The organism is Exiguobacterium sp. H66, from assembly GCF_018618705.1.
GTDB lineage: Bacteria > Bacillota > Bacilli > Exiguobacteriales > Exiguobacteriaceae > Exiguobacterium_A > Exiguobacterium_A oxidotolerans.
In genome coordinates this window covers 57672-170406 of record NZ_JACSMQ010000007.1, presented here as the reverse complement: position 1 = coordinate 170406, position 112735 = coordinate 57672, and the positions used below count along the sequence as shown (strand labels likewise).

At 48.5% G+C, this 112735-nt stretch carries 108 protein-coding genes, 1 pseudogene and 5 riboswitches (1 of these 114 running past the window's edge); of the genes and pseudogenes, 34 read left to right on the top strand and 75 right to left on the bottom strand.

Annotation, left to right across the window (positions count from 1 at the left end; genetic code table 11):
- Positions 1 to 312 precede the first annotated feature (312 nt).
- The 12 genes from KNP88_RS12460 to mtnK form a co-directional block, all read right to left on the bottom strand.
- Positions 313 to 1230 (bottom strand): proline dehydrogenase family protein, encoded by a 918-nt coding sequence (locus KNP88_RS12460; RefSeq protein WP_251137211.1) that lies wholly within the window; start codon positions 1228 to 1230, stop codon positions 313 to 315.
- Between the two features lie 86 nt (positions 1231 to 1316).
- Entirely contained in the window at positions 1317 to 2621 is a 1305-nt protein-coding gene (locus tag KNP88_RS12455) for an NCS2 family permease (protein ID WP_029332579.1), read from the bottom strand.
- A 134-nt stretch (positions 2622 to 2755) separates the two neighbouring features.
- A riboswitch (purine riboswitch) is annotated at positions 2756 to 2857 on the bottom strand.
- Positions 2858 to 3049: 192 nt separating this feature from the next.
- Complete coding sequence (locus KNP88_RS12450; RefSeq protein ID WP_214894026.1) at positions 3050 to 3379, bottom strand: hypothetical protein; 330 nt, start codon at positions 3377 to 3379, stop codon at positions 3050 to 3052.
- A gap of 270 nt (positions 3380 to 3649) precedes the next feature.
- Positions 3650 to 5170 carry a glutamine-hydrolyzing GMP synthase gene (gene guaA, locus KNP88_RS12445; protein ID WP_088838417.1) on the bottom strand — a complete coding sequence of 507 codons (1521 nt, stop codon included), beginning with the start codon at positions 5168 to 5170 and terminating at the stop codon, positions 3650 to 3652.
- A gap of 129 nt (positions 5171 to 5299) precedes the next feature.
- Positions 5300 to 5401: riboswitch (purine riboswitch) on the bottom strand.
- Between the two features lie 37 nt (positions 5402 to 5438).
- On the bottom strand, positions 5439 to 7511 hold the full coding sequence (locus KNP88_RS12440) for a DUF4129 domain-containing transglutaminase family protein (protein WP_214894025.1): 2073 nt from the start codon (positions 7509 to 7511) through the stop codon (positions 5439 to 5441).
- Positions 7508 to 8590, bottom strand: coding sequence for a DUF58 domain-containing protein (locus KNP88_RS12435; protein WP_088836260.1), 1083 nt, complete (start codon positions 8588 to 8590; stop codon positions 7508 to 7510). Before KNP88_RS12435 ends, KNP88_RS12440 begins: the two co-directional genes overlap by 4 nt.
- Positions 8587 to 9543 carry an AAA family ATPase gene (locus KNP88_RS12430; protein WP_029332575.1) on the bottom strand — a complete coding sequence of 319 codons (957 nt, stop codon included), beginning with the start codon at positions 9541 to 9543 and terminating at the stop codon, positions 8587 to 8589. The genes KNP88_RS12435 and KNP88_RS12430 overlap by 4 nt, the downstream gene beginning before the upstream one ends.
- Before the next feature lie 370 nt (positions 9544 to 9913).
- Positions 9914 to 10939 (bottom strand): ABC transporter permease, encoded by a 1026-nt coding sequence (locus tag KNP88_RS12425; RefSeq protein WP_214894023.1) that lies wholly within the window; start codon positions 10937 to 10939, stop codon positions 9914 to 9916.
- A complete protein-coding gene (locus KNP88_RS12420) occupies positions 10939 to 12456 on the bottom strand; it encodes a sugar ABC transporter ATP-binding protein (protein ID WP_214894021.1) in 1518 nt (505 codons plus the stop codon). The genes KNP88_RS12425 and KNP88_RS12420 overlap by 1 nt, the downstream gene beginning before the upstream one ends.
- Positions 12453 to 13532, bottom strand: a complete 1080-nt coding sequence (locus KNP88_RS12415) for a sugar ABC transporter substrate-binding protein (protein ID WP_214811264.1) — start codon at positions 13530 to 13532, stop codon at positions 12453 to 12455. Before KNP88_RS12415 ends, KNP88_RS12420 begins: the two co-directional genes overlap by 4 nt.
- Positions 13533 to 13551: 19 nt before the next feature.
- Positions 13552 to 14598, bottom strand: a complete 1047-nt coding sequence (mtnA, locus tag KNP88_RS12410) for an S-methyl-5-thioribose-1-phosphate isomerase (RefSeq protein ID WP_214894019.1) — start codon at positions 14596 to 14598, stop codon at positions 13552 to 13554.
- On the bottom strand, positions 14595 to 15764 hold the full coding sequence (gene mtnK / locus KNP88_RS12405) for an S-methyl-5-thioribose kinase (RefSeq protein ID WP_214894017.1): 1170 nt from the start codon (positions 15762 to 15764) through the stop codon (positions 14595 to 14597). Before mtnK ends, mtnA begins: the two co-directional genes overlap by 4 nt.
- 76 nt (positions 15765 to 15840) lie before the next feature.
- Positions 15841 to 15943: riboswitch (SAM riboswitch) on the bottom strand.
- Positions 15944 to 16147: 204 nt separating this feature from the next.
- A riboswitch (SAM riboswitch) is annotated at positions 16148 to 16249 on the top strand.
- Between the two features lie 80 nt (positions 16250 to 16329).
- Here mtnK and KNP88_RS12400 point away from each other — a divergent pair.
- From KNP88_RS12400 to KNP88_RS12375, 6 genes are all read left to right on the top strand, one after another.
- Positions 16330 to 17520, top strand: a complete 1191-nt coding sequence (locus KNP88_RS12400) for a 2,3-diketo-5-methylthiopentyl-1-phosphate enolase (RefSeq protein ID WP_214894015.1) — start codon at positions 16330 to 16332, stop codon at positions 17518 to 17520.
- Positions 17517 to 18176 (top strand): 2-hydroxy-3-keto-5-methylthiopentenyl-1-phosphate phosphatase, encoded by a 660-nt coding sequence (locus tag KNP88_RS12395; RefSeq protein ID WP_214894013.1) that lies wholly within the window; start codon positions 17517 to 17519, stop codon positions 18174 to 18176. Before KNP88_RS12400 ends, KNP88_RS12395 begins: the two co-directional genes overlap by 4 nt.
- Positions 18173 to 18793 carry a methylthioribulose 1-phosphate dehydratase gene (locus KNP88_RS12390; protein WP_214894011.1) on the top strand — a complete coding sequence of 207 codons (621 nt, stop codon included), beginning with the start codon at positions 18173 to 18175 and terminating at the stop codon, positions 18791 to 18793. Before KNP88_RS12395 ends, KNP88_RS12390 begins: the two co-directional genes overlap by 4 nt.
- A gap of 15 nt (positions 18794 to 18808) precedes the next feature.
- Positions 18809 to 19348, top strand: coding sequence for a 1,2-dihydroxy-3-keto-5-methylthiopentene dioxygenase (locus KNP88_RS12385; RefSeq protein WP_088836249.1), 540 nt, complete (start codon positions 18809 to 18811; stop codon positions 19346 to 19348).
- A gap of 188 nt (positions 19349 to 19536) precedes the next feature.
- Positions 19537 to 20037, top strand: coding sequence for an arsinothricin resistance N-acetyltransferase ArsN1 family A (locus tag KNP88_RS12380; protein ID WP_214894009.1), 501 nt, complete (start codon positions 19537 to 19539; stop codon positions 20035 to 20037).
- Positions 20038 to 20110: 73 nt separating this feature from the next.
- On the top strand, positions 20111 to 20866 hold the full coding sequence (locus tag KNP88_RS12375; protein ID WP_088836246.1) for an MBL fold metallo-hydrolase: 756 nt from the start codon (positions 20111 to 20113) through the stop codon (positions 20864 to 20866).
- A 91-nt stretch (positions 20867 to 20957) separates the two neighbouring features.
- Here the strand turns inward: KNP88_RS12375 and KNP88_RS12370 are convergent, their stop codons facing one another.
- Positions 20958 to 21605, bottom strand: a complete 648-nt coding sequence (locus KNP88_RS12370) for a pentapeptide repeat-containing protein (protein ID WP_088836244.1) — start codon at positions 21603 to 21605, stop codon at positions 20958 to 20960.
- Between the two features lie 209 nt (positions 21606 to 21814).
- Here KNP88_RS12370 and KNP88_RS15840 point away from each other — a divergent pair, with 209 nt between their 5' ends.
- The 3 genes from KNP88_RS15840 (at position 21815) to KNP88_RS12355 (ending at position 24332) form a co-directional block, all read left to right on the top strand.
- On the top strand, positions 21815 to 23140 hold the full coding sequence (locus KNP88_RS15840; RefSeq protein WP_214894007.1) for a Y-family DNA polymerase: 1326 nt from the start codon (positions 21815 to 21817) through the stop codon (positions 23138 to 23140).
- Positions 23124 to 23453, top strand: a complete 330-nt coding sequence (locus KNP88_RS12360; protein ID WP_214894005.1) for a YolD-like family protein — start codon at positions 23124 to 23126, stop codon at positions 23451 to 23453. Before KNP88_RS15840 ends, KNP88_RS12360 begins: the two co-directional genes overlap by 17 nt.
- A 66-nt stretch (positions 23454 to 23519) precedes the next feature.
- The gene (locus KNP88_RS12355) at positions 23520 to 24332 is read left to right on the top strand and encodes a ZIP family metal transporter (protein WP_029332569.1); all 813 of its coding nucleotides are present in this window, start codon (positions 23520 to 23522) and stop codon (positions 24330 to 24332) included.
- 106 nt (positions 24333 to 24438) lie between these two features.
- Here KNP88_RS12355 and KNP88_RS12350 read toward each other — a convergent pair whose 3' ends face one another.
- Positions 24439 to 26529: a heavy metal translocating P-type ATPase gene (locus tag KNP88_RS12350; protein ID WP_214894003.1), complete on the bottom strand. Its 2091-nt coding sequence runs from the start codon at positions 26527 to 26529 to the stop codon at positions 24439 to 24441.
- 172 nt (positions 26530 to 26701) lie between these two features.
- Here KNP88_RS12350 and KNP88_RS12345 point away from each other — a divergent pair, with 172 nt between their 5' ends.
- The 5 genes from KNP88_RS12345 (at position 26702) to KNP88_RS12325 (ending at position 30434) form a co-directional block, all read left to right on the top strand.
- A complete protein-coding gene (locus KNP88_RS12345) occupies positions 26702 to 27538 on the top strand; it encodes an undecaprenyl-diphosphate phosphatase (protein WP_214767175.1) in 837 nt (278 codons plus the stop codon).
- Between the two features lie 111 nt (positions 27539 to 27649).
- Positions 27650 to 28243, top strand: coding sequence for a LemA family protein (locus tag KNP88_RS12340; protein WP_159172805.1), 594 nt, complete (start codon positions 27650 to 27652; stop codon positions 28241 to 28243).
- Entirely contained in the window at positions 28240 to 28980 is a 741-nt protein-coding gene (locus tag KNP88_RS12335) for a TPM domain-containing protein (protein ID WP_214894001.1), read from the top strand. The genes KNP88_RS12340 and KNP88_RS12335 overlap by 4 nt, the downstream gene beginning before the upstream one ends.
- A gap of 9 nt (positions 28981 to 28989) precedes the next feature.
- Positions 28990 to 29262: a DUF1294 domain-containing protein gene (locus KNP88_RS12330; RefSeq protein ID WP_483297880.1), complete on the top strand. Its 273-nt coding sequence runs from the start codon at positions 28990 to 28992 to the stop codon at positions 29260 to 29262.
- A gap of 209 nt (positions 29263 to 29471) precedes the next feature.
- The gene (locus KNP88_RS12325; RefSeq protein ID WP_214893999.1) at positions 29472 to 30434 is read left to right on the top strand and encodes an EAL domain-containing protein; all 963 of its coding nucleotides are present in this window, start codon (positions 29472 to 29474) and stop codon (positions 30432 to 30434) included.
- A gap of 41 nt (positions 30435 to 30475) precedes the next feature.
- On the opposite strand, the gene KNP88_RS12320 is transcribed toward KNP88_RS12325, so the two are convergent.
- Positions 30476 to 31501 (bottom strand): iron-containing alcohol dehydrogenase family protein, encoded by a 1026-nt coding sequence (locus KNP88_RS12320; RefSeq protein ID WP_214767177.1) that lies wholly within the window; start codon positions 31499 to 31501, stop codon positions 30476 to 30478.
- A 145-nt stretch (positions 31502 to 31646) separates the two neighbouring features.
- Between KNP88_RS12320 and KNP88_RS12315 the strand changes: the two genes are divergently transcribed.
- On the top strand, positions 31647 to 32471 hold the full coding sequence (locus KNP88_RS12315) for an aldo/keto reductase (RefSeq protein ID WP_088836235.1): 825 nt from the start codon (positions 31647 to 31649) through the stop codon (positions 32469 to 32471).
- Positions 32472 to 32530: 59 nt separating this feature from the next.
- Here the strand turns inward: KNP88_RS12315 and KNP88_RS12310 are convergent, their stop codons facing one another.
- The 3 genes from KNP88_RS12310 to KNP88_RS12300 form a co-directional block, all read right to left on the bottom strand.
- Positions 32531 to 33244 carry a general stress protein gene (locus KNP88_RS12310; RefSeq protein ID WP_088836233.1) on the bottom strand — a complete coding sequence of 238 codons (714 nt, stop codon included), beginning with the start codon at positions 33242 to 33244 and terminating at the stop codon, positions 32531 to 32533.
- 122 nt (positions 33245 to 33366) lie between these two features.
- Positions 33367 to 33684, bottom strand: coding sequence for a DMT family transporter (locus KNP88_RS12305; RefSeq protein WP_214767181.1), 318 nt, complete (start codon positions 33682 to 33684; stop codon positions 33367 to 33369).
- Positions 33681 to 34007, bottom strand: a complete 327-nt coding sequence (locus tag KNP88_RS12300) for a DMT family transporter (RefSeq protein ID WP_088836231.1) — start codon at positions 34005 to 34007, stop codon at positions 33681 to 33683. Before KNP88_RS12300 ends, KNP88_RS12305 begins: the two co-directional genes overlap by 4 nt.
- A 273-nt stretch (positions 34008 to 34280) precedes the next feature.
- On the opposite strand from KNP88_RS12300, the gene KNP88_RS12295 reads away from it, so the two are divergent.
- Together KNP88_RS12295 and KNP88_RS12290 are read left to right on the top strand one after the other, a co-directional pair.
- A complete protein-coding gene (locus KNP88_RS12295; protein ID WP_214805506.1) occupies positions 34281 to 34832 on the top strand; it encodes a GNAT family N-acetyltransferase in 552 nt (183 codons plus the stop codon).
- 211 nt (positions 34833 to 35043) lie between these two features.
- Positions 35044 to 37800 carry an SH3 domain-containing C40 family peptidase gene (locus KNP88_RS12290; protein WP_251137210.1) on the top strand — a complete coding sequence of 919 codons (2757 nt, stop codon included), beginning with the start codon at positions 35044 to 35046 and terminating at the stop codon, positions 37798 to 37800.
- Between the two features lie 55 nt (positions 37801 to 37855).
- Here KNP88_RS12290 and KNP88_RS12285 read toward each other — a convergent pair whose 3' ends face one another.
- Positions 37856 to 38149, bottom strand: coding sequence for a putative quinol monooxygenase (locus KNP88_RS12285; RefSeq protein WP_029332555.1), 294 nt, complete (start codon positions 38147 to 38149; stop codon positions 37856 to 37858).
- An 88-nt stretch (positions 38150 to 38237) separates the two neighbouring features.
- Between KNP88_RS12285 and KNP88_RS12280 the strand changes: the two genes are divergently transcribed.
- Both KNP88_RS12280 and msrA read left to right on the top strand, forming a co-directional pair.
- On the top strand, positions 38238 to 39410 hold the full coding sequence (locus tag KNP88_RS12280) for a M20 metallopeptidase family protein (protein WP_088836229.1): 1173 nt from the start codon (positions 38238 to 38240) through the stop codon (positions 39408 to 39410).
- Between the two features lie 70 nt (positions 39411 to 39480).
- Positions 39481 to 39587, top strand: a riboswitch (SAM riboswitch).
- A 107-nt stretch (positions 39588 to 39694) separates the two neighbouring features.
- Positions 39695 to 40225, top strand: a complete 531-nt coding sequence (gene msrA, locus KNP88_RS12275; protein ID WP_088836228.1) for a peptide-methionine (S)-S-oxide reductase MsrA — start codon at positions 39695 to 39697, stop codon at positions 40223 to 40225.
- Between the two features lie 490 nt (positions 40226 to 40715).
- Here the strand turns inward: msrA and KNP88_RS12270 are convergent, their stop codons facing one another.
- The 5 genes from KNP88_RS12270 to KNP88_RS12250 form a co-directional block, all read right to left on the bottom strand.
- On the bottom strand, positions 40716 to 41261 hold the full coding sequence (locus KNP88_RS12270) for a ribonuclease FAU-1 family protein (RefSeq protein ID WP_214893997.1): 546 nt from the start codon (positions 41259 to 41261) through the stop codon (positions 40716 to 40718).
- A 22-nt stretch (positions 41262 to 41283) separates the two neighbouring features.
- Positions 41284 to 41763 (bottom strand): DMT family transporter, encoded by a 480-nt coding sequence (locus tag KNP88_RS12265; RefSeq protein ID WP_214893995.1) that lies wholly within the window; start codon positions 41761 to 41763, stop codon positions 41284 to 41286.
- Between the two features lie 12 nt (positions 41764 to 41775).
- A complete protein-coding gene (locus KNP88_RS12260) occupies positions 41776 to 42453 on the bottom strand; it encodes a Crp/Fnr family transcriptional regulator (protein WP_088836224.1) in 678 nt (225 codons plus the stop codon).
- 11 nt (positions 42454 to 42464) lie between these two features.
- Complete coding sequence (locus KNP88_RS12255) at positions 42465 to 42893, bottom strand: DMT family transporter (RefSeq protein WP_214767195.1); 429 nt, start codon at positions 42891 to 42893, stop codon at positions 42465 to 42467.
- A 350-nt stretch (positions 42894 to 43243) separates the two neighbouring features.
- Positions 43244 to 44182: an NAD(P)H-dependent flavin oxidoreductase gene (locus KNP88_RS12250; RefSeq protein WP_214893993.1), complete on the bottom strand. Its 939-nt coding sequence runs from the start codon at positions 44180 to 44182 to the stop codon at positions 43244 to 43246.
- Positions 44183 to 44265: 83 nt separating this feature from the next.
- Between KNP88_RS12250 and KNP88_RS12245 the strand changes: the two genes are divergently transcribed.
- Entirely contained in the window at positions 44266 to 44781 is a 516-nt protein-coding gene (locus KNP88_RS12245) for a gamma carbonic anhydrase family protein (RefSeq protein ID WP_214767199.1), read from the top strand.
- Positions 44782 to 44886: 105 nt separating this feature from the next.
- On the opposite strand, the gene paaX is transcribed toward KNP88_RS12245, so the two are convergent.
- From paaX to KNP88_RS12185, 12 genes are all read right to left on the bottom strand, one after another.
- On the bottom strand, positions 44887 to 45774 hold the full coding sequence (gene paaX / locus KNP88_RS12240) for a phenylacetic acid degradation operon negative regulatory protein PaaX (RefSeq protein ID WP_088836220.1): 888 nt from the start codon (positions 45772 to 45774) through the stop codon (positions 44887 to 44889).
- 76 nt (positions 45775 to 45850) lie between these two features.
- A complete protein-coding gene (locus tag KNP88_RS12235) occupies positions 45851 to 46621 on the bottom strand; it encodes an enoyl-CoA hydratase-related protein (protein WP_088836219.1) in 771 nt (256 codons plus the stop codon).
- Positions 46618 to 47826, bottom strand: coding sequence for an acetyl-CoA C-acyltransferase (locus KNP88_RS12230; protein WP_214893991.1), 1209 nt, complete (start codon positions 47824 to 47826; stop codon positions 46618 to 46620). The genes KNP88_RS12235 and KNP88_RS12230 overlap by 4 nt, the downstream gene beginning before the upstream one ends.
- Positions 47823 to 48692 carry a 3-hydroxyacyl-CoA dehydrogenase gene (locus KNP88_RS12225; RefSeq protein WP_214893989.1) on the bottom strand — a complete coding sequence of 290 codons (870 nt, stop codon included), beginning with the start codon at positions 48690 to 48692 and terminating at the stop codon, positions 47823 to 47825. The genes KNP88_RS12230 and KNP88_RS12225 overlap by 4 nt, the downstream gene beginning before the upstream one ends.
- A gap of 52 nt (positions 48693 to 48744) precedes the next feature.
- On the bottom strand, positions 48745 to 50253 hold the full coding sequence (locus KNP88_RS12220) for an aldehyde dehydrogenase family protein (RefSeq protein WP_214893987.1): 1509 nt from the start codon (positions 50251 to 50253) through the stop codon (positions 48745 to 48747).
- Between the two features lie 16 nt (positions 50254 to 50269).
- Positions 50270 to 51046 carry an enoyl-CoA hydratase/isomerase family protein gene (locus KNP88_RS12215; protein ID WP_214811275.1) on the bottom strand — a complete coding sequence of 259 codons (777 nt, stop codon included), beginning with the start codon at positions 51044 to 51046 and terminating at the stop codon, positions 50270 to 50272.
- The gene (locus tag KNP88_RS12210; RefSeq protein ID WP_214767211.1) at positions 51024 to 51347 is read right to left on the bottom strand and encodes an EthD family reductase; all 324 of its coding nucleotides are present in this window, start codon (positions 51345 to 51347) and stop codon (positions 51024 to 51026) included. Before KNP88_RS12210 ends, KNP88_RS12215 begins: the two co-directional genes overlap by 23 nt.
- Before the next feature lie 15 nt (positions 51348 to 51362).
- A complete protein-coding gene (paaD, locus tag KNP88_RS12205; RefSeq protein WP_214811277.1) occupies positions 51363 to 51860 on the bottom strand; it encodes a 1,2-phenylacetyl-CoA epoxidase subunit PaaD in 498 nt (165 codons plus the stop codon).
- 13 nt (positions 51861 to 51873) lie between these two features.
- Complete coding sequence (gene paaC, locus KNP88_RS12200; protein ID WP_214893985.1) at positions 51874 to 52659, bottom strand: 1,2-phenylacetyl-CoA epoxidase subunit PaaC; 786 nt, start codon at positions 52657 to 52659, stop codon at positions 51874 to 51876.
- Positions 52656 to 53000: a 1,2-phenylacetyl-CoA epoxidase subunit PaaB gene (paaB, locus tag KNP88_RS12195; RefSeq protein ID WP_029332538.1), complete on the bottom strand. Its 345-nt coding sequence runs from the start codon at positions 52998 to 53000 to the stop codon at positions 52656 to 52658. Before paaB ends, paaC begins: the two co-directional genes overlap by 4 nt.
- 14 nt (positions 53001 to 53014) lie before the next feature.
- A complete protein-coding gene (gene paaA, locus KNP88_RS12190; RefSeq protein ID WP_214767219.1) occupies positions 53015 to 53986 on the bottom strand; it encodes a 1,2-phenylacetyl-CoA epoxidase subunit PaaA in 972 nt (323 codons plus the stop codon).
- Between the two features lie 20 nt (positions 53987 to 54006).
- Complete coding sequence (locus tag KNP88_RS12185) at positions 54007 to 55308, bottom strand: phenylacetate--CoA ligase family protein (RefSeq protein WP_214893983.1); 1302 nt, start codon at positions 55306 to 55308, stop codon at positions 54007 to 54009.
- A 335-nt stretch (positions 55309 to 55643) separates the two neighbouring features.
- On the opposite strand from KNP88_RS12185, the gene KNP88_RS12180 reads away from it, so the two are divergent.
- Genes KNP88_RS12180 through KNP88_RS12150 form a run of 7 tightly spaced genes read left to right on the top strand, consistent with a single transcriptional unit; the run spans position 55644 to position 62469 of the window.
- The gene (locus KNP88_RS12180) at positions 55644 to 56039 is read left to right on the top strand and encodes a thioesterase family protein (RefSeq protein WP_088836210.1); all 396 of its coding nucleotides are present in this window, start codon (positions 55644 to 55646) and stop codon (positions 56037 to 56039) included.
- A 46-nt stretch (positions 56040 to 56085) separates the two neighbouring features.
- Positions 56086 to 57231, top strand: a complete 1146-nt coding sequence (locus KNP88_RS12175) for a Leu/Phe/Val dehydrogenase (protein WP_214893981.1) — start codon at positions 56086 to 56088, stop codon at positions 57229 to 57231.
- 14 nt (positions 57232 to 57245) lie between these two features.
- A complete protein-coding gene (gene pdhA / locus KNP88_RS12170; protein ID WP_214893980.1) occupies positions 57246 to 58298 on the top strand; it encodes a pyruvate dehydrogenase (acetyl-transferring) E1 component subunit alpha in 1053 nt (350 codons plus the stop codon).
- Position 58299: 1 nt separating this feature from the next.
- Entirely contained in the window at positions 58300 to 59298 is a 999-nt protein-coding gene (locus KNP88_RS12165; protein WP_214767225.1) for an alpha-ketoacid dehydrogenase subunit beta, read from the top strand.
- Between the two features lie 12 nt (positions 59299 to 59310).
- On the top strand, positions 59311 to 60516 hold the full coding sequence (locus KNP88_RS12160) for a dihydrolipoamide acetyltransferase family protein (protein WP_214893979.1): 1206 nt from the start codon (positions 59311 to 59313) through the stop codon (positions 60514 to 60516).
- Positions 60517 to 61920 carry a dihydrolipoyl dehydrogenase family protein gene (locus KNP88_RS12155; RefSeq protein WP_214893978.1) on the top strand — a complete coding sequence of 468 codons (1404 nt, stop codon included), beginning with the start codon at positions 60517 to 60519 and terminating at the stop codon, positions 61918 to 61920.
- A gap of 33 nt (positions 61921 to 61953) precedes the next feature.
- Entirely contained in the window at positions 61954 to 62469 is a 516-nt protein-coding gene (locus KNP88_RS12150) for a methylated-DNA--[protein]-cysteine S-methyltransferase (RefSeq protein WP_214893977.1), read from the top strand.
- A 406-nt stretch (positions 62470 to 62875) separates the two neighbouring features.
- Here KNP88_RS12150 and KNP88_RS12145 read toward each other — a convergent pair whose 3' ends face one another.
- The 12 genes from KNP88_RS12145 to KNP88_RS12090 form a co-directional block, all read right to left on the bottom strand.
- Positions 62876 to 63898, bottom strand: coding sequence for an aldose epimerase family protein (locus KNP88_RS12145; RefSeq protein WP_214893976.1), 1023 nt, complete (start codon positions 63896 to 63898; stop codon positions 62876 to 62878).
- Positions 63895 to 65391 (bottom strand): UDP-glucose--hexose-1-phosphate uridylyltransferase, encoded by a 1497-nt coding sequence (gene galT / locus KNP88_RS12140; protein ID WP_214893974.1) that lies wholly within the window; start codon positions 65389 to 65391, stop codon positions 63895 to 63897. Before galT ends, KNP88_RS12145 begins: the two co-directional genes overlap by 4 nt.
- Before the next feature lie 30 nt (positions 65392 to 65421).
- Positions 65422 to 66414, bottom strand: coding sequence for a UDP-glucose 4-epimerase GalE (gene galE / locus KNP88_RS12135; RefSeq protein WP_214893972.1), 993 nt, complete (start codon positions 66412 to 66414; stop codon positions 65422 to 65424).
- Position 66415: 1 nt separating this feature from the next.
- Positions 66416 to 67588 (bottom strand): galactokinase, encoded by a 1173-nt coding sequence (locus KNP88_RS12130; RefSeq protein ID WP_214893970.1) that lies wholly within the window; start codon positions 67586 to 67588, stop codon positions 66416 to 66418.
- Complete coding sequence (locus KNP88_RS12125; protein WP_214893968.1) at positions 67585 to 69717, bottom strand: alpha-galactosidase; 2133 nt, start codon at positions 69715 to 69717, stop codon at positions 67585 to 67587. Before KNP88_RS12125 ends, KNP88_RS12130 begins: the two co-directional genes overlap by 4 nt.
- 12 nt (positions 69718 to 69729) lie before the next feature.
- Positions 69730 to 71715, bottom strand: coding sequence for a beta-galactosidase (locus tag KNP88_RS12120; protein ID WP_214893967.1), 1986 nt, complete (start codon positions 71713 to 71715; stop codon positions 69730 to 69732).
- Between the two features lie 27 nt (positions 71716 to 71742).
- Positions 71743 to 72528 (bottom strand): carbohydrate ABC transporter permease, encoded by a 786-nt coding sequence (locus KNP88_RS12115; RefSeq protein WP_088836197.1) that lies wholly within the window; start codon positions 72526 to 72528, stop codon positions 71743 to 71745.
- Between the two features lie 13 nt (positions 72529 to 72541).
- Positions 72542 to 73504, bottom strand: coding sequence for a carbohydrate ABC transporter permease (locus KNP88_RS12110; protein WP_088836196.1), 963 nt, complete (start codon positions 73502 to 73504; stop codon positions 72542 to 72544).
- 74 nt (positions 73505 to 73578) lie between these two features.
- A complete protein-coding gene (locus KNP88_RS12105; protein WP_214893965.1) occupies positions 73579 to 74889 on the bottom strand; it encodes an ABC transporter substrate-binding protein in 1311 nt (436 codons plus the stop codon).
- A 29-nt stretch (positions 74890 to 74918) separates the two neighbouring features.
- Positions 74919 to 75401: a hypothetical protein gene (locus KNP88_RS12100; RefSeq protein WP_029332520.1), complete on the bottom strand. Its 483-nt coding sequence runs from the start codon at positions 75399 to 75401 to the stop codon at positions 74919 to 74921.
- A 230-nt stretch (positions 75402 to 75631) separates the two neighbouring features.
- On the bottom strand, positions 75632 to 76792 hold the full coding sequence (locus KNP88_RS12095) for an ROK family transcriptional regulator (RefSeq protein ID WP_214893963.1): 1161 nt from the start codon (positions 76790 to 76792) through the stop codon (positions 75632 to 75634).
- A 106-nt stretch (positions 76793 to 76898) separates the two neighbouring features.
- Positions 76899 to 77603 carry a hypothetical protein gene (locus KNP88_RS12090; protein WP_214767241.1) on the bottom strand — a complete coding sequence of 235 codons (705 nt, stop codon included), beginning with the start codon at positions 77601 to 77603 and terminating at the stop codon, positions 76899 to 76901.
- 237 nt (positions 77604 to 77840) lie between these two features.
- Between KNP88_RS12090 and tnpB the strand changes: the two genes are divergently transcribed.
- Complete coding sequence (tnpB, locus tag KNP88_RS12085; RefSeq protein ID WP_214893962.1) at positions 77841 to 79016, top strand: IS200/IS605 family element RNA-guided endonuclease TnpB; 1176 nt, start codon at positions 77841 to 77843, stop codon at positions 79014 to 79016.
- Positions 79017 to 79308: 292 nt separating this feature from the next.
- Here tnpB and KNP88_RS12080 read toward each other — a convergent pair whose 3' ends face one another.
- The 3 genes from KNP88_RS12080 to KNP88_RS12070 all read right to left on the bottom strand — a co-directional run bounded on the left by KNP88_RS12080 (position 79309) and on the right by KNP88_RS12070 (position 83387).
- Positions 79309 to 80160 (bottom strand): MBL fold metallo-hydrolase, encoded by an 852-nt coding sequence (locus tag KNP88_RS12080; RefSeq protein ID WP_214893961.1) that lies wholly within the window; start codon positions 80158 to 80160, stop codon positions 79309 to 79311.
- A gap of 74 nt (positions 80161 to 80234) precedes the next feature.
- Positions 80235 to 82904: an MMPL family transporter gene (locus KNP88_RS12075; RefSeq protein WP_214893960.1), complete on the bottom strand. Its 2670-nt coding sequence runs from the start codon at positions 82902 to 82904 to the stop codon at positions 80235 to 80237.
- Between the two features lie 39 nt (positions 82905 to 82943).
- Positions 82944 to 83387 (bottom strand): MarR family winged helix-turn-helix transcriptional regulator, encoded by a 444-nt coding sequence (locus KNP88_RS12070; RefSeq protein ID WP_029332515.1) that lies wholly within the window; start codon positions 83385 to 83387, stop codon positions 82944 to 82946.
- A 150-nt stretch (positions 83388 to 83537) separates the two neighbouring features.
- Between KNP88_RS12070 and KNP88_RS12065 the strand changes: the two genes are divergently transcribed.
- Positions 83538 to 83732 (top strand): hypothetical protein, encoded by a 195-nt coding sequence (locus tag KNP88_RS12065; RefSeq protein WP_088836190.1) that lies wholly within the window; start codon positions 83538 to 83540, stop codon positions 83730 to 83732.
- Between the two features lie 61 nt (positions 83733 to 83793).
- Here the strand turns inward: KNP88_RS12065 and KNP88_RS12060 are convergent, their stop codons facing one another.
- The 4 genes from KNP88_RS12060 to KNP88_RS12045 form a co-directional block, all read right to left on the bottom strand.
- Positions 83794 to 84243: a universal stress protein gene (locus KNP88_RS12060; protein WP_088838409.1), complete on the bottom strand. Its 450-nt coding sequence runs from the start codon at positions 84241 to 84243 to the stop codon at positions 83794 to 83796.
- Positions 84244 to 84279: 36 nt separating this feature from the next.
- The gene (locus KNP88_RS12055; protein ID WP_214767247.1) at positions 84280 to 84729 is read right to left on the bottom strand and encodes a YflT domain-containing protein; all 450 of its coding nucleotides are present in this window, start codon (positions 84727 to 84729) and stop codon (positions 84280 to 84282) included.
- Positions 84730 to 84810: 81 nt separating this feature from the next.
- Complete coding sequence (locus tag KNP88_RS12050; protein ID WP_214893959.1) at positions 84811 to 85332, bottom strand: hypothetical protein; 522 nt, start codon at positions 85330 to 85332, stop codon at positions 84811 to 84813.
- A 39-nt stretch (positions 85333 to 85371) separates the two neighbouring features.
- On the bottom strand, positions 85372 to 85539 hold the full coding sequence (locus KNP88_RS12045) for a hypothetical protein (protein WP_214893958.1): 168 nt from the start codon (positions 85537 to 85539) through the stop codon (positions 85372 to 85374).
- 114 nt (positions 85540 to 85653) lie between these two features.
- Here KNP88_RS12045 and KNP88_RS12040 point away from each other — a divergent pair, with 114 nt between their 5' ends.
- Positions 85654 to 86286, top strand: a complete 633-nt coding sequence (locus tag KNP88_RS12040) for a FusB/FusC family EF-G-binding protein (protein ID WP_214893956.1) — start codon at positions 85654 to 85656, stop codon at positions 86284 to 86286.
- 40 nt (positions 86287 to 86326) lie between these two features.
- Here the strand turns inward: KNP88_RS12040 and KNP88_RS12035 are convergent, their stop codons facing one another.
- The 4 genes from KNP88_RS12035 to msrB all read right to left on the bottom strand — a co-directional run bounded on the left by KNP88_RS12035 (position 86327) and on the right by msrB (position 95297).
- Positions 86327 to 87853, bottom strand: a complete 1527-nt coding sequence (locus KNP88_RS12035; RefSeq protein WP_251137209.1) for a GGDEF domain-containing protein — start codon at positions 87851 to 87853, stop codon at positions 86327 to 86329.
- Positions 87854 to 88440: 587 nt separating this feature from the next.
- Positions 88441 to 90981, bottom strand: a complete 2541-nt coding sequence (locus KNP88_RS12030) for an ATP-binding protein (RefSeq protein ID WP_214893954.1) — start codon at positions 90979 to 90981, stop codon at positions 88441 to 88443.
- A 153-nt stretch (positions 90982 to 91134) separates the two neighbouring features.
- Entirely contained in the window at positions 91135 to 94011 is a 2877-nt protein-coding gene (locus tag KNP88_RS12025) for a S8 family peptidase (protein ID WP_214893952.1), read from the bottom strand.
- A gap of 185 nt (positions 94012 to 94196) precedes the next feature.
- Positions 94197 to 95297 carry a peptide-methionine (R)-S-oxide reductase MsrB gene (gene msrB, locus KNP88_RS12020; protein ID WP_214893950.1) on the bottom strand — a complete coding sequence of 367 codons (1101 nt, stop codon included), beginning with the start codon at positions 95295 to 95297 and terminating at the stop codon, positions 94197 to 94199.
- A gap of 184 nt (positions 95298 to 95481) precedes the next feature.
- On the opposite strand from msrB, the gene KNP88_RS12015 reads away from it, so the two are divergent.
- Positions 95482 to 95865: a DUF302 domain-containing protein gene (locus KNP88_RS12015; protein ID WP_214893947.1), complete on the top strand. Its 384-nt coding sequence runs from the start codon at positions 95482 to 95484 to the stop codon at positions 95863 to 95865.
- A gap of 57 nt (positions 95866 to 95922) precedes the next feature.
- Here KNP88_RS12015 and KNP88_RS12010 read toward each other — a convergent pair whose 3' ends face one another.
- The 9 genes from KNP88_RS12010 to KNP88_RS11970 all read right to left on the bottom strand — a co-directional run bounded on the left by KNP88_RS12010 (position 95923) and on the right by KNP88_RS11970 (position 101284).
- Positions 95923 to 96699 (bottom strand): sulfite exporter TauE/SafE family protein, encoded by a 777-nt coding sequence (locus KNP88_RS12010; protein WP_029332504.1) that lies wholly within the window; start codon positions 96697 to 96699, stop codon positions 95923 to 95925.
- Between the two features lie 53 nt (positions 96700 to 96752).
- Entirely contained in the window at positions 96753 to 96980 is a 228-nt protein-coding gene (locus tag KNP88_RS12005) for a sulfurtransferase TusA family protein (RefSeq protein ID WP_029332503.1), read from the bottom strand.
- Positions 96981 to 97030: 50 nt separating this feature from the next.
- Positions 97031 to 98167: an MBL fold metallo-hydrolase gene (locus KNP88_RS12000; RefSeq protein WP_214893945.1), complete on the bottom strand. Its 1137-nt coding sequence runs from the start codon at positions 98165 to 98167 to the stop codon at positions 97031 to 97033.
- 31 nt (positions 98168 to 98198) lie between these two features.
- Positions 98199 to 98765 (bottom strand): sulfurtransferase TusA family protein, encoded by a 567-nt coding sequence (locus KNP88_RS11995; RefSeq protein ID WP_214893943.1) that lies wholly within the window; start codon positions 98763 to 98765, stop codon positions 98199 to 98201.
- Positions 98766 to 98813: 48 nt separating this feature from the next.
- The gene (locus KNP88_RS11990; RefSeq protein ID WP_088836180.1) at positions 98814 to 99110 is read right to left on the bottom strand and encodes a rhodanese-like domain-containing protein; all 297 of its coding nucleotides are present in this window, start codon (positions 99108 to 99110) and stop codon (positions 98814 to 98816) included.
- Positions 99111 to 99136: 26 nt separating this feature from the next.
- Positions 99137 to 99442 carry a rhodanese-like domain-containing protein gene (locus tag KNP88_RS11985; RefSeq protein WP_201302337.1) on the bottom strand — a complete coding sequence of 102 codons (306 nt, stop codon included), beginning with the start codon at positions 99440 to 99442 and terminating at the stop codon, positions 99137 to 99139.
- Between the two features lie 78 nt (positions 99443 to 99520).
- Complete coding sequence (locus KNP88_RS11980) at positions 99521 to 100000, bottom strand: DsrE/DsrF/DrsH-like family protein (RefSeq protein WP_214893941.1); 480 nt, start codon at positions 99998 to 100000, stop codon at positions 99521 to 99523.
- 57 nt (positions 100001 to 100057) lie between these two features.
- Entirely contained in the window at positions 100058 to 100321 is a 264-nt protein-coding gene (locus KNP88_RS11975; protein ID WP_029332497.1) for a metal-sensitive transcriptional regulator, read from the bottom strand.
- A gap of 105 nt (positions 100322 to 100426) precedes the next feature.
- Positions 100427 to 101284, bottom strand: a complete 858-nt coding sequence (locus tag KNP88_RS11970; protein WP_214808726.1) for a LysR family transcriptional regulator — start codon at positions 101282 to 101284, stop codon at positions 100427 to 100429.
- A 119-nt stretch (positions 101285 to 101403) separates the two neighbouring features.
- Here KNP88_RS11970 and KNP88_RS11965 point away from each other — a divergent pair, with 119 nt between their 5' ends.
- On the top strand, positions 101404 to 102258 hold the full coding sequence (locus KNP88_RS11965) for a sulfite exporter TauE/SafE family protein (protein WP_214893939.1): 855 nt from the start codon (positions 101404 to 101406) through the stop codon (positions 102256 to 102258).
- A gap of 79 nt (positions 102259 to 102337) precedes the next feature.
- Here the strand turns inward: KNP88_RS11965 and KNP88_RS11960 are convergent, their stop codons facing one another.
- Entirely contained in the window at positions 102338 to 103195 is an 858-nt protein-coding gene (locus KNP88_RS11960; protein ID WP_088836176.1) for a YihY/virulence factor BrkB family protein, read from the bottom strand.
- A gap of 184 nt (positions 103196 to 103379) precedes the next feature.
- Between KNP88_RS11960 and KNP88_RS11955 the strand changes: the two genes are divergently transcribed.
- Positions 103380 to 104462, top strand: a complete 1083-nt coding sequence (locus tag KNP88_RS11955; RefSeq protein ID WP_214893937.1) for a nitric oxide synthase oxygenase — start codon at positions 103380 to 103382, stop codon at positions 104460 to 104462.
- Positions 104459 to 104911, top strand: a complete 453-nt coding sequence (locus tag KNP88_RS11950; protein ID WP_353048791.1) for an NUDIX hydrolase — start codon at positions 104459 to 104461, stop codon at positions 104909 to 104911. Before KNP88_RS11955 ends, KNP88_RS11950 begins: the two co-directional genes overlap by 4 nt.
- A gap of 182 nt (positions 104912 to 105093) precedes the next feature.
- On the opposite strand, the gene KNP88_RS11945 is transcribed toward KNP88_RS11950, so the two are convergent.
- The 6 genes and pseudogenes from KNP88_RS11945 to KNP88_RS11920 all read right to left on the bottom strand — a co-directional run.
- Positions 105094 to 105876, bottom strand: coding sequence for a GNAT family N-acetyltransferase (locus tag KNP88_RS11945; RefSeq protein WP_214893932.1), 783 nt, complete (start codon positions 105874 to 105876; stop codon positions 105094 to 105096).
- 110 nt (positions 105877 to 105986) lie between these two features.
- A pseudogene (locus KNP88_RS11940) lies at positions 105987 to 107053 on the bottom strand (amino acid permease); the annotation flags it as partial.
- A 39-nt stretch (positions 107054 to 107092) separates the two neighbouring features.
- Entirely contained in the window at positions 107093 to 108898 is a 1806-nt protein-coding gene (locus KNP88_RS11935) for a mechanosensitive ion channel (protein ID WP_214767271.1), read from the bottom strand.
- 173 nt (positions 108899 to 109071) lie between these two features.
- The gene (locus tag KNP88_RS11930) at positions 109072 to 110490 is read right to left on the bottom strand and encodes an MBL fold metallo-hydrolase (RefSeq protein WP_214893930.1); all 1419 of its coding nucleotides are present in this window, start codon (positions 110488 to 110490) and stop codon (positions 109072 to 109074) included.
- A 46-nt stretch (positions 110491 to 110536) separates the two neighbouring features.
- The gene (locus KNP88_RS11925; protein ID WP_088836170.1) at positions 110537 to 110836 is read right to left on the bottom strand and encodes a rhodanese-like domain-containing protein; all 300 of its coding nucleotides are present in this window, start codon (positions 110834 to 110836) and stop codon (positions 110537 to 110539) included.
- A gap of 148 nt (positions 110837 to 110984) precedes the next feature.
- Positions 110985 to 112735 carry the 3' portion of an ABC transporter ATP-binding protein gene (locus KNP88_RS11920; RefSeq protein WP_214893928.1) on the bottom strand. The gene runs 118 nt beyond the window's last position, so only the last 1751 of its 1869 coding nucleotides appear in the window; its start codon lies off the right edge, out of view; the stop codon is at positions 110985 to 110987.

Here is a 112735-nt window from a genome sequence, read left to right as displayed (position 1 = left end):
CTTGCTCGTTTTTGTGACTAAAAGTCACGTTGACGAAGCTTGCGCTTCATTCATTGTTTGTATCCGAAGATACGTTTTTTGCCTCATCGTTCAGTTTTCAAAGTTCGTCGTGTCGTGTTAGCGACTTCAATAGATTAACAGGTTGTTCTGATTATGTCAACCGTGTTTTTGAAAAGATTTTTCAGCCCCAACAAACCGTTTATAAAAGGCGTCTCGCTGGAACATTTATTAATATAACAACAAAATTCGACAAACACAAGCATTATTTTAAAAAAACTTTACAAAAGCTTGTTTTGCGTTTTACATACAGCATCAGAGTCTTAACATACTCAATAAAGTAAACCCGATATTTGCAGGTCGTTCAGCCAGACGTCTCATCAAGTACGTATACCAGTCTACTCCGTGCGGTACATACACGACAACACGATATCCTGAATCGACCAACTCTTTCTGACGTTGCGGTCGCATCCCTTGAAGCATTTGAAATTCAAAACACTCATCTGAAATGCCCGATTGTCGAATAAAGTCGAGTAGTTCCTCGATCATATCGTCATCATGTGTCGCGATTTGCGTATAACGTCCTTTCATCAAATTCTGTTTTACTAAGAGAAGATAGTTGGCATCTACCATCGCTTTATCCTCGATGTAATGTTCCTTCGCCCCCGTATATGCCCCTTTTACGATCCGGGTCATCGGTTGGAGTTGATCTAAGTCAAAACGACTACGGTGCAGATTTGCTTGGAGTGCCACGCCAAGGTTCGGGTAAGAGAACTGAAGCACACGGAAAATTTTCAAAATCGACTCAGTCATTTCGTACTCTTCCATGTTGATCGTCACCCGGCGATTCAGCTGAAGTGCGACTTCAAGGATACGTTCCATCTGCATGAGGGCGAGTTCCGGATCTAACCGCACGCCGACGGATGTTAACTTTAATGAAATTTGTCCATCCACTTGTTCTTTCTCTAATCGGTACAAAACATCAATGCATTCATCAGCAATCGCCTTTGCATCCTGCACACTGTGAATAAACTCTCCTAAACAATCAATCGTGACTGCCCGCCCCTGCGCATTCAATGTTCGGACTGTTCGGAACGTCTCATCGATTGTTTGCCCTCCCACGAATAATGTTCCCCCTAAAGGTAAGCCAACTGCTCGGGCCACACGAATAAGACGTTTATCAACAGCGAGTCGTTCGAATATCGGACCTGTTAGTTTTCCCAACACGTTCATCACCTCCTGTTTGTTGATTCCCTACTCTCCATTAAAAAAACGCCTTTCTTCTATATAGAAGAAAGACGTCAGCTTAATAAGAAAAATTAGTGTAACCAGATGAAGTATGCTAGGAATCCGAGTGACATAGCGTACATGATCGGGTGCACTTCTTTCGCACGACCTTTCGCGATCATCGTGATTGGATAGAATAAGAACCCGAATGCGATTCCCGTTGCGATCGAATACGTAAGTGGCATCATGATGACTGTCAAGAAGGCTGGAACTGCATACTCGAACTTTTTCCAATCAATCTGGAGAAGTGAGGATGCCATTAACACACCAACGATGATGAGTGCCGGTGCTGTGACCGGCGCCGTGATGACGGCGAGAAGTGGTGAGAAGAATAAGGCAAGTCCGAAGAATAAGCCGGTTACGATTGCCGTCATTCCTGAGCGACCGCCTGCTGCGACACCTGCACTTGATTCAATGTATGAAACCGTTGTTGATGTTCCAAGGATTGAACCCGCGACTGTTGCTGTTGAGTCAGCAATCAAGGCGCGTCCTGCACGCGGAACCTTATTTTCCTTAATTAATCCTGCTTGGTTCGCGACGGCAACGAGTGTTCCCGCTGTATCGAAGAAATCAACGAAGAAGAACGTTAAGATGACGACTGCCATCTGGACAGTAAAGATTTCATTGAAGTGAAGGAACGCTTGTCCGAATGTCGGTGCGATACTCGGCGGAGCTGAAACGATTTCCCCAAGGCTTGACGGAACAGGAATCAATCCAAAAATCATTCCCGCGATTGCCGTCAAAATCATTCCGAAGAAGATGGCGCCTTTAATTCCGCGTGTCATTAAGATCGCTGAAACGACTAAACCGAACACAGCAAGCAATGTTGTCCCTTGACCCAAGTTACCGAGTGAGACGAGCGTCGCTTCGTTTGCGACGACGATTCCACCTGTTTTCAAACCGATGAAGGCGATGAATAAACCGATTCCGGCAGCAACTGCCATTTTAAGTGGTTCTGGAATCGCATTGATGATTGTTTCACGAATCCCTGATGCCGTGAGTACCATGAAGACAAGACCCGATACTAAAACACCGGATAATGCCGTTTCCCACGGGATCCCCATGCCGATGACGACACTGTAGGCGAAGAACGCGTTCAATCCCATACCGGGTGCGAGAGCAATCGGATAATTCGCGAGTAAGCCCATCGTGACTGAACCGATAACGGCGACAAGTGCCGTTGCACCGAAGACAGCACCAGGATTCATCCCGGCGTCTGCTAACGTATTCGGGTTAACGAATAAGATGTACGCCATCGCGAAGAATGTTGTCATACCGGCGATAAACTCTGTCCGCATGTTCGTACCGAGTCCGTCGAAGTCGAAGAATCGCGCGATCGCGTTCTCCTTTTGTTTAGGTTGTTGCGGTTTCATCTGTGTGCTCATGGTTGCCTTCTTTCCAAATAAGCCGTCTCAAGAAACGAAAAAAACGGCAGTTACCTAAGCGGTAAAAGCCGTTTCTTTAAGCGCACACTAGAATCAGTGCACGCCGTAGTAGGAACCTTTAAGGTGTTCCTGTAGAGACTTCCGGGCCATATCCCCAGAATTATACGGCATTATTTTTTGTTTTTTAGTAGATGATTTAAAATAAGAACAGACACATCGTAGCATGCTCAAAATGCACGGTCAACCATAAAAACGAAATTTAAGGTCGTATTTTATCCGAACGTTCGGTTTTGAAAGCGTTACAATAGTTAGCTATATGTATGTATATTTTTTGTTTTTTATACACATTCCTAACAGAACTTAATCACTTTTATGAACTTTCAAACATCATCAATAGTAGAATCATTTATTTTTTCAACCGCATTTTTTCTTGTAATCATCTGAACCGAATTCAATATAAATAAAGCGATTGCCGATAATAACGAAAAACCACCTAACACAAAATAAGCAGTCGCTTGCGAAGCATTGATCATGTAGTTGTATGCATCTCCTCCTACGTACGCGTTAACAGCATCCTCTTCATCTGCAAGACCGTATTCATCATCTGAATATGGATTTTCATAAACTGTAAGCTTCTGAAAACCAATTCCTAAAAAAACCACACATGCTAGCAATAGCATAGAGATAGTAAACACTAAAGAATTTTTCATGTTATCCTCCATTTTCAATTAAGTATTTATTTTCTAATTTATTATATTTAAAAAAATAATTTTTTTCTATTGTTATTTGGATATATTTTTATAATTTTGATAAAAATATAAAAAAATAAATACTCTCTTCCATTTGCGAAACAACACAAATAAAAGAGAGTATTTTTAGAAGTCAATAGTCGTAGGTGATAGGAATAAAAATCAGCTTATAGCTTCAAAACCATTGATATATAATGGTTTATAGCCACTTACTAATTTCAAATTCCATTTTCACTCCCACTCAATCGTTGAAGGTGGTTTCGACGTCACATCGTACAGGACGCGGTTAACGTTCTGGACTTCGTTGACGATCCGGACCGAAATCTTCTCGAGCACGTCCCATGGGATGCGTGCCCAGTCCGATGTCATGCCGTCGATCGACGTAACAGCACGGATACCGACTGCATAGTCGTATGTCCGCTCGTCACCCATGACACCAACTGAACGAAGTGGTGGCAAGACCGTGAAGTACTGCCAGATCTCACGTTCGAGACCGGCTTTTTTGATTTCGTCGCGGAGGATGAAATCTGATTCACGGACGATTTCAAGTTTCTCGTCTGTGATTTCACCGAGGACACGAATTCCGAGACCTGGTCCTGGGAACGGTTGACGCCAGACGATTTCGTCAGACAAACCAAGTTCTTTACCGAGTGCACGGACTTCGTCCTTGAACAACGTATTGATCGGTTCGATCAATTTGAACTGCATGTCTTCCGGCAATCCACCGACATTGTGGTGCGATTTGATCGTTTGTGCCGTATCCGTTCCGCTTTCGATGATATCCGTATAGAGCGTTCCTTGGGCAAGGAAGTCCATATCCGTCAATTTCGACGCTTCTTCGTCGAAGACGTACACGAATTCGTTACCGATGATTTTACGTTTTTGCTCCGGATCCGAAATCCCTTTTAATTTGTTCAGGAAACGGTCTTGCGCGTCGATTTTGATGACGTTCATGTGGAAGTGATCGGCAAATGTCTTCATGACACTTTCCGCTTCCCCTTTACGTAAGAGACCGTGGTCGACGAACATACATGTCAATTGGTCACCGATTGCCGCATGAATCAGTGCTGCGACGACAGACGAGTCGACACCGCCTGAAAGGGCACAAAGAACTTTTTTGTCGCCGACTTCTTCTTTAATCTTCGCGATTTCGATTTCGATGAAGTTTTCCATCGACCAGTCGCCTGTACACTGACAGACTTCGAACAGGAAGTTTTTCAACAATTCTTTGCCGAACATCGTGTGGTTGACTTCCGGATGATACTGAACACCATACATTTTTAACTCTTCGTTTTTGATTGAAGCGATCGGGCAGGAAACGTTTGTCCCATCGACGACGAAACCGTTCGGAACCGTTGTGACGAGATCACTATGGCTCATCCAGACCGTCTGCTCGAGTGGTAAGTTTGCATACATCGCTGACGGATCGTTCAGCGTCAATGTCGCTTTTCCGTACTCCCGGTGTCCGGCACGCTCGACTGTCCCACCGAAGTGTTGCGACATCAATTGCATGCCGTAGCAAATACCAAAGATCGGAATTCCGAGTTCGAAGATTTCCGGATCACAGCGGTACGCGTCTTCTGCGTAGACACTGCGTGGTCCACCGGAGAAGATGATACCCGCTGGTGCGATGTCTTTGATTTCTGCTGCCGTAATCTTGTGCGAATGCAGTTCACTGTAAACTCCGAGATCACGGATGCGTCGTGTGATCAATTGGTTGTACTGACCTCCAAAATCGAGGACGAGGATCATTTCTTGGTCCAAATGTGCTTCCAAATCTATTCCCGCCTTTCAAGTTTCATGCGTACCCCTATGAAAAAAGCCCACTCTTCCCCCATGAATAAATGGAAAAAGAGCAGGCCGCTTCACAAAAAAATGTATACGAAGGGTCTGCTCCTTCATAGTCAGGTCGTTTAAGGTGACCCGGTAGAGACTCTCGCGCCATATCCGCGAGTATATACAAAGGAGATGCATGTATGATTTACGTTGTTCTCATTGTAACTGTATCAATTCAAAAATATCAACCCTCTACGCGACGAATCATATTTTCGAAATATTCACGTTTCTTTTCGAGCGACAACGTTTCACCACCATAAATCATCCGTTCATAGGCATCCGTCAACGGGCGCATCGCATACGTTTCGTAATACCCATCGACTTCATGTGCAAGTTCCGCGAGTGTCCGTCCATCCTTATAATGGAACCCTTGTTTATCGAGACGCCGGAGCAAGAAGCGATACATCCGTTTGAATCCTTCCGGTCGTTTGATTTGGCTACGGAAGAAGAGAATTGCGGCCGTTCGTATGATTGGTTTTCTAAACAGATAGAGGAACACAAGACCGAGCAACGTACCAATGATCGGCCAGACGGGAATCGAACGTTTTTCCGCCTGATTCGCTGTCGTCGCTTGGGCGTCATCGAGAAGATTTTCCTGCGGACGGTTCGGTGTTGCCGTTTCCGTATCTGTCTCTGTATCCCGTTGCGGATTTGATTGTTCCGTTTCGTTATCAGTCTCTTGATTGATCGTATATTGCCCTGTACCGTCAAAACTTACAGTCGGCTCGAGCGGTACCCAACCCGGTCCTTCGATGTAGACTTCGACCCAGGAGTGGGCATTTTTGTTTCGGACCGTATAACTCGTGACAGCAGAACCGATGACATCGGATTCGCCACCTGTAAATCCTTTGACCCAGCGTGCCGGTAATCCAGCCGCCCGTAGTAACACAGTTGCTGAAGTCGAAAAGTTATCACAATAACCGAGCTTCGTCTCGAACAAGAATTGATCGACATAGTCTTGATCTTCTGCCGGGACAGCAACATCTTCCGTATTGTACTCAAAGTTTTCTTGCTCGAAGTAATTTTCAATCGCTTTCGCGCGCTCCCACGGTGTTTCTTCATCAGCAACGATCTCAGCCGCTAAATCACGAACCCGGTCCGGTAACGTTCCCGGCAGTTGCAGGTAACGATCTTGTTCCATTTCTGAAAGGTTTACCGGTTCATCCGTTTGGAGTAGTTTTTCAGTAAACAGTGGATACGCGTACTGAATCTGATAATTTTGTTGGCGCGTTGCATCGTCAAGATACGAAATTTTTTGATTTTCCGGGTTGATTAAAAGATTTTGTCGTTGATCAGCTGCCGTCAAGCGCACATTATCTCCATTGTAAGGGACAAACGGCAACTCACGAGCCAACTTGAACGTCGCACTCTCTTCACGTGTCTCGACGTCATCGCCAAAGTGAGAGAAGAAACCACGCCCGTTAATCTCCGGACTTGACTCCGATAAAATCCAACCTTTACCGGTGTAGACGTCCTTCGTCTCGACCCGCCAGTAACGATTCCCTTCACTCTCGACTTGAAAAACTTCCCGGTCGTCCATTTGGAATGGACCACCGAGCTGTTCATCGTTCGAGCCGTATCCGACTTTTTGAATCGCATTCGTCGATGTACCTTCTCCTTCAAAACGTGACGTCCAGTCATACCAACTGTTTTGCCACGTCGCTGTGATGACCGGACTTTGCAGTGCCGCAACGATCGTTACACCGATAATCAACAAGGCACTAATCGGCCGAACGTAAGAGGCAGTCGGTCGTTCATTGATTTCTGTCGCATACAACAAAAGTAATGCCAGGAGGATCGGATACAAGATGAACTGGTCACCCGAGTAATCCGTCCATGTGTCACAATAGGCGATGAAACCGATCACACCGACGGTCAACCCAACAACAAATCCCCGATTCGGGAAGGTTCGGCGACCAAGGTAGCCGATTAAAAAGCTAATTAGACCGATCGATAAGGCGAAGGCCGGTCGTCCCGGCAACTCCCCATTGATGACACGTGATACATCATCCGTAATTTCACCTAATAGTCGCCACGGGGCCTCTCCCGGTGTCAAGATGAAGTAAAAAGACACCATCAAAGCAAGTAGACTGCCACTTAAAAACCACCGTCTTCGGACGTGCGATAGCAGGAGTGGTGTCAAAAGAAGCGGCAAGAAAGGAACGATGCTGTCAAACGTCGTCAGTTCCAGTAGCGGGGGCATGAAGCTCGCAAGTAGTAACGCCGCGAGTAAGTTCCAAATCAGTCGTCGACTCATCGGCTCCCCCTCCTTTCCGGCGTATAGACATGCACGGTCGCTTCCTGTCTGATTTTAGACATCCACATCTCGTTATTCGATTCAAGGTCCGGCGTGATGAAGAGGACGTTTCCACTCAGACGTAATGCTTTTGAGGAATACTCCCACGACTCAATGAACGAACGGGTCCGACTCGGTTGAGCCGTCATCAAATAATGTGTCAGCTTCGCCCCTTCAAGCGGTAGGGACAGGGACTGGACAGCATGACCGACGAGATGGATCCGGTAATTCAAGCGCCGTTTGTTGAGTTGATCGGTCGCATCGGCAAGCATCGAAATGCTCCGTTCGAACTGCGCATCACTCACCGTTCCTTCATCAAAAACAATTGTCGTTTCCCGCTCTTGTTCCCGTTCAAATGTCTTCGTCATCAAACCTTGGCGTTTCGCCGTTGCCTTCCAATCAATCTGGTTCATCCGGTCGCCACTGACATATTCCCGGACTCCAACGACGGTAAAGGATGACTGGCGCAAATCGAGCGAAACGGGCGAAATTCCGCCGTCCCCCCGATCGTCTTCATGTGGCAACTGCGTCGCGAGCCGTGCCGGTTCTATCGCGAGATATGTTTCGACCGGGTAGAGTTTTTTTCGCATGAATACACCGAACGGATCCGTAATTTCAATCACACAACCAGGAATCTGATACAGTCCACGACGAATCGATGGAATGACATATTCAATCTGTTCCGTCTTCCGGTAATGGGCACGTAACGAGCGCCGAATGTCTAAACGCTCCGCACTCAACGCTTCCGGTACTTCCTCTGTTACTTCGACGGTCCCGACAAGAAAGGGGTATTTTCGTCTAACTTGTAAAACGACAGGAATGTCCGTCCCGGCAATCAACATCTTATTCGAAACTTCTCGCGTCGCGACGGCTTTCGTCACGGGCCAGATTAAAAAAATCGTCCAGTAGACAGTCAAACCTGCCATGACGTAGAACAGTAACGAGGCTACATTTCCACCATCCACACGGGCGTAAATCCACAATGCCGTGACCATCAGGAGCAGGACGGCATAACGCCAGCCGATTTGCCACCGTTTCATAAAGACTCCACGTCGTGTTGAATCGGCACCGCAACTTCTTTTTTCACCTGTTCCAATACCCGTTCAGCCGACTGTCCGTGGTAGCGAGCATCTGCCGTCAAAATCAACCGGTGTGATAAGACGGGTGTCAACAGGTGTTTTACGTCATCGGGTAATACGAATTTCCGCCCTTCCATATAAGCCCAGGCTTGTGCAACTTTCATTAAAGCAATCGATGAACGCGGACTGGCTCCAAGGTAAAGCGAAGCATGCTCACGCGTGGCCTGGACGAGCTGAACGATATATTTTTTAACCGGTTGTGAAACGTGGACTTCCTTGACTTCTTCCTTCATCCGTAACAATTCGTCGCGCCCGATGACCGATTCGAGCGTGTCGATTGGTTCATCGCGTTCGAATCGATTCAGCAACTTCATCTCTTGCTGAAAATCCGGATAGCCCATCTTGACTTTGACTAAAAAGCGATCGAGTTGTGCTTCCGGCAATGGATATGTCCCTTCATGCTCAATCGGATTTTGCGTCGCCATGACAAAGAAGGGATTCGGAAGCGTATGGATTTCTCCGTCCACCGTTACATTTGCTTCCGCCATCCCTTCCAGTAACGCCGATTGTGTTTTCGGAGAGGTTCGGTTGATTTCATCCGCGAGAACGATATTGCCCATCAATGGACCCGGACGATACTCAAATTGACTTGTTTTTTGGTTATACATCGAAACACCCGTTAAATCCGAGGGGAGTAAATCGGGTGTGAATTGAACACGCTTAAAAGTCAGGCCGATTGAGCGACTGAATGCGCGCACGAGCATCGTTTTCCCGACACCCGGTACATCCTCAAGTAAGACATGTCCTCCGGCAAGTAGCGCTGCTAACGATTGTGTAATAACATCTTCCTTACCGACGATTACTTTTTCTACGTTGTCGATGATTGCTTGAATCTCCCTTGTGTATGTTCGCATTGTCAGGCCCCTTGCTCTTTAGTAGTTGAATTTTCTGACTCTTTCTATCTTCTCATACCCGTAGTCCCTTTGGAAAGGCATATGAGTCTCTCAATACGCACAAAAAAGGGGGCGCCGCAGAGCGACTCCCCCTTTGTGTTTCAGGAACGATTACATGCCGTAAACCGTTCTTGATTCGTGCAGAGTGCACGTAAAACACGGGTACAATCCGTGTCTATAAACTTATTCCGTTCGTCAAGTCCGGTGATCCTCTTCTACTCGAAGCGACATGCGATCGTTCCCTCTACATTGATAATCATTCATGTGCATCACCATCCTTTCATATATTGAATATTACCGAATCTATTCGAAGTTAAACCTTGTTTTTTAATTATTTTTTTCGAAACCGGTAATACGTCGTTGCTAAAGCAAGTGCAAGGACAAGCCCCTTAATAATATTTAATGAGTAATACGGAACAGATAACATAACGAGCCCATTCTCAAGAATCCCGACTAAGCAGGCTCCGACTAATGTCCCGAGTGCGTTCGGTTTCCCTTGTCCGGCAAACGATGAACCGATGAAGGCAGCCGCGACTGCCGGCATCAAATAGCCGGATCCGGCATTAATCTGTGACGATCCAACCTGCGACGCAAGCAGGATTCCTCCGACTGCCGCAAGTAGTCCAGCAATCACGTAGGCCAGTGCCCGGTAACGATGCACCGGGATTCCCGTCAAGTGTGCCGCCTCCGGGTTTCCGCCGATGATGTATAAGAAGCGACCGTGTCGTGTATGGTTCAAAAACAGATGCGTCACTGCTACGATGGCGAGCATGATTAGGATGATCCACGGTGCCTGACTGATTTTTAGAAAGGCCTCCGGAATCATCCCGACTGTCGGTGTTCCGTCGAGACGGGGCATCCCGGCACTGATTGATCCGCCGCCGGTATACGTCATCGCCACCCCTTCAAAGATGAACATCGTCGCAAGCGTCGCAAACAAGTCGGGAATCTTGAATTTGACGATCAATAACACGTTGACCAGCGCGACGCTCAAGGCAATCAAAATCGCCAAGCCGATCGACAGACCAAGCGGAAGGCTGTACCAGACAAAAAATGAGACGACGAGCGAGCTCGCAAAGGTCGCGGTCGAACCGACCGATAAATCAAAGCCGTTGACGGTCAGCGAGACGGTCAACCCAATCGCGATGATCGTCACAATCGAGATACTGCGCAAAATATTAATCAGGTTCGCGCCCTGTAAAAAGCTTGGTGCCGTCACGGCAAAAAAGACGATGAGTGCAAGGATTGCGAGGACGATCCCCCAGTCATTCAAAAAGCGTAACAGCCGTTTACCGGATGCGTGCCGCTTCGTGTTTGGTTTTGGTTCCGTCGTTGGTTCGTGAAGTACCTCGTTCATCAAGTCATCCCCCCTGTCGCATACAGCAGTAATTGGTCTTCCGTCGTCTCCGACGTATTCGTCTCGAACACGATTTTCCCGTCATACATGACATAAATCCGGTCCGTCACCGCCAGCAATTCATCGAATTCACTGGACGCATACAGAATCGCTTTTTGCTGTCCGGCCAGTTGATCGATCACGTCGAAGATTTCCCGTTTCGCCCCGACGTCGACACCTTTTGTCGGTTCATCGAGCAGCAGGACCGCAGCATCGGCGAGGAGCCATTTGCCGATCGCGACCTTCTGCTGGTTCCCGCCGGATAAGCCTTCCACGCGTTGCGTTTCATCCGTTGATTTGATCGCCAATCGTTTGATGATAGCGTTGGCGGCAGTCCGTTCCGTTCCCGTCTTGACCCAACCGAACCGATTTACGAATTGTTTGAGACTTGCCGCGGTCATGTTTTGATAAATCGGATCCGTGACAAGGATGCCTTCTTTCCGGCGTTCTTCCGGGACCAGACCAATCCCGTGTCTGACTGCCTCGTGCGGCGACCGGATGGTTGCCGGTTCGCCGGCTATCCGAATCTGTCCCCCCACAGTCGGAGTCGCTCCGAAAATCGTCTTACAGAGCTCGGTTTTTCCCGCTCCGACAAGTCCGGCAATCCCAATCACTTCGCCTGCATGAACTGTCAATGACAGCTGATCCAGCTCCCCCGGGACCGTCACTTGATCGAGCTCGAGCAACGCTTGCCCGACGGTTCGGGTTTGCCGGTCCGTCTGTTGCAAACGTCTTCCGAGCATCTGTTCAACGATTGTCTCTTTCGTTCGCCCGGCTAATGCTTGGCGGGCGACAAGTTTTCCGTCACGCATGACGGAAATCGACTCACAGATTTCAAATAATTCCTGAAGGCGGTGTGAGATGAAAATCACGCCCAATTGTTCGCGTGTCGCGAGTTCCTTGATGATGCGAAACAAATGTTCCGTCTCCCGTTGACTGAGCGGCGCCGTCGGTTCATCCAGGATTAAAAAACGGCTGTCTTGAACGAGTGCCCGGGCAATCAAGACCAACTGTTTGTCGGCAAGGCGCAGTTCGCTGACCCGTTGCCCGACATCAATCGAAGCCTGGAGTTTCCCGAGCGCCTCCAAGGCAATCTGTTCAAAACGGCGTTGCCGGATGACCCCTTTGAGCTGTCCGTTCGTCAACAAATCGAGACAAATGTTTTCCGCGACCGTCAAGTACGAAATCAATGCCGTATCGACTTCTTGGTAGACGATTTCAATTCCCGCCCGTTTCGCGGCACGCGGCGAATCGATCGTCAACGGCACACCTTCAAACGAAATCGTCCCGTCATACGCCGCATGCGCTCCCGCCAATACTTTCATCAGCGTCGACTTACCGGCGCCGTTCGCTCCGACGAGCGCATGAATTTCCCCGCGGCGGACGGAAAAGTCAACAGCATCAAGCGCTTTGACACCGGGGAATTCAATTGAAATCCCACGCATCTCGAGCCGGTTCGTCGCGTCCAGCTGCGTCATTTCGCAGCATTCGCTTTCCGCAGTTTTTCCATCCACGGTTCATTGAATTTTTCGGATGTGCTCCAGCCCTTGATGATCGTATCGAGATTGTACATCGTCGTATCGGCTTTGAGCGCCTTTTGCTCGACTAATTTAGCGTCCAGATCAAAGCTGTCCGGTGTTTTTTCACCGGCGAGTTTTTTCGCGAGCAGACGCATGTCCGTCTGTCCGATCAAGTGGGGATCGACGGCACTCGTCGACACCCAGTTGCTCCCCTTCTCACGCATCAGGTTGATGTCCTGATTCGAGACATCGATTGAAATCAACGGGATTTCCTGACGTTTGTTGTCTTTTAAGGATTTATAGGCGCCTTTCGCGACTTCGTCCCAGGCTCCCCAGACGGCATCGATGCTTCCTTTCGGATATTTGGCGAGAATCGCGTTCATCTTCGTCGCGATATCGCCCTGGACATCCTGGAAATTCGTCGGTCCGACCGTTTCAAGTGTCTTGATTTTGCCGTCCGCTTCATACGTCTTATAGATTTCCTGACGGCGGTCCAGCGGTGCGAATCCCGGACCGAACCACAACTTGATGACCCGGACCGGCTTATCGTCTTTCACTTTCGTCACTTCATCGAGTGAAAGTTCTGCCAGTTTGTGATCATCTTGGAACGTCTCCGTGATGCCTGTTAACGTCTGGTCCTTTTTCTTCGTCACCGTATCAAACGTCACGACCTGAATCCCTTTGTCGATCGCCGGTTTAATCATGTCGTAGGCATAATCTTCTTTTCCGTGCGAGATGATCAGTCCGTCATAATCCTGCTGAACGGCTTGCGCCACCAGTTCCTTGAACTTGACGTCATTGCCTTCGGAAATGAACGTGTTGACCTTAAACCCAAGTGCCTCCCCTTCCGACCGGGCACCGTCCAAAAATTGTTTCGTATGATCATCGGACGCCAGATTGCGGATGACGGCAATCTTGATGTCGCCTTGGACACTTTCCGGCACACCGCTGATTTTTTTCGCCGGTGTCGCTTCACTATTGGCGCAAGCAGCCAGCAAGACTGCCGGTGCGAGCAAGAATGCTAATTTTTTCATCTCGATCTCCCCTGTCTGTTTAGATGACCTGTTGTCCGATTGCCTGTTCGATCGTTTCCACGCTCGGCCGTTCAATGACGCCGAGTTCCGTGATGATCGCCGTAATGAGCTCGTGCGGTGTCACGTCAAACGCCGGATTAAAGACCGCTACACCCGCTGGCGCTGTCATCTGTCCGGCAAACTGTGTCACTTCACGGGCATCGCGTTCTTCAATCTCAATCTCGTCTCCCGATAAACTCGTCACATCAAACGTCGACAGCGGTGCGGCGACATAAAACGGAATCCCGAAGGCACGTGCGAATAACGCCAGCTGGAACGTCCCGATTTTATTGGCTGTATCCCCATTCCGGGTAATCCGGTCCGCGCCGACGATGATGGCGGTGATCTGCTTTTCCTTGATCGTATGTGCGACCATATTGTCCGTGATCAAGGTGACGTCAATCCCTGCCCGTTGCAGCTCCCATGTCGTCAAACGTGCCCCCTGCAACAAAGGTCGGGTTTCCGACGCATAGACGGATAACGGGATGCCTTGTTCTTTCGCAAGATAAAACGGGGCCAGTGCCGTCCCGTACGCCGCTGTCGCAATCGATCCGGCGTTACAAATCGTCAACACCCGGTCTCCCGCTTGAAACAGCTCCAACGCATGCACACCGATTTGCCGTGACGTCTTGGCATCGGCTTCATAAAGGGCGATTGCTTTTTGTTCCAGACGTTTCGGCAGTTCCTCGAGTGTTGTGCTCGAAAGGATAAGCTGATTCAGCGCATCAAGTACGTTCCGCAAATTGACGGCGGTCGGCCGGGTCGCCAGTAATTCCGCCGATACCGTCAACAGTTTTTGTTTGACCTCGTCAAGCGATCCCGTCGTCCGAAACGCTTCCTGCACGAGGACGAAACCACCAAACAGACTGATTGCCGGCGCCCCCCGGACACGAAGTTGTTTAATCGCCTCGACCGCTTGCGCCAAATCATGAATGACTTCGTACCGTTCTTCTTGCGGAAGACGGGTCTGGTCAAGGATTTTTAAGCACGCCCGCTCATAGATGACACTACGGATAAACTCGCTCATCGGCTCAATTCCTCCGTCACGTCGAAATTCCGGAGGTCCGTAAACGTCTTACATTCGCCGCGCCGTTTAATCAATGCCGTCCCGAGGCGTAGGGCATGACGTTTCCGTTCAAGGCGCGTCGCCGCATCCGGAATTTGTTCCAAATCAGCGACCGGTGCCAAACCAATCGTCCGCCGGATCAGTTCACAACCGGCGAAACCAAGCGCGTCTTGGAGAATTGTACTGAGGACATCATCGACAAGCCCGGGTACCGTCCGGAAAGGTTCGACGGCTTCCCGTTCCCAAAGTGCCGTGAACGTCGAAGCAAACGTCAGCCAGAACGTATCGATATCCTTCACCCGCGTCTCCCGCAACTCAGCATAGTTCGGATACGCCGCAAAGCAGAGGTGGGCAATGAACTGACCGACATCAAACCCGAACGGTCCGTAAAAAGCGAACTCCGGATCGATGATTTTCGTTTCGCCCGCGGAAGCAAAAATGCTTCCTGTATGTAAATCCCCGTGTAATAAGGCTTCCCCTTTCGTGATGAACAACGTTTCGAGCTTCGCCACTTCCCTCTTCAGTTTTTCGTCCTGCCAGAGCTGCTGTACGTCTGTTTCCAAGCCGCTCTCGATGTTGTTTGTTTCCGCGTCGTAAAACGGATCCGTAAAGATTAACTTTTCCGTGATGTCGCATAAATCCGGGTTGTAATAGTCACGTGCGACCTGTTTTTTTCCGACTGGACCGAGCGCAAAATCTGACGTGAAAAATAACGTCCGTGCCAAGTATGAACCGACATGCTCTGCAAGGAGCGGATACGTTTCGCCTGCGAGCAATCCCATCCGAACGATTTGCAGGTGCGACAAGTCCTCCATCACTGTATACGCTTCTTCATGACTGGCATGAAAGACCCGTGGAACGAATGGCGTCGCGTATTTTGCGAATTCCTTCAGTGCCAACTGTTCGATCCAGGCCCGCTCGAGTGACAAGGGCCAGCTTTCCCCGACGACTTTTGCATAAGGTAATGCCTGCTTCAAGATCAAACGTTCTTTCCCTGCCTGAATCCGAAAGACTAAGTTCAAGTTCCCGTCGCCGATTTCTTCTGCCGTCGCTTCTTCCTGTCCGATGAGTCCGAGTTCCCGGACACGTTTAATGGCGTCCTGTTCTGTAAATGCTTGATATGCCATCTTGCTTCCCCCTTCATTTCTACACAAAAAAACGCCGCTTTTCGTCATAGAAAAGAGGCGCGGGGTATCATCCGTCCTCTTATCTCTCAGACGAATGTCTGTTGGATGTAGCACCGTGCCGGATGGTCGGTTGCTGCGGCGTCTTCGGGCCAATTCCCTCTGCCAACTCACGATAAGAGTCATATGTGGTTGTGGTGTTCGATGTTGATTCGAATATTACGCCCGTCTTAAATCATCTGTCAATTCCAATTTTTAGTGAAAAACCATTTAAAAGACCGCCATCTATAGAAGTTGATTTCAAAAAAAATAAATTTTCAAAAAATTATTTGACATCACGTCCATCTCATGTAAAAATTGCAATTAGATTTCACAATTTCATCCAATTCTTATCAAGAGCAGACGGAGGGACGAGCCCTATGATGTCGCAGCAACCGACCAGTTGGCACGGTGCTAATTCTTGCAGCTAACACGCTGACAGATAAGAGTCCACGCGCAATTTTTCATGGTCTCTTGTCATTGACGAGGGGCCATTTTTGTATTTTTTAACAAGGGAGAGACGACGATCATGGCGTACATTACCGCAACTTACCACCTCGGCGTGACCGATCAGTTACCAAAACGGGCAGAGCAAATCGCCCTCGGTCTGACGGTCGGCTCATGGACCGATTTGAATCACTTGGAACAACAACAGCTTGAATCCTTTAAAGGACAAGTCGTCCATACGGAAGAACACGACGGGAAAGGATATGTCACGATCCGTTATCCGGAACACAACGTCTCACGGGACTTTTCGGCGATTTTGACGACCGTCTTCGGCAAGCTGTCACTCGACGGTCAAATCAAACTGACGGATCTTCAGCTTCCCGCTTCGTTCACACCGGATTTCCCCGGTGCTAAATTTGGCATCGAGGGCGTCCGCCAGTTGATCCAAGTCCATGACCGCCCCCTGTTGATGAGCATCTTCAAAGGCGTCATCGGACGGGACCTCGTTTTTTTACGGGAACAACTGGAAGCCCAGCTCGCCGGCGGGATTGATCTCGTCAAGGATGACGAAATTTTATACGACAATCCGCTGACACCGGCACTCGACCGGGCGCGGATCGGACGGGAAGTCCTCGATGCACACTATGAACAGACCGGTAAACGGGCCCTTTATGCGATTACGTTGAGTGGTCCGGTCTTCCGCTTGAAAGAGCAGGCGAAACGACTGGTCGAAGCCGGAGCGACAGCCCTCCTGCTCAACACGTTTACATACGGGCTTGATGTCTTGCGGGAACTGGCAGCCGATCCGGAAATCCCGGTCCCGATCTTTAATCATCCGGCGTTGAGCGGTGCCTTGATCGCCAGTCCCGAGTACGGGATTGCTGCCCCGGTCCTGCTCGGAACGTTGCCGCGGATTGCCGGTGCCGACTTGACACTGTTCCCGTCGCCATATGGGAATGTCGCCCTCGCCAAAGACCTGGCCCGCGGGATTGCCGTCGAAGCGACCCGAATCGGTGAGACCAAAGCAATTCTCCCGGTCCCGTCCGCCGGAATCCACCCGGGTCTCGTCGCCCAGCTTGTTCGTGATTTCGGCGTCGATTCCGTCATCAATGCCGGGGGCGGTGTCCACGGTCATCCGCAAGGTGCTGCGGCCGGAGTCATCGCTTTCCGCCAGGCACTGGACGCAGCACTGGCCGGCGAATCACTGACAAGTGCCGCCCGCCGGCACGAGGAATTACGTGTCGCCCTCGATGCTTGGGGGATCACGAAATGACGATCCGGATTTTATGTGACTTTGATGGAACGGTAACGGAGCACGATAATATCATCGCCTTGATGCAGGAGTTCGCTCCGCCGGAAAAATTTGAACCGTTAAAACAAGGTGTGCTCGACCGGTCGCTCTCGATTCAGTCCGGCATCGGACAGATGTTTCAGCTGCTTCCGTCCAGTCAAAAACAGGACTACATTGATTTCTTGATGAAACGGGCGGTCATTCGTCCCGGCTTCGACACCTTGCTCGCCTTTGCCAAATCAAACGAGATTGATTTTTCCATCGTCAGCGGCGGGATCGACTTTTTTGTCCAGCCGATTCTTGCGGATGTACTGACGGACGAAGCGATTTATTGCAACGGCAGTGACTTCAGACAGGAGACGGTTCAAATCGAATGGCCGCATGCCTGCGACGCAGCCTGTACAAATCAATGCGGCTGTTGCAAAACCTCGATCGCCCGGAAGCTGAAGCAGAACGGTGACACAATCATCGCGATCGGCGACTCCGTAACAGATTTTGAACTGGCTAAGCAGGCGGATCACGTTTATGCACGGGATTATCTGATCACGCTATGTGAACAGCACAGCATCCCGTATACGCCGTTTGAAAACTTTCATGACATATTGAATCATCTGCAGACAAAGGTGGTGTACACATGACCTTCTTAAAACGATATGAAGAATTACGTGCCGTCAAACAGGAACTTGCAGCACGCGACTGGTTCCCCGGCACAAGCGGCAATCTCGCCATCCGGACAGCCGATCAACCGACTGAATTTCTCGTGACGGCAAGCGGGAAGGACAAACGGCAGGATACACCGGACGACTTCGTCCATGTCGACGCGTCCGGTCAACTGATCGGCGAACAGACGGGTCGTCCCTCTGCCGAAACATTGCTCCACGTCGAGGTCTTCAACCGAACGACTGCCGGGTGTTCCCTTCACGTCCATACGATTGACAATAATGTCATTTCGGAACTGTACGGCGATCAAGGCGAGATTCGGTTTGCCGGTCAGGAAATCATCAAGGCACTCGGCCGTTGGGAAGAAGATGCGGAAGTTCGTGTGCCGATTATCCCGAACCATGCCGACATTCCGACGCTTGCCGCTGCCTTTGCAGCACATGTACATGCCGAGAGCGGCGTCGTCCTGATTCGCAATCACGGCATCACCGTCTGGGCACCGACTGCCTTTGAAGCGAAAAAACAGTTGGAAGCATTCGAGTTTTTGTTCAGTTACACCTTAAAACTACAAACGTGCCGACAGGCGATTCATTAAAAGGAGGAATTTACAATGGCAACAGTACTTTTCCAACAGACAAACGAACGGTATACGGATCAAAATGAGGTCTCTTCATTCCTTGCTTCACGCGGCGTCTTATATGAACAATGGGACGTCTCGAAGTTACCGGGCGACCTCGTCGAGAACTTTACATTAACGGATGACGACAAACAGACGATTTTAACGACATTCGCGGACGAGATTAAAGATGTTTCGGAACGTCGCGGTTACCAGACGGCTGACATCATCGCACTGTCGGATACGACACCGAATCTCGATGAATTACTCGTCAACTTCCAAAAAGAACACCATCATACCGATGACGAGGTCCGCTTCATCGTCAGCGGCCATGGCGTGTTTGCGATTAAAGACGAGGAGGTCGGCTATTACAACATCGAGCTCAATCCCGGTGATTTGATTTCCGTTCCCGTCAACACGCGCCACTACTTCACGCTCCAGGAAGACCGGAAAGTGGTAGCAATCCGAATCTTCGTCACGACGGACGGCTGGGTGCCGATTTACGAGCGGGATGCCCTGTCTTCAGCAAACTAATTCAGTCCGGTCCGGCCCAAGTCTTCTAGCGATAGAGGACCTGGGCTTTTTTTGTACTGAAACGTCGTCTGACAAACATGTTTGAGGAAAGCGCGTGTCCGGGAGCATTTCCTATTCTAGAAACATGCCGTTTGTTTCGTCCATCTCCGATATAATGAAGAAAAGGACACAAAAAGGAGCTGACGTGTATGATGATTCGTCTCGTTCAAGAAGCCGACTTACCGGACGTGCTCGCCATTTATAATGAAGGAATTGAAGACCGCATCGCGACGCTCGAGACGGATACGAAAGATCTCGCCTTCATGCAGCAATGGTTCAGTGAACGCTCCGAGCGACATGCCGGTTACGTTGCCTATGAAGGATCAAAGATTCTTGGCTTCATTTCGCTCGATGCCTACAATCCGCGTCCCGTCTATCAGTCCGTCGGCGAACTGTCCGTCTACATCACACGGACCCACCGCGGACAAGGAATCGGAAAACGACTACTCGACATCATCGAAGAACATGCAATCATTCACGGCATGCATAAGCTGATTCTTTTTACGTTCCCCTTCAACCGGATCGGACAAAAACTCTACATCAAAGCCGGATTCCGAATCGTCGGTACCTTTAAAGAACAAGGAATGTTAAACGGGTATTATGTCGATGTCCTGGCCATGGAAAAAATTCTCCCTAAACCGGACCAATGATGTTTTGGATTAAAGGTTCGACAAGTCGGGAATATGAGACGAGGAAGATTCGTACAAGAAAGGAAGATTGCCTGTGAACATCCAGCAAATTCGAAATGCGACACTCGTCTTGACCTATGCCAACCAAGTTTTTTTAATTGATCCTTTTCTCGGTGAAAAGGGTTCGCTTCCTCCGTTCGACCATACACCGAACACCCACCGCAACCCCCTTGTCGACTTACCGGTCGATGTCTCGACCTTACTCGACCCGGATGCCGTCTTCGTGACACATCTTCACGCCGATCATTTCGATGAGGCTGCCAAACAATTGTTACCGAAGACGGTTCCGCTCTATGCCCAAAACGCGACGGACGCCTCTGTCATTAAAGAGGCCGGTTTCACCGACGTTCAGCCGTTCGACCAGGGTGTGACACTCCGCGATGTCAAAGTTTTCCGCACGAACGGTCAACACGGCGTCGGCGAAATCGGACAACGGATGGGACACGTATCCGGTCTCGTCTTTACACATCCCGATGAGCCGACGCTCTATATCGCCGGTGATACGATTTGGTGTGACGACGTCGATTCTGCGATTGATACCTATGCACCGGATGTCATCGTCGTCAATAGTGGTGCCGCCCAGTTCCAGACCGGTGAACCGATCACGATGTCGGAACGTGATTTATTAGCGGTCCATGCGGCAGCGGCTGAAGCGACGATCATCGTCTCGCATCTCGAGGCCGTCAACCACTGCCTGCTCCGCCGCGATATGATTGCTGACTTTTTAGCAGCAAATCATCTCTCCGCTCACTTTTTGATTCCGGACGACGGCGAGACGCTCTCCTTTTAAGTCTCTCCTTCGAGAGTCGTATGAATACAAAAAAACCGGACGTTTTCCGTTTCCCTAAAAGGAAGAGGAACAGCGTCCGGTTTTTTCATGTTCATTCTTGCGGAATGACAAGACCCAGCAAACGAGCGAAGGCGATTGCTTGTCCTTCCGTCACGATCGCCCCTGTCAAAAAGCGTGGATCAATCGTAATCCCCGAGACGTCCGCTTGTCGCAAATCGAGTCCTTTTAACGGAGTTTCAACCCACTGGCTTTCCATCAATTCAACATCCTCAAAACGTAAATCGATGAGTTTCCCTTCGAAGAATTGTGTCTCCCGCATCGCCGTCTGCTCGAACGTTACTTGTCGGAGCGATGTCCGAATCACTTGTAAGTAATTCGCCTGGCATGCTTTTACCGTGACATGATCAAGCGTCGTTTCTTCTAATTGAACCCCCGTCAGGCGGCAGTCCTGAAACAGAACGCGATGAAAACGACTGTCACGGAACTGACAACCCGTCAAATCGCACTGCTCAAACCGGACATTTTCAAATGACGCGCGATCAAACACGAGACCCGCAAATGAGACATTCCGAAAACAGACTTGATTGGCATCGATCCGCTCCGTCAGCTCGATGGGTAACGTTTCTTTTTCATACAGCATTTGATACAAGTACGGATCATCGATTTCGATTTCTGCAAATGTTTCGACTGCTAAATTATTCGGGACATCCGGTAGATGGATCATCGGTTTTTTCTTCATTCTCTCCCAACCCTTCTTCTTCTCAGTCCTTAGTGTACCAAACCTGTTACCTAAATATGACCCAAGAGGATGATCTCTAAAGTCATGCCGCGCTCTAAAAAGTGATGACATGTACACTCTTTTTCAATTTTTGATTTGAGACACTTTGAGACCGTGCTAGAATCAACATAAATAAAATAAGAACAAACGTTCTAAAAGGAGTGATTTTCGTGTCTTCTGATGCGGACTTTCCAAACCAACGTATTTTTTGCGTGGATAGTGTCTCTTTTTATGCCAGTTGCGAGTGCCATTACCGAAATCTACCACCATTAACAACAAAATTAGCCGTCGTTTCCGATTTAAAACGGAGCGGCTCCGTCATTTTAGCGGCGAGCCCTGCTTTGAAGACGCTTGGTATCAAAACGGCAAGTCGTCTCTACCAGATTGAACAACTCCCGTATAAGGAACGAAAGCAGATTCACCTCGTCGAACCACGCATGTTATGCTACATGAAAACGTCGATTCGTGTCCTCGATGTGCTCCATCAATTCGGACCACCGGAAGTGATTCGCGTCTACTCGATTGACGAAAGTTTCATCGACATGACGGGAACGGAGCACCTCTTCGGTACGGATTTTGAAGCTGCTAACCAATTACAGTCAGCTATCCTGGAACAAACCGGCATTCACGTCCGAATCGGGATTGGTCCTAATAACGTCATCGCGAAACTTGCCCTTGATTTACTCGGGAAAAAACAGGGCATTGCGCGTTGTGGTTATGCTGATGTCCCCCGTCTCTTACATGACTTTCCCGTTCGTAAGATGTGGGGGATCGGTCATCAAATGGAGCACCATCTGAATCAATTAGGCATCGAGACGATCGGCGATTTGGCGGCCGCACCATTAGAAACACTACACGAACGTTTTGGTGTCATCGGTGCCGAACTTTGGCATCATGCATGGGGCATCGATCAATCTCCGACGACGATTGATCCGACCGCTTTATTTCGTCCGGCATCATCCCGACAGAAGACGGTTGGTCATGGCGTGACACTGATGCGTGATTATTACGAATACGACCAGATTCGGCTGGTCTTAAGTGAGCTCGCAAGCGATGTCGCAGCCCGCGTCCGCTTTTCCAATCAACTTGGATGGACGGTTCACTTAGGTGTCCGTTACTCGAGACATATCGTCCGGGCAGGATTTTCAAAGCAACTCCGTCTCCCTTATCCGACTTCAGACGAACGGATTATCCTGCGCCATATCCTTCAGCTGTTCGAGCCGAACTGGCTCGAACACGAACCGATTCGTTTTTTGTCCGTCTCGCTCGGTCAACTTGTCCCCGACCAAGGTGCACTGCAACTGTCGTTGTTCGAAGACAATACCCGTGTTTGGAAACGCAAACGCTTGTTAAAGGCAATCGATCATGTCAACGTCCGTTACGGGAAGGGAACCATCCGCCTCGCTGTTTCTTTTCTTGATACAAGTGTCGCCAAGCGCCGCCTCCGCTTCGTCGGTGGTCATCCGGGAGGTGACGGCAATGACACGGTATCGTGACCGTGGCAATTTAAAATGGATTCCGTTTTTGATGCCGGAGTACATTCAACTGTTGCGCGACTATTATAAAGATACGCATCGTTTAACACTACCGCCCATCGATGAACAACTTCAAGAATCATGGCAATTCATCCTCGAAGAAGCATTAATGGAAGGAAAAGAACTTGAAATCACGTATTATAAGGAAGGAAGCTATATCACACTGACCGGATTCATCGAACGAATCGAGCGCGAACGAGGACTTCTGTACGTCCGGAGTCAAAATCCGATCGAAATTCCCCTGATGCGACTAGTTCGGATTGAAAACGGGTAGGAGTGACAGTGGGCTTCAATAATGCACTTATCTCTTGAATTATGATTTGAAAGAAGGAATGTTTGTATGTTTGAATGGTTTACTTCACTCCCCGTCGTGATCCAGGCATTACTCGCCGGGATGATGACATGGGGCTTGACCGCACTTGGGGCGGCACTTGTTTTCGTCTTTACGACAATTGAAAAAAAGGTCATGAATATGATGCTCGGCTTCGCCGCCGGTGTCATGATCGCTGCGTCCTTTTGGTCACTGCTCGCTCCGGCGATTGAATTTACGGAACAGGATGGTGGCATCGCCTGGCTTCCGGCTGCAATCGGATTTTTAGCAGGTGGCTTCTTCGTTCGCTTACTCGACTTCGTCACACCACATTTACACTTATCCGCACCACTTGAAAATGCAGAAGGCCCTTCGACCGGTCTTAAAAAGGCAACTCTGCTCTTTTTAGCCATCACCTTGCACAACATCCCGGAAGGTCTAGCAATCGGTGTCGCTTTTGGTGCTGCTGCGTTAAATATGGACGGGGCGACAGTCGCTGGTGCTTTGACGCTCGCACTCGGAATCGGGATTCAAAATATGCCGGAAGGTGCTGCCTTATCAATTCCGCTTCGTGGTGAAGGCATGTCACGCCGTCGCGCTTTCAATTACGGTCAAATGTCCGCTATTGTTGAACCGATTGCGGCAATGATCGGGGCGGCTGCCGTTTTCTTCATTCAGCCGTTACTGCCTTACGCACTCGCCTTTGCAGCCGGCGCGATGATTTTTGTTGTCGTCGAGGAATTGATTCCTGAATCACAAGCTGAAAACGGCTCTGATTTAGCGACACTGGGTTTAATGGTCGGCTTTACCGTCATGATGATTCTTGATGTCGCCTTAGGCTAAATACAAACTGATTGAACAAAAAAAACTCCTTCATCGCCGGTGAAGGAGTTTTCAGATTGATATTGGAATGACTTTTGAGTCCGTACCTTTCAACGTGTACCTTTAATTATTTTTTGAGGATGCGCATCGCATTTAAAACAGCCAGGACGGTTACACCAACATCCGCAAACACAGCTTCCCACATCGTCGCGAAACCAAATGCACCAAACAGGAGAAACACGGCTTTCACGCCAAGTGCGAAGAAAATGTTTTGATAGACAATTTTTCGTGTCGCACGGGCAATCTCAATTGCTTCGACCAACTGCTTTGGTTCATCTGTCATGAGGACGATATCTGCGGCTTCAATCGCCACATCACTGCCGAGTCCGCCCATCGCGATTCCGACATCGGCTCGTGTCAAAACAGGGGCATCATTGATGCCGTCGCCAACAAAGGCCACTTTTCCATCCGCTTGCTTCAAAATCAGTTCGAGTTGTTCGACTTTTTGATCAGGTAATAGTTCTGCTGTAACTTCGTCAATCCCGATTTGACGGCCAATCACTTCTGCCGTTGCCAGGCGGTCCCCTGTTAACATAATCGTTTTCTTCACACCGAGTGCCTTGAGGCGAGCAAGTGCTTCAACCGTGCTGTCTTTAATGTGATCAGCAATTCGGATGTAGCCCAGGTACGTATCATTGCGTGCGACATGAACGTACGTCCCGTCTGCCGTTTGATCAAGCGTCTCATAACCAAGTTCGTTGAACCAACGGGCATTCCCGGCACGAATCGTATCCGTTCCGAAGCGACCGACAACACCTGATCCTGCGACTTCGCGATACTCTTGAACGGATTCCGTCACTTCACCATAACTTGCATATGTCCGTTGGATGGACTTTGCAATCGGATGATTCGAATGCTGTTCAACAAGCGTTGCCACTTTCAATAATTCTTCGTCTGAACAGGCAACCGGGCGGAGTTCCGTCACTTCAAAGACCCCTTCTGTCAAGGTCCCTGTTTTATCAAAAACGACCGTATCCAGCTGTTGTAATGCCTCGAGATGATTTCCACCCTTCACGAGAATCCCACGTTTTGAAGCGGCACCAATTCCACTGAAGAAACCGAGGGGGATTGAAATGACGAGCGCACAGGGACAACTGATGACAAGAAAAACAAGTGCCCGGTAAATCCAGTCCTCCCATGTCGCACCCGTGACAAACAATGGAGGCAAGACAGCAAGCAATGTCGCAATCCCGACGACTGCCGGTGTGTAGACACGAGCAAATCGGGTGATGAATTTTTCCGTCGGCGCCTTGTGGCGCGAAGCATTTTCAACGAGATCAAGAATTTTTGCGACCGTTGACTCACTGTAGAGACGGTCGACTTGAATCAACAGTCTCCCATCTGTATTGATCGTTCCTGCAAGAATCGTATCGTTCGTGCGGACACGTCGTGGTACTGATTCTCCCGTCAAGGCGACGGTATCAATGAATGCTTCTCCTTCAAGGATTGTTCCGTCGAGCGGAATCTTTTCGCCCGGTCGGACTAAAATCCGTTGTCCGACTTTCACTTGTAACGGACTAATCGTTTGTCCATTTTCAAGTGTTGCCGTCTCAGGACGAATATCCATTAATTCAGCAATCGATTTGCGGGATTGATCGACTGCCCGGTGTTGGAAAAACTCACCGACTTGATAAAACAGCATAACGGCGACCGCTTCCGGGTACTCGCCAATTAGAAAAGCACCAACCGTCGCGATGACCATCAAGAAATTTTCATCAAATACTTGTCCCTGACGAATATTTCGGATCGCGTTTCGTAACACATCCCAACCGATTAAGAAGTAAGCCAGCGCAAATGAGATAAGTTCAATTGAGCTCGGTAAAAAGAAGGCACTGATGAAGGCAACCCCACCGATGCTGTATTGAATCTTTTTCATTTTCGTTAAAAATGGACCGTGGTCATGAACATGACTTTCGTCAGATGGAACGTCACGAGAAACTTCGACGTTCGGCTCTAATTCTTGTACCCGTTTGACGACCGCATCGTATGTTGCGTCATCCGGTGCCTCTCCTTGATAAGTGATATAAAGCTTTTGTCCCGTAAAATCAAGATTTGCCGCTTCGATTCCTTCGACAGTCGAAACACCACGCTCGACCTTCGCCGCACAATTGGCACAATCAATTCCTGAAATTCGTAATCGCTCAGTTTTCGTTTCCATTCCTCCACCTCATTCAAATGTTCGTTTGATTATAAGTCCATCCTACTCTTTTTTTATTCATTCGACAAGGTGTTTTCGTTATCGGTCTTGCGCCCGATATTCAGATTAGTTCTATCTCAGAAGAATGAAACATGATATGTTTTTAGATAGTAAAATATAGAAGGAGAATAACATGCATATCTTAGAATTACTTAAAGCACTCTTACTCGGTTTCGTCGAAGGGATGACGGAATTCGCCCCGGTCTCTTCAACTGGTCATATGATCATCGTCGATGACATGTGGCTCCAAACAACGGACTTTCTCGGAAAATACTCCGCGAACACCTTTAAGATCGTCATTCAGCTCGGATCAATCCTTGCCGTCATCGTCGTCTTTTGGAAACGGTTGTTCAGCTTAATCGGACTCTATAAAATCGAAGGCGAGCATGATGCGACGGGCACACACAAATTAAAACTGCGTCACGTCTTAATCGGACTGCTTCCTGCTGCCGTGCTCGGTTTATTGTTCGAAGACTTCATCGATGAAAACCTCTTTTCGATCGATACCGTCATCATCGGTCTCGCTGTCGGTGCCATCTTGATGATTGCAGCGGATAAACTCGGTCCAAAAGAACCGAAAACGACGACACTCGACCAAATTACTTACCGCCAAGCGGCACTCGTCGGATTGTTCCAATGTATTTCGCTTTGGCCAGGATTTTCGCGTTCCGGTTCAACGATTTCCGGCGGGGTCTTCCTCGGGATGAATCACCGGACAGCAGCCGACTTTACGTTCATCATGGCCGTACCGATCATGTTCGGAGCCAGTTTTCTCTCGCTCGTTAAGAACTGGGATTACATCAATGTAGGCGATCTTGGCTTTTACATTGTCGGTTTTGTTGCATCGTTCGCGTTTGCGCTACTATCGATTCGTTTCTTCTTGAAACTGATCAATAAAATCAAACTTGTCCCGTTTGCGATCTATCGCCTTGTCTTAGCTGGGATTCTTGCAATCGTCGTTTACATGTAAGAAACAAAAAAACTATCAGTTTTTTGCTGATAGTTTTTTGTTTTTTTGAAACTTATTGAAACCGTTTAGGGTATATAGTAGATGAGATACAGAAAAAGGAGTGAACGAATTATGGCACGTAGAAATCGTGGGGGTTCTAAATTACCTCTCATCATCGGAATTGCTGTTGTTGTCATCATTGCATTTTTAGCAATCGGACAATACAACAGTCTCGTAAACGTCGAAGAAGACGTTTCGAACAAATGGTCACAAGTCGATAACCAAATTAAACGACGGGCGGATCTCATCCCGAACCTTGTCGAGACTGTTAAAGGTGTCGCTGGTCAAGAAGAAAAAGTTTACGGCGATATCGCAGAAGCACAAGCCGGCCTTGCCCGCGCTGCTTCGACAGAACAACGGATTGAAGCCGACCAGCAAGTCACGTCTTCTCTCCGTGGATTAATCGCCTTACAAACGACGTATCCGGACCTCAAATCAAGTGAACGATTTCAATCATTGATGGATACGCTTGAAGGGACAGAAAACCGTCTCGGTATCGCACGGAAAGATTACAACGATGCAGTCACACTCTACAATAAGAAACGTCGCAGTTTCCCAACTTCGCTTTATGCTTCGGCGTTTGGTTTTGATAAAAAACCATACTATGAAATTTCAGAAAGCGACCGCGAAAACCCAACGGTCGATTTCAACAGTGATTCGAAATGATTTGGCGAAGAACGCGCCTCCTTTTGAGTGCGTTCCTCGTTTTCTTCCTTCTGACTCCGACTGCCGAAGCCGTATCAGAACGCACGGGAGCCGCTTTCTTCATCCAAGATGATGCAAAGTTGCTGACCGCGTCGGAAGAAGCGGAACTCGCTCGTCTTGGTCAGGAACTCGAACAATACACGACCGCACAAGTCGTTTTAAAAACTGTCCCCGACTTAAAAGGACAGGACTTGAGCACGTATGCGAATGAAACCTTCCGTGCCCAGGGGATTGGACAAGAAGGAAAAGACAACGGTGTCATGGTGATCGTGGCACCAAACGAAAAAAGCCGGAATTTCCGGATTGAAGTCGGTTACAAGCTTGAGGGTGTCCTGACCGATATCACGGCAGGCCGGATCCTCGACCAATATGCCGTTCCTTATCGTGACGAAGGCGATTACGGAAAAGCAGCTTCAGAAACCTATAAAGCCGTCATCAGTGTCGTCTCGAAGGAACAGTCACTCGAATCACAAGATCCGCCTAAAGCGAATGCTGAAGACGGATTGAGTCTTTGGGTCAAAATCGTCATCGGTGCAGGCCTTGTCCTGTTATTGTTCTTAGATATGAAATTTACAGGTGGCATGTTCTTCTTCGCAATCATCAACATTCTGTCAGCCGTTATGCGCGGCGGTGGCGGTGGTGGCGGTGGAAGTCGTGGTGGCGGCGGTAGTTCCGGCGGCGGCGGCGCAGAAAGGTAGGCGCAAATAATGAACGGATTATACATGGTTCTTATTTTTTACGGCGTGATGACCGTCGTCGGCTTCTTCTCGATGTGGTCCGATAAACGTCGCGCGAAACAACACGCGCAACGGACGCCGGAAGCTACATTGCTTTGGATTGCCTTTCTCGGAGGTGCGCTCGGTTCATTACTCGCGATGCAACTCGTACGTCATAAAACACGCAAACCGAAATTCCAGTTACTTGTCCCACTTGCTCTTTTATTACACGCGACGGGCTGGGTTTTGTTCATGACCGCATGATCGTTTTACTTTTCGGTTCAATCACCCGATAAAGAAGATAGAGGATTCGATTTTGTTCGAATCCTCTATCTTTTTTTAGTTTGGTCAATAGCGTATTAAATGTTTGAATTGAGGTTACATTTCAATTATCTTTGGGTAAAGTATTTAACCAATTTAACAAATACATCTTTTTAGATGTATCTCTCTACAGGAAAGGTGGAAATCATTTTATGTGGCATCCTTGCGCCGAATGTACGACAACGATCCGTTTTATCGAGGCCGGCTCCTTACATATCCAGTCGAGCATCCCTCAAGTTTATTCGTATACATCGTTTAACCAGTTGGAGGAGCTTCTTGAATCAACATTACAGATTAATGATGTTCCCGTCTCATGTCGAAAAGATGGATCGCGCTTTTCAACCCCAACGCTTCTCGCTTCTGTTTTACTCGAGCAATTACGTCATCGACAAGCCATCGATTTTATCCAAACAGGTGACATGACGAGTCACCTGCAACCGATTTACGATATTCAGGACAACACGCTGTTCGCGAATGAGGCACTCCTTCGCGCCGCTGATCACAATGTCCCGATGTCACCAGGCATTCTTTTTTCGACTGCTTCAAAGATGGGACTCCACTCACGACTTGACCAACGCGCACGCGAAGAAGCGATTCGCGCGACACATCATATTGGCGGAACAGAGAAGACGTTCATCAACTTCCTTCCCTCGACGATTTATAACCCAGAATACTGCCTTCGTCATACGTTCGAAATCGTCGAACGATATAATGTCGACCCGAGTCGTCTTGTGTTTGAAGTCGTCGAAACGGAAAAAATTGAAGACGTTCATCACTTGAAACATGTCTTCGAACAATATAAAAAACAAGGAATACAAGTTGCGCTTGATGATGTCGGCGCCGGCTTCTCGACACTCGATATGTTGACGTTACTGCAACCGGACTATATCAAAATCGATCGGTCTTTCATCTCGAACTGTGATACGGTCGCAGAAAATGAAGCCTTCTTACGAAAAGCTCGCCATCTTACGAAAGAAATGGGAATCAAGATTTTAGCAGAGGGCATCGAACGCCAAGAAGAACTCGAGCTTTGCCGGCAACTTGGTTTTGATTTCGGACAAGGATATCTGCTTGGTCGCCCTGCACCTTACGCACAATTCGCAAAGGCACAATAACAAGAAAAACAGCCCCCATTTTTTAAGCAGGGGCTGTTTTTTCATGAAGTTGTGATGATCTCGACATCATTTTGCTTAAGCACGCCCAGTAAACGTGCTGGCGATAAATCCGTCTCAATCAACTGACATAATGGTTCTTGTCCGATTCGTGCTGCCAACTGACTAAGTTCTACCGATGTCAGTCCTAAATCAAGACTCGTTATCGGTTGTCCGTTTTTTTGTAAATACGTCCGCAACTCGTTGTATGCTTCACTTTCACCCAACAACTGCTCCTGGACCAAGAGACCATATCCGACCTTACTTCCGTGTAAAATTGAATGTGTTGATGCAAAAGGAGACATCGCATTATGGACACCATGACCAATTGCCCCACGCGTCGCATCATCACCAAACCCGCCGACACTACCCGCTAACGGAATGACGGTTTCCACCAAGTGTTCGATGCTGGACGGATACGCCCGAAAAATCTCCTCGCTGATTGGTGTTTTTAAGATGAGGTCTTTGCACTGCTCCGCAACCCGTAAAGCCATTTCAATGATTGGATTCTCCACTGTGATCCCACTTAAAGCACGTGCCTCATACCATTTTGCAAGTGTGTCTACGAGACCCGCGACAAAATAATCATAGGGGCTCGCCGACAGAATCCGATGGTCGAGTAAAAGTGCCTCGATGACAACCGGCAACGTATCAAAACGAAGATATTGACCTTGCGTGTCGTACATGACGCTAAGTGGCGTCCACGGCGCACAATTCGAGACGATCGTCGGAATGACAATCAAAGGTCGGTTCAATTGAACAGCAACTTTCTTTGCCGTATCAATCAATGATCCGCCCCCTAACGCAACGATGACGTCATATGTCGCACATGCCTTGACTAATTCCGCGACTTGAAAATCCGTACAATGCCCTTGAAACAGAACTTTCGGTAATGCTGGCAAGTAAGGATTCGCCGCTTGTAAGGCTTTTGCTCCGTGTAGTAGCACGCCACTCCGCTTCCCGAGCAACGTGTCAAGCTGAGATACGGCTTCTTTTTCATGTATGTATTGCAAAACTGCTTGACGAATCATCTAAATCCCCTCATTCCATTATTTGTTATTGCTCAGTATACGCAGACTGTTCCTTTCTTACAACCCCTCATTTCATTCGATTTTCATACTGAATAAGCGTACACTTATGAAGATAAAACGATTACATGAAGGAGGACTTCCACTCATGCAACACGTCACACTCAACAACGGTCTAAGTATGCCTCAACTCGGTTACGGTGTTTTTAAAGTACCCGAAGAAGAAGTGTATCAAGCAGTACTGGAAGCGTTACGTGCCGGCTATCGTTCAATCGATACGGCGATGATTTATGAAAATGAAGCAGGTGTCGGACGCGCATTACGTGACTCTGGAATTCCGCGCGAAGAAATTTTTCTGACGACGAAAGTTTGGAATGCGGATCAAGGATATGCAGAAACGCTCGCAGCCTTCGAAACAAGCCTCACTAAACTCGGGGTCGATTATGTCGATTTATATCTTATCCATTGGCCGATGCCGAACGAAGATCGTTACGTGGACACATGGCATGCGCTCGAAGAACTGTACAAGCAAGGAAAAACGAAAGCCATCGGTGTTTCGAACTTCCATATCCCCCACTTAAAGCGAATTCTAGAAGAAGGAACCGTCGTACCTGCTGTCAATCAGATTGAATTACATCCGTTCTTAAGTCAGGAAGAAATTCGGACGTTTTGTAAGGAACACGACATTTTAGTTGAAGCATGGAGTCCGCTCATGAAGGGACGCGACGCCTTGACTGAACCTGTCATCACGGACATCGCGACGACAAAAGACAAAACACCAGCCCAAGTCATTCTCCGCTGGCACATTCAACACGGGATTATCGCAATTCCGAAATCGGTCACGCCGAGTCGAATTCGTGAAAACCTGGCAGTCTTTGACTTCGAACTTTCAGCACCTGAGATGCAACAACTTGATGCGTTAAATCAAAATCAACGAACCGGTTCGAATCCGGATGAAATGCATAAAAAATAATTAAAAAAGGGAGGGGCCGTTTTCGGCTCCTCCCTTTTAGTAACTTTTTCAAGAGCGGATTAACGATCGAGATTGTTTCCGTGATCTTGCTCGGCTACATCATCCGAGTGTGACTGCGTCTGTTTCTTATTTTCTTCATCACGCTCAGAGTCGAGCCGTTTGAAATCGTCATCGCGACGCATCGCAATGTCCGGCTTGCGGTCCTGTTCTACTTTTGCCCGATTGATGGCTTGTTCGTCTTGCGGCATCTGATCCGTTCCGGCTCGGTGTAAATCAACTTCGGCATGTTCTTCCTTAGAGTCCCGATCGACATCAAGCGTATTCCCTGAACCGAGTTGGGCATTTGAATTTGCAGCGCTCGATGTGTGCGTCTCATCATAACTGCCGTAACGGACTTTGACATCTTCATGTGTATTGTCCGTATTCAAATGCGGATCAAACTGAATATCCTGAACCTCAATCAGAAGTACGAATCCGCCGCCTTCGACTTCGACTTTACGTTCTTCTACATCTTCTGCAGGTAAATCAAGTGAGTCGAACAATTGATCGACTTCTTGATCGCGCCCTTTGTTGCCGCGGATCCGATCCATCCAAGATGGTTTTGTCGCCGCAATTTCCGCGTCCATTTGACTGCGGACGAGTTCGATATCTGATTTTTCCTTGACGATGACATAAAAATCTTCTTCACGGTGCCCCTGAATATGCAATTCATCCATTTTCGAGATTAACTCTTCTTCCGAGTAATACGTACCGATGTATTGTTTCGTTTTCATATGAATCTCCCCTTATGTTCGTTTTGTCGTACAACGTATCCTTATAAGGAGTATTTCCTGTTTCTCTGTAAAATATGCCAACAAGTCGGCTCTTCCATAAAAAAATAATCTATTTGACATGTTTATTCGCCAATCAGCTTTAATCCGACCGTCGCACTAAGAATCAGACCGATACATACTATCCGCTTCCAGTCTTTCGCTTCCTGATAAAAAATCATACTCAGTACTGTTCCACCGGCTGCCCCGATTCCTGTCCAGACAGCGTAAGCTGTTCCCATCGGCAATCCGTTCATCGCAAGTGTCAGAAAAACAAAACTCAAGCCGAATCCGCCAAACATCAATAGACCATTCTTGAACGTTTTATGCTGATTAAACGTATTGATGAAAACGACACCCAGCATTTCAAACAATCCGGCAATAATGACAAATAACCAACTCATTCTTCCACCTCCCCACTGACTAATTTCAATCCGATGACACCCATCAAAAGCACACCAATCAATCCTAACTTCATGACTGACGCACTTTGGTCAAATAAAATGATGTCCAATATGACCGTCCCGACTGTTCCAAGGCCGACGAAGACCGCATAAACTGTTCCAACCGGCAAATGGTTACTCGCCTTAATCAAGACAGCAAAGCTGATGATGATGCTGATGATTGTTCCCATCCATTCAAGTACGCTATCTGCATGTTTCAAACCGACTACCCAAGCAACTTCAAAAAAGGAAGCCACTAGAATTCCTAACCAGTATTTCGTCATCACTTTTCCTCCTAACATTCATCCTAAAAAATAAAAAAAGCCCGGAAGCAGGCGTCTAGACGCTCTACTCCCGGGCTTTTATCCCTCCGTTGCATGAGGTGTACTCATGTGCCTCCCTCGGTCCAAGTCTACGTTGCCGTACGGAACCCTAGAGGCTAGCTATTTCGTTCAATGTCTCCACCCTAGCACGCTTGATTTTACGTGTCAAACAGGAGAATCCACTACCGTTAGCCAATATAGATAAGTGAATCAATGAAAGAGGAGGGTCTCATCATGCGCTACAAAATCAACGATCAACTTCGGATTCGACGTTTCACACCAGAAGATTTGGAAGCTGTCCATTCCTATGCCTCACAACCAATTGCCAGTCAGTATCAGTCGTGGGGACCGAACTCTGAGAGTGATACAAAACAGTTTTTACACGATGCACTTGAAAGTGAACTCGAAAGTCCGCGTCGTCGCTATGTCTTCGCCGTCACCTTTCCTGACGATCATGTCATTGGCGCGGGAGAGCTCATCGTCACCGACACAGAACATAAAATCGCAGAAATTGGATATATTTTATCACCTGACGAATGGGGCAATGGTTACGCGACATCGATTGCAACATTTTTACTCGAATTCGGCTTCGAAAAATTAAACTTACATCGCATCACGGCAACATGTGATCCGCGAAATGTCGCTTCGGAGCGTGTCTTGCAAAAAGTCCGGATGACGCGCGAAGGTTTGTTACGGGAAACCGTTTATTTAGAAGACCACTGGCGCGATTCGTTGATTTACAGCATGCTCGACTGGGAGTGGCAGATTGATCACGAGGCAGAATAACTTCATTTCACCAAAAGAGATGGTCGAATTTCTAGCGAAATTCGTCCGTCTCTTTTTTGATTTATTCACGGCGGAATATGTCCTACGAAACCGCTCCCATAATTTAGTTCATTTTTACTATTTCTGATATCCAGCTCTTTTTCCAAAAAGAAAGTGCTAAACTTATCTTTAGACATGCTAAATTACAATTTTAATGATAGGAGCTCAATGAATGAAATCTTATAAATATTGGTTTACGAGTATCACGGCATCTGTCATGTTACTCGGGTCTCTCCCACTACAAGGTCACGCGGATACGAATCCGACACCAATGGAAGTGACAGAACAAACAGAAACAGAACAAGCAACCGGAACGCAGTACACACTTTCCGAAACTCCTGTTTTTGAGACTGCTGACGAGACGACCCTCGTCAAGACGTTACCAGCAACGACCGCCGTCGAAACCTTTGGCACAGATGGTCTCTTTACACGCATTTCAATCGATGGCGTCTATCGCTTCGTCAAGACAACGCAACTTGCAAAGCAACCGGTTTATCAAAAAATCGATTCGCAATACATAACAGCACTCGCGCCTTCCTATACGACTGCTTCAATTGATACGCCGACAGGAAAATCAATCACTCAAAATACGTTAATCGATACGTACGGGACATCGGGTGACTTCACGCGGGTTAAACAAGGCGACGTTTACGTCTTCGTTTCAAGTAAATTCTTAAGTAAGACACCTGTTTATGAAACGACGGGCACTCAATTCGCCCAACAACAAACTGTGATTTATACAGATGCCGATACGACAAGTAAACAACTTGGGAGCTATTCTTTAAATGCTACCGTCAAAACATACGGGACGTCCGGCACATTCACCCGTGTCCAGTTCAATGGTGTTTACGGCTTCGTGCTTACAAAACAACTCGGTTCAAAGGAAGTTGAATCGTATCCGCTGACCGGGAAAAAGTACGCCCAACAAACGACATCCATTTACGACAAAGCAGCAACAAGTTCGGTCATCGGGACGCTAGCACCGAATCAATCGGTCGATCTTTACGGGACATCTGGTCTTTATTCCCGCGTCCGAATCAATGATACCTACGGATACGTATTGACGGCGCACCTCGGCGATTCCGTTGTCTACGCAAAGACCGATCGGCTTTACGTCCAAGATACGACACCGATTCAGGTAGAGCCAAACAGTTCGAGCACCATCTTGAAGCACCATAAACAAAATACACTTTTGACGATTTACGGGACGAGTGGTGCCTACAGCCGGATCATCTTCCGTGGCGAATACGCGTACGTCTTAACGAGTTCGCTCGCGAAATCAAAAGTCTATGCCAAAACGGATCGCCTGTACATCCAAAAAACGACACCGATTCAGGTAGAGCCAAACAGTTCGAGCAGCGTCTTGAAGCATCATAAACAAAATACACTTTTGACGATTTACGGCACGAGCGGTGCCTACAGCCGAATCATTTTCCGTGGCGAGTATGCGTACGTCTTGACGAGCTCGCTCGCGAAATCAAAAGTCTATGCCAAAACGGATCGCCTGTACATCCAAAAAACAACACCGATTCAGGTAGAGCCAAACAGTTCGAGCAGCGTCTTGAAGCATCATAAACAAAATACACTCTTGACGATTTACGGGACGAGCGGTGCCTACAGCCGGATCATCTTCCGCGGTGAATATGCATACGTCTTGACGAGCTCGCTCGCGAAATCAAAAGTCTATGCCAAAACAGATCGCCTGTACATCCAAAAAACAACACCGATCCAGCAATCCCCAAGCAGTTCAAGTACGGTTCTTAAGCATCATCAAAAGAACACGCTCTTGACGATTTACGGGACGAGCGGCGCCTATAGCCGAATCATCTTCCGCGGTGAATATGCATACGTCTTGACGAGTTCGCTCGCAGCAACGAAAGCAGATCTGTATGCGACGACAGGGACACGTTACGTGACCGAAGACAAGTTGGTCGTCCATCCAAAAGCCAGTCTTAGCGGAAACATTGGGACACTGAAAAAAGGAGCATTAATCACGACCTATGGAAAAAGCGGTTACTACACACGCGTCAAAATCGGATCACGCTTCGGATTCGTTGACTCAAGTCGGCTCGGTTTAAATAAACCGACGTCTAAAGCCAAAGTCGGGACCGTCTTTTACGTCCATTTCAACCAAACACCACTCTTTTCTGCTGACGTCGCCTACAGTCGTCCGGCGAGTCACTTAAGCAAAGGAACGAAATTGATCGGGTTAAAATCGATTGATGATGACTTTTGGCAAGTTCGTCTACCGAATGGTCAAACGGGTTACGTCCTCAATCCTTATATCGGAACGAGCAAACCGGATATGCGGTATAACGAGCAAGCCATCAATCGTTCAAAAGTCTATACGGTCAAAGCAACGACTTCATTTTATGACACACCTGCCAGTCCAAAAAGTGCCGGGTTGGTCGAAAAAGGCAAGCGTGTGTATCCGCGTTACCGCGTCGGTAATTTCTATGTCATTCAGTCCGGCTGGACGCCCGTCTACATCCCGGTGACGGCCCTTACAGTGACGAGCGAAACAAAAGTTGACAAGAAAAATAATTCACGTGGCGAAAAGTTGATTCAAGCTGCTGTTGCTCATATCGGTACTCCGTACACATGGGGATCACAAAACGTGGCGAATGGTGGATTCGATTGTTCCGGATTGATTCATTATGCGACGAACCAAGCCGGAAAATACGGCGGACGGACGAATGTCCGCGGTTACTGGTACGGAGCGTTCTTTACAAATCAACGCACAAGTATCAGTTCCGGAAAACGCTCGGATATCGTCTTCTTCGAAAACACGTATACGGATGGCCCCTCGCATATCGGGATCATGTTAGATAGTAAACACTTCATTCATGCCGGAGGATCACAACTGCAAATCAGTTCAATTTACGAGCCGCACTGGCGTGAGCACTTCCTCGGTTTCAAATCAATGTAATGATTAAAAAAACGGACCTTCCCTAACCCGGGAGGTCCGCTTCTTTTAGCTAACATTAAAATGTCATTTCCGCATATTTCGTAACTTGGCGATCGATTAAGTACAATTCGATTTGCTCGCGATACGCTTTATAGTGGTCTGACGCAATATGCGCTTCTAACGCTTCTTCATCTTGATAGACTTCATACAGCATGAACTGATGTTCATCTTCAATCGATTGATGTAAGCTATAACGCAAGCACCCCGGCTCGTTTTGTGAAGCTTTGTAGACCGTACTTAAAATCGGAAAGACTTGATCGGCTAAACCTGCTTTGACTGTGATGACCGCGTTGACAATAATTTCTCCCATGACTTGTTTTCCTCCTCATCATTCATTACTCCTATCTGTACCCGTTTTATAGAAAGTCATACCTCAAAAACCTGAAAGGATGATTATGATGCAACAGCAACTCTTCACTCAACTCGATCAACTCGAACAACAAATCATTGAAAGACGTCGTGATCTGCACCGTCACCCGGAACTCTCTTTTCAAGAAGTGCGGACACCAAACGCCATCGCCTCATTTTATGATGAGCTTGGTCTCCCTTACCGCAGGAACGTCGGTGGTAGCGGGATCGTCGCGACCCTCAAAGGAAAACATCCTGGAAAGACCATCGCCATTCGGGCCGATTTCGATGCCCTGCCACTGCAGGAGGAAACGGATCTCGCCTTCCGTTCGATTCATCCGGGTGTCATGCATGCGTGTGGACATGACGGACATACGGCGATTGCACTCGGTCTTGCCTCGGCCTTTACAGCACTGCAAGAAGACCTTCACGGAACAATCGTATTCATTCATCAACACGGGGAAGAAGTCTTCCCGGGTGGTGCCATTCAAATGATTGAAGACGGCTGTCTTGACGGGGTCGATGCAATTTTCGGTACGCATCTCGAAAATGACTTACCTGTCGGAACAATTGGCTATCACGCAGGACATACGCTGTGCGCCATCGATGAATTCGAAATCGTCGTCCACGGACAGGGTGGTCATGCGCAAGCCCCTCATAAAACACAAGATGCACTCGTCGCCGGGGCACAACTCGTCTGTAATCTCCAACACCTCGTCAGTCGGCGCGTTGATCCGTTTTCACCTGCCATCATCGCAATCGGTTCATTCCACGCCGGAACGGCTCCGAACATCGTTACTGGTGAGGCACGGATTGTCGGAGAAATTCGAACATTTGACGAAGCGCTGCGTCACCAGTTACGACAGCAGGTCGATTTGGTTGCCCGGACGACGTGTGCCGGAATCGGTGCGAGCTATTCCATCGACTTTACGACGGGTTATCCTTCCCTTTGGAATCATCCGGTAGAAACAAATCTCGTTAAAGAAGCGACGGCTTTCTTAGGTGAGGCATCTGTCAAAGAACTCAAACCGATGATGGCAGCCGATGATTTCGCCTATTATTTAGAGCGTATCCCAGGAAGCTACTTCTTTACGGGGTCCGCCAAAACGGATGGGAGTACGATTTATCCGCAACATCACCCGAAATATGAAATCGATGAACAGGCATTGCTCATCGGCGCAAAAGCCTTAGGTGCAACCGTCCTTCATGCTTTAGAATCTTAAGGATTGACTTTGTCGTTTTAGAGATGCTATTATCACATCAATGATAACGAATTTAATCAACTTCATATAACACTTATCAAGAGTGGACTGAGAGATCTGGATCGATGACGTCCCAGCAACCTGCCTTCAGTGGCAAGGTGCTACGACCAGCAAAGCGCAAGCTTTGGTTGATAAAAAGCGACGACTCCTTTTGCAACCAAGCAAAGGAGTCGTTTTCGTTTTCTCGCTGTCAGAGCACGAATGATTATAGGGCGACTACCGCCAGCGGAAAGGACGAGATATAGATGGAAAAAGCAACATTCGCAGGAGGCTGTTTCTGGTGCATGGTGACACCATTCGAAGAACTGCCCGGTATTCACGGAATTGTTTCCGGTTATACAGGAGGACAAATCGAAAATCCGACATACGAACAAATAAAAACAGGCACGACCGGTCATTCGGAGGTCGTCGAGATTACATTTGATCCGGCGTTATTCTCATACGAGCGGTTACTCGAACTTTACTGGCCGCAAACGGATCCGACTGACGCCGGCGGACAGTTCCAGGACCGTGGGACACAATACGCACCTGCCATCTTTTATCATACGGAAGAACAGCGCCTTGCTGCGATTGCTTCACGTGACGCGCTTGCTGCGAGCAATCGCTTTAAGCAACCGATCGTCACACGAATCGAAGCGGCACAAGCCTTCTACCCAGCAGAAGACTATCATCAAAACTTCCACAAAAAGAATCCGGAGCACTACAAAAAAGACCGGAAAGCATCCGGTCGCGATGAATTCATCGATGTGGCTTGGAAAGAAGAAGTATCTGTCTAAACTAAAAAAAGCCCGCTTCGTGCGGGCTTTTCGTTTGTAGATACACTCTTATGAAGAGTGAATATGCTATAACAAGAGGCAATCCGTTCGCGCTCCCCTGTCTCGCCTCGTCTTCAAAGCGGCAATCTTCCGCGCCGCTACAGCAAAGCTGCAGGGTCGCGACCGATTGCTTTTCGCGGTTCTCAAGCGATGCGAGACGGATTGCGCTCTAACACTACTCTATGATTTTCTCTGCGGTACACCCTGAAAGCTTCGTTTTTCGTTGACTCCTACGGGAAAAAGCGCGTGAACACGCGCTGCCAAGAGGCTGGCAAGACCCTGCTCGTTGTCCGTGAGGATCAAGGAGCAACGGCTTGCGCCTCGCCCGAGGAAAGCAACGAAAAAGGAAGAAGCTTCCCCCCACGTTCCTTTGTCTGCATGCTTATGTAGTCAAAAGTTTTCAATTGTCTTTTTGATAAGGTAGCCTAAAAGGTTTTGATTTCTGTCGACTCTAGTTATTCATCACATTCATTAATGTATCCTTATGGTGACGCGCTAACTTGATCAATTCAAAATCGCCCGTACTAATTTTGGCTTTGAGGGTTTCAACTTCCCCCCATGCTAACTCATACTGTTTTTTATCAATGACACCTTGAGATAAAGCATCTTCCAGTTCATCAGTATCCATTATGTACATATCACCAGACGGTAGCAGAACGATGTCTAAAAATAAGTCCTCCCACCACGGACTTCCATTAGTAAAACCACTCTGCAAACAAATATCGATATACCACTGCACGATATTTCCATCAGCATCGAACATCGTCGTGACAGCATGGTGTGCATTTGAAGGGAACTGCTGAAGCCACATGTAACCATCATCCAAAATACAGACATGTTCCTTTTCATAATGAACGTTCAAGGGATGCGATACTTGAATGGCATGCAATAATGTTACATGCCCTTTAAACTCTTCTGTCTCGATTAATGACTGTGCGTACGCTCTCTTGGTGATTCGCTTCCAATCCTCACGTTTTCCATCTCTTCGCTTTAGCATCTTCACACGCCCCATTCAACCATTACGATACCTTTTTCGACAAATCATCCGAAGATTCGATTTCTACGACTTGATACCGTTTCAACACAAAAATACCGGCTAACATCACAAGCAATCCAGCGACTTGTCCGAGCGAAAGCTCAAGTTCCGGTAAACCGAACCAACCGAACAAGTCGACACATAATGCAAAACTGAGTTGCGAAATCAAGACGACCGAAATCGCAATCGATGGACCGAGCAACTGAATCCCGCGCATCACACAAAATACGACACCGACACCGACCAGACCACCGAATAAATAAAGCGGTTCGACCGTTTGAATGTTCGAGAATGTGCCACCCCGAAATACGACTAACGCAAACAGTGAACCGATGAACCCGACAAAAAAGACGAGGGTCGTCGTCGCCCATGCCCCGAACGCATGACTCATCCGTGCATTCAATACCGTCTGTAAACTAATCATCATTCCTGCCGTAATCGCACAAAACATACCTAGTCCCACACTAGCCCCTCCTTATTCGTAACTATTTCCGTTCGCTTTTTCTTTAATCCGCTCTACATCTAAAATAATGATTTTCCCGCGTCGTCTCGCTAAGATTTCTTCTTCACAAAGTGTTGAGATGATACGGTTTAAATGACGGTAACTCGTCCCGAGCCAATCGGCGACGTCATGGAGATTCGACGTTCGCATCTCTTGATAAAACAGACTGTCGGAAACGTCCGAGGTAATCGATAACAGATATCCGGCAAATCGTTCTTCGACCGAATAGAGGACATGAAATGATGCTGATTTCGAGTCGGCGTACCACTTGGTCGTAATGACCCGCAGTAAAAATTGTAAAAAGGTGTTCGTCGTATTGTGCTCACGTAAGATGGCATACGGAATACTGAGTGCCACGACGTCTGTAATCACCTCGATGGTATTCAAGACTTCCCGTTGATTGATATATTCCGCATCACCAATCACCGTCATCGCCTTTTTGAAGCGTAAAATCCGTTGTTTCCCTTCAGCCGATGCTGCAGAGATTTTAATTTTTCCTTCGACGATGAAATACATCCGGTCAATCGGTTCACCCGTCACACATAACAGGTCCCCTTCCGAAAACGTTTCGATGCGTAAATAAGATTTACTGGTCTCCGTAAAAATATCCGCTAAGTCGTACTGTTTTAAATAGGTCTCAATCGTCTGCATAGATCCTCCCTTTAGGACAGTGAAAAAATCGCAACTCCGGCAAGCATCAAACTGATCCCGATCCACTGTCCCCGGTTACTCCTTTTTTTGATGACACCAAACCAGCCGTTCAAATCAATCACGAATGCACATAAAATTTGTGCGACGAGCAACAAACACATCGCCCACGTCATGCCGAGTAACTGAATCGACGTCAGTTCGGTCACGACGACGAGTACGCCAAGCAATCCGCCACTGGCATAGAGGAGCGGAAGCTGTCGAAAACCGCCGATTTTCCGGTCACGAACCACACTATAAATCGCTAAGCACCCCATCAATCCGACGAAATGAACGATCGTCACCGAAAACCACGGACCAATGGCATCTCCTAAACGGGCATTAAAAATCCCCTGCAACGCAATGAATAGTCCACTCATTAATGCGAATATAACTCCCTGCACTTTAAGGCACCTCCTTTTGTTTCTTCTGTTATGAGTAGACACTATTTTCACCTCGTCTGAAAAGGACAAATGTCCCATTTTAAAAAATTGTATAAAAAAAGACGCATTGCCCGTCTTCAGCGTGTAGACAAACGATTAAGAAGCGTAAACATGCGATATCGAGATGCAACCCGTTCGCGCTCCCCCATCTCGCCTCGTCTTTAAAGCGGTATTACCTAAAAAGCGTCACGTTTCGTTGACTCCTACGGGGAAAGCAACGAATAACGACGCTTAATCTCCCGATCGCACGTTGTCTACAGTCCGAAGACGGATTGTTCGTCTTCTCAGGAACAATCCGCCTCACTTCTCGATTACATATAATCCGCCCGCACCCGTTCAATTTGCGTATACGCTTCCTGTTGCATCCGCTCGAATAATTCAGATACGGTCGGAATATCTGTAACGAGACCAGACACGAGACCGGCGTTGACATACCCGTTGACCTCGTCACCATCGACCGCACCCGTCACGTGATACGCTTCTGTCGTCTTCGCGTTAAACTCATCAAGCGATGAAACACCTTGTAGTGCAGCAACGTACGGTCCATTTAACACACGACGGACACGACCGACGGAACGACCGATGATTCGTGTCTCAAGATCCGTTGCTTCTACGAGATGGTTCTTGTAGTTCGCATGAACGGCTGCTTCTTGCGTCGCAATCAGCCGCGTACCGAGTTGAACACCGGATGCACCAAGCATCCAAGCGGCTGCAAGGCCACGACCGTCTCCAATTCCACCAGCCGCGATGACGGGAAGTCTGACCTGATCCACGATTTGCGGAACCAGTGTCAGCGTCGTCAGCTCGAGCGGTGAATTGATACCTGCCGCTTCCACACCTTCTGCAACAAGCAAATCGACCCCGACCATTTCTGCCTTTAATGCGTGTTTGACTGACGCGACGACCGCAATCGTCGTAATTCCGGCAGTCCGTAAACGTTCAGTATAGGGTGCCGGGTTTCCGGCTGATAAGGACACGACCGGAATCTGTTCCGCTATCGCTAATTCAATCAGGGCTTCCGTATGTGCCGTGACACCAATCGCAATGTTCAGGGCAATCGGATGCGTTGTTAATTGACGGGTCTGCTCAATCAAACGGCGCATTTCTTCCGGCGAACGTGTGCCGCAACCGAGTGTTCCTAAACCACCGGCATTCGAGACAGCTGCTGTTAAGGCGGCATGACTGACATTTCCCATTCCACCTTGGATGATGGGAACGCGGATTTGCAGTAACTCACATAATCGGGACATCGTCTTCCTCCAATCTGCTGTTTAAGAATGATATACTAAGTAAGACTGAATTGAAATTCATTAATCGGAAAAGAGGGGTTTTTATGAATATTCCATATCGTGATACGACACCTAGACTTGCGGAGACCGTCTTCGTGGCGCCGGGTGCCTTCTTAATCGGTGACGTAACGATCGGTGAAGAGTCAACGGTTTGGTTCAACGCCGTATTACGCGGGGATGAAGGACCGATTACAATCGGGAAGCGTTGCAGCATCCAGGACAACGCGACGATTCATTTATACGAAGGGGCACCTGTCATCGTCGAAGACGAGGTGACGGTCGGACATAATGCGATTCTCCATGGCTGTCGCATCGGTCGCAGATCGATCGTCGGCATGGGGGCGACGGTCCTTGATCACGCCGAAATCGGTGAAGAATGTATCATCGGCGCCAATACGTTGATTCCCCCGGGCAAGAAGTTCCCGCCCCGCTCCTTGATCGTCGGCTCCCCCGGTAAAGTCGTGCGGCAGTTGACACCAGCTGATCTCGAGATGATTCAGGAATCAATCGACTCCTATGTCGATAAAGGTTACGCCTTCCGGGAACAGCTCGGACAATAACTGTTTTCCACATGCGAAAAGTGAACTTCCAGAAGACCGGAGTTCACCTGTAATAGATTCATTTCTCAATTGACGCTACGGTCGTAAGCACAAGGTTACTTGCGCTTACGACCGCTCCGCAAACAATGGATGCTCCGACGCATCGTAGTCAGCACTTTTTTGTGTCACGTCGTGTGTCTCTTTGAAAATCGACTCAAAAAATCGGCTGGCCGGTGCCGCAAGCAGGCGATAGTATTGTTCGAACAATACTGCCGCATGGTGTCCGTTCCAGGCATCCGGAAGTAATTCTTGCGGGAGACCAGGATCCGTAAACAAAAACTTCCGGTATTCATGGACGAGCTTCGTCCGTTCGACAAAACACTGTTCCTCATCCATCTCTCCGAGTTGGATTTGGCTTTGGTGGACGATGTAACGCCGGCTGTACTCAACGATGAATGCTTCGTACCGCGCTTGCAACTCGTCGAGCGGAAAAGCACGTTCGACGAGCGATTGATCTTGTTGCGGTCCGTGGTATTCACCGACAAAAAAATCAACGTATTCGGTAATCTGATACGCCTCGATCAGACGTGTCGCTTCTTTTTCAAGCGGGTTCGGAGAAATCCAGACCCCGTTTGATAAGTTACCGAAACCACTCCACGTCAGTTCCTTCCGCAACTCATCCCGAATCTGACGTTTTTCCTCCGGAATCGTATACATCAATGTCCGCCATTTCCCATCCCAGACGTGTGGCGTCGACTTGTAAATCCGCCGCGCCGCCTCTTCCATCCGTTCGACCCCACGGTCCGTCAGCGAATAAAAACTTTTTGTCCCTTGTTTTTCAGAAATCAACCATCCTTGCTTGACCATTCGTGAAACGGCAACGCGAACGGCTTGTTCGTTATGTCCGAACTCCTTCAACAACCGAATCAGACTTCCCACCCAAACCTGATTCCCGTAGTGCCGGATGTAATCGCCATAAATCGTAAAAATCATCGATTGGGTATTCGCACTCATGTCATTCACTCTCTCTTTGATATAACGTTTTTTTGTGTACCGTTAGTATACGTGTTATTTCAGGTGGCGACCATCCTCATCTCCCTTGAAACTGCGGTGTTCGCTTCTCAGCAAAGGCGCGGAGTGCTTCAAGCCGGTCCTCGGTCGGTATGACTGCCTCATAGGCTTCCGTTTCAAGTCGTAAGCCGTCAGCGAGCGACACATCCATTCCGCCGTCGATCGCTTGTTTCGCCTGACGAATGGCAATCGGCCCATTGCGGAGCATCGCTGCTGCAAGTTCAAAGCAAGCCGGTAACAACGCATCCTTTGTCGCGACGACTTGCGAGACGAGCCCGTATCGTTCTGCCGTCTCGGCATCAATTTTCTTCGCCGTAAAGATCAGTTCTTTCGCCCGTGTCTCCCCAATCAGACGCGGAAGGCGTTGCGTCCCACCCGCTCCCGGGATGATACCAAAGCTCGTTTCCGTCAGACCGACCAACGCGCCGTCGACGATGATCCGGAAATCGCAGGCAAGCATCCACTCAAATCCCCCGCCAAGCGCGTGACCGTTAACTGCTGCAATCGTCGGTTGAGGCAACGCCGCGATGCTCGCAAAGACTTCACGGATTGCCAGCACATTCCGACGGACTTCTGTTTCATTCAGTGTCACCCGCTCTTTTAAGTCAGCACCGGCACTAAATGCTTTCCCTGTCCCGGTAAATACGACGACCCGGACCGATTCGTCCGTTTTGACGGCATCCACAAGTTCCTGTAGCTCGACCAGCGTCGGATAATCAAAACAATTCATCCGTTCCGGACGATCAATCCGAATCAGCGCAAGTTGTCCACTTCGTTCAAAATGAATCATGTCAGTCCCTCCCGTTCGACTATCAAGGCGATTCCTTGTCCGACCCCGACACACATCGTCGCCAGCCCGTATGTCCGGTTCGTCCGCTTCATTTCATGCAACAAGGTCGTCAAAATCCGGGCACCACTTGCACCGAGTGGATGACCGAAAGCGATCGCCCCTCCGTTGACATTGACCTTGTCTGCATCAAGACCAAGTTCGGCAATACAGGCTAGACTTTGTGCCGCAAATGCTTCATTCAGTTCAACCAGGTCGAGTTGCTCGATCGTCAGTCCTGCGCGCCGTAACGCTTTTTTCGTTGCGTCAATCGGACCAATCCCCATGATGGCAGGTTCGACACCTGCCGTCGCACTTGCCCGGTAAAACCCGAGCGGCGTCAGTCCAAGCTCGCGTGCGTGTTCCTCACTCATCAACAGCAAGGCTGATGCACCATCATTGACACCTGACGCATTCCCCGCCGTGACCGTTCCGTTTGGAAACAACGGGCGCAATGTGCCGAGCTTCTCGCGCGTCGTCTCTGGGCGCGGGTGTTCATCTTGACTGACCTCAAGCATCGCTCCCCGTTTGTTTGCGTAACGAACAGGAACGATTTCGTCCGCAAAACGTTGACTATCGATCGCCTGTTTTGCCCGGAACTGGCTTGTATACGCGAAGTCGTCCTGGGCGTCCCTGCTGATTCCGTAACGCGACGCGACATTCTCCGCCGTTTCCGGCATCGAGTCGGTTCCGTATGTTTCGGCCAGCCGTTCATTGACGAACCGCCAGCCGATTGTCGTATCGTATAACGTTTGATTGCCACGCGGGAACGCCGCATCCGGTTTCCCCATCACGAATGGAGCACGCGTCATACTTTCCGTCCCGCCGGCGATATAGACGTCGCCTTCTCCTAAGGCAATCGCCCGTGCGGCTGCGATGACAGCATCAAGTCCGGAACCGCATAGCCGATTCATCGTCGTTCCGGCGACGCTGACCGGTAAACCGGCAAGTAAGCCCGACATCCGGGCGACATTCCGATTGTCTTCCCCCGCTTGGTTCGCGTTGCCGAAAATGACTTCTTCGATTGTTTCAGGGGCAACTTGTGTATTACGGGCGAGTAAGGCTTCGATGACGACCGCTCCTAAGTCATCCGGCCGGACGTCTTTTAACGCCCCATTGTACCGTCCGATCGGTGTCCGGACGGCGTCGATGATCGCGACACGCCTCATGGTGCCTTCACCCCGCTTTTCGCATAGTCATATACTCCGCGTCCCGTCTTACGACCGAGTCGTCCCGCTTTGACGTATTGCTCGAGCAATGGAGCCGGACGGTATTTTTCTCCGAGCTTCTCATGTAAGTAACGTAAATTATGCAGGCGCGTATCGAGCCCGACTAAGTCTCCCAGTTCGAACGGTCCCATCGGATAATTCAACCCAAGCTTGATCGCCTTATCGATTTCTTCCGGCGTCCCAAGTCCTTCTTGTAGCATGTAGAAGGCTTCGTTACCGACGAGCGCACTGATCCGTGACGTGACGAACCCCGGGAACTCCTGAATGACGACCGTTTCTTTCCCCATCCGTTCGGCGACGTCCGTCAGCGCCGTCACGGTGTCATCCGACGTCTCAAGTCCACGGACGAGTTCGACAAGCGGCATCAGATGAACCGGATTAAAGAAATGCATCGCCATGACACGGTCCGGTCGCATCGTGAACGAGGCGATTTCCGTCGGGCTCATCGTCGACGTGTTCGTCGCGAAAAAACATGCCGGCCGGGCTGCGGCTTCAATCGTCCGGAAGACAGATTGTTTAATCTCGAACCGTTCCGGAACGGCTTCAATCACGAGATCGGCGTGTGCTGCGGCCGCTGTTAAGTCTGTTGAAAAACGAAGGTGTAAAAACAGTTGTTCGACTTCATCCGCCGACATCTTCCCGCGGATGATTCCTTTTTCGGCAATCCGTTCCAACTCCTGTTTGGCAGAAGTGAGTAAGGCCGTTTCGATGTCGACGAGTGTGACTTCGAATCCTTTTGCGGCTGCGACGTAGGCGATTCCGCGCCCCATGACGCCTGATCCAACAACGACAATCTGATTAATCATCTGAATTCCTCCTTATAAAAAAATGTGCGGACTCGCGTCCGCACGTTGGTGTTTACAGTCCGAACGGATTAAGCGGACGGCTTCCGTAATACGATAAGATACTTTTCGTTTCCGTATATAAATCAAGCGTTTCGATACAGAGTTCACGACCGAAACCGGATTGTTTGTAGCCACCGAACGGCGTACCCGGGAAGGCTGAGAACGGACAGTTAACCATGACAATCCCGGCTTTGATTTGGTTCGCGACTCGTGTCGCCCGCGCCCCGTCCTTCGTCCAGACCGCTGAACCGAGACCAAATTCCGTATCGTTCGCGAGACGAACCGCTTCTTTTTCATCTTTGAATGGCATGACGACGACGACCGGTCCGAAGATTTCTTCATTGACCGCTTTCATCTCGTGCGTGACGTCCGTGATGATCGTCGGTGCATACCAGAAGCCTTTTTCGAATCCTTCGACCTGTTCGACTTGACCGCCCGCAAGGATCGTTGCCCCGTCTGCTTTTGCCGATTGGACGTACCCGTCGATGACATCGAGTTGTTGTTGATCGATGATTGCCCCGACGTGTGTCCCTTTATCGAACGGATTCCCGAGGACAAGCTGCTTTGTCTTCGCGACGAATTGTTCCATGAACGCTTCGTAAATGTCTTCATGGACGTAAAGACGTGACCGTGCCTCACACGATTGACCGCTGTTATAGAAGATGCCGAACAACGAGCCGTCGACAGCAGCCGTGATATCCGCATCTTCAAAGACGATGTTCGGTGACTTGCCGCCGAGCTCGAGCGTGACACGCTTCAGTGTCTCGGATGCCCGGCCCATGATGTCTTTCCCGACCGGTGTCGAACCGGTAAAGGCTACTTTATCGACGTGCGGATGCTCGACGAGATGGTTCCCGATTTCGCGTCCTGATCCCGGAATGACGTTGACGACGCCTGCCGGGACACCGGCTTCCAGACAAATTTCTCCGAGAATGATGGCAGTCAGCGGCGTCAGCGTTGCCGGTTTGACGACGACGGAACAACCGACCGCGATCGCTGGTGCGACTTTCCAGGCAGCCATCATCAACGGATAGTTCCATGGAATGATTTGGGCACAGACACCGACTGCTTCTTTTTCTGTGTAGTTATGGAATTGTCCCGGCACGTTATTGACGACACCGCGGTGACCGACGATCGCCCCGGCATAAAATTCGAAGTCTTCGATTGCCTGCGTGACTTGTCCTTGCGCAGCCGCTAACGATTTCCCGGTATCGAGAATCTCGAGTTCCACGATTTCATTGAAGCGCGACCGCATGATGCTGGCGATTTTGTTCAGGATTTGCGCACGACGACCAACTGGCCACATCTTCCATTTGCCATGGTCAAACGCCTCACGTGCTGCTTTGACGGCACGGTCAGCATCTTCTTTGGACGCTTTCGCCACTTCTGCCAGGACTTCGCCGGTCGCCGGGTTATAGGTCTTAAACGTCTCGCCTGTCGTGCCTTCGACTTGCTCCCCATTGATGACGAGGTGGTAGACCGACCGTTTCATTTCGATTGTTTTTTCGTGTACCGTTGACATGACATCCACTCCCTTTTTAGTTTCCTTTGAATGTAGGTTGACGTTTTTCGAGAAAGGCTTGCATGCCTTCCGTTTGATCGTCTGTCGCAAATAACAAGTAGAAATTTCTCCGCTCGTGTTCCATTCCGTCCTGAATCGACAAGTCGCCGGCTTTATCGACGGCATCCTTAATCAGGCGGACCGACATCTTCGGTTGCGCCGCAATCCGGTGGGCAACGGTCAATACCGTCGCTTCGAGTCGGTCGGCTTCGACGAGGCGGTTGACGAGCCCAAAACGCTCCGCTTGATCTGCTGTCATCTGCTCCCCCGTCCATAACCATTCGAGGGCACGTGTCCGGCCGATCCGTTTCGTCAGTCGCTGTGTTCCGCCTGCTCCCGGCATGACACCAAGATTGACTTCCGGGAAACCGAACCGTGTCGTATCTGTTGCATAAATTAAATCGCAGGCAAGTGCCAGTTCAAACCCGCCACCAAGGACATATCCGTGAACGGCAGCGAGCAGCGGTTTCTTCAACCGGCTGATGCGATCCCAATCGGCGAAAGGGTCCAGGAGTTCCATCGAAATCGGTGTTGCCTCTACCATCTCATCGATATCTGCCCCGGCAGAAAATGATTTTCCGGCGCCACTCAATACGATGGCACCAATCATTTCGTCGCGGTCGAACTGCTCCATCGCTTCAACGATTTCACGAATCATCGCCCGGTTGAGGGCGTTGTACCGCTCCGGCCGATTGAGAGTGATGCGTCCGACCGCTCCATCAATCGCCGTCTTAACGTACTGTTGCATCGGCATGGACTTCTTCACCAATCATCAATGTGACGAGATCCCCAGCGAAGCTCATCAAGTCCTTCCCGGATGCTTTCCCTTCAAGTGAACGCATACCGGCCTGCATCGACTCGTGACTTTCGTAGACCATTTCACACATCAAATAATATTTTCCTTCGCCACCCATCGGTGAACCGACGATTTTCGTCACGGTCATCTCTTGTAAGCCGGGAATTTTAGCCGTGATCGGACCATGAACATTGAAGTAGTGCTCGTCAAACTGTTCCTTGTTCTCCGGGTGTTTATAAAGCGCGATTAGTTTTACCATATCAATTACCTTCCTTCACATGAGAGTAGAGACGGGTTTCATCGCCTCGAATGGATTTTTACACGTTTTACAGTACAGAATGCTGCGACATGCCGTCGGACCAAAGAGGTTTTCAATCGATACGAACGTCGAACCACAGTACGGACAATCAATTTCCCAAGATCCGTCGACGACGCGTGGTGGTGCAATCCCGAATGACTTCAGTCCCTCGATGCCCCGCTCAGTGATGCGGTCCGACGTCCACGGCGGGTCAAAGATGAAGACGACGTCGATTGTTTGTAACGCCGTAATTTGCTCGAGTGCCGCAATCGTATTTTTTTTGATGATGTCGAGTGCCGGACATCCTAAGAATGTCGGAAGTAACGTCACCCGAAGCGCGTAACCCGTCGCAGATTCCGTCAACTCCATCTTGTCGAACATACCGAGATCAAGAATGCTGACGGCATCGATTTCCGGATCCTTGACGGTATCGAGCGCGGCCTGGATTTCTTGTTGTAACGCAAGCGTCGTCATGACGCATCCCTCCTCACCATACGGCGGACTGGTCAATCAAGTAGACTTCTCCGAGCGTCGACAAGGCATCGTTCAAGTCAGCCGAATGTTCACCGTTGCGGCCATTGACTGACATCCGCATCTCCGGTAACGTGACATTCAACTCGACGAGCGTCGGCGTCAATGTCTGATACCAGCGATCAAGTAAGATCCCCTGTCCTTCAATCAATCGCATCTCTTCGATGACATCCCCATGCGCCCCGTAGTCAAACATGTCGCCGAAGTCCGCCAGCACTTGTTCGAGTGCCGCATCCATCTTTTGACGTGCCGTCGGAGTCGCTTGATACAGTTGCGTGAACCACGTTTGCCAGTGGAGCAAGTGATAGTACAATTCCATATTGATTTTGACGGCGGCTGCGGCGAGTGGGGCATAGCTGCTGTTTTTTAAAGCATCGATGCGAATTTTTTTCGCCAGCGTGTAACAGTAGTTCCGGACGACCGCATACGCCCAGTCATATTCCGGTGTCTCCATGTAGTATCCGGGACCGTTGACCCGTTCGACGAGAATCGAATTTTTCCGTTCATGCGCCAGCCGGACGTGTGCCAATGCGTCCGCCTTCCCTTCCCCTAACTCTTCGAGCAACTGGTAATACATCGCCGCGTGTCCCATCGAATCCTGGGCAATGGATGAGGACGCGACATCTTCTTCGATATGCGGTGCCAGACCAAGCCATTCCGAGCCGCGGAACGCATAAAGAAAATCGTCATCCGCTAACTGATACAGTAACGCTGCGAGCGCTGTCCGTTCTTGCTCCGTCATTTCGAGTCGCCTCCCTGCCAAGACATGATTTCTTTTTCGTCGAGCATCTGCTGTTCATAATGGCGCCACTTTTTCTTCAAGTAGCCGTACCCTTTCGTCGTCCGGTAATCCTTGTTATCGAGTCGCGTCAACATCTGCTTTTCGTCCGGAGTCAGGCCGCGGACGTCCGTCCGTTTGACGACCCAAATGTCGACGACCGGTTCGCGGCGCATGAAGTTTTCTTGCGCCATCAGTAAAGCCATTTCCTTGTTTGGTGCAAGCAAGCTGAATTGATGCGTGAACGCGGCGTTCGGCGTCCGTTTACTAAACACTTCGAACTCCTGATAAAATGTTTCCGTCATGTCGTTTCCCCCCTTCATGCCATCGTCTCGGCCAACGCTTCACGGACCCACGCGTTATTTTGATAAGACGTCCGGCGTAAGGCGAGACGCTCCTTCGAACGCGGTCCCCCGCCTTGAATGATTTTCTTGAACTCCGACCAATCGGGCTGGGCATAAATCCATTGCCCCGACTCTTCGTCAAAACGGAGCGTTGGATCCGGAATGACCAGTCCAAGCGATTGAATCCGCGGGACATACTTCGTAAAGAAATTTTGGCGGAGTTCTTCGTTTGTCTTCGTCCGAATCTTATAGGCAATCGTGATATCCTGTTTTGATGTCCCGGTCGTTTCTTTTGTCGCCGGGCCAAAGAACATCAACAGCGACTCCCACCATTCATCCAGTGATTCCTGAATCATTGCTTTTTGTTCGGGTGTTCCTTCAGCAAGTGCCATGATGATTGATTCACCATGCTGCGCATGGAACACTTCTTCCGCACAAATTCGTTGTAAGGCACGGGCATACGGACCGTATGACGCCCCTAACATGTTCGTCTGGGTGATGATTGCCGCCCCATCAACGAGCCAACCGATCGTTCCGGCATCTGCCCATGTACGGGTCGGCATGTGGAAGACGTTATGGAACTTCAGACGTCCCGTAAACAAGTCATCCATCAAATCACCGCGCGTTTTCCCGTATGGTTTCATCAAATCCTCGACGACGCGGAGCAACAGTTGTCCGTGCCCCATTTCATCCTGGACTTTTGCCATGATGCCGAGCTTCCGGCGCAGGGACGGGGCTTTCGGGACCCATTCCTTCTCTGGTAAGGCGCCCATGATTTCGCTGATTCCGTGCATCGAAATCAATTTGATTAACGTATCGCGGTAAAACGCAGGCATCCAGTCATCGGCTTCAATCTTTTCACCGTTCTCGATTCGTTCCGTGAACCGGGCGAGCTTTTCATCTTCCGTCATGACTTCCGGTTCGAACAAGTGTGTTGCATCGTACATGTTGAGTTCCTCCTCTTGTCTTAAACAGGTTCTTTATCCGACGTTTCGGTCCGACGATCGACAATCCGCTCTGCTTTTCCTTCTGAACGGGTGACGCCATACCGCGGGTGACAGATCATTTCAATCGAAATCAGGCATTCTGATTTGATGGCTTCACAGACGGTTCGCATGACTGCTTCCTGCTGCGTCTGTTCTTCGAGCTCGACGTGCAGCTCGATTGCATCAAGTCCATGTCGTTTGACGAGATGAATTTGATAATGTGGTGTGACACCATCTTGTTTCAACAGGACACGTTCAATCTCCGACGGGAAGACGTTGACACCGCGGATGATCATCATGTCATCCGTTCGTCCTGTAATCCGGGACATCCGGGTCGTCGTTCGACCGCAAGCGCATGTTTCACGTGTAATCGAAGCGAGGTCCCCCGTCCGGTAGCGGATAATTGGAAGCGCTTTCTTTTTTAAACTTGTAAAAACGAGTTCCCCGACCATCCCTTCTGGTAACGGTTCCCCCGTGCTGGGATCAATGACTTCCGTGATGAACAAATCATCCATGATGTGTAATCCCTGTTGCGCTGGACATTCGATTGCGACGCCCGGACCCATGATTTCGCTCAGTCCGTAAATATCAAGTGCAGTAATATTCAATTTTTCTTCGAGCGTCCGACGCATTTCTTCCGACCACGGTTCAGCTCCGAAAATTCCATAACGTAAGCCCGTTGTCCGAGGATTGATTCCCCGCTCTTCCATCCGTTCTGCAAGGCGCAGCACATAAGAAGGTGTCCCGCAAATCCCTGCCGGTTTGAAGTCTTCGATCAATGTGATTTGCCGATCCGTATTCCCGCCTGATACGGGGACGACCGTCATCCCGAGTTTTTCTGCTCCGGCATGTAAACCGAGCCCACCCGTGAATAGTCCATAACCATACGCGTTATGCAACAAATCCGTCCGTTTTGCACCTGCCATGACGAGGCCACGTGCGACGGCACCTGCCCAGTCGTCCAAATCTTCCTGCGTGTACCCGACGACCGTCGCTTTGCCGCTCGTTCCGGACGAGGCGTGAATGCGCGCAACCTCTTCTTGTTTGACGGCAAACAGCCCGAACGGATAGTTCTCACGTAAATCACTTTTTCCGGTGAACGGAAGTTTTTGAATATCTTCTAGCTGATCAAAGGCAACAGCATCAAGCCCGGCTTCCTCAAAACGTTTCCGGTAAAACGGCACACGTTCCATCGCATACCGGACCGTTTCACGTAAACGATTGAGTTGCAGTCGTTGTCGTGTTTCATGCGTCATCGTCTCAAGTGCCTCATCATAAAACATCGCGCACCTCCTCATTCATTTAACACAATAAAAATACGCTCGTTTAAATTTAGTTATACGTTAAACCTACGATACGTTCACAATGTTGTCAATGATTCATTTTGTTAAAAGCTCCCATATCTTTCGTCACCCAATCGGATCTTCGTCCTTTTTCGGATTTAAGGTCTTTTCACCATCATAAAACGGCATAACATACTACTGTTTGGAAAAAATTTCTGAAATGGTTTGCTCATTTTGTAACTGATTGATAAAATATCGTGTGACAAGTGTTATACTATTTTTGGTAAGACCACTTGGAGAGAAACAGATATGTTTTGAAGATAGAGGAGGATTCTATGAAACCTGGTTTAGCCCTTGGTCAGACGGCACGCGTCGAAACGACCGTCACGGAAGAGATGTTCGCACAGTTCGAAGGAACCGTCGTCCATCCCGCCTACTCCACTGTGTCGATGGTTTATCATATGGAGTGGGCCGCCCGCAAAATCATCCTCCCTTATCTGGAATCGTCAGAAGAAGGCGTCGGGGGAGCAGTCAACGTAAAACATCTGAATATGGCACCACTCGGATCACAGGTCAGCATCATAGCGACGGTGACGGAACTGCGGGACAACCGCGTCCGGACAAAAATCGACGTCACGAACGAACACGGGTTGATCGGCGTCGGCGAAGTCACGCAAATCATTTTGGATAAACGATTTATTGAGGACAAGTTGACGACACACGTTTTTTAAACTAAAAAATGAAAGCGCTTACTTAGAAATCCAAGGAGGCTTTGACATGAACATGATCAATCCATCTACAAACACATCTTTATCAATCATGGAAAAAATCGCAGGACACGAGCAGGTCGTCTTTTGTAACGATCCGATTTCGGGACTTCAAGCCATCATCGCGATTCACGATACAACACTTGGTCCGGCACTCGGCGGTTGTCGCATGGCACCGTATGCGACCGTCGATGAAGCACTGGACGATGTCTTGCGTCTGTCGCGCGGCATGACCTATAAATGCGCCGCTGCCGACGTCGATTTCGGCGGAGGGAAAGCTGTCATCATCGGTAATCCGGCAACGGACAAAACGCCGGAAATGTTTCGTGCTTTCGGTCGATTCGTCGATTCGTTAGGCGGACGTTTCTATACGGGGACGGACATGGGGACGACGATGGACGACTTCGTCCATGCGAGTCGCGAAACCTCACGGATCGTCGGCATCCCGGAAGCCTTTGGCGGGAGTGGTGATTCGTCGATTCCGACTGCTGAAGGTGTCGTTAATGGATTACGTGCAACGATTGAGAGCCTGTTCGGATCGGACGACTTGAGTCGTGCCTCTTACGCCGTCCAAGGACTTGGAAAAGTCGGTTATAAGGTCGCAGAGCAACTTTTACATGCCGGTGCCAATCTGTACGTCTCGGACATTAACGAAGCAGCACTCGCCTCGATCGTCAAAGAAGCCGAGATGACACCGGGAACGGTTCATGTTGTTGCCCCACACGAGATTCACCTGACGGATGCCGATGTCTTCGTCCCTTGTGCCTACGGCGGTGTCATCCGTGCGGATAACATCGCAAGTCTTCCATGTAAGGCAATCTGCGGTTCAGCCAACAATCAGCTCGCAGACGATTCGCTCGCTGAAGAATTGATGCAGCGCGGCATCCTTTATGCCCCTGATTACATCGTCAATGGCGGTGGTCTGATTCAAGTCGCAGATGAACTGTACGGAGCCAATCATGAACGAGTCCTCCTGAAAACGCGCCACATTTACGATGCCGTCCTGGAAGTATTCGGACAATCACGTGCCGATTCAATCACGACACTCGAAGCCGCAAACCGGATGTGTGACAAACGGATTCACGTCCGCGCCCGCCACAATAATATCTTCACGAATACAACGAAACCAAAGTGGAACATTCGCAATCAATCTTGATGGAGGTGGACGAGATGGAATCACAATTCCCGATTCAACGCATCATCGACGATGCCGGTCAAATCGTCGACGAGACGAAACGAGACGCTTTGACGAAAGAATTAGCGTTACAGTTATTCACGCACATGAACCGGATTCGGACATTCGACCGAAAAGCGATCAACTTGCAACGCCAAGGACGGCTTGGAACCTATGCCCCGTTCGAAGGACAGGAAGCGGCTCAAGTCGGCAGTGCCCTGGCGTTAAACGACACGGACTGGATTTTTCCGACATACCGTGATCACGGGGCGACGTTGACGTTCGGTGCCGATATGGTGCGGACACTCCTTTACTGGAACGGACGGGTCGAGGGGTGTGTCCCGACGGATGACTTGCATATCTTCCCCCCTGCCGTTCCGATTGCCACACAAATCCCCCACGCGGTCGGTGCCGCATGGGCGGAAAAACGAAAAGGAACGTCCGCCGTCTCCGTTGCCTATTTCGGAGACGGGGCGACGTCTGAAGGTGACTTCCATGAGGGGATGAACTTCGCGAGTGTCTTCCAGGCACCGGTCATCCTGTTCAACCAAAATAACGGTTATGCGATTTCTGTCCCGATCCAAAAGCAGATGCACTCGGAGACAATCGCCCAAAAAGCACTCGCTTACGGCATGCCGAGCGTCCGGATTGATGGAAACGATGCCTTTGCCGTCTACTTCACGATGCAAGAAGCTGTCGCCCGCGCACGGAACGGTCAGGGACCGACATTGATCGAGGCCGTCACATGGCGGTTCGGTGCCCATACGACAGCGGATGACCCGTCGAAGTACCGCGATCAAGAACAGTCGCGCGACCGTGTCGATCCGCTCGAACGCCTCGAACAGTTCATGCGTACGCAAGGGTTTTACGACGACACGGAAATCGATGCAATCCGGACACGTCACCAAACGGAGGTCGAGGAGGCCGTCAAAGCGATGGAAGCCTTCAAGCTACCGGCGATCGATGACCTCTTCGATCATACCTATGCGACGTTGCCAGCAGACGTCGCGCGTCAAAAAGCCGATTACCTGACTGCGAGGGGGAACTAACATGGCGACACCAATCAATCAGCAAACCGATATGACACTCATCCAAGCCGTCACGGATGCATTACGCATTAAATTAGCGACCGATGACACGACGCTTGTCCTCGGCGAAGATGTCGGTAAAAACGGCGGTGTCTTCCGGGCAACGGACGGACTGCAAGCTGAATTCGGCGAAGACCGTGTCATCGACACCCCACTCAGTGAAGCGGGGATTGTCGGGACCTCGGTCGGACTTGCCGTCAATGGCTTTAAACCGATCGTCGAAATTCAATTTCTCGGGTTCATTTATCCGGCTTATGAACAAATCATGACCCACGTCTCGCGCATTCGGATGCGGACGATGGGACGCTACAGCGTACCGATGGTCATTCGTGCGCCGTATGGTGCCGGAATCCGCGCCCCGGAAATCCATTCGGACAGCACGGAAAGTTTATTCACCTCGATGCCAGGACTCAAGGTCGTCTGTCCTGCGACGCCTTACGACGCCAAAGGACTGTTACTTGCTGCAATCGATGACCCCGATCCCGTTCTGTTCCTCGAATCGATGCGGAGCTATCGGGCTTTCAAAGAACCCGTCCCAAACGAAGCCTATACGATTGAAATCGGTAAAGCGAACATCGTCTCGGAAGGAACAGATGTCACGTTGGTTGCCTGGGGTGGAATGGTGCAAGTCGCTCAAAAAGCAGCAGCACAGGCAGAAAAACAAGGTCTTTCTTGTGAAGTGCTCGACCTGCGGACACTTTATCCGCTCGATCAAGAGACGATCGCCGCCTCCGTCCAAAAAACAGGACGTGCCGTCATCGTCCACGAGGCCCATGCGATGGGTGGTCTCGGGACAGACTTGATTGCTTTGATTAATGACACATCCTTCCTCTACTTACGGGCACCGATTGCCCGCGTGACCGGATTTGATGTACCCGTCCCGTTGTTCGCACTAGAGGATCACTATATTCCGACACCCGCCCGCGTACTTGAAGCGATTACGCGTACGGTCGACTTCTAAGGAGCTGAGTTTATGACTGAAGTGAAACTACATGATGTCGGAGAAGGCATGACGGAAGGTGAAATCGCCCATTATCTCGTCAAAATCGGTGATCATGTGACGCTTGATCAACCGGTTGTCGAAGTGTCGACCGATAAAATGGTCGCTGAACTACCGGCACCGATTTCCGGCGTCATCAAAGACATCTTAATTCCGGTTGGACAGACCGTCACTGTCGGAACGACGCTCCTCCTGATTGAATCCGGTGACGAGGAAGCGGCAACACGTGAAACCGTCACCGAGCCATCGCGTCCTGTCGTGAACGCGCGAACACCGCTTGCCATACAGACGCGCCGTGTCCTCGCGACACCGTACACACGAAAAATCGCTCGCGATCACGGAATTGATATCGAACAAGTACCCGCATCGGACCCATCCGGACGCGTTTCGGAAGAGGATGTTTTGCAGTTCGTCACAAATCGAGAATCCGCGTCACCTGTCCGGCCTGAAGCCGTCACAGCTCCTGAAGCGGTCACACCGTCAACTACTCCAACGACGTTACCGTTTCGCGGGATCCGCAAACAGATTGCGAAGAAGATGACGCAATCCCTCTTTACGATTCCTCATGTCACGCACTTTGAAGAAATCGACATGACACGTCTCCTTGCACTGCGGGCAGAACTAAAAGCGAACGGGACACCGATCAGTGTCAATGCCTTCTTCGTCAAGGCACTTGTCGTCGCCCTAAAAGACTTCCCAGTCTTCAATGCCAAACTGGATGAAGCCAATGATCAAATCATTTTAGAGCAGGAGTACCATATCGGAATCGCGACGGAAACGGAAGACGGCTTAATCGTCCCTGTCGTCCGTCAAGCCGACCAGCTCTCACTCCGCCTGTTACATGAACAACTCGCCGGACTGCACACACGGGCGAAAACAAACGAGTTGCGGGCGGGCGACTTAAAAGCGAGCACGTTCACGATGAGTAATGTCGGACCGCTCGGCAGTACCGGTGCGACGCCCATCATCAACTATCCGGAGACCGCCCTGATCGCTTTTCATAAAACAAAAAAACGGGCTTGCGTCGATGAAAACGATCAAATCGTCGTCCGCTCGATGATGAACGTCTCGATGTCGTTTGATCACCGCGTCGCGGACGGAGCGACGGCCGTCGCCTTTACGAATCGCTTCGCCGGTCTGATTGAACAACCGACTACTTTATTAATGGAGTTGATTTAAATGGTCGTAGGAGAACTGACACAAGAGCGTGACCTCCTCATTCTCGGAGGTGGACCGGCTGGTTACACAGCTGCGATTCGGGCGAAACAGCTTGGACGCGACGTCACATTGATTGAGCGGGAACGACTCGGTGGAACATGCTTGAACGTCGGATGTATTCCGTCGAAAGTATTGGCGCATGCTGCGCAGGAGCGAACACGTCTCTCACACTTGACGGCACTCGGCTTTTCCATCGAAACGACACATGATTTCGGCCAGTTAGCAAGCTACCGGGACCAAGTCGTGACGAAGCTGCGCCAAGGCGTCGAAGCGCTATGTAAAGCTAACGATATTGAATACGTGACCGGGTCTGCGTCCTTCCTCTCAGACGACCGGATCGGTGTCGAACACGGACATCAGTTCGATACGTACCGTTTTCAGGATGTCGTGATCGCAACCGGCAGCCACAGCATCCGTGAAGAATCATCCGTTCTCTTGAACGCGGAACAACTGTATCAATTACAAGAGTTACCGGACAGTCTGATCATCATCGGTAACGATTATATCGCGATTGAAGCAGCGATGAGTTTCCGGGCACTCGGGACAGATGTGACGTTGATTGCTGACGGATTTGAGCTCGACACAAGTCTCGAAAAAGAATTGAAGCGGACGTTCAAAAAACAAAAAATTACACTTGTCAGTGGCACTGTGACGACGATTACACCGGCGGATACTCATGTCGACGTCACAATCGTCAAGGCGGAACAAGAAAAAACCGTCCAGGCAAGTTACCTCTTCCAGTCGTTGCCACGCGTAGCCAATACACTTGATTTAGGTGTCGATCGGCTTGGTCTGACGTTAAACGAGGATGCAACACTAGTCGTAGATGCGCTTGGTCGAACAAACTTCCCCCATATTTATGCGATTGGTGACGTAACACCTGGTCCGCAACTCGCGACACGGGCGATCCATGAAGCAAAACGGACGGCGGAACATCTCGGTGGCGCTTCACCTGATACGACGATTCCTTACTTCCCGACAATCATCCGATCACTTCCGCCAATCGCTTCCATCGGCTTGACGGAACAAGCAGCCACTGAAGGCGGGTTCACGGTGCAAGTCGGACAGTTTCCATTGACGGCAAACGGGGCGAGCAGTATCGATGCGGCCAGCGGTTTCATCAAAGTCGTCTCGGACGCGAAGACATCACTGATTTTAGGCATTCATATGATTGGGGACGGTGCCCTTGAACTCGCCGGTACATGTGCGCTTGCCCTTGAAATGGCTGCGAAACAAGAAGATTTACGTTTTCCGGTCCAAGCACACCCGAGTCGCAATGAAGCCTTGACGGAAGCACTCGAAGCGCTGGTCGGACAAGCAATCCATCTTCCACCACGTCAACAGGCTGTCTTCTCGAACACGTAACCAGACCACTTGTTTTTGAAGGAGCAATGCCCGATGGAACTTTACTTTACGAAACTGGAATGGGAGCACCATTGCTTTCCGATTGCTGCGACGTCGGACGGTCTCTGTTATGTCGGTGCGTTTGACGAACCGTCTGAACTGTTTGAGGACTGGAAACGAAAACATCTTCCACGGGCTGAAGTCTTAATTGACGATTCAAGAATCAATCCGTACCGGGAGCAACTGCTCGGTTATTTGCAGGGAGAGCGGACGGCCTTTACATTGCCGCTTCACCCGATCGGGACACCGTTCCAGCTCGATGTCTGGCAAGCCTTACAAGCTGTTCCATACGGAAACACTACAACGTATTCCGAGATTGCAGCGGCTGTCTCACGCCCTCGTGCCATCCGGGCAGTCGGCACGGCGATCGGGAAAAACCGGTTGCTGTTGGTCATCCCCTGTCACCGGATTGTCGGCAAGAATGGTGATTTGATCGGCTACTGGGGTGGATTGAACATGAAACGCCGTTTGCTTGCCTTAGAGCAAGAAGTCAGTCCGAATTCAATGTAATCGAAAACCCGAGCGACTCCGTTTTCTAACAAGAAGCGGAGCACTCGGGTTTTCTCGTAGACACGGCGTTCATTACGTCGCGGTTGATGAACAATCAGCCTTTTGTTCATATGTTTTTCTCGGTTGAGGCATGAGTCATCGAGATTAACACAAAATGAAATGGAGACAAGCTAAAAGCCAACGATCAAGCGGTTGTTGATTCTCATGCGAGACTTCGCTTTCCACGGGCGGAAGGCGAGCCTCCTTGTCACTTACGTTCCTCGGGGGTCTCACCTATTCCGCTGTTCCCGCAGGAGTCTCCGTCTCGCATGAGAATCAACGGATGACACCTGCTTCAGCATGTTCTTCAAAAGAATATAAAGATGAACAGCGGATGACTCAAACGAGGGACGTCCCCACTCCGATATCAGTTTACATTATTGATCCCAAACCGATATGTCGTCTCCCACTGGTACGTCGCACCCGGTTCGATGAGAATCGATGGAAAACGGGATTCATTGACAGCATTCGGATGGACTTGTGCCTCGAGACAGAGACCGAGCGACGGACGGGATGGGACTCCCCGAACCGTATAGTCGGTCAAGAGTTGTGTTCCCGTGTATAAGACGACGACCGGCTGATTCGTCGTCACCTGTAACGTTCGTCCTGATACCGGATCCATGAGTTGCGCTCTCCCTTCGTCTAAGACGAACGGGTGATCATAACCATACCCGGCATTGACCGTCTCCTCACTTTCCGATTCAGCGCCACTGCGAATCGACCGCCCTGTCCGGAAATCAAGGACCGTTCCGTCGACCGCACGGAATTCACCCGTCGGTAGCAGATCGGATCCGAGCGGTAGATAGGTTGAACTTGGTAACGTCAACTGATGATCAAGGATGTCGCGTTGTAAGTTCCCGGACAGATTCCAGTACGTATGGTTCGTCACGTTCAGTGGTGTCGTCTGATCCGTCGTTGCTTCAATCGACAACGTCAATGCTGTCCCGTTTAGCCGGTAGATGACATCCACGGTTACATTTCCGGGATACCCTTCGCAACCGTCTGGATTGAGTGTCCGTAAGTGCAACCGTTGTTCCGTTGCTTCGATGACATCAAAGAAGACTTGATCGAAGCCATGCGTGCCGCCATGTAAGTGATTCGCCCCGTCATTTGCCGCAAGGTGATAAGTTTGTTCAGCAATCGAAAAGCGGGCTTGACCAATCCGTCCCGCGACCCGACCAACGATTGCTCCGAAATACGGTGAATGTTTTTTGTAGGCTGCCAGTGTATCGAAACCAAGCACCACACTCTCCATCTTGCCCGAGCGATCTTTGACCCGGACGTCATTGATGATGCCACCGTAATTCCAAATCTCGACTTCCATGCCCGGTTGCATCAAGCGGTGCCGGACGAGTCGCGCGTCTTCTGTTTGATGTGTCTCGTACGTCATCGCCGGTCACCTGCCACTTGATGTGTCACCGTCTGCAGGAACCGGTTAAGTCCCGCCTGCCCTGCCTCCGTCTGTTTGAAGACACCGCAGTCTTCGAGTCCACGGACGAATTTTTCGGCCACCGCTTGCTCGACGTAAGCTGTGACCGGTTGACCGGTGTACTGTCGCTTCAACTCTTCTGCCCAAGTCCGGTGTACCGGCAAGACGTCCGTCGTTTCACCGACGATGAACTGTTCGACCTGCTTTAGTTCTTCAAGCAACCGGGCTGGTAAGACCGCAAGTCCCATCACTTCAATCAAGCCGATATTTTCACGTTTGATGTGGTGGATGTCCGCGTGCGTATGGAAAATGCCATCCGGATGTTCGACAGACGTCCGGTTGTTTCGTAAGACAAGATCGAGTTCATAGACGCCGTTTCGCATCCGGGCAATCGGTGTCACCGTGTTATGCCGGACGCCGTCTGTCATCGCAATGATTTCCTGTTCCGCGTCACTATACGTCAACCAGGCTGTATACACATCATCGGCAGCAGCGAGTAACTGTTGACGATCAGGGCTACTCAAGCGGATGACGCTGAGCGGCCAGTGTAACGTTTGCCCACTGACATCCGGTTGTTGCGGCAAGTCGAACCGGCTTTGGATCGTTGCCCGGTCCATCGCGAACTCATAACGCCCGCCTTGGTAATGATCGTGCGTCAAAATCGAACCGCCGACGATTGGTAAATCAGCATTTGACCCTGCAAAATAATGCGGGAATTGATCGACGAACTCAAGTAATCGTTCAAAGGCGGCGCGGTTGATTACCATATCGCGATGCGTCTGCGATAAAATGATGCTGTGTTCGTTGTAGTAAACGTATGGCGAATACTGCAATGCCCAATCCTCACCTTGAAGTGTCAACGGAACGATCCGGTGGTTCGCCCGAGCCGGATGATTGCTGCGTCCGGCATAACCGACGTTCTCGACACAAAGCAAACACGTCGGATAGGTCGATGCTGCAACAGGTTCTGTCCGGGCTGCCGCAATTTCGCGCGGATCTTTTTCCGGTTTCGATAAGTTGATTGTAATATCAATTTCCCCGTAAGCTGTCGCTGCCTTGTACTGGATGTTTTTCGCAATCCGTTTCGTCTGGATATAATTGCTCGCCTGACTGAGTTGATAGAAATAATCCGTTGCGTGCACCGGATTTTCTTTGTAGAGCTGATTGAACGTCGTCGTGATCGTCGAAGGACGATCAACGAACACATCCATTAATTCAGCTGCGAAACGTTCTTTTTCGTCGAGTCGTGCTGCAAGCCGTCCGGACGCGATCATTTCTTCCACCAGCGCCTCGAGGATGTCTGGAATCGGTTCCGCTGTAACGGTTCCTGGATCGGTATAATCCGCCTGACCGACAAGCGCAAGAATTCGATTACGCGCATAGATTTCATCTTCTGCGTCAATCAGATGTTCAGCAATCGCTTGCTCAATCAATCGTTTGATGTGTTCATTCATCGCCTTCACTCTCCTCAATCCATTTCTCTCTTATGTTGTCTGATAGCCGTTCGGACGGCGTTCGTGCCAGTTCCAGGCATCACGGATGATTTGGTCGATGTCCGTCCGACGCGGTGACCAGCCGAGAACACGTTTTGCTTTAGCTGATCCTGCGATTAACGTACTCGGATCACCGGCACGTCTTGCGACGACTTGTTCCGGAATCGGGTGCCCCGTCACCCGGCGTGCCGCCTCGATGATTTCGCGGACGGAAAATCCGTTGCTCGAACCGAGGTTAAAGACATCACTCGTGTGTCCTTGTTGTAAGTAATCGAGTGCGAGAATATGGGCATCAATCAAATCTTCGACATGAATGTAATCCCGGATGCATGTCCCGTCCGGCGTCGCGTAGTCATCCCCATAAATCGAGATGACAGACCGCTGATTGTTTGCGACTTCAAGGACAAGTGGAACAAGGTGTGTCTCTGGTGTATGGTCCTCTCCGACTTCTCCTGTCGCGCGTGCTCCAGCGACGTTGAAGTAACGTAACGCCACATAACGAAGACCATGTGCTTGTTCGCACCATTTCATCATCTTCTCCATCATCAATTTCGTTTCACCGTACGTATTCGTCGGGTTCGTCATTGCCGTCTCGAGAATCGGCATCGTTTCTTGCTCACCATATGTCGCAGCCGTCGAAGAGAAGACGATTTGTTTGATATCATGTGCGACCATTGCCTCGAGTAAGACTTCCGTTCCGTAGACGTTATTGTTGAAGTATTTTAATGGTTGTTCCATCGACTCCCCGACCAACGAAAAGGCAGCGAAGTGAACGACTTGTTCAATCGTCTCTTTTGTAAAGACCCGATCAAGGAACGACCGGTCGCGAATATCACCTTCGTATAAACGGGCTTGCGGATGGACCGCCTTCTTGTGACCTGCCTGTAAATGATCAATGACGACGACGTCTTTTCCAGCATCAATCAACTGATAGACGGCATGGGAGCCGATATAGCCGGCCCCACCGACAACTAGTACTGCCATATTAGATGACCTCCCGTTCGACTTCACGCGCTCCGTCTCCGACAGTCGCCGTGTAGAACGTTGCCGGATAACCAATCCGGCTTTCATAGCGCTGTCCGACGGCATCGATGAATCGGTCGACTGTTGACGTTTCAACGATTGCAATCGCACAGCCACCAAAGCCGGCTCCTGTCATCCGTGCCCCAAGGACACCCGGTTGTGCCCAAGCCGCTTCGACCAACGCGTCGAGTTCTTGCCCTGTCACTTCATAATCGTGTTGGAGTGACCGGTGCGACGCATTCATCAATTCTCCGAATTCCTCGAGTTGCCCTGCTTGTAGTGCTTCCAGGGCTTGTAACGTCCGCTCATTTTCAGAAATGGCATGGCGTGCCCGGCGCATCAAGCGTTCGTCGTCGAGTGTGACGGCTTCGAATTCTGTCATCGACCAATCTCCGAGGGTTGCATACGGACGGACTTGCTGTAACTGTTCGAGCGCCTGTTCACATTCTGCACGCCGTTCGTTGTATTTTGAATCGGCGAGTTCACGCCGCTTATTCGTGTTCATGATGATGATCGTATAGCCCGTCAAGTCGAGCGGCGCATACGTGTAGTCAAGCGTTTGGCAGTCAAGGAGTAATCCTGACCCTGCCTGTCCCATCCCGATCGCAAACTGATCCATGATGCCACTGTTGACGCCGATGTAGTGATTTTCGACCTGCTGACCGAACTTCACGAGCTCGACCCGGTCGAGATCCAATTCATATAAACGCTCGAGCATGACACCGATGACGAGTTCGAGTGAAGCAGACGAAGACAACCCAGCTCCGTTCGGAATATCCCCTTTAATCAAGACGTCAAAGCCTGACGTGATGGCGTACCCGGCTTCCCGGAGGACATGCACCATTCCTTTGGCATAATTCGTCCAACCGTCTTGCGGATTATGAGCCAAGTCGTCTAATCCGACTTCGATGATGCCGTCTGCTTCGAAGTTGAGTGAATAGAAACGACACGTTGCATCATCCCGTTTTCGGGCAATCGCATGCGTCCCGAGCGTCAAGGCACATGGAAACACATGACCTCCGTTATAGTCCGTATGCTCTCCAATCAAATTGATACGCCCTGGCGCAAAAAAGCGATGTGTCGCCTGTACACCGAATTGCTCTTCAAAGATTTGTTCTAACGTCTGGTCGGTCATGCGATCGGCTCCTTTTGCTCAATTTGTCTCAATTGATGGATGGGTTGAATTCGTAAACAACGTGCTTCATAGTCCGCCGAATAAGAGAAGTTCAGTCCTTGGTTCATCAAGTAAGCACCGCTCACTTGGCGATCTTCCACTTGATACAGTCTATTTGCATCTAATCCCGTCAGTTTAAAGCTGTACTGGTGAATGCCATGCTTACGCATCGGTGCAACCGCCAAAATGACCGTCTCAGTTTCAGACGTATACTGCATGATGCTCGCTGTCGTTTGTGAGAATGGACTGAGGCGGTATTGACGTCCGTGCTGAACTGTCGGCCGAATCGTCTTGTATGTCTCAATCCATCCTTTCGCTTCCGCGAGTTCACTTGCCGTCCACTCACTTAAGTTTCCACCGATGCCGAGCGTCCCTTGCATCGAAGAGACGAACCGCGTCGCAAGCGGTAAGTTCCGCCCGTTCAACCAGTTCGGACCATCCGTCACCCAGCAACTCATCATTTTTGCATTATAGGCAAACGAAAAGTCATGTTGAATCGTCAACCGGTCAAGCGGGTCCGTGTTGTCACTCGTCCAGACTTGTTCCGTCCGCTCTAAAATCCCGAGATCAATTCGACCTCCGCCACCGGCACACGCTTCGAAGTCGACCGTCGGATGCCCGAGTCGTAGCTCGTCGAAGATTCGATATAAGGCATCGACGTGGCGCTTCCAAAGTTCTTGTTGCGCGTCCGGCGTTTGCGACGGGACACCCGGCTCAGAGAATGCCCGGTTCATGTCCCACTTGATGTAGTCGATTTCGTGCGTCGTCAATAATTCATCCATCATGTCATAAACAAAACGTTCGACTTCCGATAAACCGAGGTTCAAGACGAACTGGTTTCTCGATGTCGTCCGGACAGCACCCGGAGCATGATAAATCCAGTCCGGATGTGCGCGATATAAATCGGAGTCCGGATTGACCATCTCCGGCTCGACCCAAAGACCGAACTGCATGTTGTTTCCCTTCACATACTCAATCAAAGGGGTCAGACCGTTCGGAAACTTCTTCCGATTGACGACCCAGTCGCCTAATCCCGCTTGATCGGAGTGACGTTCACCGAACCAGCCGTCATCGACGACGAATAGTTCACATCCGATGTCCGCTGCTTGATCGACGAGTGCCCGTTGTCCCTGTTCCGTCACATCAAAATACGTCGCTTCCCATGAGTTATAAAGGACCGGTCGAACGTTTTTACGGTCAGACGCCGGCATGATTACGTGACGCTGGAAGTCATGCGCGCGCGCACTCATTCCGGCGAAGCCGTCCGGAGTATAGCCGATATAAAAGACCGGTGTTATTAGACGTTGTTCAGCGTCAAGCGTCCAGCTGAAGTCAAATCCATTCATCCCACCCGATAGTTGGACGAACCCGAAGGCATCTTGTTCGGCGTGAATCGACCAATTGCCCGAATAGGCAAAATGGCCGTAAATGACTTCGCCCGTCGTCTCTGTCGCATTGTGTTCAAGCGCGAACCAAGGATTGGCTTGATGACTCGTCACACCGCGTCGACTTTCAATCGTCTTGCGTCCTGCTGTCAGCGGCGTGATTTGTTTTTGGAATTCGCCCGTCCATGTCCCGGCATAATGATGGAAGTTGAGCGTCGGACGATTTAAAAGTCCCATCGCGAACGACTGCGCCGTCGTCAAACGGACAGGTTTTTCTCCTGCGTTTTCGACGATGAGCGAGCGCCCGATCATATCGTATGCCGCGAAAAGTTCATAGCGTACCCCGACGCGCAAACCTTGGAGGGAATCGTGGAGCCATAAGATGAGTGCCGTATCCGACAGCTCTGCTTGCTCGAAAGAAAACTGACTGATTCTTGCTCCGTCTGCCCGTTCTGATTTTAACGTCGGTTCTGTATAGACCATCTCACCGAACGGGATAAAGTCGTACGTCGCGACGCCGTCTGGCGATTCGAATGAACTGTGGGCAAGAACCGCACTCGGTAACGCCGCATAATCTGCTCGATACGGAAGTCGTGCCCCGAAATACGTATGAACGAGCTTCCCATTCGCTCCGATTGTCACGACATGCGCGACAGCTTGTCCTTCAATCACGAATCGGTGTTTCGATACTTCAAAGATTGCCATGGTCCTACCTCCTTACGTCGTCAGAATCAGTGTCGCAAGCGGTGCGAGTGTCACTGTTCCACTGTATGTCTCTTGCGTCGTCAGCTCCTGATATGTTCCGTCAAGCGCGACTTGTTTCGTTTCTTTTGTGTCATGGTTCATCAGAAAGACGAAATCGCGTGTTTCCCCGTGACGGCGAACGACTTCGACCTGGTCCGGCACTTCAAGCGTCTCGATTCCTGCTTCTTCAAAGGCTTGCGCGTAAATCGTATCGATCATCGCGTCATCGATCGACGCTCCGATGTACGTGATTGTTCCTTTGTATTGATTTCGCGTGACGGCTGCGACACCATCATAAAATGTATCGCGATAAACGGCGAGCGGCTCTGCCGTCGTCGGTGTAATGAGATCGCACCAGAGGCGTGCCGTCGACGATTGTCCGTCAAGTCCCTCGACACGGTTTTGCTGGACCGCTTGAAGGGATTCATATTCATCGATTTCAATGCCGGCATACATGGCAAACTTCCCGGGAAGTGTTTTCGGGATGACATTGTTATGCGGATCCTTGACACCTGTCCGGTACGTAAAGATGACGTGCCCCCCTTGTTCCATGTAATCAATCAATGCTTGATCGAACGTCGGGTTCGTCAGGAAGTACAGCGGCACGATGATCAGTTTGTAGCCATCAAGTGCATCGCCCGGGAAAACGATGTCCGTCGCAACCTGCTTGCGGACAGCCCCGCCGTAAAAACGGACGAACTCGGTCCGGAAATCAAATGCATCGCTGTGTGGTTGATGCGTCCAGGCCCAAACGTTTTCCTGATCAAAATAGACACCGACATCCGCTCGGTACGTACTGGCATTGATCTCGTCGCCGAACGTATTCAGTTCCGTCATGATCTGTTTGACTTCAGCAAACTTCCGTTTCGGTTTCCCGTCGTGGTCAATGATGCCGTGGCAAAATTCTTCCGTCCCGAACAAGGCGGCTCGGAAGCGGAAATAGACAATTGCTTCTGCGCCGCGTGCAACGGCTTGATACGTCCAGAGGCGAATATGACCCGGGCGTGGTAAGTATCCGATTTTGCTCCACCCCTGTGCGCCACTGAGCTGTTCCATGACCCAGAAACCCTTGCCCTGTTTCGACGACCGGCAGAGATCGTGATCGCTCGCCATCTTCTCGAAACGGTTCGGTTCCGGTAACCCGCCCCAAACGGGATAGTTATCAAATGAGACATAGTCAAGATCTTGCGCCATCTGTTGTTGATTCACAGCCATATCGCTGTAGACGAGGTTATGTGTGATAAAGGCATCCGGATGGATATGTTCCCGTAAGACATCAACTTGCAACTTGTTGTAATAGTTATAGCCGTCGGCACAAAATCGGTCGAAATCGACGAGCAGGGCTGGACTATGTTCTTGGTAAACTTTACGCGGGACGGGAATTTGTTCCCACGCCGTATAGGTTTGACTCCAAAAGACCGTTCCCCATGTCTCGTTTAACACGTCAAGCGTGCCATACCGCTTCTTGAGCCAGACCTGGAAAGCGGCCCGGTCGATAGCACTGTAAGAGCGGTCCGACTTTTCATGACCGTACTCATTATCTGTCTGCCAACCGATGACACGCGGATGTTGCCCGTACCGTTTCGCCATTTCCGTCGTAATCGCGACGGAAAATTTTTGATAGGTCTCACTGTGAACCGTGTAGTGACGACGAGCACCAAAGCTGATCGTCACACCGTTTTCGTCGACCGGTAAAATTTCCGGATACTTATGACACATCCAGGCGGGTGGTGTTGCCGTCGGTGTACCGAGGACGATATCGAAGCCCGCGTCACTGAGTCGTGCGACGACGTCATCCCAAAAGTCGAAGTCATAAACCCCTTCTTCCGGTTCCATCATCGTCCACGCAAATTCTGCAATCCGGACGACGTTGACCCCCAGTTCTTTCATCAAACGAAAATCTTCCTCCCACAATTCACGTGGTGTTTGTTCCGGATAATAATCGACTCCTAAATACATGTTGCTCCCCCTGACTCAAAAAACAAATTATTTTACTGCACCGGCTGTCATTCCTTTTTGGAAGAAACGTTGGAAGAAGATATAGAAGACCATTGTCGGTAAGCTGATTAACACAAGTGAGGCATAGATTTTACCTGGATCGCCGCCGAGTGCATCTTTGAAGAAGCTCGGTGCCATCGTGACTGTCTGGTAAGCGGGATCGGTCATGAACGTCAAGACCATCAAGTATTCGTTCCACGAGTTGAGGAACGCATAGATTAATGCTGTCGCAAGTGCCGGTTTCGCGAGTGGCAACATGACTTTGAAGAATACTTCTAAAATTGTCGCACCGTCGATATAGGCCGCTTCCATCAGTTCGTTCGGCAATTCGTCAAAGTACCCTTTGATGAGCATCAAGCCGAACGGGAGGAAAAATGCAACTTCTGCCCCAATCAATCCCCAATGATTGTTCAGTCCGTCAAACGAACGGAGCGTAAAGAACAAGGGGACGATCATCGAAGCAACCGGTAACATTAAACCGGCGAGGACCATATTGAACATGAGACGCTTTCCTGCGAACTCTAGCTTTGAAAAAGCGAACGCTGCAAACGCAAGAATCGTGATCGAGATGATGATCATGAAGAAGGCAACAAAGAAACTGTTGAAGACGAACGTTGGGAAATTCGGGTTTTGTAACGTCGCGATATAGTTCTCAAATCCATTGACACGTAAGCTTTCCTTGAACATGACAAAGATTGGGAACAGCCAGACGATTGAAGCTAAGGCAAGGACAAGGTTGATCATCCAACGACTCTTTTTAGATTCTACATTCATGGTACGTTCCTCCTTAGTTATCCATTTTCTTTTGTATCCGTAATTGGAAGTACGTGATCAGCAACGCGATTGTAAGTAGCACGATGGCGACAGCACTCGAGTAGCCGACTTCCTGTTGGAGCATTGATTTTCGGAATAAGTAGGTCGAGATAAATTCTGTGGACGATCCCGGCCCACCAGCAGTCGTGATCCAGACTAAGTCAAACGTCTTCAGTCCACCGATGACACCGAGGATCGATAACGTGAAGGTCGTGCCCTTTAAGTTCGGGAACACGATGCTCCAAAGGGTCCGGAAGAAACCGGCTCCATCAATTTTCGCAGCTTCGAAAATTTCTTTTTCAATCGTCAACATCGCCATGTAGTACATGACCATCGACGACCCTGTCCACTGGAAGATATTGATGGCGATGACGGAATAAAGCGCGATATCCGGATCGCCGAGCCAATTCTGCTCGAGACTCCCAAGACCGATTGCACGTAAGAATTCGTTGATGTATCCAAATTGGAAATCATAAATTTGTGTGAAAGCTGCCCCAAGGACGACCGGACTCAAAACGACCGGGAAGAAGAAGACCGATTTCATTGCAGTCCGCAGCGGTCCTTGTGTATGCAGGAAGTACGCGAGAACAAGTCCGATTCCAGCCTGGATCGTGACCGTCAAGACGGTGAAGATGAAGGTGTTTTTGAGCGAAAGATAAAAGTCCGGATCTCCGAACATTTCCGCATAGTTTGAAAGCCCGACAAACGCTTTATCAAACGAAATCCCGTCCCATGAGAAAAACGAGTTATAGGCATTGTAGAAAATCCCGTAATAGATGAAACTGACGACGAAAAGGACGATTGGTGCGACAAATGCCCAACCGACCATATTTTGTTTCATCTTGCCTTTTTTTCTTGGAGCAGGTGAACGTGTCGCTGCTGGTTTTAACGGCTCTGCTTTTGGTTTAATCGGCAATTCCTGACGCTCTGTCTGCATGTTGATTCCTCACTTTCCTCTTTTCCAAAAATCAGGAAGTGATACGCCAGGCGCATCACTTCGCTGTCTACTGCTTATTTCGCCGATTTATCCGCTGTATCTTGAACACGTTGAAGTGCTTCTTTCGGATCTTGACCTGTTGCGATATTTTGAAGTTCCTTCCCGAGGATATCGTTCAATTTCGTATCCCGGATTCCACGGCTCGCGACTGCGTCTGCAAGCGTATCGTTTAACATTTTGTATGATTCTTTTTCGCCTTCCGTTGTGAAAGCGGAATCAGAGTCGATCGTGACATCTTTAATTCCTGGTGCCATCTCGAACTCACCCATGTATACTTCTTGTCCTTCACCTTGACTCATGAAGGCGATGAACTCTGCTGCACCTTCTTGTTGTTTCGATTCTTTATTGACACCAAGCGCCATATCGATTGAAGCGATGATTGGTTGTTCTGTTCCGCCTACGAGGTTAGGAAGTGGTGCAAATCCAAGCTCATCGTCAATTTTCCATTTGTCTTTTTTCTCAGCCGTCGTCATCGAGTGTGCTTCCCATGAACCGATGACCCACATCGCAGCTTTTTTATCGAAGAACTGGTTCATCCCGTCATTGTAAGTCGCAAGACCAAGCGCTCCTTCTTGGAAGACTTTATCTTCGAAGAGGTCTTGCCATACTTGTGCTGTTTTGACCATTTCGTCATCTGTCCATTTTGCTTCACCCGACAAGACTTTTTGAATATAACCTGGCGCGACTTGGTGACTGAGGACATTGTAGACATCGATGTCGATCCAAGCATCTTTTGCTCCGAGCATCAATGGAATGACTTTATCGCCAGACGCTTTGATTTTTTTGACGGCATCGACCGTTTCTTTATAGTTCTTAGGTGGCGTGACACCGTATTTATCAAGCATCGTCTTGTTGTACATCAAGTATGCTTGTCCTGTGAAACCGATTGGGACTGCGTATTGTGTACCATCAAGTGTCGTCTGTTCAATCCCGAGCTCGACGAATTTATCTTTCCATCCATCTCCGGCTGCTTTATCCATATATGAATCGACCGGTACGACACGATCTTTATACTGCTGAATCATCGGTTCTTTTAAGCCAATGATGTCTGGGCCTTTACCTGACAACATTGCGACTTGAAGTTGCTTTTCATAGTCTTCACTGTACCGTTTGAATTCGACTGAATACTTGTCTTGCGATTTATTGAACGCATCGACAACGGCTTTCCCAGCTTCAGGTTGTGGTGCCCAGCCCCACCAGGTAACGATTGTTTTACCGTCTTTTGTTGTCGTCTGTTGCTCATCTTCGCCACCACAAGCTGCGAGTAGTGCTGATAATGTAAGAACCGATGCTGCCGCTAAAATTTTCGATTTTTTAAATTTCATCTGATTGATCCCCTTTTTATGTGTAAGTATCATGCGTATTTTTGACCGTGTTGACCTTCCAGTTTCGCTTGTTTGCACCAGTCTTCCATCACCGTTTGGTCGATCGGCATTCCCTGTAGCCGAATCAACACGCGGGCAATCAAACGTAACCGATAATCGAGTGTGTCGACTTCGCGAGCGACAAATAAGTAAAACTCTCCGCCAAGTGTTAAGCAGCCTGCCGTCCGCATTTGTTGCATCAATGCGCGTAATTCGATGTATCCGCTCTCATTTTTTCGAACATGCAGTTCTGAGGAACGGATTGTCAATACTCCTTGCACGGATGACATCCGGAATTGAAAAACTCCATCTTGTCGCGGACGGACGAGCACGATGTCTTGGTCCGGTGACCGTTCATCCCCTAGTTGTTGTTCAGTCATCCGCTGCGTTTGGCGATCATAGTAAAAGCCGCGGATGGCCCCGTAACGCCCAAAAGCTTCACGATAGGAAACCCACGGATCTTTTGTTTCCATCGGCGCGTTGCCTCCTTCTTTCCGTTTCAGCTCGACTGGTCTTCGCCAGTCCGCATCCACCTCCACCGTTCACATGAACTTAGTAAATTAAATTTATTATCTATCTTTAAAAAGACTATAGCATATCGATTCTACGGTTGTAAACGTTTTCATAAATTATTTTTTATTTTTTTGAGAAAACAAAAAAACCTACTTCCGCCAGTTTTTTTCAACGGTCAGTAGGTCCTGTTTTAAATTGTTTGAAATACACTGTTCGTCGCTAAAGCTGCGGCACTAAGTGCCCCTTGTTTTTCACTCCACGGCACCATCTTCACGTCCGTCTGTCGCGAGGCTGTTGTCAGCGCCGTATGCGCGACCCGTTCTTTAATCTGCTCGACGATGCCCGGTGCGCGTTCAAACATCGGGCCGCCTAGTAAAATCCGTTTCGGGTTCAACAAGTGAATCGTATTCAATACACCAATCCCGATATACTCTCCTGCTCGATGATAAACGCGCGCCGCTTGTTCGTCTCCTGCCACTAAACGACTCCGCAGTTCCAGTAAGGTTTTTACTTGCGGATCAATGACTTCAAAATCGCGCAACAGTGACTTTTCGCCTGCCAATGCCTCGAGGCAACCACGATTGCCACAAGAACAGATGGGTCCATCTAAATCAAGTCGCATATGTCCGACTTCACCCGTGATGTGGTTTTCCCCATCAATCAACTTTCCATCCAGTACATAGGCGCCTCCAATCCCTTCGCCTGCATAAAGGTAAAAGAATTGATCGACCCCAACCCCCTCGCCAAATAACAATTCGAAGGAAGCGAGCGCACGCACGTCATTCTCGATGAAAACTGGATAGGCAAATCGTTCCTCTAAATGTTTTTTTAGTGCGACATCATGAAGGTGGAACCGAGGGGCAAATAGGATGACACCTGTTTCCGGATTAACCATCCCGTGGACAGAAATCCCGATGCCATGAATCGTCCCGACACCTTTTGTCGCTTCAATCAGTTCTCCACACAGTTGACTGACGGCATCAATCATATCGTCATTCGTATCAAACTGTCCGAGTGATTCGACTTCATGGATCGTATTTCCACTCAAGTCGGCGATGACACCGATGAAACGATGACTCGTCGCATCGATTCCAATGACATATTGTTCCGTCGCAACCAATTCAAGCATGATTGGTTTGCGTCCCCCATTCGAAACTCCGAGTTCCCGTTCCGTCACGAGACCATCGGCAATCAACTCACTGACGATGTTCGAGACCGTCGGCTTCGTCAAATTTGTCCGCTGGGCAAGTTCGACTCTCGAAATCGGCTGATGCATTCGAATCAGGCGTAACACAAGTGCCCGATTGTAGGAGCGCATCCATTTTGAATTACGTGGTGTCTCTTTCGTCATGCTTCCCCTCATCCCCTCTAACCTTCTCCTTCCTATCTTCGCACATTTTGTAAGGGATTTCACTGTCTCCTTTTCAACTCATTTTGAAAGAGAAAGAGGCGAGGTTTCACGCTTCATCATACGGCTGCTCGATGACGAGGATTCGGCTACCGTCTGGCTTTTCCGTCAACTCCATTTCAATAATGGCCTGCCCGACTAGCAACACAGCCGGCAATTCTGGGTCCGTCTTCCGAAAAAAGCTGACATGACCTTGATAAACGTCCATATAATCAGCGAACAAAAACGTTCCATTGACATGGATTTCGTCTTGCTTCGGGTTGAATTCAAGTCGCGGGACCCCGAACCATGCTTCTCCGTTCAAATACAACAATGGTTTGTTTCCAATTCCTTCATTGGTGGCTCGGCGCACTTCAATCGCTCCTTTCGTCTCATAATAAAGGCGGTCATCCCCTCGTGTCGCAATGACAATCGGATTGTCTTGATACAGGACGATTTCAAGAATTTCATCCGCCTGTTCGACATAATAACCCGAGTCATCAGCTGTCGCAAAACTAATCGTGTACAGTTGAATCCAGGCGACGACATCTGTTACTTCGACCGGCTTCAAAAATAACGCGGAGACAAGATACGTCCGCTCCGGCATCACGATTAAGTTGACACAGATATCTGCCAATTGAATCGTTCGTACTTGTGTTGAAGGATACATTTCTTCGTAATCTTTCATAAAAATCACTTCATAATAATGCGTCGTCTCCCGGAGCTCTCTCCCAGGTAAACGACGATCAAAGTCGGCAATCTGGATGCGTTTCATGTTGTGCCTCCTCTGCAAAAACCTGTAAGTGTCTCATGCTGATTATTACCCAAAATTTGGTCTCTTTGCACTCCCCTAAAAATCAAAAAATCACCTTCCGATTTTTTCAGGAAGGTGACGCGTCAGATTGTTTTTATCAAAATTAGGCGAGAATACGCCTACTTCTAAACGAAGTGAAAGTGGGAGATGAATCGCCAGCCTGCTTTTCGGGTAGATTCCCTTTGAAGGCGGTGAAAAATGGTGATGAAGCACAAGGCCTACAAATTCAGAATCTATCCGACAAAAGAGCAGGAAATCCTAATCGCGAAGACGATCGGTTGTTCGCGCTTCGTCTTCAATCACTTCTTGGCGAAGTGGGATGAGACATACAAAATGACAGGAAAAGGACTGTCTTACGGTTCTTGTTCGAAAGAAATTCCGATGTTGAAGCAGGCGTTCGACTGGCTGAAGGAAGTCGATAGCACGTCTGTTCAAGCGAGCGTCAAACATCTTGCCGATGCCTTTGACCGCTTCTTTAAGAAGCAGAACGAACGACCCCGCTTCAAGTCAAAGTGCAACCCTGTTCAATCGTATAAGACGAACATTCAGGGCAAGTCTCAACTTCCAGAAGTCTCGATCGTCGGCGCCAAAATCAAAATTCCAAAGCTGAAGTGGGTGCGCTTCGCTAACTCGAGGCAGGTCGTCGGACGCATCTTGAACGCGACCATCCGGCGTAACGCTTCAGGAAAATACTTCGTCTCCCTGCTCGTCGAGCAGGAAAGCAACGAAATGCCGAAGACGGGCTCATCCGTCGGCGTCGATGTCGGGTTGAAGCACTTCGCCATCCTGTCGGATGGCACGGTATACAAGAACGACCGTTACTTCCGCTCGCTTGAGAAAAAGCTGGCGCGCGAGCAACGTAAACTCTCTCGTCGTCAACGGTTGGCCTTGGACAAGAAATTAAAACTTTCCGAGGCGAAGAACTATCAGAAGCAGAAGCGGAAGGTCGCCCGCATCCACGAGAAGATCGCGAACAAGCGAACCGATTTCCTGCACAAGGTATCGACCGAAATCGTCAAAAACCACGACGTCATCGGCATCGAGACCTTGCAGGTGAAGAACATGCAGAAGAATCACAAGTTGAGCAAGTCCATCTCCGAAGTCAGTTGGTCAGAGTTCTTCCACATGCTGGAGTACAAGGCAGAATGGTACGGGAAGACTGTCGTCAAGGTCGCCAAGACCTTTGCTTCCAGTCAACTGTGCTCCAGTTGCGGACATCAACACAAAGACGTGAAGCATCTTGGCTTGCGTGAATGGACATGCCCGAGTTGCGGGATTCATCACGACCGGGATGTGAACGCAGGATTGAACCTCAAACAAGAAGCAGAACGCCTCTTAGCTTCTTCAACCGTCGGGACGACGGGATTAGCCTGATCAATTTTCGACCGTTAGGTCGAATCACTCAGGAATCCTCCACCTCTAAGCAAAACGTAGGTGGAGGTAGTTCAATGGAGGTACAAGTCATAGAGCACATAGAGCACTAGCGCAATCACAAAGACGAAAAAAAATTTTCCCGTACCAAAAAAAACACGGTCGCTTGTTTCGTTCCGATTATTTTTATCCGGATACATTATACAACTCCCTTTCTCATCTATCCAATTTTTCTCATATTGAATAGTTTCGCCTTTTGCGGCATCAATTCCTTCCGAACTGACGATTGATTTCTTTAAGATTTCATCCCGTTCGCAAAAAAGACGAGCGTTTCTTCTTCGTCCGACGTTAACACACGGTCGACCGTTTCTTTGTATAATCGATGCATCTCTGAAATCTTCCCACCTGCTCGATCCGTCACATCCATCGCCTGACGTAACATCACGACTTCTTGTTCGAACGCTTCGCGGGGCATTGCCTCACCGTGCGACCAGACGTAATACGCCGCATCATACTCCGCGATTGCATCGAGTAGCAACGTCATTCGCTCGACCGTATAGTTCCATTTCGCCGAAAAGATATCAGCATACATCGCGTCCCCTAAAAATAAGACACGTTCTTCCGGTATGTAAACAAGCAGACTCCCGGGTGAATGGTCATTTTCGACTTCGCGCAGAATACAATGCACATCCCCTAAGTCGACGACAAGTTCTCCCTCGAATTGAATATCTGGCAATTGTACTGCTATATCACGTGTCGGACCAAACTCGAGCTTGATGGCATCGGCACAAAATGGTATCTCGATTCCCTGCTCGATCCGCGCTTCGAGTGCTTCATCTGTCCAGTCATAATCTAGCATCTGTTCAATTCGCGCGACCGTCCGCTTCGTTGCCATCGCCGGAAGGTTCATTTCTTTTAGTCCGAAAATGTGGTCCCAGTGCCAATGGGTCAATGCCAGTACATCAGGTTTTTTCAAGCCATGTCGCTCCACTTCTTCTAAAAACAGTGCTGCATGCCGGCTCGAGTTTCCTGCGTCAATCATCAAACTGCGTTTTGCTCCGACGATCAGCCCTAAAATCGGTCGATCCGTTTCACTGACCGGTGTTTGATACCATACACAATCCGTCAATTGGTTAAATTGTTGCATCTTCATCGCCTCCTGCTTGTAGTATAACGAAAAAGCCCATCCGGATGACGCCCGGATGGACCAGTTCAATGCCTTTACTTCTTATTTTCTTTTTGACGGAAAGGCCACCAGACACCTGAACCGAACGAAACCGTAATCGCCGGGATCAAGAGCGGTAAGACAATCAATCCATACAAGAGAAGACCCGTGATGACAATCGTCGCGATTTGAACGAGACTGAGGACACCGGATGGCATCATCGCACCGAACGTACCGGCGAGGATGATCGCTGCCGTAATGATGACCGAGCCCATTTTTTTCATCGAGATGTACATCGCTTCTTTCGTCTCAAGTCCGTTGATCGTTTCTTCGCGGAAGCGATCAAGGAGGAAGATTGAATAGTCGATGCCAAGTGCGACAAGCATGACAAAGCCAAAGAATGGAACCGCCCAACTGATTCCGTCATACCCCAGTCCGTTGACGAAGATCAACTCTGCGATTGAGACCGACGTATAGTACGTCAGTAACAATGAACCAATCATGAACAGCGGCATGATGAACGAACGGAACATGATTGCGAGGACGATGAACAGACTCACGATCATAATCGCGACCGTCCGCGAAAAGTCCGCTTTTGACGTATCGTTTAAGTCACTATTGATGCTTGAAATACCACCGTAAGCAACTTTTGCCTCTTCGAGTGGCGTATCTTTTAACGTACTCGCAGTCGTTTTTTTAATCGCCGCGACTGTTTCGATCGCTTTTGGCGAATAGGGATCGTCGTTTAAGATGACTTCAAACTTCAATCCTGTTTCGTCATCAATTGCATAGCGTTCGATGACCGGTTCAAACTCTTTATTCGTTAACGTCTCTTTCGGAATAAACATTCCGGTCCCGCGAATCGTTTTCGAATCGCCCATCTCAGTCAGAATATCCGCTACATCCGTTAAACCGTCTTCGATTTTTTGAAGACCCTCATTTGCCGAACCGACACCGTCCGCAAGTTGCGTCAAGCCACCACCGAGCTGTCCAGCTTGTGCACCTTGTTGTTCAATTCCTGTCGCCGCTTGCGCAATGCCGGTTTCAATTTGCGTCAATTGTTCCGATAAAGCGGACAACGTCCCGACCGCTTGCGGTATGTTTTGTGTCGTTTGCAGTCCTTGACCGACAGCGCCGAGCTGTTGATTGATTTGACCGAGACCATCTGCTGCCTGTTGCAGTTGTGTCGCCCCAGCCGTCGCTTCGTCTCCAGCCGGAAGCTGTCCACTAATCGATTGAAGGTTTTTTTCGACTTCCTCTAGACCTTGACTGACTTCACCAAGACCCGTATTGGCATCTTTGACCCCATCTGCAATTTGCGCGAGTTGGCGATCGACGTATAAATCGGGGATGACCTCACCCGTTGGTCTTGAAATCGATCGAACGGATTTGACACCATCCAATTTGACGAGCTCGCGACTTAACTGCTCTGCGTAAGGAAGTGTTTCTTCTGTCACGATGCCTTTATCGTCCTTTAAGATGACGTTGACGGGGAGCGATTCTCCCGCACCAAATCCGTCTGAAATCGCATTTAACCCTTTGACGGTTTCGTATTTTTCTCCAATCTCATCGACTGTATTGAATGAAAGATCGTCATCATACGTAAAGAGCGTCGGGACTGTAATGACGGCGACGATTGCCATCGCGAGCAATGGACGGCGAATCGATAATCCGCCGTAACGTGCCCATAACTTACTATCACGGTGACTCGCTGCACTTTTCGACGGCCAGAATAATTTTTCTTTTAACGTCGCCATGAAGAATGGGACGAGTGTAAACAGGACGAGCAGTAAGACGGCAATCCCGACCGCTACTGCAACCGATGATTTAAAGATTGGGAAATCTGCGAATCCGATTGCCGAGAAACCGACGAGAACGGCAATCCCACTGATCAGCAATGTCCGACCCGCTGTTTTATACGTGTTGACGATTGCCGTTTCGACGTCATGTCCAGCTGTCAGTTCTTCCTTGTAGCGGCTTAACAGTAAGATACAGTAATCTGTCCCAATCCCGAATAAGATCGCGACGAGGAAGATTTGTGTGAAGTTCGAGACCGGGAAACCGAACCAATCAACAAAAAACGCCACAAATGATTGGCTCATCAGGTAGGTTACGCCGACTGCAAGCAGTGGAACGAACGGTGTGACGATCGAACGGAAGACGATGAGCAATAAACCAAAAATCAAACCGACAGTAATTAACTCCGTCCGTTTCAGTCCTTCTTGCGAACTTTTATTGACGTCCGCATTAATCAGCGATTCACCTGTCAGATAAATCATCCGGTCGTTCGGAAGGACATCCGCCCGGATTTTTTCCGCGAGCGCTGTAATTTCTTCTTGCGACCCGTCCACTGTAATTGGAACGAGCACCGTTTTTTTATCTTTTGAGACAAGTTGTCCTTCCGTTTCCTCACTTTCAAACGGATTAAGGACACCGGTCACAGGTTTGTCGAGTTTTTCTAAATCCGTCACGATTTGACCGATGTCAGTGCGGTCAGACGCTGAGACCTTGTCCTTTAACGGGATGACGAGCGAAATGGTTTCTTCACTTGCACCAGCTGCCTGTAAAATATCTGCTGCGCGCTGCGAATCTGCATCACTTGCGAGCTGAATCGCTCCAGCATCCTCTGCTTGTTTCGATAAGTTCGGTGCCGCTAAAAATAGACCGACTGTCGCAATCAATAAGACGATTACGATCGGCCAGCGCCACTTGACGATTTGTCGCATGCCTTCTCCACCTCTTCTAGTTCTATTTTTCTCTGCTGCTTAATCTTCAATCTTTAAAATCGATTTAACCTTTTTAAACGTTTCGATAAACTGTTGAATTTCATCGTCCTCGACCTTACCGTCAATCAATTGTTCCAAATAGAGATAGATTGCCTGGTTCGATTCCTCGACGACATCGTGTCCTGCTTGCGTCAAAATGATTTGTTTCGTCCGATGATCATCTTCCGCCCGTTCGACTTCCACGAGTCCTTTTTCATTTAACTTTTTCAGACGGTTTGAAATCGCGCTTTTATGGACACCTTGCATGACGGCGATTCGTCCCGAAGCAATCGGTCCGTATTTACCGACGATTTTCAATAAATGAAGTTGCTCTGGAGAATACAAACGCCACACGGGAGATTCAACGGACTTTAATACGCGTTCCGTCCCATGAATCATGACTTCCTCAAACAGAAGGACGGCTTCCCGAAGATTGTCTTTCATTTTAGTTTACCTCCTAAACTGTTAGTGTTAGTTTAGCCCCTCAACTAGCTGACGTCAACTTCAAACTGTCACAATTAGGCAGACAGACCCGAACAATGTTCGATATGATAAAAGAGAGCTTGATGCTTGCTAGACAAAGGAGGAAGAACGATGACCCTTTTATTTTGGATCGCCCTTGTGATTTGTATCATTGGACTTATTTTTACACTCATGGTCGGACGTAGCCGCAATGAAGAAAGCTACAGTAACAAAACAACTGCTAAAAACATGGTTTGGATGTACTTGATTTTACTACCGGTCATCTTAATCGTACTTGGTGTATTTTATTACCTGCTGACAAAGTAAACTAAAAAAGATAAGCGGTCCCTTAAGCTACTACCGTTAAGAGACTGCTTATCTTTTTTGATTAATTTAACGTTTTTGGACGGACGATATAAATGTCGCATTTCGCATAACGGGCAATGTTTTCGGATACACTCCCAATCATGATCCGTTCCATTGCGTTCATGCCGACAGCCCCACAGACAATCAGTCCTGCCCCAACACGCGGTGCAATGACTTTCGGGATCAGCGTCTTCGGTGACCCTGTCTCGATGACGAGCTCGACTGCATCCAACCCGGCTTGATGTGCCTGTTTTTCGTATCGTTCAAGTAATTCTTGTGCATACTCTGTCACGTTTTGGTCAATGAAGCGTTGGTTGGCACGGACATTCGCGAACGTCTGAATGTCGATGACGTGTGTGATGACGAGCTTTGCATGATCAATTTTTGCAAACTGGACCGCTTTATCGAATGCCAAGTCTGCTGTCTTTGATCCGTCTACTGCGACCAGAATTGTATGGTAGTGGCTGTCCATCATGATTCACCCTCTCCACTCAAACAAAAGCAACACTCATAATTTATCGTTGTTTTCGTTCTCCAATGCTCTGTTTTCATGATCGAGTTTCCGTTCTGCTTCGATGCCTTCCGGCTCCGTCTCAAGAATACTTTTAGGTGACGGTGTCGGTCGCTCCGCACCTTCTCGATCCGCGAACAAGACGTAAGCACCATGCCGGACACCGACGACATGACGTTCAATTTCCTCGTCCGCTAGACCAAGCGACGTAAATGCCGTTCGGATTTCATCTTCTGTCGCCGGCTTTCCGGTAAAACGCTCGAATAATGTCCGTTTACCCGTGACGAGTTGTGCTGCTGACTGTCCCCGCAACATCGCCATATCGGTTTTATCCTGTAAGACGACGTATAAATCTTCCTCAAGATACCCTTTAAAATGTAAATCTTCAATATCCCGAATCAATTCGGTTTCATTTTCATACGTTCCGATAAATTGTTTTTTCCCCATTTGACTGTGTCCCCCTTTTTAACTTCTATAAGGGATATACCCGAAAAAACGAAAAGCAATGATTCAAACTGTCGGTTTGTTTCAAGAAACTGGTGTTTTTTGTTCTGAAAAAACCTTTTGTCGTCTCCGAAAGACCACTACTGTGACGATTGCGACTGCCACCGTCGCAATAACGGTAATCCATTCCTGTGTCAAAGTGAGACGATCGTTAAAGAACATCCCACTATAAAACCAAATCATCACTACACCAAACACCCAATCCGAATGGAACCAGCTGAATACTAGTACACCACCGGCAAAAACAATCAGCATGATACTCGTCCAAAGCGAGACACTTAAACCAAACAGTTCCTCAAACCGGAAATCACGTAAAATCCGAAACGGTAAAATTAAGATTTGGACACTCGACCAGGCTAGAAAAACGGAAAAAGGCGAGCGCATCCAAGGGGAACGGTTCGGATGCTGTTGAATTTTTGAATAGATGAGACAAAGACTTATGAAAGACACTGTCATCAACACGAGTTCCCACGGCGGACCTACAATCGAACTTATTCCGAGTCCAATCATCGTCAAACTGAACCATCCACTTATATCAAGTATCAACGTTCGATCTGCCGGATAAGATCGGACTGGACGGATGCACTAAATCAGGAGTGTCGTATACAAAACACCGACGACAGCATCAACGAATGGTGCCGGCATGATTGCTAACGGTAACTCGGTCGGCGTCTTATACCACACGACACGGGCAAGTAAAACGAATAAAAACGATAAAAAATTGAGTAAACGAAGTCCCGTCAGTGTCAACATCTCGCGTCCACCTCCTTACCTAGTCTTTCCCCGACGCGACATGCTCGAAAACAAAAAACCTGTCTTCAAGAAACGGATTCAGGTACGATGGAAATACAAAGGAGCGTTGATCATATGCAACCATTCATCAAGCCCCACCAATATAATTTCATCCGGAATCAAATTGAGTTATTACTTCAACAATTAACGACCGTGAATGACCCCGATGTCCGTGATGCCGTTTTATACAGCGCGACGACAAAAATTTTCGACATCATTCCCATTCTGTCCCCGGAACAAGAGGAACTTTTGATGACGATCCGGAATCAAGCTTCAGAGCAACAGCTGTTCACGTATCTCGATCAAATCCAACCGTTCGTCGAACCATTTCCGACGATCACCCCCGCTGAAATCCAGGCACTTTTTCCAAAGGTAAAAAAACTCCATCTTCCTCCACTCGATACGATTGATTTTTCAATGACGACGTATTTGAGCTGGAATGATACGAGCAACAAAAAGAAATTTTTTGTTTATCCGCTCGACGGGACGTGGATCGGACTCGAGAGCACCTATTTACCAAATATTCAGCACGGAATTTGCAGCCTCTGTAAAACAAACAATGAGGTCGCGCTCGTCTCGGTTCGAACAAATAAATCAGCTGATCACTATCGTGCTGTCGGGAACTACTTATGCATCGATAGCGACCAGTGTAACGCTTCCATCACAGCGATTTCTGATCTTGAAAAATTTTTAACAAATGCTAAATAACAGCAAAAGCGAAGCACCCTGTTTCGGGAGGCTTCGCTTTTTAATCAGCTTGTAAATAGAATTGGTTTTTCCCGCGTCGTTTCGCTTCATACATCGCAATATCCGCTTGTTCAATCAACGTCGTCCGTGACGTCGCATGTGTCGGATAGATTGCGCACCCGATGCTCGCTGTCATGCAGACCGGTGTGTCTTGAAGAATAAAGGGGCGTTCAAACAATTGTACGAGTAATTGTCCACACTCCTCAATCACGTTCGTTTCTTTCACGTCAAATAAAAGGACAACGAATTCATCGCCGCCTTGACGGGAAATGACGGTGTTGTGTGGTAATTTTTTCTCAAGACGGCTGGCAATATCGATGATGAGTTGATCGCCGATTTGGTGACCATACGTGTCATTGATTTGTTTGAAGTGATCCACATCAATAAAATACAGAGCGGCTAACCGTTCGTGTATTTCAGCGCGACGCAGCTCTTCTTTAAAGAGACGGGCAAACAAATACCGGTTCGGCAAATTCGTCAATGCATCGTGATAAGCCATGTGCTCCATTTCTTCGAGCGCTCGCTCCAAGTCCGCCGTCCGCTGGTCGACTTTCGCCTCCAAGTTTTCCCGAAGCCGTTGATTGTCCATGACAATACGAATTTGTCGCGAAATCAACAACGGTGTCGCAATCATCAGCCCGATGGTCAACCCGTTAAAGGTGACGGCTTGGCGCGCCATTGTGATAAATAAAATCAACAAGAAAATATAAGGCGTCACTAAGCGTACCCAATCCAGCACGCGACGATTTAACATGAAATCGACAGACCGCTCATCTGCATTAAATAAAATCGCGGCTCCCCCTACTGTCAACGTCGTCGCGAGCCAAACTGGATCGAGCCACATGGCGGACACCGGGAAGTCCGCCCGATACAACACGACGTACAGAAGGTCGGCTAATAGTTGTAAGTGAAAACCTAATAAGACGAGCAACAACGATCTACTGTTGCCTCGTTTCATCACGCCAAAGAATAAGATGATCATTCCTCCAAGGAGTAACAAATCACCTAACGGATAGCGAATCAACAGCAAGGTTTCTAAGTCAAATCCGGTCGCATTTTTTAAATAGGGTGTAATCATATAGTGCCAAGATATCGATCCTGCAACGATCAGAATAATTAATTCATCGAATAAGAAAAATCGCAGATTGATTTGAGTACGGCGATTGAATAAAAAATAACAAAACGCAATCAAATAAAAGATAATCTGCAAGCTGAAGACAAAGTCAATCCAGTCGAATGGTCCAAAGCGTTCAGCCCGCTGAATTTGTAAAACCAATTGACCTACTTCACCTGTAATCAAAGCGATATTTCCTAAGAGCAACAGGGAAAATAGTCGTTGCGTAAAGGGACGAGTGGGATGTTTATAAATCGCCAGTAGGAGCATTGCAGAAGATAAAACAGCACCACCCGTCGTAAATAGACTATTACCGATTCGTGCGAGATCGGAGGACGTTCCTACAATGCCTAACCAGCTAAAATGACTCACGATCCAAGCAATTATCAAAATATAAATTAATTTTTGTCTCAATTCGTCCTCCTCCCTTCAAATAGTTCTAATGTCCTATCATCTATCGGTCAAAACAATATATTTTTAACCTTCTTTTCTTATTATATTCAAAAAGTTTTGTATTTTCCTCTATTCCGCCTATAGAAGTATTTAGTTTGGTCGACCCTAAAAAATACTTGCTCGAATGAACGAGCAAGCATTTTAAACTGTAGACAAACTCTTATGAAGCGTGAACATGCGATAACGAAAGACAATCCGGTCGCGTTTCCCTGTCTCGCCTCGTCTTCAAAGCGGCAATCTTCCGCGCCGCTACAGCAAAGCTGCAGGGTCGCGACGGATTGCGCCCTAAACCGTCTGCATGACTGGCTTTCCGTCATAGTGTTACCTAAAAAGCGTCACGTTCCGTTGACTCCTGCGGGGAAACGTGCGTGTTTAACGCACGTTCAGAGGCAGGCAAGACCCTGCTTCTTGTCCGTTAGGACGAAGGAGCAACGGCTTGCGCCTCGCCCGAGGAAAGCAACGAAAAAAGACGCTTGATCTCCCGATGGCACTTTGTCTACACGCTGAAATGCTTGCTCGAATGAACGAGCAAGCATTTCAGTGTATTTTTAAGATGGAAGTACGCTAGACAATGGAAGTAGAATCGTAAATGTACTGCCTTCACCTTCTTCAGATTCAACGTGGATCGTTCCATCATGTTCCTTGACGATTTCTTTACAGATTGATAACCCGAGTCCCGTTCCACCGATACGACGCGTATCGGAATTGTCTACGCGATAAAATTTATCAAACAGATGAGCAAACGCATGAGGCGGTATGCCGATCCCTTCGTCAATGACACGAATGATGACATGTTCATCGTCTAAGTCCAGAACGACGTCAATTTCTCCACCATCCGGTGAATATTTGATTGCGTTATTAATTAAATTACTTAAGAGCTGTTTAATGCGATCTTCATCAGCATGAATAGGTGGCAATTCCTTATTTAAGAGGCGTAGTCGAATCGAGTGGCGCACACTCGACGTCTCATAAATTCCGACGACTTGTTTCGCGACAGTGTACAAATGAAGTGCCGTCTTTTGATAGAGTTGCGCCCCTGATTGCATCCGTTGAACGTCTAAGAAATCTGTCACTAAGTTCGATAAACGACCTGTTTCGTCATGAATCGTTGCTAAATATTTTTTTTGCTTCATGACATCGATTTCACGATTCAACATCAACTCCGTAAATCCATAAATGGATGAAAGCGGTGTTCGTAACTCATGCGAGACCGTTGACACGAGTTCTGTTTTCAGACGATCCGCCTCTGTTTCCCGGGTAATATCACGAATGACAAGAATGACACCTTTCCATCCGCCTTCAATATCAATCCGTTCCGCATACACTTCGAGATGTGCTGTATTGTTTCGCACATCGAACTGAAACTTATCCGGAGGAACGATGCCTGAGCGAATTAAAGTGACATACTCATCAAATACGTCACGATCGTCGACTACACTTCGCATCACTTCAATCACATAGGACCCGGATGATAAGGTCCGGTCACTCGTGAACTCCGATTGTAATTCCGGTATCAGGTCAAACAGCGGACGGTTGACATACAGTTCGTCATTTCCGTCTTCTAGATAGATGATGGCCTCACGAATCGAGTCTAACACTTGTTCCGTTTTTTTCTTTTCTTGTTTCATCTCTTCATACGAACGTGTCCGTAACAGAGAGAGCGTCATTTGTTGGGAGAAATCGCGCATATCAAGTAACTGTTGCTTTTTGTAAGGCGACTTGTACCGGACTAAATAAATGGCCGCCATCAACTGACCACTTGCCGGATCATAGATAGGTAGTGCCACTTCGTGTGTACTAAAGCTGTACGGAATGTCCGCTGTGCGGTCGACACGTTTTTCAGATTGAACGATCTTTTTACCTAACAGCATCCGACTTAACACGGACGTATCGTCAGTCCGTAAGGCTTCCAGGTGACTTTGTTTCATGCCATTCGTCGTCGCACCGATGTACATGCCTGCTTCATACAGAAGAAGCGCTCCGTACTCTGAAGACGTGATATCAATCATTTTCTGGATGATTGATGGATAGGCTTCCATCGTTTCTCGAATGGCTAAGGCTTCTGTCAGTTCACTTCTGAGCTTTAATTTTTCTTCATTTTGTTTCGTTGCCTGGTAGGCTTCCTCTAATTCTTCTTGCTGTGCTTGCAGTTCTTCTTGTTGTGCAAGCAATTCTTCACTTTGCGCTTGCAACTCTTCATTTTTCCCCTGCATCTCATCTTTATGTGCGTTCGTCGTCATCGCCATTTGATTGAACGAGGCCCGGAGTAGACCGATTTCATCCGGACGTTGTTGTGCCGCCTCATCTATTTCAATCGGTTCACTTCGTGTCAATTTTTGATTGTCGTCAATTAAGCGGAATAACTGTTTTGTCATCCGACGAATGAACGGATGAACGAACAATAGAATGAAACTGATTAAAACAAAAATACTTGAAATCCAAATCCACTGTGTATTCGCGACTTCAGTCCGTAATTTTAAAACGGCCGCTTCTTGTTGTTGCTGCAACGTATTACGGTATTCTTCCAGTGCCGATGATGCTTTTTCGATGTCTGGTGTGATATCAATCGATCCGTCTGCCGTCGGTTTGATTTGACCTTGCTCGACAAGACGTTGCGCGATTGGTAACGAAAACAAACTATCACCTTGTAAAAAATCTTCATTGATGCGATTTGCTTTTTTCTCCGTTACGTATGATTGCGTCAGCGGGAACAATGCCCCGTAATATAAATCATACAAGTTCAACATTTGCGCAGCGAATTCTTCTTCTTGATCCGTTTCTGCTCTGCGTCCAAACCAATCCGTCTCACTTTTGATTTCAGTCCGTAAGGCTTCAATCTCATCAAATCGTTCCTGATCTCCAAAAATCACGAATCCGCGTAACCCAAATTGGACGGTCTGCCAATTGTCCCAAAGCGTATCAGCCCGTCTATTTTTCTCACTAATCGTCTCAAGATCACTTCGGGACGATTCAATTCGTGTTTCCATGTAGTCATAAACAAAAAATGATGTCACCGATACTAATAGTAATACTACATAAAACACCGCTAGCAACTGGCGTCCGATTCGTCTCCGAATCCACTTGATCATAGAATATCCCCCTCACCATCCACTCAGGGATGATGCCTTTTTTAAAATGGTTTCAGTTACTTAAAAATAGCATAATCTACCGAAAAATACCTTAAAAATAATCGACTACAAAAAAACCTCCTCCAGATGACTGGAGAAGGTCTGTTCAACAGATTATTTTTTCGCTTTTTTGACCGTGATCGACGTCTTTACACTTGTCTGTTTATGCGCGTTGACAAGATAAACGGAAAGTTTCGTTCCTGCTTTTTGTTTCGCGATTTTTACAGAGAACGTTCCTTTTGACGTGACGGTTCCTTTAGCGATGACTTTCTTTTTCGCATTTTGTACGTAGACGCGTGTTTTTTTCTCACCTGTCCCAGACAGTTTCGTCTGACTACTAGTGATGGCTTTGACTTTTGGTGCCGCAGGTGGTGCCAAAACCGTTACGACAGTTGGTTTACTTGAACGTTTTGCGATATCAAGCACTGTCACGCTGAGGCGTGCTCCAGCTGTTTGTTTTGGTACTTTGACGCTGAACTTACCTTTCGCATCCACCATGCTTGTGGCAATCGTCTTATTCTTAGCGTCCTTCATGACGATTTTTCCACTTGCATTGGCTGTTCCTGTCACTTTCGTCGCGCCTGCGAGTACAGGATTCACTTTCGGTGCAGCAGGTGCTTTCCCAGGCAATACTTCCGTCCGCTCAGATGTAACATCCGTTCCATTCGCATAACGAATCGTCAAGACCGTTTCTTTTGCTTGGCGTGGAATTTGAACGGAGAACGTACCAGCTTTTGCTACCGTCGAAGCTAAACGTTTTGTTGACCAGACTTCTACTTTGGTGCCCGTCTTAACAGTCCCGCTGACAACGAGTTGATTGTCATAGACCGGTTTGACTTTTCCTTGTAAATGCAATTGTGAGATGGCACGCAAAATATTGATTTTCCCGTAACCGGATACCGGACTGACGTAGGACGGAAGTTTTTCTGGCGCTTTACCAGGCGGATACTCGTCTTCCATGTCCTCTTCATCATCCTCGTACCAATCATTCGGATTTTCGAAGGCGAGTGGTTCTGCACTTGTTCGTAAGATGTTTTCGATTTCTTTTGGTTTCAGTGTCCCGTCGAGTGACGCCAAGATGCCGGCGACTGCCGCAACGTGTGGTGTTGCCATACTCGTTCCATCCATGTAGACGGTGTTACCGTCCGGGACGAGACTTGCGATTTTTGATCCTGGTGCGACGACGTCAAGCCCGAAACCGTAGTTCGAATAGTCAGCGACCATCCCGAGTGGATTCGTTGCTCCAACTGAAATGGCATACTCCGAGTTCGCCGGGAACCCGATGTAACTGTCATATTCATTCCCTGACGCCGCGACGACTGTGACGCCGTTGTCCGCTGCGTACTTCATCATGTAAGCCATCGTTCGACTCTCGCCGCCACCGAGGCTCATGTTGATGACTTTTGCTCCGTGATCGACAGCATATTTAATTCCGAGTGCGATGGCATCTGTTTCGCCTTCCCCATTCGCATTCAATACTTTAATCGGGAGGATTTTAGCAGATTGGTGAATTCCGCGAATGCCGTATTCATTTTCGAGTGCTGCCGCGATGACGCCTGAGACGTGTGTCCCGTGACCATTGTCGTCAAGGGCATCTCCTTTTCCATTGACATCGACATAGTTTTTTTCGTTCGCGATGTCGACTTTTCCTTGTAAATCTTTCAGGCGGTAATCGACTCCTGTATCGATGACAGCAATCGTCACCGGAGTCAGTGTTTTGCTGATTGGACTGGCGACGAATTGTTCAAAACCGATACCGACATCCGGTAACTGTTCGACGATCGCATTTTTATTTAATGCCCACTGGTAGTCATAGTTGATGTCCCCTGTTGCGCGGTACGTCTGAATTTTCTCGACATACTCGACGGCAGAAGACCGGCTGAGTGACTGTTTCAATGCCGTCGCGGTTTGACTTTTGACTGTCGGATCTTCCGTGACAATGACGAAGTCGCCCGCTTTACCAAGCGATAAACGCTCAACATCTGTCGCCGGAGTTCCAGCGATCTTCATCGACCGATTCATCTGACCCGGTTTTAGTTTAACGATGAACCGTGTTTTTTCTTCTGATTGAATCGTCATTCCGAGTGAACGGAATGTTTCACTCAGCGTGCTTCCACCGAGCGTTGAAATTTCCATTTTTTTCGCATACTGATTGATTTCATTCGCGATGATTTCTGGTGACGCGTCACGTGTTAATTCAAACAGACGATTGACTGCCTGCTGATCGGCTTTTGATAATGTATACGTCGTTCCATTGACGAGCGCCGTCATCGCTGGTTTCAACGTCTTCAAGTCTTCTGCTGCTTGTGTTCGCTTATCTTTATTAAATAAAATCGCTTTGACGACGTAGGGTGACGCTTTGTAATACAGCGACGTCAAGCTACGTCCTTGCTCCGATTGACTCAACACTTGTTTTTGAATCGCGTGCATCAACGCAAGCATCGGCTTTTCTTCAGTCGTTTGCTTCAACGCTTCTTCCGCTGCACAGCTAATATCACTGATTGGTTCGTACTCGACTGCCAGTTTGACATCATTGTATGTCAGTTTAACGTGTGCCGCTTTCGTCGTTTTGCCTTCTTCGATATTCGGATAGTAATCGACTTTTATATAATACGGGCCATCCCAAGCGTAGGGAACCGCCAGTTTCATGGCTTCTTTTTCATCAGGTTCAGCGTAGCTCCGGTAACGATCGAATGTTTCATCTTTCGCCGCCATTTCTTCACTCGGATAGGCGGTCACTTCGATCGATTGATCCGTATCAATTGATAATTCGAAGTGCGATGCCGTTTTTTCGATTCCTGCTTGCTGTTCGACTTTATACCAATATGTATTTTTGTCGTTCGTCCCCGTTTCGAGAACCGTTTCTTGTCCTGCTTTTAATCCGATTGCCTGTCCTATTTCGTCTGCCGCTATCGTTTTCATAGCGAAAGGTCCCACTCCAAGTGTCAGAATGAGGCAGCTCAACATGAGCCAAATCGTCAACTTCTTCACCACTGTTCCTCCTTAAGAAAAATAAATCGTGCTTTTCTCAAGTATAAACAATATTTGGATAAATATGATAATTTTTTCGTTATATTACCTTACAATTTCGAAAGGAAAAATATTCACTTGACCGAACGACTTGGTTTTTTCAGAAGAAAACCCACCCTTTCGAACGAAAGGATGGGGCGCATATGTTATTTAAATTCAGACAGATACTGACCGTACCCCTCTTTTTCTAAATCTTCCTTCGCAATGAACTGTAGAGCTGCCGAGTTCATGCAGTACCGAAGACCAGTCGGCTCAGGACCATCGTTAAAGACGTGACCGAGATGGGCGTTGCCATGACGACTCCGGACTTCCATCCGCTTCATCCCGAGGGCAAAATCACTTTTTTCAATGATATTCCCTGGCTCGAGTGGTTGACTGAAACTGGGCCATCCTGTTTTCGAGTCGTACTTATCTTTTGATGAGAAGAGCGGTTCACCAGAAATCAGATCGACGTAAATCCCGTCCGCTTTTAAGTCGTGATAGGGATTGTCAAAGGCAGGTTCGGTCCCGTCTTCTTGCGTGACTTTATACTGGATATCGGTCAATTTCGCTTTCTTTTGAGCATCCGTTAACTTGTCATACTTCGGTAAATCGAGTTTCGGTTGATCGTTCCAGTAGCGGTCGATGAACTCATCTCGTCCGGAAGCGGCACGGTAAAACTTATACTTTTTCTCGCTCTTCAAGTAGTAGTCCTGATGATATGCCTCCGCTTCATAGAAAGGACCGGCCTCAACTAAAGGTGTGACGATTTTGTCGTCAAAGATACCACGGTCTGCCAAGTCCTGTTTTGACTGTTCAGCGATTTGCTTTTGGTCATCGTTTGTATAAAAAATCGCTGTCGTATACGACTCCCCTTGATCGACGAATTGACCGTTCGGATCGGTTGGATCGATTTGGCGCCAGTAGACGTCGAGTAACTGTTTGTACGAAATGACAGTCGGGTCAAACGTAATCAAAACGGCTTCCCGGTGACCGGTCGTCTCAGCAGACACTTGATTGTAGGTCGGGTTTTCAACGTCACCGCCGGTATAACCCGAGATGACGGACTTCACGCCCTTCAATTCCTCAAATGGCGGTTCCATACACCAAAAACAGCCCCCTGCTAAAATCGCCGTCTCCTCTTTCGCATAGGTCAGTTCTTTACTTCCGCTCGACTTCGCCTGTTGCTGCTGGAAAACAAAATACCCGCCGATCATGATGGCAAGTAATGCAACGACGGATAGAATCGTCAACATTCGCTTCTTCATCTCCCTTCGCCTCCTTTTTAAAGCATACGTTCCGGGTGAATGGTTAGATGTCTTTTTTCTAATGTACCTTGATTTCACATAGTTTGTCGTTGACCGTGCCTCAAAATTGCACATCTGATGCTGAATGATTATTTAATGAAAAAGTAGGGAACAGTTTTAAGACTAAACACCAGGAGGGGTATCGATGTTTGATTATACAGTTACGACTGAACACTCAACAGAAGAAACCATCACACGTTTGAAAGAGGAGCTCCAAAAAGTTTCATTTGGTGTCCTCTGGGAATTCGATTTAGCAGGAAAATTAGATGAAAAGGGACTCGACTTTGAAGGCGAATATCATATTCTCGAAGTCTGTAACCCGAAAGAAGCGCACCGCGTCCTGTCAGCTGAACGACGTGCGGGTTACTTCCTACCTTGTAAATTAGCGGTCTTTACGGAGAATGGACAAACGAAAATCGGCATGCCGCGTCCGACAGCACTGATTGCGCTCGTTGAAGATGAACAATTAAAACAGGTCGCAAAAGAAGTCGAAGATCAATTGCTTCACGTCATCGACGCAAGCAAGTAAGCAAAAAAAAACGAGTCGGTTTCGTCTTTTGACGATACCGGCTCGTTTTTTGTCTGCTTATAAAATATCAAGCCAAATCTTGATTGCTGTCGCGAGAATCAAGACAGCAAGGGTCACTTGCAGGATTTTAGTATTCATCTTTTTCCCGGCGATTGCTCCGAGTGGCGCCGCAATCAGACTGGCAACAACCATGATCGCTGCAGGACCCCAATCGACTTGACCGGTCGTAATTTTACCGACGGTCGCGCCAATCGAAGAAATGAACGTAATCGCGAGGGACGAAGCGATCGTCATCCGTGTTGGAATTTTTAAGATGACAAGCATGATTGGAACAAGTAAGAAAGCTCCGGCAGCACCGACGATTCCAGCACCAATCCCGACGATGAAGGCAGCACTTGCTGCGATACCTTTATTGAACTTCACTTGATCGAGCGGAATGTCATCGAGCCCTTTTTTCGGAACGAACATCATGACAGCAGCTGTTAACGCTAATATGCCGTAGACGAGGTTGATTGTATCTTCCGCTAAGACGTTCGAGCCATATGCGCCGATGAAGCTCCCAATCAAAATCGCTCCACCCATGTTGATGATCAACGATTTGTTCAGGTAACCACCTTTACGATACGCCCAGACGCCGCCAATCGTCGCAAAAAATACTTGAATGGCACTGATTCCTGCGACCTCATGAGCAGAGAACGCCGCAAATCCGAGCAACGGTGGAATGTAAAGTAACATCGGATACTTGATGATCGATCCGCCAATTCCTAACATCCCGGAGATGTAAGAACCGACGAAACCGATTAAGAAGATGGTAATAATAAAACCGATTTCCATGTGGATCACTCCTTTAAAAAAAGGGGACTGTCAGCAGCCCCCTTAAACTTGAATTACCCTTTTTGAATCCAGAATTTCAATACACTCGCTTCTTCTTCGTGTTTAACGAGCTCATGACCGCCTGAGTTTGCCCAAGCTTGTAAATCATTTTTAGCACCTTTATCCGTTGCATGTACTTCTAAAATTTGTCCTGATTCAAGTCCTGCGATTGCTTTTTTTGTTTTGACGATCGGCATTGGACATGCAAGTCCTTTTGCGTCGAGTACGAGTTCTGATTTCATTGGTGAATTCCTCCTAATGGTTGCTTGCTTTAGTTTAGTTTTCGAGCTGCTTAACGAACGGCACACCGGTTCGGACCGACTTCCATCTCACGTTGTGTTTCGAGATCTGGTGTCTTCTTACCCATGTTCGTTTCGCGGATTTCTTGATACGCATTCGGTTGCGGCGGCAAGTTCTCTGTCACCATCTTACGGAAGACGGCTTCGTCTTCGATGTTCAAACCGTGATTGTTCGCAAGGAGAACATTGAGTTTCTCCGCGACACTACCATCTGCGTTCAACTCTTCAATCAACATGAAGTGTGCCGGAAGCACGATCAAGTCGTTCGAAAGTTCACGGTACGTCGTGTAGAGGGAGTTTCGTAAGTCACCGACCCAGTCGTCCGCAAGACCTGCGAGGTCAGGGCGACCAATCGAATCGATGAACAGGATATCACCCGTTAAGAGATACCGGTTATCGACGACGAATGATGTCGAACCAATCGTATGTCCCGGGGAATAAAGGGCAAGGACGTCGATTTGTGTATCCCCGACTTGCACATGGCTGCCATCTTCAAGTGCCGCATATTCGAATGTCACATCTGTCGCATCTTTTGGTGGTAACCAATAGGTCGCACCCGTTTTTTCAGCAATTTCACGACCACCTGAAATATGATCGGCATGTAAGTGTGTATCAAACACGTGTGTGATTTTGACATTACGTGCTGCTGCATAATCAAGATAGACATCTGTCATCCGTGTTGCATCTACGAGGACCGCTTCGCCCTCCGAGATGATCATGTAAGACAAACATCCTTTTCCGATTCGGACGAACTGGACGACTTCACCACAATCTTGACCCGTCTCATTCAAGGTTCCGAGTGAAATCGGTTCGAGGTGCTCGCTCCATGCCTTCATGCCACCTGCTAAATAAGAAACAGTCCGTCCTGCTTCCTCTAACAAATCAGCGACGAAGATGGAAGAACCTTCTTTTGCACAGACGACGAGAACATCTTGATCCGTCGGCAGTTGATCGAGAATGTCTTCGACACCATCGAGTAAATCAAAGTATGGAACGTTCAGGTAATTGAAGTTCTCGCCTTCAATTTTCCAGTCCGCGAATGCATCTTCGTTCCGGACGTCTAAGATAAAGAGTGGTTGACGGTTAATAACTTTTTGTGTGACTTCTTGAGTCGTCATTGCATGTGCCATCTGTTGTTGTTCCTCCTAAGCGGTTTAGTAATTAAACAGTCGTTGCCGTATCAAACGTCCACTGGCTCATGCCCGGGACGACATTTTGGACCGTGAATCCTTTTGCATCCAGTTGTTGTGATGCGAGATCACTCCGGCTGCCTGTCCGGCAAACAACGTAAATCGTTTTTGTTTTATCGAGTTCATCACTGCGTGTGTCGAGCTCACCGAGCGGAATGTTGATCGCGTTCGGGATGTGGGCGAAAGCATACTCGGCCGTTTCGCGTATATCGAGAACGAGCACATCGTCGTTTGAGCGCACTGTTTCGAGTGTCTCGTTATTCACTACTTGTGTGAAAGCAGGTGCTTCCTGATCGTTCCCGGAAGACTTTCGGACGTAATGACGTAACACGTCCCCTTCTTCAATCGTTCCGAGGTACTGGTTGCCCGTACTGTTCGCCCAAGCACGCAAATCAGCGGTTGACCCTTTATCGGTTGCCTGCACTTCGATGACTTGACCCGGTTCGAGTGTCTTGATTGATTTTTTCGTACGGACGATCGGCATCGGACAAGCGAGTCCACGTGCGTCGAGTACAACGTCTGTTTTAATTGTCTGCAAAAGTATTCGCCCCTTTTACCCCTAGGGGTATATTTAAGATTAAAATTTTTACTCTGTTTTTCCTTCGTAGGACATCATGCCGCCATCCATGTTGATGACATTGTAGCCTTGTCCTTCGAGATATGTTGTCGCGCGACCGCTGCGTGCACCAGAGCGACAAACCATGACGTACTCTTTTTTCTTATCGAGTTCATTCATTTTAAATTCAACGAGACCAAGCGGAATATGATTCGCTCCAGGAATCTTGCCTTCTTTCACTTCGTCGACTTCACGTACGTCGATGATGTTTAAGTGTTCCCCGTTTTCAAGCTTTTCCTGTACTTCTTTAGCGGTTAGTCGTTTCATTTACTTCATCCTCCTTTAGTTTACGTTCAGCGCCACGCATTCATGCCGCCTGATACTTCCGTTACGTTCGGATAACCTGCTTTTTTGAGTTGCTTGACAGCCTGTTTACTCCGCATCCCGCTTTGACAGATTACGATGACTTCCTTGTCTTTCGGAATTTTGTCGAGTTGTGCCGGTAACGTTTGGAGCGGAATGTTTTTGAACCCTTTAATGTGGTTTCCTTTAAATTCGCCCGGTGTCCGGACGTCCAAGTAAAACCGATTACGATCATTTAATTTACTTTTTAGTTCAGTTGTTGAGATTTTCGCGACACCTTTCGTCGGTGCAAACATGCGGTAAGCAAGAAACGCGACGATCAGTAGAAAAACAACGGTTAAGATATCCACTTTGTGATGCCTCCATTCTCTAAGTTAGATGAAGAGATTGACGTTTCCGTTTTCTGCGTCTGCGAGGTATGCTGCAACACCTGCGTATTCAATCCCCTCATGCAATTCTTCTTGTTTCAGACCAAGCAAGTCCATGGTCATCGTACAAGCGACAAGCTTTACGTCTTGTTCTTTTGCAAGTTCAATCAAATCCGGAAGTGGCATTGCGTTGTGTTTTTTCATGACGTTTTTGATCATTTTTTGACCGGCACCACCGAAGTTCATTTTCGAAAGTGGCATTTTATCGGCACCGCGTGGCATGAATTTACCAAACATTTTTTCGAGGAACGTTTTATCCGGTTGGATCGGTTCATCTTTACGCATCGCGTTTAATCCCCAGAACGTATGGAAAATCGTGACTTCGTGATCATACGCTGCTGCTCCATTTGCGATGATATATGCTGCCATCACCTTATCGTAATCTCCACTGAACAATACAATCGTTGTTTTTTTAACATCTGACATTTAACTAATTCCTCCGTCTACTTTTACCCATAGGGGTATAAATTATTCTAAAAAATTTTACCGGCTTTTTAAAAGCAATTGAACGGCTTCTGCAACAGCCTGTTCATGATTTTCTTCTGTCTCATCATTTTTGACACAACCGATGAGGTTTTCACTCACAACCAGTCCGATGACACGATCAATCGCGCTACGTGTCGCACTGAGCTGTGTGACGACATCCTTACAAGAAGCATCCTCTTTCATCATACGGACGATGCCATGTAGTTGTCCCTCAATCCGGTTCATTCGATGAATGATTCGATCTTCATATAATTTTTCCATTTGAAGACCACTCTCCTTTTTCTTGTGACGTTCGTCATACCTCGTTGGTACATTTCATACTTTAATACCTATGGGGGTATAAGTCAACGGAAAAGTTTTCTTTTTTTAATTCTGTTTGAATTCTTCCACTACCATCGCCATCCACTTCTCGGAAAGCCGCGTCGGTTGTCCCTTTAACGTCACGAATTGAAAAGTCCGCTTGTGAACCGGATCTTCGTTGTGAAGCCGGTAGTTTGCTGAATCGAGCATCTCTCCCGCCAACCGCTCGGAAATCATCGAAATACCCGTTCCATTTTCAATCAACTGTTTGACGAGACGATTCGAATGGACCGTAATGATACGTTGCGGAACGATATCATTCGTTGCTAACCAGGATTCGAGTGCTGCTCGCCCGGCGGACCCCTCCTCACGGTAAATGAATGTCGCCTCACTGAGGTCGAGTTCTCGTCGACCAATCACCCGGAGGCGATCGAATGTAAACGGCGTTACCTCAATTTGTGGTGCTTCGACAACTCCTTCGACTAGACCTAAATCAATTTCGTAATGAAGCACAGCTTGTTCGACTTGTTCCTGATTCATCAATTTCGCATCAATCACGACTTCCGGATACAGATTTACAAAACGATGGATCATTTTTTCGAGCATCGTTTCATAAATCGTATGTGTCGCAGCAATCTTCAAATGACCGCGGACAAGCCCCTCGAGTTCATCCATCTCTTGATCGAGTCGCTCCACTTGATGCAGGATTTCTTTCGCATGGCGATAAACCAATTGTCCGGCTTCTGATATTTCAATCGTCTTATTAAAGGAATGCCGGTGAATCAACGCTTGTCCAAAATGCGTTTCTAACCGTTTTAAATGCAGACTGACCGTTGGTTGTGAAATATAGAGTTGTTCTGCTGTCTTCGTAAAGTGTTTCGTTTCAACTAATGAAATAAACGTTCTTAGTTCGTGGAGACGCATTCTTTTCCCTCCTCATTAACTTTTATAATCATTTACATCAGTATAATCTATTTTCTTAATCAATCATCACTCTGTACAGTAAAGATAGATTAAGTACAAAAGAAAGAAGGGTTTACTGCATGGAATTCATCCTGTTTATACTTTTAGGGTCAACAATTGGTATTTTATCCGGCTTTTTCGGAATCGGCGGAGGAATTATTTTAACTCCCCTCTTATTAATCCTCGGTTATCCACCCAGTACCGCGATCGTCCTCAGTCTGTTATTGACACTCGGTTCGACCGTGACCGGGACGGTATCCCATATGCGTCTGAAAAATTTTCATGTCCGTGATGCGTTAGCCGTCGGATTATCCGGGATCGTCGGTTCTGCCGTCATCACGCCGGTCGTCTTTTGGCTCGAACAACGGACCGGAGCCGATGCGATGATTTCTGCCCTCTACATCGTCTTGTTGACGTGGTTCGCGATTCAGTTCTTAAAACCATCGAAACGAAAACCAGTCGAAGGACATATCACACAAGCGAATCTTTATAAATTGATCGTCATCGGGTTTGCTGCCGGGATTCTCTCCTCCCTCATGGGGGTCAGTGGTGGCTTCCTGCTTACGCCACTCTTGATGGGCTGGGTCCGCTTCCCACTCAAACAAGCCATCGGCACGAGCATCGCCTCGGCGACACTGATTGTCCTCGGCGGTGTCACCAGTTATCTTGCTTCCGGTACCGAAGCTCCGCTTTATCTCGGAATTGCTTTAATCGTCGGTGCGTTTATCGGCTCTCCGATTGGTGCTTCCTTGCTTCATCTGTTTGAAGATCGTTTCGTCCGGAAGAGTCTTGGCATCTTTTACGCCGTCGTCGCCGTCAGTGTCATCTTGAAAGTCTTAGGGCAGGAAACAGGATCGCTCATCTTGCTCGGCATCTTTACGATTGGGCTATTGCTTCTATTTTTCTATCAAAAAGTAAGAAGTAGACATTCCTAGGACATGAGTCTTTTTGAATCGCGTCCAAAAGGAAAAACAATCTTCATAACCCTTTATCTGCAAACTAAAGAAACTGCCCTCAGCGGACAGTTTCTTTTTTGATTTTTTCAGGCTTCATGATCTTCGCCTCTTTTTTCTGCCGCATCCGTTCTGCGTTCATCAATCCACCGAGCATCAAAACAACGGAGGATAAATAAAACCAGGTCATCAAGACGATGATTCCTGCGAGCTGACCGTAGAGACGATTGTAACTCCCAAACTCCGCATAGTACGAGAAGACTTCCGATACGACCTGCCAGGCAATCGTCGTAAATAATGCCCCCGGGAGTACTTGACGAATCGTCAAACGGACACTCGGTAAAATGCGATACAACAATACAAAGAACACAAATAGAAACAAGGAACCGAGCCCCCAGCGGAATACAAACCAAATGGACGAATAGTCCGCTGCAACATCCGCGATGAGTGCAAAATGATTGATGAAGCGTCGGGCCAATTTCTCGGCGACCGGAACAAGTAGCGAAAACGGCAAGATGAACATCATCCCAATCGTAAATCCGAAGTCTTGTAATAAGCCCCGCCAAAACGGCACTTTCCTTGTCACCTCGAGGGCATCATTGAGGGACCGGACGAGCGACTGGACCGACATCGAGGCGAGCCAAAAGGCTGCGACGAAGCTAATCGAAGCAAGTTTCAATCCCCCTTCGTCAAAAATCCCTACGACATTTCGGCGAATTAAATCATAGGTTTCCGCTGGTGCGAAAGGACGAATCAAATCAAGGACTTCACCGGAAGTGAATGGTAAAAAAGATACTAATCCGACAACGAATAATAAGAATGGAAATAAGGACAACATCAAATAATAGGCCAGCTGTGCCGACTTATCGAAAAAAGCTTCGCCAAAAAAGCGAATAAAAACCGGTTTGACTAAAGACATGCCAAGTTCCTCACTTTCGATTGATTCTCTTATCTATCCCCCTTCCCTCTCCCACTTAATCTGTGAACGTCTTTTGAACGTATCAAAAAACGGACAATTGCTATGAGTTGGCGCTTCCTCCATTCACCTTGTACACTAGAATAAGAAACTCTGTCGCTTTGGATGAAGAAAGGACTCAAACGCCGTGCAACATTTACTAGACGAAGCAGAACGCTTCTTGACGACTTATATAGAAGAGACACCACATACACAAAATCGTTTGAACGACGTGCGCGATGAAATTTTACGAACGGGAAGCTATACACAAACAACGGACGAATTGACGTTCGGGGCTAAACTTGCTTGGCGTAACAGCAATCGGTGTATCGGACGGCTCTTTTGGGATCAACTGCACGTCATCGATGCCCGTGCGGCGACAACGATCGAAGCGATTCGAGACGCGTTGTTCCACCACATTCGCCACGCTACCAATGAGGGACGGATCCGTTCGACAATCACGATTTTCCATCCGCAACGTGTCCGCGTCCTCAACCATCAATTGATTCGTTACGCCGGCTACGAAACGGCCGACGGCGTACTTGGTGATCCTGCATCCACTGCTTTCACGAAACAATGTCAGGCACTTGGGTGGACGGGACAGGGGACCGCCTTTGATATTTTACCGCTGTTGGTTGAACTCGATGGTCAAGTAACACTCCATGAGATTCCACAAGAACTGATTCTTGAAGTTACAATCATCCATCCCGACTATGATTTGTTCGCAGGACGCGACATCAAGTGGTACGCCGTCCCGATGATTTCCGATATGCGTCTTGAAATCGGCGGCATTTCGTACCCGTGTGCTCCGTTCAATGGCTGGTATATGGGAACTGAAATTGGAGCCCGTAACCTTGCTGACGCGGACCGTTATAATCTCTTACCGCTTGTCGCTGAACAACTTGGTCTGAACACGTCCCGTGAGCGCGCCTTATGGAAAGACCGGGCCCTCGTCGAACTCAATGTCGCCGTCCTCGAATCCTTCGAGCGGTCCGGAGTGACGATTGTCGATCATCATACGGCGGCCAAACAATTCGCCCGGTTCGAAAAAAATGAAGCCACTTGCGGTCGCGACGTCACTGGAGAATGGTCGTGGCTCGTCCCGCCGATGAGCGGAGCAGCGACACATGTCTTCCATAAAGATTATGACAATGCGTTACAGCGACCGAACTTTTTCCCGAAACAGACGCAAGCCACGGGATGCCCGTTCCACCAGGAGGTGCCGCGGTGAATTACGTCAAATCCATCCGTGATTTAGTCGGACCCACTCCACTAATTTTAGTCGGTGCCGTCGTCCTCGTCATTAAGGAAGGTCAGATTTTACTCGAACAACGAAATGAAGAACAAGCACGCTTCGGTCTTCCGGGTGGTCTCATGGAATGGGAAGAATCGACGGAAGAGACGGCCCGACGCGAATTATTCGAAGAAACCGGACTCGTCGCGGATACGCTCAAGCTGCTCGGTGTCTACTCCGGTAAAAATTACGTCACGACACTCGCGAACGGGGATGTCTTTCAAAGTGTCACCCTCGCATACGTTGCGTCCGATACTTCCGGCACACTCCGTGTCAGTGATGAAAGTGTTGCATTGACGTATGTGTCACTGACGGACTTGCCGGATAACATCGTCGGTTCGCATCTTCTGATGATTCAAGATTATATAGCAAGTATTTCTTCATAAATTCATTCTTAGAGACGAGGCATTTTCCAATGATGAACAAAATTATGCTTATCATGCTGGGTGGCACTGGAATCTTATTCGTAATTTTCGCCATCCTCGTCATGATCAGCTTATGGACATGACAAATAGCCATTCGTTCCAAAGTAGTGCTTGCTACTTGCGAACGATGGCTATTTTTTTCGTTAACGAATGGCTTTACTCATGACGAATTGTTTTAAATCACGCTGTACCCATCCTTCTGCACGCAATGTTTCCCAGACGAGTGGATTCGTCGACTGCAATTGATACGTCGTTCCACTCAAACGTCGGGTCGCTTCCGTTGCGATGCGTGCGACCTCCGATTCTTCTGTCAAGATGGCAAAAATCGAGTCGTTTGAAGCAGCGATGAATGCTCCATCCAGTTCATAATAGGTGGCCTTTCTATATTTCATCACGCCCGGATCTTGTTGCCAAATGTATTCGCCTTGTTGGGCGTATCTCCGTTCAAATGCCACTTCATCAATCTCAACGAGTGGATTCACCTGGTTCGGTTCATCGCGCTGAAAATAACCGAGTTCATGGTCTTGGCGGTAGCCAAGCTGGTGATACAAATCAATTGCAGGTGTATTACCTTGGATGACTTCAAGCATGAGTCGATCGACTTCCAGCTCTTTCGCATAACTTAGTTGAGCCTCGTATAATGCTTTTGCGATGCCGAGACGGCGATACTGCGGATCTACTCCAAGCCCGCCACACCGCATGACTTGCTCTTTTTTAATTTTCTTGAGGCCGTTCAGCCATAACCCGACAGGTCGTTCTCCATGGAAGGCGACAAACGAGTGTTCCAATTGATTGGCATCTCGCGTCAAAATCCGTTCCTGAAACACTTCAAGTGACAAACCGAGCGGAATCATGTAATCACTGAACCCTTCTTGCATCGCGTTGTAGGCAGATTCTAAATCAGGATTTCTTTTAATATGAATCATATGTAATCCCTCCTCTTCTCTCTTCAATCGTTCGACTTTTTACAAGATGTTTCCTGCACTTGTTTCCAACAAAAAAATCACCCCCGATGAAATCGAGAGTGATCATGTACTTAATTTAATTTCGAACGGCTTCTTCCGTAACCGAAGTAGACAAGCAAACCAATCGCCGTCCAGATGAAGAACGCAATCCACGTAAAGGTTTGGAGATTCAACATTAACATGATACACGCGAGGACCGATAAAATCGGGAGAACCGGGACGAACGGGACTTTGAACGCCCGTTTTAAGTCCGGACGCGTCCGACGCAAGATGATGACGGCGATTAACGCGAACGCAGCGAGTGTCCCGATGTTAATCAATTCCGCCAACGTACCGAGCGGGACGAATCCAGCAATCAAACCAGAAGCGGTACCGAGAATCCAAGTCGCCTTGACCGGTGTATACGATTTTTCATTGACGTCCGAGAAAACTTTCGGTAATAATCCATCACGACTCATCGCAAACAACAGACGGACGAGACCAAATGTCATGACAAGAATAACTGTCGTCATCCCGACGATGGCTCCAATCCGGCAACCCAGTTTTGACCTGCGACTTTCAACGCAAGCGAAACCGGACTATCGACACCTTCAAATTGTTTGAACGGGACGATTCCGACCATGATTGCAGAGACGACGATGAACAAGATGACGACGGCGACTTTAACGAGTACCATCACGTTATTGACGCGTTTTGTTTCCTTGATTCCAAGTGACAACAAGAACGTAATGACCATCAAAATTAAGAATGCCGGTAAGTTAAAGAACGTTTCACTGCCAGGTACCGCGCCCGGTGCCGCACGGAGCGCCGTCGGAAGTTCAATGCCGAATTCCGATAACAACGACTGGAAGTAACCTGACCACCCTGTCGCGACGGCACTCGAAGCCAGACCGTATCCTAAAATTAAACACCACCTGATGATCCAGGCAACGAGTTCGCCAATCGTAGCGTAGGTGTATGTATATACACTACCCGAGACAGGAATCATCGAGGAAAATTCGGCATAACAGAGGGCGACTAACGCACAAACGATGGCTGAAATAATGAATGAGACCGGTAATGCTGGACCTGCGTATAAGGCGCCTGTTCCTATTAAAACGAAAATACCTGTACCAATGATGGCACCGATTCCGAGTAAAAAACTCCTTCGCATACTAGCGAAGGAGTTACACGTTACTTACGGACGATCGTTTGGATGATCAAGATTTGGTCCACGATTTCCATCTGGGTCAATCGGATAATCATCCTGTTGTGCCAAATCATTTTCAGGAAGCGCACCTTTTGGCTTACCGTGCGTCGGTTTCTCATCAGTCGATTCCGTCGAACGGGAAGCACGTGGGGCACGGTCTGGCGTGACATCATCTGCTGCTTTCGAAGCTGCACCTTTAGCCGCTTCTTTCAGGCTTGGCTTAGGAGCTGATGGAGTTCGGTCCGAAGCAAGACTCGACGTATCAAGCTCTGTCTCTTCTGCTTTCTTCTCGAGACGATCAAGGTAGCGCGAAGCATTATCGCGACCACCTAAACCAAAGGCGAGGCCGAAGGCAAGGGCGGCTGCTCCGAGAATCAAGATGAAGGCCGAGTTGACGATCGTCGCTGCGACCCCAAGTTGATCGAGTGCCATGAAGATCGCGAGGGCTAAAATCGCATAACGTGCAACATTCGATAGGACTTTAAGATCAGAACTGCCGAACAAACTATCCATCGCGCGTTTGACCAAGTTACTGACGATAATCCCGATTGCGAGAATGACAATCGCCGTCAAGACACTCGGAAGGAAGGCAAGGACAGCTCGTCCAAGATCGACCATGAAGTTCAGACCAATCAGGTTAAAGGCTTCGACGACGAACAGGACGACGATGATAATCTCAACGAGAGCACCGACGAGTGAAGAAGGTGACATCGACGTATTGTTAGCATCCCAGTTTCCAATTTTCAAGTGACGTGTCAAATTGTTAAAACCGAGTCGGACGAGAAGGTCGGTGACGAATTTTTTTACGAATCGTCCAACATAGACACCGACGAGAATCAAGACGACGCCGATTACAATGTTCGGAATCATTCCGAGGACATCGTTTAGCATGTTGATTGCTGGTGCACTGATTCCTTCGATGTTCAGTTGATCAAGTGCTGAAATCGTGATCGGAATCAAAATCAAGATGAAGACGACTGTCCCGAGAATTGACGAGACCGATTTTGAATCTTTTTGATTGTCTGTCCCGATGTTAAAACGGGAAGCAAATTTATCCGTCCCAATCGCATGAAGGAAGTTCGTCACGATATCGCGGACAATTTTTGCGACCAAGAACCCAACTAGCAAAATAGCTGCTGCTGCGATTAGTCGTGGGATGAAGCTTAAGAACGAGGATAACAGTTGACTGAACGGTTCCGAAACACTGTCAATGTTGAGGGCATCAAGTACACCTGGTAGGAAAATCAATAAAACCAAGTAGAAGACGATATCCCCGGCAATTTTTGGATAGTTCGATAGATCGGCTTGTCCTTGTAACATCTTGTTTGAACGAACCTTTTCGTTCGCCATCAACTTTGTTCCACCTTTGACGATGACCATCCGTAAGACGACGGCAATAATATAGGCGAACAGTAGAACGAGTGCAGCTTTTAAGATGTTCGGAATTGCCGCAAGCAGCGTGCTCATTGTGTCTGCGAGTGGTGCTGCAATGATGCCAAGATTAAGAATGTTGAACACTAAAATTAGTACAAAAACCATTAAGACCCAAAAAATAACTGTTCCAACGACTTTTTCTGGTGTCCATTTCTTTTTCTTCGTTGTCGCTTCAGCTGACTTTTCTGGCATCAACTTCTTGACGACACCTGACTTTTCTAGTGCCTTTTGAATGCCGTTCGCAATTAATTTTGCGATCAGCCAACCAATTAGGAACACAAGTAGTGCACCTAATATGTTACCAAGAACACCGAACATTCCGTTCAGGTTTAGCGAAGTATCGTTCCACATATTGTTCATCCTGTCACACTCCTTTTTTAAAAAATGGATTATCGGCATACCTTTACATCTATCATTTCCCCCTGTTGTGAATGAAGTAAACACGCTTTCAGTCAAATTGACAGACAATTCAAGAAACACTAAAAAACGGATGACCCTCGCGAGAATCATCCGTTTCGACATTGTTTATTTGATTAACGTGACGTTGCCTTTCCGGCGACGGTCTGATCGTGTAAGACGTCTTCAATCGCTGCATACCCGCCATCGATGTTAATGACATTCTTCACACCGAGTGATTGGAGGACGCTGACCGCCATCCGTGACCGGACCCCTGACGCACAGTGGACGGCGATCGGTTGGTCGCTCGGAAGCTCTTCATGACGTGACGCAAGTTTTCCGAGTAAAATCCGGTGAGCCTGTTCATAATGGCTCTCCTCCCACTCTGTTTTATTTCGGACGTCAAGGACGTAGACGTCACCGGCTTCAGCTACTGCGATGGCTTTGTCTGCTGTCCAGTCCGGATAACTTTCTGTTAACTGACTCGCTGTCAGTTTTTCGACATCAATCAATGTCACGAAACGATCCAGTCCGATCGATTGTAAATCCGTTTGAATCGTTTCCAGTTGATCCGTTGCTGCGAGAATCGCGATATCCTGATTGAAATCGACTAACCAGCCTGCCCAGGCGACGAATTTCGAATTGTAGGGAATGTTGATTGTCCCCGGTACATGTCCGGCACCAAATGTTTTTCCGTCTCGTGTATCGACGACTTGCATCGTCTTGACGAGTTCTTCCACCGTGTTCGCTTCAGCAAGGCGTGGACGATCAACTTCTGTCGTCACGACAATGCCTTCTTTGTTGACTTTTTTCATCATCGCAAAGTAGTTCGGTGGTTCTGGTTGATCCGTTGTTAATTCTTTAACAAATGCCGCTTCATCCTCCATCCGGAGTGCCCAGTTCGTCACTTTTTCGTAGCCGACCGTCGATGTCGGAACAGCACCGAGGGCTTTCCCGCACGCGCTTCCTGCACCGTGTCCCGGCCAGACTTGTGTGAAGTCAGGCAGTTGTTTGAAGCGTTTCAAGGACTGGAACATTTGCTTCGCACCGAGGGCTGTCGTTCCTTGAATACCGGCTGCTTCTTCCAGTAAATCCGGACGTCCGATATCGCCGACGAAAACGAAGTCACCTGTGAAAATCCCCATCGGAACTGTCTGATCACGATCGTATAAGACAAACGAGATGTGTTCCGGCGTATGACCTGGTGTATGCATGACTTCAAGCGTCACATTCCCGACTTTGAACGTCTCCCCGTCTTTGACGAGACGGGCATCAATCTCTGAAGCAAAACCATACTTCCAAGAAGCATCGCCTTCGTTTGATAGATAAGCTGTCGTTCCGAGACGCTTCGCGAATTCGCGTGTCCCAGAGACGAAATCGGCATGAATGTGTGTTTCCGCCGTCGCCGAAATTCGAAGCCCTTCTTTTTCCGCTTCTTTGAGATACGGTTCGATGTTTCGTGCCGGATCGATGACGATCGCTTCCCCTGTCTTCTGGCACCCTACCATATATGAAGCTTGTGCTAATTTTTCATCATAGAAATAGCGTAATAACATAACGATTCCTCCTTTAGTTGAATGGTCGTACCCGATTGATCGTTGCTTAGCGTGTGACGTTTCCTTCCCAGCTCATCATTCCGCCGTCGACGTTCGTGACGTCGAAGCCTGCTTGTTCCAAATACATCGAAGCATTCATACTCCGTCCACCCGATAAACAAATGACGTGGAGCGGTTGAGAGGCATCCAGTTCAGCCGTGCGTTCCGTCAATTCAGATAATGGAACATTTTTAGCCTGTTCGATATGACCGCCTGCGTATTCATCCGTTTCGCGGACATCAATCAACTGGATTGATGCATCCGTTTGAAGTGTTTGTTCAAGTTCAGTCGTCGACATGTTTTTCATGAAGTTTCTCTCCTTTTGTTGCCCGTTCGGCAAAATGATTTCTGCCCACAATATACCCCCTGCGGTATCAAAAATCAAGGGAAAGGATTATTCCGACAAAAAAAGCAGCCCCTCTCCTCGAGGAACTGCTTCATTTCTTACGATCCTGTCATACGACTTCTTTTTCGGAAAACTGGCTGTTGTAGAGGTCCGCATAGAAACCATCTGCTTTTAGCAACGCTTCATGCGTTCCTTGTTCAATAACACGCCCTTGATCCATGACGAGGATGAGGTCCGCATCTTTAATCGTCGACAGGCGGTGGGCGATGACGAAACTCGTCCGTCCGTCCATCAAGCGTTGCATCGCCTGCTGGATGAATATTTCCGTCCGCGTATCGACGCTCGACGTCGCTTCATCCAAAATCATGATCGGTGGATCGGCGAGAACCGCACGGGCAATCGTCAACAATTGTTTTTGTCCTTGTGAGATGTTCGAGGCCTCTTCGTTCAAGACCGTCTCATACCCGTCCGGTAACGTCCGGATGAAGTGATCGGCATGGGCTGCTTTTGCCGCATCGATAATTTCTTCTTCCGATGCTCCGACTTTCCCGTAAGCTAAATTATCGCGGATCGTCCCGTTAAAGAGCCACGTATCTTGTAAGACCATCCCGAAGGTCGTCCGTAAGTCTTCCCGGGACATGTCACGTGTGTCGATTCCGTCAATCCGGATCGCACCACCGTTTAATTCATAGAAACGCATCAACAGGTTGATTAAGGTCGTTTTCCCGGCACCGGTCGGACCGACGATTGCGACGGTTTGTCCCGGTCGGACATCGATGTTCATGTCTTCAATCAAGAGGTCTTTTCCGTAACCGAAGTCGACGTGTTCAAACGCGACGGCACCTTTCGCACGCGCGAGATGATGCGTTGTCACTTCTTTGATTTCCTCTTCTTCATCTAACAATTCAAAAACACGTTCTGCTGCTGCGACCGTCGACTGGACGATATTTGCGATGTTCGCCGTCTGCGTGATCGGTTGTGTGAATTGTCGGGTATACGTGATGAAGGCTTGAATGTCCCCGATCGAGATACTGCGTTGCGTCACTAAAATCCCGCCGACGACACTGATCAAGACATAACTGATGTTCCCGATGAACATCATCATCGGCATGATGATGCCGGAAATGAACTGCGCTTTTCGTCCGGCATCATACAGCTGTTCATTGACGTCGTCAAACTCTGCGACGGCTTTCCGTTCGTGACCGAACGCCTTGACGACCGGATGTCCCGTATACATCTCTTCGACGTGGCCATTCAGCTGACCAAGCGTCCGTTGTTGATCAGCAAAATATTTCTGTGACCTTTTTAAAATCGGACGGATCGCAAAAATCGATAACGGTAACGTCACGAGTGAAATCAGCGTCAAGAGCGGACTGATCGTCAGCATCATGATTAAGATCCCGACGATCGTGACGATTGACGTAATGAACGATGTGACACTTTGTTGGAGCGTACTCCCGATTGTATCGATATCGTTCGTCACCCGGCTGAGCGTTTCCCCGTTCGGTCGTCCGTCATAATACTTCAGCGGTAATCGCTCAAGTTTCTGATTGACGTCCTCCCGTAAGTCATACACCGTTTTTTGGGCGACGCTCGACATGATGTATTGCTGAATGTAACTAAATATACTACTGATGACGTAAAGTCCTGCGAGCAGTAACAAAATCTGACCAATCTTCGTAAAGTCGATTTCAGCGCCCGGCACCCCTTGGAACTTCGCATACGCCCCTTCGAACAGTTCTGTAATCGCTGTCCCCATGATTTTTGGTCCTGCGATCATAAAGACCGTACTGAGAATCGCGGCGACAAACACAGCAATCAGTGCCGTCCGCCGTGGTTTTAAATAGGCGAGTAACCGAC

What these genes read in the sequence shown, in the direction of transcription:
- msrB (WP_214893950.1), bottom strand. Translation starts at nt 95,297, where the DNA reads ATGAAGAAGCGAATGTTGACGATTCTATCCGTCGTTGCATTACTTGCC.
- paaX (WP_088836220.1), bottom strand. Translation starts at nt 45,774, where the DNA reads ATGAGTGCGAATACCCAATCGATGATTTTTACGATTTATGGCGATTAC.
- KNP88_RS12325 (WP_214893999.1), top strand. Translation starts at nt 29,472, where the DNA reads ATGTGGCATCCTTGCGCCGAATGTACGACAACGATCCGTTTTATCGAG.
- KNP88_RS12460 (WP_251137211.1), bottom strand. Translation starts at nt 1,230, where the DNA reads ATGAACGTGTTGGGAAAACTAACAGGTCCGATATTCGAACGACTCGCT.
- KNP88_RS12055 (WP_214767247.1), bottom strand. Translation starts at nt 84,729, where the DNA reads ATGGGGAAAAAACAATTTATCGGAACGTATGAAAATGAAACCGAATTG.
- KNP88_RS12290 (WP_251137210.1), top strand. Translation starts at nt 35,044, where the DNA reads ATGAAATCTTATAAATATTGGTTTACGAGTATCACGGCATCTGTCATG.
- KNP88_RS12060 (WP_088838409.1), bottom strand. Translation starts at nt 84,243, where the DNA reads ATGGACAGCCACTACCATACAATTCTGGTCGCAGTAGACGGATCAAAG.
- KNP88_RS11925 (WP_088836170.1), bottom strand. Translation starts at nt 110,836, where the DNA reads ATGAAAAACATGTCGACGACTGAACTTGAACAAACACTTCAAACGGAT.
- paaD (WP_214811277.1), bottom strand. Translation starts at nt 51,860, where the DNA reads ATGACGACGCTTGCGTTACAACAAGAAATCCAGGCCGCGCTCGATACC.
- KNP88_RS12090 (WP_214767241.1), bottom strand. Translation starts at nt 77,603, where the DNA reads ATGAAACGCATCCAGATTGCCGACTTTGATCGTCGTTTACCTGGGAGA.
- KNP88_RS12385 (WP_088836249.1), top strand. Translation starts at nt 18,809, where the DNA reads ATGGCAACAGTACTTTTCCAACAGACAAACGAACGGTATACGGATCAA.
- KNP88_RS12130 (WP_214893970.1), bottom strand. Translation starts at nt 67,588, where the DNA reads ATGACCGACCAGACGTTAGAACAAATCTTTGAAGAGCAATTCGGTGTA.
- mtnK (WP_214894017.1), bottom strand. Translation starts at nt 15,764, where the DNA reads ATGGCATATCAAGCATTTACAGAACAGGACGCCATTAAACGTGTCCGG.
- KNP88_RS12315 (WP_088836235.1), top strand. Translation starts at nt 31,647, where the DNA reads ATGCAACACGTCACACTCAACAACGGTCTAAGTATGCCTCAACTCGGT.
- KNP88_RS12235 (WP_088836219.1), bottom strand. Translation starts at nt 46,621, where the DNA reads ATGATTCATTTTGAACGAAGTGGACAACTTGCGCTGATTCGGATTGAT.
- KNP88_RS12440 (WP_214894025.1), bottom strand. Translation starts at nt 7,511, where the DNA reads ATGAGTCGACGACTGATTTGGAACTTACTCGCGGCGTTACTACTTGCG.
- galE (WP_214893972.1), bottom strand. Translation starts at nt 66,414, where the DNA reads ATGGCAGTACTAGTTGTCGGTGGGGCCGGCTATATCGGCTCCCATGCC.
- KNP88_RS12380 (WP_214894009.1), top strand. Translation starts at nt 19,537, where the DNA reads ATGATGATTCGTCTCGTTCAAGAAGCCGACTTACCGGACGTGCTCGCC.
- KNP88_RS12145 (WP_214893976.1), bottom strand. Translation starts at nt 63,898, where the DNA reads ATGACGTACGAGACACATCAAACAGAAGACGCGCGACTCGTCCGGCAC.
- paaB (WP_029332538.1), bottom strand. Translation starts at nt 53,000, where the DNA reads ATGACGGAAACATTTTATCAGGAGTTCGAAGTGTTTAGTAAACGGACG.
- KNP88_RS12295 (WP_214805506.1), top strand. Translation starts at nt 34,281, where the DNA reads ATGCGCTACAAAATCAACGATCAACTTCGGATTCGACGTTTCACACCA.
- tnpB (WP_214893962.1), top strand. Translation starts at nt 77,841, where the DNA reads ATGGTGATGAAGCACAAGGCCTACAAATTCAGAATCTATCCGACAAAA.
- KNP88_RS11945 (WP_214893932.1), bottom strand. Translation starts at nt 105,876, where the DNA reads ATGATTCATATTAAAAGAAATCCTGATTTAGAATCTGCCTACAACGCG.
- KNP88_RS12160 (WP_214893979.1), top strand. Translation starts at nt 59,311, where the DNA reads ATGACTGAAGTGAAACTACATGATGTCGGAGAAGGCATGACGGAAGGT.
- KNP88_RS11970 (WP_214808726.1), bottom strand. Translation starts at nt 101,284, where the DNA reads ATGCGTCTCCACGAACTAAGAACGTTTATTTCATTAGTTGAAACGAAA.
- KNP88_RS12210 (WP_214767211.1), bottom strand. Translation starts at nt 51,347, where the DNA reads ATGGTAAAACTAATCGCGCTTTATAAACACCCGGAGAACAAGGAACAG.
- KNP88_RS12165 (WP_214767225.1), top strand. Translation starts at nt 58,300, where the DNA reads ATGGCGACACCAATCAATCAGCAAACCGATATGACACTCATCCAAGCC.
- KNP88_RS12070 (WP_029332515.1), bottom strand. Translation starts at nt 83,387, where the DNA reads ATGAAAGACAATCTTCGGGAAGCCGTCCTTCTGTTTGAGGAAGTCATG.
- KNP88_RS12215 (WP_214811275.1), bottom strand. Translation starts at nt 51,046, where the DNA reads ATGCCGATGCAACAGTACGTTAAGACGGCGATTGATGGAGCGGTCGGA.
- KNP88_RS12270 (WP_214893997.1), bottom strand. Translation starts at nt 41,261, where the DNA reads ATGCTAAAGCGAAGAGATGGAAAACGTGAGGATTGGAAGCGAATCACC.
- KNP88_RS12340 (WP_159172805.1), top strand. Translation starts at nt 27,650, where the DNA reads ATGGCACGTAGAAATCGTGGGGGTTCTAAATTACCTCTCATCATCGGA.
- KNP88_RS11935 (WP_214767271.1), bottom strand. Translation starts at nt 108,898, where the DNA reads ATGAACAATATGTGGAACGATACTTCGCTAAACCTGAACGGAATGTTC.
- KNP88_RS12100 (WP_029332520.1), bottom strand. Translation starts at nt 75,401, where the DNA reads ATGGAAACAAAAGATCCGTGGGTTTCCTATCGTGAAGCTTTTGGGCGT.
- KNP88_RS12065 (WP_088836190.1), top strand. Translation starts at nt 83,538, where the DNA reads ATGACCCTTTTATTTTGGATCGCCCTTGTGATTTGTATCATTGGACTT.
- paaA (WP_214767219.1), bottom strand. Translation starts at nt 53,986, where the DNA reads ATGTACGATGCAACACACTTGTTCGAACCGGAAGTCATGACGGAAGAT.
- KNP88_RS11985 (WP_201302337.1), bottom strand. Translation starts at nt 99,442, where the DNA reads ATGTTTGCACCGACGAAAGGTGTCGCGAAAATCTCAACAACTGAACTA.
- KNP88_RS12360 (WP_214894005.1), top strand. Translation starts at nt 23,124, where the DNA reads ATGACACGGTATCGTGACCGTGGCAATTTAAAATGGATTCCGTTTTTG.
- KNP88_RS12310 (WP_088836233.1), bottom strand. Translation starts at nt 33,244, where the DNA reads ATGAAAACGAAACAATACATCGGTACGTATTACTCGGAAGAAGAGTTA.
- KNP88_RS12110 (WP_088836196.1), bottom strand. Translation starts at nt 73,504, where the DNA reads ATGCAGACAGAGCGTCAGGAATTGCCGATTAAACCAAAAGCAGAGCCG.
- KNP88_RS12425 (WP_214894023.1), bottom strand. Translation starts at nt 10,939, where the DNA reads ATGAACGAGGTACTTCACGAACCAACGACGGAACCAAAACCAAACACG.
- KNP88_RS12040 (WP_214893956.1), top strand. Translation starts at nt 85,654, where the DNA reads ATGCAACCATTCATCAAGCCCCACCAATATAATTTCATCCGGAATCAA.
- KNP88_RS11930 (WP_214893930.1), bottom strand. Translation starts at nt 110,490, where the DNA reads ATGTTATTACGCTATTTCTATGATGAAAAATTAGCACAAGCTTCATAT.
- mtnA (WP_214894019.1), bottom strand. Translation starts at nt 14,598, where the DNA reads ATGAGCGAGTTTATCCGTAGTGTCATCTATGAGCGGGCGTGCTTAAAA.
- KNP88_RS12420 (WP_214894021.1), bottom strand. Translation starts at nt 12,456, where the DNA reads ATGACGCAGCTGGACGCGACGAACCGGCTCGAGATGCGTGGGATTTCA.
- KNP88_RS12015 (WP_214893947.1), top strand. Translation starts at nt 95,482, where the DNA reads ATGTTTGATTATACAGTTACGACTGAACACTCAACAGAAGAAACCATC.
- pdhA (WP_214893980.1), top strand. Translation starts at nt 57,246, where the DNA reads ATGGAATCACAATTCCCGATTCAACGCATCATCGACGATGCCGGTCAA.
- KNP88_RS12260 (WP_088836224.1), bottom strand. Translation starts at nt 42,453, where the DNA reads ATGCAGACGATTGAGACCTATTTAAAACAGTACGACTTAGCGGATATT.
- KNP88_RS12000 (WP_214893945.1), bottom strand. Translation starts at nt 98,167, where the DNA reads ATGGCACATGCAATGACGACTCAAGAAGTCACACAAAAAGTTATTAAC.
- KNP88_RS11965 (WP_214893939.1), top strand. Translation starts at nt 101,404, where the DNA reads ATGGAATTCATCCTGTTTATACTTTTAGGGTCAACAATTGGTATTTTA.
- KNP88_RS12245 (WP_214767199.1), top strand. Translation starts at nt 44,266, where the DNA reads ATGAATATTCCATATCGTGATACGACACCTAGACTTGCGGAGACCGTC.
- paaC (WP_214893985.1), bottom strand. Translation starts at nt 52,659, where the DNA reads ATGACGGAGCAAGAACGGACAGCGCTCGCAGCGTTACTGTATCAGTTA.
- KNP88_RS12390 (WP_214894011.1), top strand. Translation starts at nt 18,173, where the DNA reads ATGACCTTCTTAAAACGATATGAAGAATTACGTGCCGTCAAACAGGAA.
- KNP88_RS12345 (WP_214767175.1), top strand. Translation starts at nt 26,702, where the DNA reads ATGCATATCTTAGAATTACTTAAAGCACTCTTACTCGGTTTCGTCGAA.
- KNP88_RS12415 (WP_214811264.1), bottom strand. Translation starts at nt 13,532, where the DNA reads ATGAAAAAATTAGCATTCTTGCTCGCACCGGCAGTCTTGCTGGCTGCT.
- KNP88_RS12105 (WP_214893965.1), bottom strand. Translation starts at nt 74,889, where the DNA reads ATGAAATTTAAAAAATCGAAAATTTTAGCGGCAGCATCGGTTCTTACA.
- KNP88_RS12045 (WP_214893958.1), bottom strand. Translation starts at nt 85,539, where the DNA reads ATGTTGACACTGACGGGACTTCGTTTACTCAATTTTTTATCGTTTTTA.
- KNP88_RS12230 (WP_214893991.1), bottom strand. Translation starts at nt 47,826, where the DNA reads ATGAGGCGTGTCGCGATCATCGACGCCGTCCGGACACCGATCGGACGG.
- guaA (WP_088838417.1), bottom strand. Translation starts at nt 5,170, where the DNA reads ATGATCCTCGTCCTCGATTTTGGAGGTCAGTACAACCAATTGATCACA.
- KNP88_RS12250 (WP_214893993.1), bottom strand. Translation starts at nt 44,182, where the DNA reads ATGTCCCGATTATGTGAGTTACTGCAAATCCGCGTTCCCATCATCCAA.
- KNP88_RS12320 (WP_214767177.1), bottom strand. Translation starts at nt 31,501, where the DNA reads ATGATTCGTCAAGCAGTTTTGCAATACATACATGAAAAAGAAGCCGTA.
- KNP88_RS12430 (WP_029332575.1), bottom strand. Translation starts at nt 9,543, where the DNA reads ATGCGAACATACACAAGGGAGATTCAAGCAATCATCGACAACGTAGAA.
- KNP88_RS12185 (WP_214893983.1), bottom strand. Translation starts at nt 55,308, where the DNA reads ATGTTTTATGATGAGGCACTTGAGACGATGACGCATGAAACACGACAA.
- KNP88_RS12395 (WP_214894013.1), top strand. Translation starts at nt 17,517, where the DNA reads ATGACGATCCGGATTTTATGTGACTTTGATGGAACGGTAACGGAGCAC.
- KNP88_RS12280 (WP_088836229.1), top strand. Translation starts at nt 38,238, where the DNA reads ATGCAACAGCAACTCTTCACTCAACTCGATCAACTCGAACAACAAATC.
- KNP88_RS12030 (WP_214893954.1), bottom strand. Translation starts at nt 90,981, where the DNA reads ATGATCAAGTGGATTCGGAGACGAATCGGACGCCAGTTGCTAGCGGTG.
- KNP88_RS12370 (WP_088836244.1), bottom strand. Translation starts at nt 21,605, where the DNA reads ATGAAGAAAAAACCGATGATCCATCTACCGGATGTCCCGAATAATTTA.
- KNP88_RS12115 (WP_088836197.1), bottom strand. Translation starts at nt 72,528, where the DNA reads ATGAATGTAGAATCTAAAAAGAGTCGTTGGATGATCAACCTTGTCCTT.
- msrA (WP_088836228.1), top strand. Translation starts at nt 39,695, where the DNA reads ATGGAAAAAGCAACATTCGCAGGAGGCTGTTTCTGGTGCATGGTGACA.
- KNP88_RS11975 (WP_029332497.1), bottom strand. Translation starts at nt 100,321, where the DNA reads ATGGAAAAATTATATGAAGATCGAATCATTCATCGAATGAACCGGATT.
- KNP88_RS12175 (WP_214893981.1), top strand. Translation starts at nt 56,086, where the DNA reads ATGAACATGATCAATCCATCTACAAACACATCTTTATCAATCATGGAA.
- KNP88_RS12155 (WP_214893978.1), top strand. Translation starts at nt 60,517, where the DNA reads ATGGTCGTAGGAGAACTGACACAAGAGCGTGACCTCCTCATTCTCGGA.
- KNP88_RS12350 (WP_214894003.1), bottom strand. Translation starts at nt 26,529, where the DNA reads ATGGAAACGAAAACTGAGCGATTACGAATTTCAGGAATTGATTGTGCC.
- KNP88_RS12220 (WP_214893987.1), bottom strand. Translation starts at nt 50,253, where the DNA reads ATGTCAACGGTACACGAAAAAACAATCGAAATGAAACGGTCGGTCTAC.
- KNP88_RS12125 (WP_214893968.1), bottom strand. Translation starts at nt 69,717, where the DNA reads ATGGCAATCTTTGAAGTATCGAAACACCGATTCGTGATTGAAGGACAA.
- KNP88_RS12400 (WP_214894015.1), top strand. Translation starts at nt 16,330, where the DNA reads ATGGCGTACATTACCGCAACTTACCACCTCGGCGTGACCGATCAGTTA.
- KNP88_RS11980 (WP_214893941.1), bottom strand. Translation starts at nt 100,000, where the DNA reads ATGTCAGATGTTAAAAAAACAACGATTGTATTGTTCAGTGGAGATTAC.
- KNP88_RS12285 (WP_029332555.1), bottom strand. Translation starts at nt 38,149, where the DNA reads ATGGGAGAAATTATTGTCAACGCGGTCATCACAGTCAAAGCAGGTTTA.
- KNP88_RS12355 (WP_029332569.1), top strand. Translation starts at nt 23,520, where the DNA reads ATGTTTGAATGGTTTACTTCACTCCCCGTCGTGATCCAGGCATTACTC.
- KNP88_RS11960 (WP_088836176.1), bottom strand. Translation starts at nt 103,195, where the DNA reads ATGTCTTTAGTCAAACCGGTTTTTATTCGCTTTTTTGGCGAAGCTTTT.
- KNP88_RS11990 (WP_088836180.1), bottom strand. Translation starts at nt 99,110, where the DNA reads ATGAAACGACTAACCGCTAAAGAAGTACAGGAAAAGCTTGAAAACGGG.
- KNP88_RS12010 (WP_029332504.1), bottom strand. Translation starts at nt 96,699, where the DNA reads ATGGAAATCGGTTTTATTATTACCATCTTCTTAATCGGTTTCGTCGGT.
- KNP88_RS12120 (WP_214893967.1), bottom strand. Translation starts at nt 71,715, where the DNA reads ATGTATTTAGGAGTCGATTATTATCCGGAACAAACACCACGTGAATTG.
- KNP88_RS12075 (WP_214893960.1), bottom strand. Translation starts at nt 82,904, where the DNA reads ATGCGACAAATCGTCAAGTGGCGCTGGCCGATCGTAATCGTCTTATTG.
- KNP88_RS12150 (WP_214893977.1), top strand. Translation starts at nt 61,954, where the DNA reads ATGGAACTTTACTTTACGAAACTGGAATGGGAGCACCATTGCTTTCCG.
- KNP88_RS12300 (WP_088836231.1), bottom strand. Translation starts at nt 34,007, where the DNA reads ATGACGAAATACTGGTTAGGAATTCTAGTGGCTTCCTTTTTTGAAGTT.
- KNP88_RS12225 (WP_214893989.1), bottom strand. Translation starts at nt 48,692, where the DNA reads ATGATTAATCAGATTGTCGTTGTTGGATCAGGCGTCATGGGGCGCGGA.
- KNP88_RS12330 (WP_483297880.1), top strand. Translation starts at nt 28,990, where the DNA reads ATGAACGGATTATACATGGTTCTTATTTTTTACGGCGTGATGACCGTC.
- KNP88_RS12180 (WP_088836210.1), top strand. Translation starts at nt 55,644, where the DNA reads ATGAAACCTGGTTTAGCCCTTGGTCAGACGGCACGCGTCGAAACGACC.
- KNP88_RS12335 (WP_214894001.1), top strand. Translation starts at nt 28,240, where the DNA reads ATGATTTGGCGAAGAACGCGCCTCCTTTTGAGTGCGTTCCTCGTTTTC.
- KNP88_RS12080 (WP_214893961.1), bottom strand. Translation starts at nt 80,160, where the DNA reads ATGCAACAATTTAACCAATTGACGGATTGTGTATGGTATCAAACACCG.
- KNP88_RS12305 (WP_214767181.1), bottom strand. Translation starts at nt 33,684, where the DNA reads ATGAGTTGGTTATTTGTCATTATTGCCGGATTGTTTGAAATGCTGGGT.
- KNP88_RS12095 (WP_214893963.1), bottom strand. Translation starts at nt 76,792, where the DNA reads ATGACGAAAGAGACACCACGTAATTCAAAATGGATGCGCTCCTACAAT.
- galT (WP_214893974.1), bottom strand. Translation starts at nt 65,391, where the DNA reads ATGAATGAACACATCAAACGATTGATTGAGCAAGCGATTGCTGAACAT.
- KNP88_RS12435 (WP_088836260.1), bottom strand. Translation starts at nt 8,590, where the DNA reads ATGAAACGGTGGCAAATCGGCTGGCGTTATGCCGTCCTGCTCCTGATG.
- KNP88_RS12005 (WP_029332503.1), bottom strand. Translation starts at nt 96,980, where the DNA reads ATGAAATCAGAACTCGTACTCGACGCAAAAGGACTTGCATGTCCAATG.
- KNP88_RS12450 (WP_214894026.1), bottom strand. Translation starts at nt 3,379, where the DNA reads ATGAAAAATTCTTTAGTGTTTACTATCTCTATGCTATTGCTAGCATGT.